We start from the raw sequence: 115343 nt of genomic DNA, 5'->3' as shown, positions 1-115343 counted from the left end.
GTCCAATACGTATGGTAAACCTGTAGAAAATGACGCGATTTTTATTGATTTTCAGCTAACAAATACAGAAATTGCAAATTTGTGTGCGACAAGTCGGGAAATGATTAATCGTATGCTGAATGATTTAAAAAAACATGAGATTATCACTTTTGATAAAGGATTTATTACCATTCATGATTTACAATTTTTAAAAAATGAAATTGCCTGTGAAAATTGTCCATTACAAATATGCCGTATCGATTAGTTTCGTTACAAGCAAAAACCCTGCTTATTTTTCAATAAGCAGGGTTTTAAATAATCCATTTTAACTTAACGTACGCCCAATGCCATTTTTGCATAGCGTGACATTTTATCTTTCGACCAAGGTGGATTCCATACAATATTAACATTTGTACTTTTCACTTCTGGAAGTTCACCTAACGCCGTATTCACTTGATCCACAATGACTGGACCAAGTGGACAACCCATAGATGTTAGTGTCATCGTAACAGTTGCAACACCTTCATCATCTAATTCCACATCATATACTAAACCTAAGTTGACGATATCAATGCCAAGCTCAGGGTCAATTACGTTTTCTAAAGCACCTAACATGCTATCTTTCATATCCTGATCCATTCGTATTTCTCCTTCCATCATAGTGTTAACCTTATCATAGCAGATGCACCCTGTTATGCCAAATGCTGTGCAAGCCATGCTGTAGCTGCTAGCATACCGTCACGTGGTACAGCATGTCCAGCCCTTTTGTTCACCATGAATTTTAAATATTCAGGGTTTGCTTCATAGTATTCCCGTAATGATTCATAAAATTTATATGTTTCGTGAAAAGGAACTGTTTTATCTAATTCTCCATGCCAAAAGAATACAGGGCGACCCGCGAATTTTTCTGGTGTGAAACTGACATCATATTTAGCAAGGGCTTCATTAATTTTTTCAACGTCTTCCTCTGACATCGGCCAGTTAACTCCGCTTCTAGCAAATTGTTGCAATTGGTATTCACCCAATTTTATAAAACCAGGTGCACCCATACATATTGCAGCTGTTTGTATCCAATCATAAAGTTTCAGACAGCCTGATGTCACGATGCCACCCATTGAAGTGCCTCCTATGCCAATTTTATGACTAGCTAATAAATTTTTATTCTTTAATTCATCATATAATTGTTGTACTTCATGAATAGAATTTAAAACAATGTCCCAAAAATTTAAATTCATTTGCATTTCCGTTAGGCCTTCGCTACGCTCACCATGAAATTTTGCATCTGGCAATAGGACACGCACCCCTTTATGCACCAATTGGTATGCATAGTGTAAGTTATGTTCTTTTGCACTCATAAAACCATGCAAAAAAATGACTACCGGGGTTTCTTCATTCATCTTGTCTGTATGTATATGTAATAAAGGAATATTTCCCCACACTTCTTTTTCTACAAACATTATTGTCACTCCCAACTATTCTCTCATCTTTATGTTAGCAAACTTTTTTCACTGTGACAAAATTTTGACGAATGTAAGACAAAGAGATACTATTCAAACTATAGGAAAGGGGCAACGAGCTATGAAACCGCATTTAATCGTATTAGACTTAGATGGAACTTTATTAACAGATCAACAACAAATTTCTGCAAAAACAAAAAAAACATTATTGCAGGCTAAGGAACAAGGGCATCAAGTGATGATTGCGACGGGACGTCCATACCGTGCAAGCGATCTTTATTATCATGAACTTGGGCTCACTACACCCATTGTTAATTTTAATGGCGCATATGTGCATCATCCTAAAAATGTCTCTTGGCAACATATGCACACACCAATTGATTTAAGTGTCGTACATGATGTTGTTGATTCTATTAACAGTTATGAATACGAAAATATTATCGCTGAGGTAAAAGATGATATTTATGTCCACACAGAAGACGATCGTATTTTAAATATTTTTAATATGGGGAATCCAAGAATTACACTTGGCGATTTATACACACATCTCTTGGAAAATCCCACAAGTTTGCTGATTCAGGCAAATGAAGCCAATTCGGTTATTATACGTGATCATTTACAGGCAGTGCATGCTGAAGTCATCGAGCATCGTCGCTGGGGCGCACCTCTTCATATTATTGAAATTGTGCGTCGAGGCTTAAATAAAGCTGTTGGCATAGCGCATGTGGCAAAAGATTTAGGTATCCCACGTGAGCGCATTATCGCGTTTGGCGATGAAGACAATGATTTAGAAATGATTGAATATGCTGGACTTGGTGTAGCGATGGGGAACGGTATCTCAAGTCTTAAAAACATTGCAAATGAAATAACTGCAACGAATAATGATGATGGAATTGCAAAAATACTCATCGATCGCTTGAAATTATCATAGTTAAGTAGTAAGTTCAAGTTAACATTCCATTTTTACCAGTTTAACTTTATTCAGTGGTACCCCTTCCATTTATAGTGAGTATCTACTGAAGAAAGTTAAAAAGCTTTAAAAGTAAGTTGAAATTAGGGGGACAAGAGAATGAAGATTTTTACGGATAGTGGATGTGATCTACCAAAATCTTACTATGAAGAAAATGATGTCGTGCTACTCCCTTTACGAGTGCAATTGAACAACAAAGAATATGAAGATGTGATTTCAATTGATTCCAAAGAGATCTATGATGCAATACGCCAAGGTGCTCAGCCAAAAACATCACAAGTGTCACCTGAGCTCTTTTTGAAGCATTTTGAGGAGCTAGCCAAAAATGATGAAGAAGGTATTTATATCGCGTTTTCATCAGAATTATCAGGCACATATAGTACTGCTCAAATGATTCGCAATCAGGTACTTGAGCAGTATCCTTCCTTAAAACTAGCCATTATCGACTCAAAATGCGCATCACTAGGACATGGCCTTGTCGTGGAAGAAGCTGTACGACTGCGAAATATAGGAGTATCCTTAGAAGATATGGCCTCTAAAATAAATACCCTTGCACCTCAGGTTGAGCATTTATTTACAGTAGAAGACTTAGATTACCTTGCAAAAGGCGGTCGTGTATCAAAAGCTAGTGCATTTTTAGGCGGCCTTCTTAGTATTAAGCCTATTTTAAATGTAGAAGATGGCAAACTTGTACCGATTGAAAAGTCACGCGGTCGAAAAAAAGCACTTAATCGTATGTTAGATTTAATGCAGGAGCGTGGTGGCAGCTTTACAAATAAAATCGTAGGTATTAGCCATAGTGACGACGCTGCCTTTGCGAATGAAGCAAAAGCCTCTATCCAGGAGCGTTTTTCACCTCAAGCTGTGCAAATTACCATGATAGGTTCCGCGATCGGCTCACATGTCGGACCTGGGACTATTGCAATTTTCTTCACAAATAAAAGCTTTGAAGGCTAATAAAAAGCATGCTAGGATGGCTCCTGGCATGCTTTTTTGTCGTGTTATTATTATTGGACGTCTTGCTCCTGACGACGAACTTTCCCTCGTTTAATGATGATGACAACAAAGCCAATAAAGATCACCCATACTAAGCCAAGAGCTACCATATAAGGAGTGTTTAAGCCTTCATCATTGCGAACTTGATAAATTTCAACCATTTCTCGGTCTAAAATAACAGGATAAACTTCTTTTTCATTTATGCGAACTTTTTCCTCATGTAAAATACCGTTCAGCATTTTCCCTTCACCAAGTTGTTCAGGTGTTAAGTCGACGCGTTGTGTTTTACCAGTATTATTAACCATGATTACCCACTTTTCTTCGTCAGAAGAACGTGTAAAGACAAGAAGGCCATTTTCATTTGTAATGACTTCAAAATCACCATTACGTAAAGTAGCTGATTGATTACGTAAAGATTGAACATTTTTAATATAATCAATCAGTTCTTCGTCTGTTTTAAAGTTATAAAGCTGGTGTGTATCTGGTTTTGCTTCCCCATTCATAGCAATTTCTGTCCCGTATTGTACGACAGGAATTCCTGGTAGCATAAATAAAGCACCCATCGCCATTTTTAAGCGGGTAGGTGGGAACATATTTTCATTAGCAGAGTCAAATGTAAAACGATGGGTTTCAAGTGAATCCACCATAATTTGTGTCGGTTTTTCTCCTGTGAAGGGTTCCATTAATTTTGAAGAATCCATATCCACGTTTTTAAATATATTACGATAGATATCTGCTGTTACAGGTGAGAAAGTTGCATCAAAGTCAGCATCACTTTCTTCATTTGCTATCACATAAAGTGACGTTTTTGTCTCTTTTAATGCAGTTATTACTGCATTGATAAACGCTGTATCAGCCCCTGCGATATTTGTTAAACGAATACCACCGATGTCATATGTAGAAACAAATTCAGTTACTGCTTGAATAAGTGCCTCTTGCACATCCTTATTCGACAAATCCCATTGTACTTGTCCATTATTGGTAGATGCAATCCAATCCGCTTTCGATGCATCCTTTGCCCACTCATGATTTGGACTCACATTTGTAAGTGGAAAATCCACCATAATGGACATATTTTTAGCTTTGTATGCCTCTACAATACTTTGAAATTCTTCCGTTGTTCCAAAATGACGTTCAATTGTAGTATAGCTTGTGGGCATTGATCCATCATATTTCTCTGTAGAAAAGATAGGTCCAATAGAAACAATTGTATAGCCCATCTCACCGATAAATTTCAGTTTATCCTGTAAACCTGTAAAATCGCCCCCCGCAAATTTCGAAGGGTCCTGCGTATTTGTATCAAAATCGTTTGTGCCCGAGCCATTAAAGAAACGGTCAACGAGTAAATCATAGATGCTTTCCTCTGCTATTGTTCTAGTCGCTGATTCATCCGCATGTGCTACTGGTGTACTTACGAATGAAGTTGCTAATAAAAGTGATGCAGCCGTCGCACTTATCCACTTCTTAAATTTCACTGTTATTCCCTCTCTTTCAAACCAATCAACGTCATTTTACCAAATAACTCTGTCACGTCGCTATCTTTTCCAAAGATTTTGCGCAAATGCGAAATGAATTACGACAAAAAGGTGTCAATTCCGTCTTCCGTTTTCGTTTACAAAATAAAAGCCGTGAAGCAGCTACTTCACGACTTTTAAATCATTATGCTAAGAAATCTTGACCCATTGGCAGTTTAAATCCTAGGAACAAAGTGATTAATAAGAATACTGCAAATAAAATCCAAAACATAGCTGTTGGTTTATTTTTCTTTTGGCGCACTAATACCATTTCCATCATACCAATTACAAGTATACCACCTAAGAATTTAAATCCGTAAAGCATACCTTTACCATAGTCCATTGCCTCGATAAATAATGCTCCACCTGTGATGATTATTAGTACATAAAACAGACGTAATGTCATATGTAAGCCTTTTGATTGCTTGCCCATTAGTGCCGCAATTAAAAAGATGACAATACCTACTACCCACGTAGTAATATGCAAATGCGTTTGGCTAGTTAAAAAACTCATGTTTGTCCCCCTCATTCTTTTTCTATCAAACTCTATCCTACCATGCGATGGAAAGGGTTTCAAATATTACAATAGTGTTCACACAATTTACATCATTTAAAACTTGGAATAATTGCATCTCATAGTTTTTACTTCTGTTACTATGCCTTAAAGTAGTAAAAAAATCCGCGGAGTATAGACTCTCGCGGATTGATATTATTATTCAAAATGGTTGACTAAAGTACCAATTCCTTGAATAGACACTTTTACTGTATCTCCAGCTTTTAAGAATTGTGGCGGGTTCATCCCTTTGCCAACACCTGATGGCGTACCTGTTAAAATCACATCACCTGGCTCTAATGTTACATGCTGAGATAGGATGGCTACTAACGTTTCAACAGAGAACATCATATCTTTCGTAGAGCCATTTTGACGTACTTCATCATTGACCTTTGTGACTACTGTTAAGTCTTGTGGATTTGGGATCTCATCCTTTGTCACAAGGTATGGTCCAAGAGGGCAAGTACCGTCCAAGCTTTTACCCAAGAAGAATTGTTTATGTTTCTCTTGTAAATCACGAGCTGTTACATCATTGGCAATTGTATAACCAAATACGTAATCAAACGCTAAATTTTTAGGAATGTTTTTGCCACGTTTACCAATAACGATAGCTAGCTCACCTTCATAATCCATTTTTGAAGAAAGGTCTGCATGAATGGAAATTGTTTGTCCATCTGCAGCAATTGCAGTTGGTGATTTTGTGAATACCATTAAATCCGTTGGTGCTGCTTCTGCACCCATTTCCTTTGCATGTTCATCATAGTTTTTACCAATACACATAATATTTTTAGGTGTACGTGGAATTGGTGAAAGCCATTCGATCTCTGTAAATTCACGTTTAAAACTATTAGCATTATCTGATTTTTCTGCTGCTTCTACTAATTTTCGAATCTGTTCCACAAAATCAAAGCCTAAAGCAATGCCATCCACGATTGAGCTTGAAAAAGAAGGGAGAACTTGAAGTTCACTTTGAATAGCGAGTACATCCCATACCGCTTCTTCTTTTTTTACTTTTGGTCCAAAGCTTACATGTCCACCTAATTTGAATGATAAAATTTTCATGATTGAAAGAGCTCCTTCTTTTTTCTACATAATACAACAATATGATAGAAATTACCTCATTTTTGCGACAACATTTTTATAAGTTGTTATATCTTCATAAAATATGCATGTGAAGAGGAATATATTAACGCACTTCTACTTTTTGCTTATATGTTAATTTACGCCATATTGTCTCTAACGGCCCTTGTTTCCACTTAGATAACCAAATTTCTGCTATGATCATTTGCACAACAATAATGCCGACAGCAATTAATACCCCTGTTTCTACACTTACTTTACCATACCAGCCAAAGCCAAATTGGTAGAATAAACAAGTACCTATAATAGATTGAAGAATATACATCGTTAATGACATGCGACCAATTTTAGCAAAAGGACTAAGTACCTTTGGCATTATTGGCACTAAGCAAAGTAACACAATGACCCCAATATAGCCCACCGATAGAACAGGCCCCCCTATGTATACCTTTAAATAATCTAGTAAATATGTTCTTGTAAACATAATAGATAAGCTTTTTATACCAATACCTATGACCAATCCAGCGATTGCAAACGACAGCCAGAGCCACTTCAGTTCTTTAGCCCGTTCTACTAAACGCCATTTAGAGGCAGCGGCACCTATTAACATATACGGTAAAATCGTGAACAGTGCGACAAACCACATCTCGATGCCTGCCTGCGTCGATAAATCTGTTAAGCGTTGCATAAAGGCATCTACCCAGTTTCCTGTCCCATAAGCCGTGATGGCCTTCTCTACTGATACGATATCTAAGTAATCATCTACTTTTGTATTAAAATTTACAATCCCTACTACAAAGAGCATAAAAGCTTGCATCAAGCCATTAATAATCAAAGCACTCGCTAATAGCCAGATGGGACTCAAACGTAGTAATAGCACTAAGAAAACGCCACAAAATGCATACATCATTAAGATGTCGCCCCACCAAATTAGCACAGCATGGATAAAACCAAAGGCAAACAGGATGGACAGTCTACGAAGCCCCAGCGTATAAAAGTTTTGGTCACGACTTTGAGCCTTTTGCCACTGCATGGCTAGCCCATAACCAAATAGCATGGCAAAAAGCGGGTAAAAGCTGCCTTGCACATATATATCTATGTTTTTCTGCCAAACAATATCCGATGGGGTTGTAAACCATGATGCCAAATCAATATGCGGCATTGGCAAATAAAAGGTATACATATTTACAAGTAAGATACCTACTAAACTAATACCTCGTAAAATATCTAATGTTGCTATTCGTTCCTGCAACATTGTTGGTTTTAACTCCACAAAATAGCCTCCTCTTGACTAGCAGCTATGGTGAAAGCAGGGCAAGAAAAAACTTTGCCCCCCTTTGACCGTAACAAGTTTTTTATGCGTGTATGGTCTGTTCATTATCGAATAAAAATAATACTTTATCGCTCACCTTGATGTGTAAAATTGATTCAATGGCTTCGCTATAAACACGAAGCTGTACGGCATAACGACCTAGTATTTCCTTTGACAGGGCTGGCTCCTGCGCAAAATGAGATTGTATACGGTCCGTTTTATAATCCAACAAGACCCAATTACCGTATTCATCCTCAAATAGGCAGTCAATGATCCCTTGCACAATTTGAGCATCACCATCTTCATCGATTCTACTAATTGTAAACGGCATTTCTCTACGTATCTGCCTTGCGCGTTGAAAGCGTTGCCCTATTTCTGTCTCAAAAAAACGATAAATTTTCGCTTGCGGAACTACTTTGCCCTCCGCCTCTGTTAAAAGCTGTCTTGTCACTAAATCCTCCACAAAGTCCCTTACAGCATCGATATGACTAAAGCCATATTGAGGAACATGCTGCATCACTGTGTGCACAGCTGTACCAATTTCAGCACCAGTTAGCTGTTGCTCCTGTAAAAAAGCGGGGCGAGGTGCAATGGACGAAGCCTTTTGCTTGATAGGAGAGGCAAAATAAAATTCAGGTTCCTCCTGGCGCTGTAAATTTTCTAATCGCTTTATTTCACTAACAGATGTTTTGGAGCGCTTTCTTGTAGATTTTTGATAGACATACTGCGCTTGAAAGCGGGTAGTGATTTCAGCCAGCAAGTCCTCATCCTCTTGTATCGCAAGCACTTGCTGTACTTCATCACTCATCGCCTCTATCTCATATGAATAATGCTTTGTATCGATGGCTTGAACCAACCAATGTGATTGATCCTCCACTTCTTTATAAGATGTGCTTGCTACAGCTGCAAAATCTGCATGTCTTGCTACTGCTGGGCCAACCCAGTCCAAATAACTATTAGCTCTTGCACGTAAATATTCTTGAAGCGGTGCATCCATTGGTAAACTTTGTGCGTCCTGCCAGTTGTCGCGTGTTTTCTCCCAGTTCTTCACTGAGCCGACTAAAATCAAACGCTCCTTCGCTCGCGTCATTGCAACATATAAGACACGCATTTCTTCTGCACGCATCTCCAGTTCTTTTTTCTCCTTCAATGCTAAAAACGGTAACGATGTATATGTGATACGATTTTCGGGATCAATGGCCTTAACAGCTAGTCCAAAATCTTGATCAAACATATAGGGCTGATGAAAATCCATTTTATTAAACGGACGTCCCATTCCTGCAACAAAGACGACTGGATATTCTAAACCCTTGGATGAGTGTATTGTCACCAGACGTACTACATCATCCTTTTCGCCAATTGATTTGGCAGTACCTAAATCATCGCCACGCGTACGCATACGATCAATAAAGCGTAAAAAACGGAATAGTCCACGAAATGCCGTTTTTTCATACATTAATGCACGATCATGTAATACGCGTAGATTTGCCTGACGCTGTTTGCCATTCGGCATTGCCCCAACCATTTCATAATAGTGTGTATCTAAATAAATTTTCCAAATTAAATCTGATAATGATCCACGACGTGCTAAATCACGCCAATTTTCAAAGGCCAGCATAAAGCGTTGCAACTTCTCAAATGTAGTGGTTTGCACACCATGTCCTTCACTACGAATAAATTGTCGTAAAGCATCATAAAAAGGTACCTTTTGATCGGCTAAACGAATTTTCGCCAGCTCATTTTCCGTTAAACCAACAAACGGTGCGCGCAGTACAGAGGCTAAGGGAATATCCTGATAGGGATTATCGACTACCTTCAGGACATTTAACATAATCATTACTTCGAGTGCGTCAAAATAGCCTTTAGATGATTCTGCATAGAGTGGGATCCCTGCCAGCTTAAATTCCTCCACTAAGTCTGTTGACCATGTCATCGAGCGCATTAAAATTACAATATCACTATACTTTAATGGTCGCTCTGTTTTTGTTTTCGTATCGTATACAGTTGTTCCATCTTCCATCATCTGACGTATACGATCGATAATAAATCGTGCCTCATATTGTGATTTTTTTAATTCCTCAAGCTCCGTTGCCTCATTGCTTAGTTCTTCCAGTTCTTCTGTTGTCTCCTCTTCCTGTGGTGGATGCAATACGACCAGCTCAACAGGTATTTCTTTCTCATCATAGGGTGCAGCAGGCTTTAGTGACGCATTGTCATCATAAGAAATTTCACCAACACGCTCACCCATAATTTGTGCAAAAACATAGTTTGTAGCATTTAATACTTCTTTTCGACTTCGGAAGTTAGCGTTTAAATCTATTCGCATCCCCGTTACATCAGGTGACTCCAAGTATTCACTATATTTTCTCATAAAAAGCTTTGGCTCAGCTAATCGGAAACGGTAAATACTTTGTTTCACATCCCCAACCATAAAAAGGTTTCCATCTTGTTCTTCGCCCGTTTTGACAAGCTGTAAGATAGTTTCCTGTAGCATATTGGTATCCTGATATTCATCTACAAGTACTTCTTTAAAACGCTTTTTCATATCTAGTGCAACCGGTGATGGATGAAGTGCACCATCTATCTCTACCGTTAAAATTTGAAGTGCATAATGCTCTAAATCTGAAAAGTCAATGATTCCCCGTTCTAACTTGGCTAGTCGAAATTGTTCACTAAATGTAGTGGTCAATTCAACTAGCGTAGTAATGGTCGGTGCCATTAACCTTATTTCCTCAAGTAGCCTTGCAGGCGTACGAACAAAATATGTCTCCTTGATTTTATTCATCATTTTTTTGGCTGCTTCTCGTTTTTTCTTTGCAAGCTCCTGCAGCTCTACATTAACTAGTGCATCCTTCGATACCCGCTTTAAGGTAGACCATTTAACCGTTGCAAAATAATCAAATAGCTCTTGCCATGTCCCACTTTGACTAATGCGAATCCCTTCCTGAATCATAGCAAAATCTACCTCTGCCGTTTCAGCATAGGGTGCAGGTCCATCTGGTTGTAATGTAATTGCGCGCATTTCAGAAATTAACATAAACGCCTCTTCCAGGCTATGACGTACGGTTAATTTGACGTATTGAGATAGCTCTAAATCATCTATTGTCACTTCCTCAGCTAATTCATATGCTTTCGGCAGGCTCCAAAGCCATTTTTGAGGCTCGGCATGGACACGAGACGTATCATAAAGTTTACTAATCAGCGTTTCGATGGCTTGATCATCACGATCTGAGGTAAAGCTATCGACAAGACGATAGATGGCTTGGACGGAAGCCTCATCCTCAGCATCATAGGCATCTTCTAAAACTTCTGCTAAAACATCATCTCGTAATAATGCTATTTCTGCTTCATTGGCAATACGGAAGCCTGGGTCTATATCAAGTAAGTACGCATATTGCTTCACAATTGCTAAACAGAAGGAATGCAGTGTAGAAATTTGTGCTTTATTAACAAGACTAAGCTGCCGTCTTAAATGATTAGATGTTGGATTTTCTGCTATCGCCTTTTCTAATGCCTCAGACATACGATGACGCATTTCAGCGGCTGAGGCATTTGTAAAGGTCACTACCAATAGTTCATCTACATTGATCGGATTTTCAGTAGCAATGACTTTTTCAATCATACGATTGATCAGAACCGCTGTTTTCCCAGACCCTGCTGCAGCCGATACAAGCGTATCTTGACCGCTAGCATAAATGGCCTTCCACTGATCGTCTGTCCATGTGACATCTACTGGCTTAACAGGAATTGTTTGTACCATTCTATTCTATCTCCTTCCGAATTTTATCGACAATATCATTCGGCTTTGCTTGCATTAATTGACGATAGTTTTGTTTACCATCTGATGGATCAAATTGGCAAACCGCAGCAAATTGACAATAATCACATGCCGTTTTGGCTTTTAATTTATAGGGACTAATGGCCGTATCACCAGATAAGATACCATTCCCTGCCTCCTGATGTTTACGACGAACGAAATGTTGCAACTTTTTCATATCATTGACAGGAACTATACGCGATTGTGATTCAGACGGTGTTCCATCTTTTTTCATATAGACAGGAATGATTTTTGAATGCCCACTACTTTCTTCCAATTGCTCGTCCATCGATAAAATCGCTTCAGCATTTTCAGATAGCAAACCTTTCATTTTATACTGCTTTAAACGATCCTCTTCTATTTCACTGTCCGTCAAATCTTTATCCAGCTTCAGCATCGGATTATGGACATGGACATACAGTACCCCTGCTGGCTCTGCTTCACCTGATAGCCAGTAAGAACTATTTTCCATTGCCACATCTAAATACGTTAGGACCTGTAAGGATAATCCGTAATAAACCTCATTTAAATCAAGGTCACGAGCTGAGGATTTATAGTCAACAATCCGCAAATAAGAGCGGTCATCTATCGTTGCACTATCCACTCTGTCAATACGTCCACGCATAAACATTTTCTTACCACCAGTCAAATCAATCTCTAATGGTGGTAGCTGTTCATGTTGTCCAGGACCAAAAGACGCCTCAATTGCAATTGGTTTGAAGTGTGATACATTTGCATGCTGTGTCAGTGCTGTCATTGTACGCTCAACAATTCGAATTAGCTTACGCTGAATATAGCGATAGCGGGCACTGGATAATAGGATTTGATGGGAAAAGACTGGAACAATTTGTTCTACTGCTTGACGTGCTAATTGTTTAATTTGCTTTGTTGTTAAACGAATCCAAGATAATTGCTGACGATGTGTTTCCTCTGTAATCCACTTTAATGCCTCATGGAATAAGTCACCCATTGCAAACGTTTCTAGCCGATACTCAGCTCGTTCTTCAAGACGTAGACCATACGTAGTGAAATGAGAAAAAGGACATCTGAAGTATTTCTCAATTCGCGACACACTGGATGTTAGCTTCTGACCATATAATTCCTGTGTAATATAGGTTTCAAGTGGCTCAGCCTCATTTTTATGGGTAATTGGATAAAGTACGCGGTCGAAAATGAGTGCCCAATAAGGATCTTGTTTATAAAATCTTTGTAAAGCTAGCCATTCTGGAGCTAGTTCACGGCTATGTTCAGCTTGACGTAGCTGTACCATTAGATGTGCCAATGCAGTCCTTGGATGGCGTAAATATGGTAAAACATCTCCATCTAGTAATTCAATCGGGTCGATTACCACTCGTTCTATCGATACACCACTTAATAACCCAGCCTTTTTGTCATTTCCTATTACTTTCTTAATATAAAGTGAGGCTAGGAGTGCCTTGCCTTCCTCATCCGCCGTAGGATAGGTCATATACAATTTGTTAGATGGCGTTGTAATAGCACGATAGAACAAGAAATTTTCCTGTAATAAACGATTAGTAGAGGTAGGGGCAAGTTCATAGCCAATTTGACTAAACCATTCACGTTCGATATCTGACAACAAGCCCTCATACTCCATCCGAGTTGGATAAACACCATCATTCATTCCTATTACAAAAGCGACTTTGATATTGGATAAACGAGCTAAATCGACAGTAGCCACCATTACTTCATCAAGGGTTGGCGGAATTCTTGAAAATTCTAATGTATCAAAGCCTTCATCAAGAATTTTGGCTGCTTGCTCTACAGACATCTCCTGCTCACCAAACATATAAACGAATTGGTCAAGAACAGCAATCCATTCATTCCAAGCTTGTTCATGTTCACTTGCAGCTAATGCGTCACCTCGCTCTAGCTCACGATCTTTCATGACTTGCAGTTTGTCATATACCTGTAATGACTCTATAAGTTCAAATAAAGCAGTCGCAATATCTCTGCCATTCTTGGCGCTATCAAGCTTGTCTTGTAATAGTTTTAGAGGTTGGCGAATTTCATCTCGAATGGCATCGATTTCTGCCTGCATTGCACGCTCTTCATCTGTTTGTACACGCGAATGGAATTCTAGACCGCGATACTTTTTATAAAACCAACGTGCCTCCTCAAACCATCGTTCTCCATAGATGCCTTGCGCCAAGCAATAATTTTCTAATCGGTCTGCTCGCTCACGCCAAATTGTTAACTCCGCTTGTAATGGAAAAAACAAATCTGTTTTGACACCACGAAAAACTGGCTCATATTTCCAATTCGAGGTCATAACCTCCAAGGCTGAACGACTTAGCTCTATTAATGGATGATGTAGCATTGTCTTTTTTGTATTTGTAAAAATAGGAATTTCATATTGTTGGAAAATACTTGTAATAAGTGGATCATAGAGATCTGCTTGTCTATACAAAAGTACGATATCCTGATAGCGAAAATCGTCTTCTCTTGTCAGTTTTGTTATTTCCCGGGCAATCGCATGTACCTCCGCTCGACGATTTGATGCTTCAAGCACGGTTACATCTCCTGAAGTTTTTTTCGTTTTGGGCTCCAAATCAGCAAACTTTGCCTCCACATGCTGTAAATCTTTAGAATGAAATCTTTGAGTCTTATAAAAATGTATTGGTAATTCAACATCAATGCCCTCTTCTTTTGCTATATCATGAAGACGTTGATTCGTTAAGGCTGCTTCATGGAATAAAGCTTGTTCATCATAGGCTTCATCAATATGATCAAAGGGAAGGACGACCGTTACTTGCTTCGTTACCTTTAACAATTCACGAACCAGTTCTAACTCCCGCACAGTGAAAGCGGTGAAGCCATCAATATAGATGGTCGCTTGCTTCATCGTTTCGGCATACTTCAGTTGCTCCGTTAAAATCGGATAATAGCCCTCGCTGTCAACATATGTCGTACCAAGGCGTTCCTCTAATGCCTGCAAAATAACATGTAAATCATTCGCTTTCGCCTGCAATGTATTGGGTGCATCTATTGCCTTTAACGATTCCATTACCTCTGCCAAGACTGAGCTATTGACGCTATAACGACTAAATTCTCTTAAAAGGGTTTCAATTTCCTCCGTAAAACCACGTTTTCCTGCTGCTTGTCGAAATAAGGAAAACTCGCTTTTTTGTTCCTCCAAAAGTTTACGAATAAGCATTCGATAGCCATAGCCATTCACTTCTTTACGAGCAATACCTCCTGTTTCCTGTAAAACCAACCATGCTAAACGTTTAAACGTCATCACCTGTGCTCGAATCAAGCCTTGTAAACCTTGCTTATTTGTCAGCTCATATTCCGTAGAATAAGACATTTGGTCAGGCACTATAATGAAAATCGGATGCCCCAATGGATCTGTCTTTAATTGCTCAACAATTTCCTGATGAATAAATGCCGATTTCCCTGTTCCCGAACGTCCTGAAACAATACGCAATGTCATTTGCTTTCCCCCTCCTCATTAACTTGCTGTTGCGGGTGTCTCTTTTGTTGAAATAAAGATTTGTACTTTTATTTGAGCGATTCTTTCACTGGATTGATTACTTCTCATCTCTCATCTATTTTGGAGCGGATTCCCCACACTATTGATCATTTCTCACCGATTTTTGAGCAGTTTCCCCATTCAATTGATCACTTCTCATCTATGGTGGAGCAGTTTTCCCAGCCTACTCAAAACAACATAAATCATCTATCTTAAATTCTATCGAAAAAACCTAGTAAATACTATCTATCAACCTTCAACCTTCACCTACCTATAAAAAGGTTGATTTATTACACAAAAAAGCAGCCTCTTCACATAATGAAAGAGGCTACAGATTATTTACTAACTGGCATGGTGGTCCTGCTTTTTCGTCAAATTTCGCGCTTGCTTTAAATCTCTTTCGACACGGGCATTCAAACGCTTCTCTATCAACTTCCCAACCCACCATAAAATAACAATGGCCACAGCTGCAATTATCAATCTCACTGGGCTTGTCAAGAGCGATTTTAAATCATAGCCTAATACACTCATACCTAAAATCATGACAAACTTTCCTGCAAGTAAAACGATTAAGTAAAATTTTTTATGGATATGTGACAATCCCGCTACAATATTGACAATCACAGATGGTGTAAAAGGGAAGCAGAGGAGGACAAAAAGAGGGCTGATGCCATTCATATCCACCCATTTAATAAGCTTCTGTACTTTTTTACTACCTGTTAAAAATTGCAGTCTTGGATGTTTGCCAAAATGACGCACAAGTAAGAAAACTGCATAGGAGCCAGCTACAGAGCCTAGCCAAGATAATAGAAATCCTAGCCATAAGCCGAATGCACTGGCATTCGCCACAACGAATACGACTAATGGTAGGAATGGTAAAAATGCCTCTAAAAATGGGAGCAGTAAACCAATGATTGGGCCAAACGTTCGATACTGTGCCGCAACCTGTTCAATATTTTCTACAGTAAACCATTCATTCAACGTCGACACCTCTATTTATACTGTAAAATTAAATGAAAAATTGTTAACCCTTCTGAAGTATTACGATATTCATGTGGTTGATGCCCTGAGAATACTAGTGTATCCCCTTCATCTAGTAATTCATGCATGTCTCCAGCAGAAATAACTGCTTGTCCTTTAATAACCATTACAGTTTCCTCTACCCCTTCTGTATGGGCTTCACTCCTACTAACTGCCCCTGGCTCCATTTCAACCTTATAAAACTCCCAGCCTCGCTCTGGATTATACGGAATAATGGAGTAGACACGATAGCGTCCCTCATCCTCATCTACATGTGGTACATCTTTACTGCTATAACGCATGTAATGAGCAGTTGGCGGCTGTAATAATGAAGAAAATGACATACGCATACCCGCTGCAATTTTCCAAATTGTTGAAACAGTCGGATTGGCCTCTCCTTTTTCGATTTGTGCAAGCTGTGCTTTACTGACACCTGTCGCTTTGGCCACATCATCGAGACTTAAATGACGTTGTTGTCTAATTTTCTTTAATTGAAATGCTAAATTTCGACTCATTTGTTCCATCTTTACTCACCAATTTCTATTGTTTATTTTATCAGACATATGTATACTTTAATAAACATCAAGAACTATCAAACAATTCCATCAATAGTATACATGGAAATTATCAAGAAAGGATGACCTATTTATGACAAGTACAACAGAGCTTCAACATGATGACACAACAAGCTCTTCCAATGACAGTTTTTTACAAGGCGTGAAAGATTGCGTGCCTACATTACTCGGTTATATTAGTATAGGACTGGCATTTGGGGTTGTAGGTTCCGCTTCAGGGTTATCTGTCCTTGAAATCGCGCTATTAACGATACTGATTTACGCAGGCTCTGCACAATTTATTTTTTGTGCACTTCTTTTAACAAGTAGCCCTGCCTCTGCTATCATTGTAACCATTTTCGTAGTGAATCTACGCCATTTATTAATGAGTTTAACATTAGCACCTCATTTTACGCGCTACTCCATGCTTAGAAATGTTGGCTTTGGTACATTATTAACGGATGAAACCTTTGGTGTAGCAGTAACAAAGCAAATGCAAACAGGTAAATTATACGGTAAATGGATGGATGGGTTAAATATAACAGCCTATATCTTTTGGATTCTTTCCTGTGTTACGGGTGCCTTTTTAGGACAGTGGGTAGCAAATCCTGAAAAATGGGGTTTAGATTTTGCCTTGGTTGCTATGTTTATTGCACTTTTAGTTTTGCAATTGAGCAGTGTTGGCAAAAGTAAAATCATGCATTATATCAAGTTAATTGGCTATATGGCGGTTATTATGTACGGTCTTTCTTTTGTAGTCCCTTCACATGTAGCTGTGCTCCTGGCAACCGTGATTGTCGCAACAATTGGGGTGGTGACAGATAAATGACAACAACTTCTTATATGGTCTGGCTTATTATCGGCTGCGCACTTGTAACATGGCTACCACGTGTCATTCCATTTATTTTTGTGCGTAGTGTAACACTACCTGATGTTGTGCTAAAATGGCTTAGTTTTATTCCTGTTTGTATATTAAGTGCTCTAGTCATTGAAAATTTAATAGATACTGAAAGCGGCAAAGTAGTGACACTTGATTGGCCAGTCTTTATTACATTTGTTCCTACTCTTATTATTGCCCTTGTCACAAAAAGCTTATCGATTACAGTAGTTGCAGGAGTAATCATTATGGCAGCAGTGCGATTTTTCATGTAAAAAGGTCAACTTATCCGTATACGTAATCGCTTTATTGTGCTTACAGCTTTTACATACGGATTCTTTTTTAATTCATTTTGTTAGTGGGGTGTTAAAAAGTTCTTAGTCATAGTAGTGGCTCCGAATCTTTTCTTTTCAATTAAACAAAAATGCCCTATAAGATGACCTTTTTCAAGTGTCTATCTTATAGGGTACAGTTTATTGCCTGGACTGACCTTTCGTTATTTATTCATTTTACTTGCTAGCCAAAAGCCTACTGTTAATGAAAATGCATCAATGACGAAAATAATAGGTGGGGATGTATAGCCTGCATATACTGAGGCAGCAATAAGTGCAATGGCTAATAATAATGCAACATAGCGATTATAGGTAATTCTAGTGAATAGTAATACCAATAAAGCTGGTATGAATAATGCTAACATCATTTTCCCAAAAACGTCCATTATACTTCCCTCGGCTCAGCTAATAATAATCCAATGCGGTAATGATCATTGCTATAAATCACATGTTGCGTTAAACGTAATTCATTGTTTCGGTCTAAAACCTCGAGACGACAATGAGCTGCATTTAATTGCAGTGCTTCGTATAACTCATTTTCTGTAAAAATTGACACACCATTTACTTTGCGGATACATTCCCCTGCAAGTAAGCCCATTTTCTCAGCAGGTGAATCAGGAAGCACGGCTGCAATAATAGCACCCTTCGTACTCGGAGCAACTGCATAATGATCTGTTTTTTCCTGTTGTGCATAGTAGATAGTAATTATAATACGGATAATTACACCAACTGCAAGTGTAATGTATCCAATCAATGGCTCAAAATATGCAGCCAATCCTCCTATTAAAATAAGCTGTCCTAGTAAAAAAACAGGTCGGCCAATTTTTGGATACATGTAAGCTGGTAATTCCTTTCTTGTCAGTTTAGTAAAGCCAATGACAAGTGGAAATAACACAAGTGCAAAGCTACTATGACCTATCGTAAACTGTGGCCAATATGGGAATATAGCCGAAATCGCATCGCCAGGAATAACAAAGAAAATAGGTAATACCCATACATTTTTTGACCGATAGACAATTGCCTGCATACCCCGCTTCGTTTTCTCAATACAAGGTGTTGTAACCTTCATCGCCATACGTCGAATTAATAGCCCTTCTGCAATGACACAAAGGCCCGCAAGAATGGTAATTGTCACAATTGCACCACTCTCTAAATGGACATCCTCTACTGAAATTTCCCACCAGGAAAATGACCAATTGTAATAGGACATACCCCATATGGCAAGTGTGGCAATCCCCATTGTCAAAATAGGTGACATTGCATTCATGACAAATAAGATAAGTGCTACTATAGAAACTGCCGTTAAAATGATTAAAAATTCCTTTGGGACAGTTAGACCTGCTCCAATACTAATGACAGAAATAATTAGTGCATAGAGCCACCCATCTTTCCATTGTCCGATTAGCTCCGTCCAGCCCCAAATAATACGTCTATTAAAATATTTACGCTCCTGTTTTACTCGACGATAACCTAAAATAATAGCAAATATTATGACTATATACAGTAATGGGTTGAGTAAAAAGCGGCCAATCGCTGTTACAATTTCTATTAATATCTCACTAACCATACGAACACCCGCCATTTCTTTCTTGAATACTATGAATTTATTGTATCAAAGGACTACACGCTTGCGTAGTACAAACTCATAGAAAGCTTTGTATTATGGTATTTTTGTTCTGTCAGCAAGTTTTATTGGTCAATCGTATGCAGTAAAAAACTAGTGGCCATTTGGAATTGTTGGTCATTTTGACGATCTGCTTTAAAATCCTTTAACGTTTCGTTTAAACTATTAAAGAAAGTCGTGTCCATATAAAATTCATCTTCTGCTAGCTTTAATTTTTTCTGTTTACGATAAAGATTAACGGCCTCTGCGGTCGTTTCATCCATATAGCCATCTAAACGATCGATTTGATAGCCTAGTTTCTGCAAGGCATTTTGGGAATAGGAAATCTCTTCACTCATATCACCCACTTTAAACTTACCCGTTAGTGGATGAAGTTGAAAAGCAAATAATTCATTTTGCTCGATCATTAAACTGGCTTCAATGCCCTGCCCATGAATCCATTCACGTTTTGGTGTTAGCCATTTGTTGGTTGATAATTTAAGCTCCCCGCCATTGGAAAGCTCCCAAGATTCTTGTACAGTCCCTTTTCCAAAGCTCTTAACCCCAACAAGTGAAGCGCGTCCCCAGCCTTTTAAAGCACCGCTCAATACTTCACTTGCAGATGCACTACCTTGATTTTGCAAAACAACAATTGGAATTTTATTCATTGTTTCTATATATTTTTCATCAAAGCCTTTTGTTTGCGTTTTTAATGGTTCCATAGCACCTTCCGCATTTTGCATATATGCAAATACTTTGCCATTGTCCAATACTGTGCTCAGTAGCGCTGCGACGCTATGTAAATAACCACCTGGATTATCCCGTACATCGATCACAATTCCTTCCACATCTTTACGAAGTAATTTACTCGTTTCTGCCACCCATTCATTGGCGGTTTTTTCACCGAATAATGAGATCACTACATAGCCAATGGCTGTATCTTCTACCTTCACTACCTCACTAGTTACCGTTTTATTGGATATTGCTGCGCGCTCCATCGTCATCTTAATATGCTTATCTTCACTTGGACGATAGACAACAATGGTTACTTTCGTGCCCTTTTCACCTTGAATTAAATGCATTAATTCACTCATTGTTTTCCCATCTATCCGTACCCCATCAACTTGTACAATTTCATCGAGTGAACGCATGCCTGCTTTCTCTGCTGGTGATGAGCGAACAGGTGACACGACGATAAACTTCCCTTTATTTTCTGTTAGTTCAATACCGATGCCTACTCGTTCCTCAGCTAGCATTTGCCGATGTTGCTCAGCCTCTTCCTTGGAGTAATACGTACTATAAGGATCTTTAATGGCATCAGCCATCCCACGAAGAGCCCCCTCCACCAATGCATCCTTTTTTGTACTGTATACTGATTTTTCTTCAATGATTGTCATAGCCTCACCAATAGTATCAACCTCCGTAACAGGCTCCTTTTTATCCCCAATATTAAACCAATCAAAGTAAATACCACTGCCTACCACCAAACTACTAAGTAGGACTCCGACACCGGCTGTTAATTTGCGCAAATCTTCCCTCCTCCGTCTCTTTTACTGTATGACTCTATTTTTTCAAACATACAAAATTACCTTTCAAATTTGTTAAGAGAGAATATTTCACTTTATACATGCATGTTGGTTGTTGATTCTAGGGAATGTACCTTGGTTCCGCGAGTATTCACCTTGACTTCGCAGGTATTTACTCTGCTTCCGCGAGTATTCACCTTGACTTCGCAGGTATTTACTCTGCTTCCGCGAGTATTCACCTTGACTTCGCGGGTATTTACTCTGCTTCCGCGAGTATTCACCTCGACTTCGCGGGTATTCATCCTGGCTTCATGAAAAATAAAAAAATCTGCTCGTTTCCACTATAGAAAACGAGCAGATTTTTTATGAATCAATCTAGTGCATCTACATAATCATTTAACATATCCACGTCCATCGGTCCTCTGATGGCGCGTTGAATAAGGCCCTTGGAATCAATAAAATAGGTGGTTGGAATCGTAATGACTTGATAATTCAAGCCAGCTTCATTGTCAGGGTCCAATAAAATAGGGAAAGTTAGCTCAAAGCTATCTCTAAATGTCATCACTGTGTCCACTTTGGCATCAGCGGTCACATCACGTTCGGCTTCTGTTAAATTGACCGCTATAATTTCAACGTTTTTCTCTTCTGCGTACTCATCATAGAAGCTTTGCATATGCGGCATTTCCGCCTTACAAGGTGGGCACCATGTCGCCCAGAAATTTAAAACGACTTTTTTTCCACGAAGATCGCTTAACGTGATATCTTCCCCGTCTAAGCTTGTTAAGGTGAAATCAGGCGGTATATCGCCTTTGCTTAAGCCGGTTTCTAGCTCCTCCATATCCTTACCTAGGGCCGATTTATCAATAGCACGTTCTTCGTCAATTTGTTGTTTTACATATGTACCAATCATCGCAACCACTAATAGCACAACGATCAGCAGCCCAATATTTTTTTTCATTCCTTACCTCCCACATAGATTCGTTCATGCCGAATAGTTAAGCCCAAACAAAGTAGTATTACACTAACACCCACAGCTGTTTGCCCTATACCAAGCGGCTGTAAGATAGCCACTATCAAATAGCTAATTGTATAGAGTATGAGAGCTTGTTTCCCCGCTACTAATCTCCATAATATGACGAGCGTGACTACACTTAGCACAGCTAATGTTATAACTTCACTCGATATGTTGTTGTCATTAAGTAGCACAGCAAGCATTTGATAAATGGATTGCGTTAGAATAATAGCCCAGCTACCAGCTATCATCTCTTTTTCCTCAAGCTGTAGACTCTGTCGCTTTCTCCATATTTGCAAGGATGCTACGATGACACCGAGAAGAACACCCATTGTTCCGCCATTAAAATAAAGCAATGTAATTGGATTGTTTACTACCGTTTTGAAATCTGTCACAAGCAAACTTAACTTCCAAACAATAATAAAGGTGAAAATGGCATCACTATATAGCTCAGACCACTTTTTAGAAAATTGTAAGCGCAAGATAAGCCACACAATAAAAAAAGTAATAAGTAAAGCGACTGCAGTAGCTGGTAAAGTTAACGTCCGTATCGAGTACCACTCTGTATTTATCAAGTCAACGAATCCTCCTCCGAAAGCATAGCATAGAACCTTTTTAAAAAAAGACTATTTCACACTGTTTTAAGAAAATCTTCAGAAATAACAACATTAAAAATACCCCACTACGTATATATTCATCATAACATTATTTAGAATCTTATAATAGCGATGAAACTTTCAGTGGAATATTTCGCAAAATGAGAAAAGGGGAGGAGTTATACTTTCAAAGCGACTTATACTATGGATTGTTGCTATTTGTCTTAGTATTAGTGTTCTGATGCTGTACCCAGAGTATCGAACAAAGAATTTACTACAAGATTTTTTACCTAATAAAGATCTTCTAGAAATAATAAATAAGATAACCGTTTGGGAAGTTGACAATGGTACCAATAAAAGCTTTGCCATTATCAATCGTGACGATCCTCGATTAGAGGATATGCGTTTAGCCTTAAGTACTTGGGAAGTAAAAAGAACCTTATTAAATAACAAACAAGCTGATGTTGTCTATTAATTGGACATTACTTACTATGACCATACATTAAAAATATTGTTCTTCAATAATGGCTTATTGGCTGTAGATGGGCAAACCTATAAACTGATGAATGGTGAAACATTCGATGAAATATTAAAAGCTATACACTAGAAAACACTAGTGTATAGCTTTTATGTTTACAATGGAATATATTTCAGTGGATTTACACTGCCGACTGCTTGTCCTTTCCAAGGACCAATATGCACTTCAAAGTGTAAGTGTGGGCCAGTAGAGCGACCTGTACTACCCATCGCTGCTATTTGCTGACCTTGTGTTACTTCTTGTCCTACACTAACATTAAATGCACTTAAATGTGCATAAACGGTTGTATAAATTTGTCCATCGATTGAGTGCGTCACAATGACAACATTACCATACGAACTAAGTGGTGCTGCGTAAGAAACTACGCCATCTGCTGCTGCCCATATTGGTGTTCCTGTTGCATTTGCAAGATCGACACCATAATGGAATTCAGGTCCTGCTCCAAGATTTCGCCAACCATATGGTGATGTTAAGCGACCATTCGTTGGTTTAATCCATGTTCCGTTTGATTGAGGCGCATGAACTGTACCACCAGATGATCCGCCACCATTGTTAGCAGCAGCTGCTGCTGCGGCCGCAGCGGCTGCTTTACGTTTCGCCTCTTGCTGACGCGCAATTTCAGCCAAACGATTTTGTTCAGCAATAATTTGATCTTGCAATTCCTGACTTACTTCCAAAGCCTCCGAGTATTCTTTCTCAAGTAATACCTTTTCGGATTTCAGCTTTTCTTGCTCTTTCTCTAATTGGTCGACTAGTTTATTTTTCTCAGTTTTTTGACTGTCTAAGGATGCTTTTAATCGTTCAAGCTCAGCTTTTTTATCTTCTAGGTTTTTACGTTTCTCTTCTACACTTTGCTTTTGCTCTTCTAATTTTTGTTTATCATCTTTTTGATCTTGAATAATTTGACGATCCGCTTCCAATAATGCATTAACTGCAGAGAAACGATCAATAAAGTCTACAAAACTATTAGAGCCTAGCAATACATCTAAATAACTTACAGAGCCCCCAGCTTGAATGGCACGTGCACGTTCTTGTAACAATAAATCACGCTCTTCAATTTTATGCAAAAGCTCTTCAATAGAAGCTTCTAACTTTTTAATTTCCTCATTTGTTACCCGAATATCTGCTTGTACTTTTTTAATATTACTATTAGTTTTGTCGATTTCAGCGTTCAATGCTTGAATTTGATCTAAGATTTGTTGTTGCTTTTCTTGATTAGCTGTAATTGCATTTGATTTATTGCTGATAGATGAATTTAACTGATTCTTCTTTGTTTCAACTTGTTTCTTTTCTTCTTTTAAATCCGATAAACTTGTTGCATATGCTGATGGAGTTTGGATAAAAAGAATTAGAGCAGATGCTGCTGCAAGTGTTTTTAATGTGTTTTTCGCCTTACTTTTCACCGATTGAACTCCCCTTCGACTATTCTTTTCTTTTTCACAAATATCTGTTGTGACTAAATTTTTAAAAACTTACGTACTGACATGAAACTTCCCCAAATACCGATTAGTACACCAATGAGTAACAGAAGACCGCTTACTTGATACACAAGTGGCGAAAAATCTAGTAATTGAACAAGCTCTCCTTGTAAACGTGGTGCAATAATTTTATATATATTGTGGTAAAGGGTTGTGACAACCGCAATCGGAATAATTGAACCTAAAATTCCGAGCCACATACCTTCTAATAAGAATGGGATACGCACGAATGAATTTGTAGCCCCTACAAGTTTCATAATTTCTATTTCATCGCGACGAGCTATAATCGTTATACGAATTGTATTCGAAATTAAGAAAATTGCCGTAAATAATAACCCTAAAATAAGTACGATTCCTACATTACGACTAATATTTAAGAAGTTAAATAGTTTTTCAACTTTTCCTTCGCCATACATGACATCATATGTATACTCATATTTATCAATGGTTTTCGCAACTTTGGCTGTTTGCTGTGGATCAGCGGCTTTTACATAAATAACGTTACGTAAAGGGTTACTTTGTTCAAATAGTTTAAAATCATCACCGAAGTCTTTTACTAGCTTGGTTAACTCATCTTCCTTAGTGGAATATGTCATCTCGGAGACACCAGGCAATTTTTTGACTTTTTCGATGAGTGCTTTTTCCGCAGCTTCATCTGCTGTCTCATCAATTAGCACTTTAATTTCGACATCGTTTTCTAAATCCGTTGCTACTTTATTTAAATTCATCATAATAAGCGCAAAAACACCTACTAGAATAAGCGTAACGGTAACGGCACTGACAGAGGCAATAGTCATCCAGCTATTTCGACCAAGTGATTTGATACTTTCCCGGAAGTGGCGCTTTACTGTACTAAATTTCATAGCCGTATTCACCTCCGTGTTCATCACGGACAATTAAGCCGCCTTCAATGGCAATAACACGACGACGAATCGTATTTACAATTTCACGGTTGTGGGTCGCCATTACAATCGTTGTCCCACGAGCATTAATTTCCTCAAATAAATTCATAATTTCCCATGATGTTTCAGGGTCAAGATTCCCTGTAGGTTCATCTGCAATCACCACTTTTGGGACATTGACGATTGAACGAGCAATCGATACTCGTTGCTGCTCTCCTCCTGAAAGTTCATTTGGAAACATTCTTGCTTTATGCTTCAATCCAACTAGTTCTAGCACTTCCATAACCCGACGTCGGATTTCATCTGGCTTTTCCTCTATTACTTCAAGCGCAAACGCTACATTCTCATAGACATTCAAACGAGGTAGCAATTTGAAATCTTGGAAAACTACACCAAGTTGACGGCGCAAAAAAGGGACCTTCTTATTCTTTAAAGTTGCTAAATCAATACCATTTACAATTATTTGTCCTGATGTTGCTTTTTCTTCACGGTACATCAATTTAATAAATGTGGATTTCCCTGCCCCACTTGGGCCAACTACATACACAAATTCGCCTTGCTTTATATTAACGGAAATACCATTTGTCGCAACAACACCGTTTGGGTATTTCTTTGTCACATTTTTCATTTCTATCATGATTAAACCACCTAAAACTCTCATCTATGTAAGAGGTATTTCTTTTACTATTATAGCACTCTATTTCTGTTTTTTTATTACAGTTTCATTTCAATCCGTGGCAGTTCCTTCTATTTCATTCTTTCCTTGCCATTATCCTTAAAAATATGACAAAAATAAAAACACAAGATTCGCCTCTATGTGCTAGGTCGAATCCTGTTTGAAAAGAAAAAGCATTCAAGCTTTACCTTGAATGCTTCTACTGTTAAATTTGTTGTTCATCTGTTGTTGTGTAGCGCACTAAAACAGCACCAGTTTTCGATTCACCTTCTATAAATAGGCGATTCGCATTTTCAACTTCTTTGTCGAAACGGACTACTTTGGATAAGAATTGATCTTGTGACTCCATTTTAGAAACATCCTGGATACCCACATCCACTTTACCGAAATTCGTTACGACTTTACCGCTCAATGAAATTGTTCGTGGGACATATAATTCCACTGCTCCAGCAACTGTTTGAGCTTTAATTTTAGAAGAATTTGTCGAGCATGTTGTTACGACTACATGTCCATTGACAGACTTAGCTTCAACTTCATCCAATGCACCATCCAAATAAACACGCCCATTCAATGTTTCAGCCTCTAAATCCTTACCTCGAACATTCGTTAATTCAATGGAACCATTAGAAGAATCCACTTCAGCTTTTCCAAAATTAAACTTCGTTCCTTTAATGGCACCGTTTAACGTTTTCACTTTTAATTCTTCGAATTCTGTATCCTGTAATGAAACACTACCATTCATTAGACGAACAGATAATTTTTCAAGTTTATCCTTTGGTACTAGCACCTTCACATTGACTTGAACAAGCTTTAATTGGCTCAAAATACGAAGTGATTGCTCTTCCTCTTTCACAACAAATTGCTCTAAGAAGTGATTACGAGTTTCTTCTTCACTTTCGTTCATCAAAGGTGCCTTTACCTTGCAAATCACCTGAATAGTTTCCCCTTCACTGGATTCCAATGAGAAGTTACCATTTGGTAATTCAACAATAATATTGTCTACATTGGCAGCAGCCACTTCTTCTGTATGGGTAAATTCAATTTTATCTCCAAATGGAGAAGCTACATCAAATTCCTTTACCTTTTTAACAGCCGTATTCATCATATCCATAAAAAGAGAACCGATTTGCGTTAAATCCTTACGAAAATCTTGCATTTCATCTTGGAAGTATTTCATAAAATCATCTTTTTTCTTGTCACCATCTTTTGATTTTTCTTCAAATAATGGCTCTTTTTCACTCGAAAAGGATTGCGTCTCTTTCGACACATCATTCATAACATGTTGAGTAGACTTGCCAGGTTGCTCTAATGCTTCTAATAATGTAATCGCCTCTTGTGCCGAAATTGTTCCTTTTTCTACAAGTTCTAAAATTCGTTGACGTTCATTTTGCATAAATAAATAGCCTCCCTCAGTTCGTTATACTATTTATACGATTCATCATGTGAAAAGTTTCACTGCAAAATTGAATAAATTGGGTCTTTTCATTACAACATCGTTTTTTAAATCACTTTTTCTTTGAATAGAGCAGGGGCCTCTCCTATTGGATCATTTCTGACCTCTGTTTAAGCGGGTTCTTTCCTATTTTCGATCATTTTCAATCTGGATTGAGCGACTTTCTCCACTTTCAGATCACCTTTCAATCCAGATTAATCATTTACGTTCGAATGTAAAACCCTTAAGACTTAGAAGCTTCTGCTAGCAATGCATCCATTCTCATACGATCACGTTCCAGGATTGGTTTTAAGTATTTGCCTGTATAGGAGCCAGCTACTTCTACTACCTCTTCAGGTGTACCAGTTGCAACAATCGTACCACCTTTGTCTCCACCTTCTGGACCTAAGTCGATGATATAATCAGCTGTTTTAATCACATCTAAGTTATGCTCAATAACTAATACCGAATCACCGTTTTCAACAAGACGCTGCAACACGACAAGTAAACGAGCAATATCATCGGCATGTAATCCTGTTGTTGGTTCATCTAAAATATAGAAGGATTTCCCTGTTGAGCGTCGATGTAACTCAGAGGCTAGTTTTACACGCTGTGCCTCTCCACCCGATAAGGTTGTGGCTGGTTGACCTAATTTCATATAGCCCAGCCCAACATCAACAATCGTTTGTAGCTTACGCTGGATCTTTGGAATATTTTCAAAGAACACTACTGCATTCTCAATCGTCATATCGAGAATATCTGCAATACTCTTATCTTTATACTTCACTTCAAGTGTTTCACGGTTATACCGTTTGCCGTGACATACTTCACATGGTACATAAACATCTGGAAGGAAATGCATTTCAATTTTAATAATGCCGTCGCCACGACATGCTTCACAGCGACCGCCCTTGACATTAAAGCTAAAGCGTCCTTTTTTGTAGCCTCGTACCTTTGCTTCATTTGTTGCTGCGAAAACATCGCGAATATCATCAAAAACACCTGTATAAGTTGCTGGGTTTGAACGAGGTGTACGCCCAATTGGCGATTGATCAATATCAATTACTTTTTCAAGCTCATCGATGCCTGTCACTTCTTTATGCTCGCCAGGCTTAACCTTTGAACGATTCAGCTTCTGTGCCAAAGATTTATATAAAATTTCATTAATCAGTGTCGATTTCCCTGAACCAGAGACACCTGTCACTGCTACAAATAAGCCTAGTGGAACATCTACTTTAACATTGCGTAAATTATTTTCCTTGGCACCTTTAATGGAGAGCTTTCGACCATTTGGTTGGCGTCTTTCTATTGGTAAAGGAATAAACTTTCTACCACTTAAATATTGTCCAGTTAAAGATTTTTCATTATTCATAACTTCCTGCGGTGTACCTGCTGCCACAATTTGCCCGCCATGAACGCCCGCTCCAGGTCCTACATCGATGAGATAATCGGCTGCAAGCATCGTATCTTCATCGTGCTCTACCACTATTAGCGTATTTCCTATGTCCCGCATATTTTGTAACGTGCTAATCAGCCGATCATTATCACGCTGATGCAAACCAATCGAAGGCTCATCTAAAATATAGAGGACCCCCGTTAATCGAGAACCAATTTGCGTAGCAAGTCGAATACGTTGCGCCTCTCCACCAGATAATGTACCTGCTGCACGACTCAATGTTAAATAGTCTAAACCAACATTCACAAGGAAGCCCAATCGTTCTTCGATTTCTCGTAAAACTAATCGAGCAATTTGCATATCCTTTTCAGAGAGATCAAGCTCTTTGAAGAATGTGTCTGCTTCCTGAATCGAATATTGGGTAACCTCACCAATATGCTTATCGGCTACTTTCACTGCTAACGTTTCAGGTTTTAAACGATACCCTTTACATGAAGGGCAAGCCTGCTGTGCCATGTATTTTTCCATCTGCTCACGCACATAATCGGATGTTGTCTCTTTAAAACGACGCTCAACATTGCGCACCACACCCTCAAATTCGATCATCTGATCTCGCACATTGCCAAACTCATTTTCATAATGGAAGTGAATCTTGTCTTTTCCAGAGCCATATAAAACCTTATCCATCTTTTCCTTCGGCAAATCCTTCACAGGCACGTCCATTGGAATATCGTAATGATCACATACAGCTTTTAATAATTGTGGGTAGTACTGCGAACTTGTTGGTTCCCATGGTGCGATGGCATGCTCTAGCAAGGAACGATCCCAATCAGGTACCACTAAATCTAAATCCACCTCTTGTGTCGAACCTAAGCCATCACAGCTTGGACAAGCACCGAATGGACTATTAAATGAAAACATACGAGGCTCTAATTCACCTATCGAAAAACCACATAATGGGCAGGCATGATGCTCACTAAATAGTAACTCTTCATGTTCCATCACATCGACAAGCACACGTCCATCTGCCAGACGTAAAGCCGTTTCTAAAGAATCACTCAGACGAGCTGCAACACCTTCCTTCATAACAACACGGTCCACTACTACTTCGATGGAATGCTTTTTATTTTTATCAAGTTCGATAGCATCATCTAAATCACGCAATTCCCCATCAATTCGTACACGAACAAACCCCTGCTTTTTTAAATCTTCTAGTAGTTTAACATGGGTACCCTTACGTCCAGAAACCATTGGTGCAAGGAGCTGCATCTTAGTTCTCTCAGGATAGGTTAATAAACGATCCACCATTTGCTCAATCGTTTGGGAAGTGATTTCTATACCATGATTTGGACAGATTGGTTTACCAATGCGGGCATAAAGTAAACGTAGATAATCATAAATTTCCGTTACCGTACCAACAGTAGATCGTGGGTTACGACTTGTCGTTTTTTGGTCAATGGAAATAGCAGGGGATAAACCTTCTATCGCATCGACATCTGGCTTATCCATTTGTCCAAGAAATTGACGGGCATACGCGGAAAGGGACTCAACGTAACGACGCTGGCCCTCCGCATAAATTGTGTCAAATGCTAGAGAAGACTTTCCAGAGCCCGATAATCCTGTTAAAACGACTAATTGGTCACGCGGAATTGTGACATTAATATTTTTTAAATTATGAGCACGTGCACCTTGCACGACGATTTCAGTATTTTTCACAAGTCATTCACCCTTCTACCTTCAATTCAAATATTGTATCTCGTAACTCAGCCGCACGTTCAAAATCAAGCGCTTTTGCTGCTTCCTTCATTTCGACTTCTAGAGAAGCAACAAGCTGTTCTCTTTCCGCCTTTGTCAGCTTTTTGCCTTTTGTTGCCTTTGTTACATAGGATTCCTCTTCTTCTGCTACTTGTGTTGCACGAATCACATCTGGGATTTTCTTAATGATCGTTTGAGGTGTTATACCATGCTCCTCGTTATAAGCCATTTGTAACGCACGACGACGTTTCGTTTCATCAATCGCCTTTTTCATCGAGTCTGTTACATGGTCTGCATACATAATGACATGACCATTCGCATTACGAGCAGCACGACCAATAGTTTGAATCAAAGAACGCTCTGAACGTAAAAATCCTTCTTTATCAGCATCTAGAATCGCCACAAGGGACACCTCAGGAATATCAAGACCTTCACGCAATAAATTAATACCAATTAGCACATCATACGTTCCTTTGCGTAGCTCACGGATAATTTCAATACGCTCTAGTGTCTTAATTTCTGAATGTAGGTATTCTACTTTTAAGCCCATTTCCTTCAAGTAGGCCGATAAATCCTCGGACATTTTCTTCGTTAGCGTTGTCACTAAAACTCGCTCATCACGCGCAATTCGATCTTGTATTTCATCGATTAAATTATCGATTTGCCCTTCAATAGGACGTACATCGATTAATGGATCTAATAATCCAGTTGGTCGGATAATTTGCTCTACCATTTCTGGTGTATGCTCCAACTCATAAGGACCTGGTGTGGCTGATACATAAATTGCTTGATGTATACGATTTTCATACTCTTCAAAACGTAATGGACGGTTATCTAGAGCAGATGGCAAGCGGAAGCCGTGTTCTACGAGCACACCTTTACGCGCTTGGTCACCATTGTACATCCCACGTACCTGTGGAAGTGTTACGTGACTTTCATCAACCACAAGTAAAAAATCTTCTGGGAAGTAGTCTAGTAACGTATATGGAGTAGCACCTGCTTCACGCAATGTTAAATGACGTGAATAGTTTTCAATCCCAGAGCAAAAGCCCATTTCACGCATCATCTCTAAGTCATAACGTGTACGTTGTTCTAAACGTTGTGCCTCTAGTAATTTATCTTCTGCACGTAATAATGCAAGTCGTTCCTCTAATTCTTTTTCAATATTTTCAATCGCTTTACGCAATTTCTCTTCTCGTGTAACGAAGTGGGATGCTGGGAAAATAGCAACATGCTCTCGATCCGATAAAATCTCTCCCGTTAGTGCATCTACCTCACGAATGCGATCGATTTCATCCCCAAAAAATTCCACACGAATACAATGCTCATCACGAGAGGCTGGGAAGATTTCCACAACATCTCCACGTACCCGAAATGTTCCGCGAGTAAAACTAACATCATTTCGCTCATACTGAACGTCCACAAGCTTGCGTAATAGCTGATTACGTTCAATTTCCATACCTGTACGAATGGAAACAACCATTTCTCGATATTCTTCGGGAGAACCTAAACCATAAATGCAGGACACAGATGCAATAATAATGACATCCTCACGCTCAAACAATGCAGAGGTAGCAGAGTGACGCAGCTTATCAATTTCATCGTTAATGCTAGAGTCTTTTTCTATATAGGTATCTGTCTGCGGTACATAAGCTTCTGGTTGGTAGTAATCATAGTAGCTGACAAAATATTCAACGGCGTTATTCGGGAAGAATTCTTTGAATTCACTATACAACTGGCCAGCTAGTGTTTTATTGTGTGCCATGATTAGTGTTGGTTTTTTGACTTGCTGGATGACATTCGAAATGGTAAACGTCTTACCTGTTCCAGTAGCACCAAGCAATGTTTGATGACGTTTGCCTGCTTTCACACCCTCCACTAATTCCGCAATGGCCTGTGGCTGATCCCCGTTAGGCTGATATGGCGCTTGTAAATCAAATGTTTGCACTCATGTCCCCGTCCTTTCCTTCCAATTTGTACATACATTTTAGCATAGCAATATTAAAATTTCGAACATTTAACGAACGAATGTTTGTAAAAATTTTTTTCATCTCTAAAATTTTTATTACATAACAATACGGTCAATTTAACTTGTTACTCTTATAATAGCCGTTTTATTAGGTTTTCAAGCTTCATCAATGGATGAGATTTCCTGTTTTGCTTTATGTGCAGCTCACACTCTCACAGGAGCCGGGCTCTGTACTTTTGGAGCGGCTCTTCTCCTCTTATGAGCAGGGGCGCTTCCCTTTGGACCGGCTCTCACTTTTTTTATAAACAGCGTCTCAAACTTTTTAAATGACTTTCCACATTCTATAAGCAAAACCACTTCTTCTAACCAAAACATACACTCCTCACATCCACTGCAACTATTTTCAAAAGCAAAAAAAATCCCCCTCTCCAATAGATATGGAGAGCGGGTTCGTCAATATGATTCATCTTCTGTTTGCTGTAAGGAAGTTAGTTCGGATGCGTATTGATAAAATGCGTTTTCATCTTTTTCATCGAGTGCTCTATCTATCAGAACCATGAGCTGCTCTTGCCGATGCATACGCTGGATACGATTTAAAAATAAATCTAAATAAATCTCGTTTAATAATTTCTCTGCCTCATCAACTTTTTTCGACTGACCAACGGCTTTCAGAAAATCTGTATACGAATAATATTTATCCAACGATCTCACCTCGATCCTTTTCTAAATTATATGAAAATTGAAATTAAAAAGCAATGCTTACGATTCGAAAATATCTTGGATTAGCTATTAATCAATTGATATTTAGAGCAAATTCTCTAGGCGTTTCGCGCTTTTCTGAACGATTTTCAACTATTTCATTTAATTTAAGAAAGTCATATTCTGTTTTACACTACCGTTATCACTAGAAAAAAGGAGGCACTCCCTATATGACAACTAACTTTGTAAACGGCTACTTAATGTCATTCAATACTTATTTACTGCAACCTATTCAGCATGACTCCAAAGTCTTCACGCATGTGATTGATAAGCATAATGAGCTGATTGTTACACGCAAACCGATGCATGTCCTTCGAAAATCCTGTCTCTCATTAGGATCAACTTATGAAGCCGCAAAACAATCGGCTAAACGTTTTTTCGGCAATCAACACAAGCTACCAATCGTCGTGGCCTTTGATTACGGTTATCCCTGTATTTTTCTGCCAACTTATTCACCCAGCTCCATTCACAATATATGGATAGGGCTTCATGCAATTATTAATATTACACCTAGTGAAATGGGGTGTATTGTAACGTTAAAAAATAATAAACAAATCGAACTACCGATTCGATATGCTTCCATTAGTAAACAATTTCTTAACGCTTCTATGCTGTATAAATATTACATGAATGAACGAAAACAGCTTAGCCAAGATGCACCCTATCATCCACCCTTTTAACAAAAATTCCCCAAGAGTATCTCACTCTTGGGGAATCTGGGTATTAATTTATTTTTGAACGTAAATAGGCATTAATAAATGGATCTAAATCGCCATCCATCACAGCACCCACATTACCTGTTTCTTCATTTGTACGATGATCCTTCACCATCGAGTATGGATGGAAGACATACGAACGAATTTGGGAGCCCCAGCCTATTTCTTTTTGTTCACCGCGTATTTCATCTAATTGCGCCTGCTGTTTATCAAGTTCTAATTGATATAGCTTCCCTTTTAACATCGTCATCGCTTTTTCACGGTTTTTAATCTGTGAGCGCTCAGCTTGACATTGTACGATCGTACCAGTAGGAATATGCGTAATACGAACGGCAGAATCTGTGGTATTAATATGCTGACCACCTGCACCTGTTGCACGATACGTATCAATTTTTAAATCCTCTGTACGAATATCGATTTCAATATTGTCGTCAAACTCTGGCATAACATCACAGGAAACGAAAGACGTATGACGGCGGCCAGACGAATCGAATGGAGAAATACGTACTAGACGATGCACACCTTTTTCCGCTTGTAAATAACCGAAAGCATTGTGACCTTTAATTGACAATGTTACAGATTTAATCCCAGCTTCATCTCCTGGTAGATAGTCCACTGTTTCCACTTTAAATCCACGCTTCTCAGCCCACCGTGTATACATACGTAATAGCATTGAACCCCAGTCCTGTGACTCCGTACCACCAGCACCAGGATGCAACTCTAAAATGGCATTGTTTTGATCGTATGGGCCACTTAGCAGTAATTGAAGCTCAAAATCAGCCATCTTTTGTTGAAATTCTGCTAGTTCTTTGCCTAATTCTTCTTGTAATTCTTCGTCTGGTTCTTCACGCAAAAGTTCCAGTGTCATATCTAAATTTTCATGTGTTTCCACTAAATCTTTATATTCATTGACTATCGCTTTTAAGCCATTTCCTTCATTGATAATCACCTGAGCACCCTGCTGATCATCCCAAAAGCCTGGCTCTAGCATCATTTCATCTAGCTCCTGAATACGTGCCTCTTTGTTCTCTAAGTCAAAGAGACCCCCTAAAGTCCGCCAATTTTTTGGCTGTAGTGTCTAATACATTGCGTACATCTGCTAATTCAATCATCGTTAAATCCTCCGAACGTTAGTCATGGAGCTAACACTTTATTCATAAAGCTCCGTATCTTTTTATTATAACGTTTTTAGAAACTAAAACATACTATCTAGCAGATGTTTTGTGGAATTAAGTCAACTATCCTGCGTCTCGTCCTCAAACATATTCTTGGCAAGACGTTGAAATACTTTCACACGGTCATACTGAACAAGTAAATATTTTGTTCGTTTCTCTAGTCTATATTTTAATAAAAAAGCTCTTTGAATCCGTGACTCTAACGCATTCACACTGACATCTACAATAAATTCCTTGCCATTCATAAAAGTAATCTTTGTCCTCTTTTTATCCACAGCTACATAGTCATCTATATGATGGACAGCGAACCAAATACAGTCAGGATGTAGAGGAGACCTACTAGGGAACCATAAAATATTACAACGTTCGTGCACGACAATAGGATTTTTATTAAGCTTGCCTAGGATCATTTTCGAACCATCGAACGCTCCTCTTAAACTAGAACCAAAATAACGCAGATTAAAGTCCAATAATTTCGTTGGTGGTAGCGTAGATATATACTCATTATTTTTCTCATACACCTGCGTACATAAATTTCCAAAGGAATCATACACAGGCATATACATCATTGTTTCACTATTCATAATATCTTTTTTATGCATCTATAGTCCCCCTTTATACATTTTATGTTGCTTCCAGTCAAAATAAAAAGGAATATACTAAATATGCGTACATTCCCGCTATTTTCAATGAGTAAGATTGCTTGAAAATTCCGATCCTCCTTAAGACTTAGTATCACCATCAAAAATTCAGGATAATAATAGGATCAATAACTTGTACTATATACCTATTATTACAGCTATTGTATACCCATATTTTTCAATTGTCTATAAATTCTGACTTTTTATACTAAAATTTCTTCATTTTTGAGTTATTTTACAAAGAAAAAATCATTTCAACACGTAGTTAAAATGATTCTTTCACCTAGATATTATTGAGCTGTGCCATGACAGTTTTTAAATTTCTTACCGCTACCACAAGGACATAAATCATTACGGCCAATGTTTTCAGCTTTACGTACTGGTTGCTTTTTCGGCGCAGTGCCACCTTCTTCTTTTGGATTAACAGCCTGCCCCTTAGCCACCTCTTCACGCTCCAGATTATTGCGGATTTCTGCTTTCATCGCATATTTCGCAACATCCTCGCGAATAGAGGCTACCATATCCTCAAACATTGCAAAGCCTTCTTGTTGATATTCACGAAGTGGATCGTTTTGACCATAAGCACGCAGATGGATACCTTGACGTAGTTGATCCATTGCATCAATATGATCTATCCATTTTGTATCGATTGAACGTAATAAAATAACCTTTTCAAACTCACGCATACGCTCTGGTGTCAGTTCTGCCTCTTTTTCATCATAACGAACATGAACAGCATCAGAGATTAACTGATTAATATCTTCAGCAGACTTGCCTTGGAAATCAGATACTTTAAGTTGACCTTCCTCTAAAAGATTAGCTGCTACAAAGTCTTCAATAGCCTTTAGGTTCCAATCCTTCTGTTCACCTTGAGTGTACAGGCTAACAACATTATCAATTGTTTCTTGAATCATAGACTCAACAAGCACACGCATATTTTCTGTTTCCAGCACATCATAACGCTCTTTATAAATAATCTCACGTTGCTGACGTAGTACATCGTCATATTGTAATAATCGTTTACGCGCATCAAAGTTATTACCTTCGACACGTTTCTGCGCTGATTCTACAGCTCTCGACACAACTTTAGATTGCAATGGCTGGGAATCATCCATACCTAAGCGCATCATCATCGACTTCATATTATCAGAGCCAAAACGACGCATTAAATCATCCTCAAGGGATAGGTAGAATTGTGTAACCCCTGGATTCCCCTGACGACCAGAACGGCCACGAAGCTGGTTATCAATACGACGTGATTCATGTCGCTCTGTACCGATTACCGCTAAACCGCCAATTTCGAGTACTCCTTCGCCAGGTTTAATATCTGTACCACGTCCAGCCATGTTTGTTGCTATTGTCACTGCACCCTTTGTACCAGCGTTCGCAATGATTTCAGCTTCACGTTCATGGTTTTTCGCATTTAATACATTATGAGGAATTTTATGTTTATCCAATAGTTTAGAAATAATCTCAGACGTTTCAATAGCAACTGTACCAACAAGAACAGGTTGACCAGCTCTATGACGCTCTGCGATATCAGCAGCAACTGCTTTATATTTCCCTTCCATCGTTGCAAAAATCAAGTCAGCACGGTCATCACGAGCAATCGGTTTATTCGTCGGAATAGCGACGACATTCATATTGTAAATATTACGGAATTCCTCTTCCTCTGTTTTCGCTGTACCTGTCATCCCTGCAAGCTTTTGATACATACGGAAGTAGTTTTGGAAGGTAATTGTCGCCATTGTCATCGATTCATTTTGAATCTCAACGCCTTCTTTAGCTTCAATTGCTTGGTGTAAGCCATCAGAATAACGACGACCCTTCATCAAACGACCAGTAAAGCCATCAACGATCACAATTTCGCCATCCTGCACAACATAATCCACATCATTATGCATACTCACATGCGCCTTTAATGATTGATTGATCGCATGATTTAAACGAACATGTGTCAAATCAAACAGATTATCAATGCCGAATGCTTTTTCCGCCTTTTCCACACCTGCATCTGTTAACGTAACACCTTTTGTGGACTCTTCATACGTATAGTCTGTCTCTGCATTTAACATACGTACAAAGGCATTCGATTGTTTATAAAGCTGTGCTGATTTCCCAGCTTGACCCGAAATAATTAATGGCGTACGCGCTTCATCAATTAAGATCGAGTCCACCTCATCAATGACAGCATAGTGCAATGGACGTTGGACACGTTCCTCTTTGTAAAGCACCATGTTATCACGTAAGTAGTCAAATCCTAGCTCATTGTTTGTACTATACGTAATATCAGCCTCATAAGCAGTACGTTTTTCATCTTTTGAAAGGCTATTCAGATTAAGCCCAACAGATAAGCCTAAGAAATTATAAAGTTGTCCCATTTCAGCAGCATCACGACTCGCTAGATATTCGTTGACTGTTACAACATGTACACCTTTACCAGTGATCGCATTTAAATAAACAGCCATTGTCGCTGTTAAAGTTTTACCTTCCCCGGTTTTCATCTCCGCGATATTCCCCTCATCAAGAGCAGCTGCCCCCATGATTTGAACGCGGAATGGGTACATCTCTAATACACGTTTTGCCGCTTCTCGACAAACAGCAAACGCTTCGGCACGAATCGACTCTAAATGCTCACCCTCAGCGTAGCGCTTTTTAAATTCATCTGTTTTCGCTTGTAGTTGATCATCTGAAAGCTGTTCCATTTGAGAAGCGAATCTCTCAACTTGGTCAGCGATTTTTTCTAATTTTTTTAGCTCACGTTTATTGAAATCAAATAATTTATTTAATAGGTTTGCCATGAATGTTTTTCACTTCCTATATAGATTCAACTTTCATTTTACCATTGTGTAACAGTTTCATGCAAACTGTCACCCCGGCTACATATGATTGTCATACCAAAAAAAGGCCCTCGCCATCGCGAGAGCCTTCGTCATCATGAAGTTTTAAGTAGTTTCAATTAAGCCATATTTTCCATCTTTACGTTTATATACAATATTTGTGCCGTTCGATTCAGCATCTGTAAAGACATAGAAATCATGTCCAAGCATATTCATTTGTAGAACTGCCTCTTCTTGATCCATCGGTTTTAAATCAAATTGCTTTGTACGAACAATTGAGTATTCTTCTTCCTCTGACACAGCATCAGCGGCTGCTTGAGTAGTAGCAAAATAAAGGCCTGCACCTTCACGCTCGCGGAATTTACGGTTTACTTTTGTTTTATGCTTGCGGATCTGACGCTCTAATTTATCAACAATTAGATCAACAGCAGCATACATATCATTATGACGCTCTTCAGCACGAAGAGTTAGATTCTTCATTGGAATAGTGACTTCCACTTTCGTTTGTTTGTCATTGTAAACCTTTAAATTGACATTAGCGTTGGCATTAACATCTTCGTTAAAATAGCGTTCAACTTTATCGATTTTGTTCTCAACATACTCTCGAATAGCTGGAGTTACCTCAATATTTTCACCACGAATGTTAAAGTTTAACATGTAAACTCCTCCTTTATAACTGCTATACTATCTATTTCTACACAAGTGTGTGAAATTCCTCTAAAATCATTCTTTTTTTTACAAAAATTTTTATAAATTATTATTTTGTTTTTTCGCTTCTGCTGCTTCCTTTTTTCGTCGAAGCTTTAGCTCTTCAATAATCAAATCTTCCACGGGTCCTTGATTATTGAAATAGATGCCGTATTGCTTGCCATTCCCAAATGGACGACTCCAAATTACTTCTCCATAAGCGCGAACTTCTTGTGTATCAAGCACAAAATGGATATCTAATGGAGGAGGGTTTATACCTAAATCCACTTCCGTAAACATCTTCAACCCACGTGGACTAATATCCAACAAGTCAGCCATAGCCGTTTGGCCATGATTGACCTTTCCATTCTCATAAATAGCAAAAGTTATTTGAATAGGCTCCTTAAATTTAAATCGGAAACCTTCTTGACGCTTAAAGATCATATTCCCACCCCAGTACTCTTTTAAACATGTTTATTGCTTTGATTATGCCATGATGCCCAACTAACAGCCACAGGGAATAAGTAACATATTTTACCTTTGTATGGCCTAATTTATGACTATTTCGTGATCATAACGATTTAACAAAAAAGAGACCATCACTTTCGATGGTCTCTAATTGTGTCTAAATTTGTCCGCTGTTTCCCTGACCAAATTGCTGTTGTCGATTAATGCGAATTACTTCCTTCCACGTATCGCGAAATTCTGTCACAAATCCTTCCACTTCCTCAATAATGGCAACATCATTTTGAATGTTGGCTTCTACTAAACGATGATTCATATATTCATAAAGAGGTAGCATTTGTTTCGAAATCTCAATATCCATATTGAGTGTAGACATCAGTTCACTAATAATCGCCTGAGCTTTTTGAATGTTTGTATTTTTCTCTTGAATATTCTTATCTTGGATAGCTTGTTTCGCCTTATGCAAGAATTTTAGGCATCCATTATAAAGCATTAATGTCAATTCGCCAGGTGAAGCTGTAGTCACACTATTTTGTTTATACGCGTTTTGTGCTGTTAAATTTGCTGCCAATAAAGGACAACTCCTTTGAAAGGTTACTTATTTACTAGTTTAAACCATTTTCCGAAGAAAAGCTATTTACGTCTCAGCGTAAATTTGTCTGGATTTTGAATTGTATGCTCACAATTCACTTCTTTTAAAATCGGATGACATCTGCCAATGCTTTATCTTCATTCATCTAGCAACTTCCAGCACGATGAATGAAGATAAACGATTAATTTTTTTTGTCATAATACATGCCATCCATTACGCGAACATTCGAGTAAGGATTATAATATTGCTGTTCACTTTTCTTCGTTTTTTGTAGGTTTGCCATGTCTTGTTTAACTGCATCCATTACATCTGCTAAACGCTTTTTAATACCATTATCTAATTCTAGCAATGTACGATGAATGCGATTTTGTTCATCAAAACGAAATCCATCATTCATCAATTCTTCAATAATGGCACCACGCTTGTCTAACATGTAATTGATGGTATTAATATATTCATCGCGATTATTACTTTTAGGGCTAACTGAAAGATGCTCATACAATTTAGCAGAAATTTGAAGTAACATGTTTAATTTCTCCATCTAAAAACTCTCCATTTACTGTTGACCCGTCATAAATAAGGACGATTGTTCATTTGCTTTATTAATAGCCTTCTCCATTGCTGTAAACTGATTCCAATAACGTCTTTCGATTGCTTCTAATTTTAATTTCCATGTATCAATTCGTTTATCCACATCAACCAAATTCTTACCGATTGTATAGGTTTGATCTGTCGAAGAAGCTTTCCCAGCACGTTCCTCAATTTTTACTTTTGTTTCATCAATAGACCCACGTAATTTATTAGCAATCCCTTTACTTCCCTCAGTATCATTCCAAAATGTTTCAAATACCGCTCGTGGGTCTTCTGCGATTTTTTGTTTTAATTTTGTTTCATCAATCTCAAGCTTCCCACCATCAGTATATGTTTTTGTAGTTGTAATACCTAATTCATGTAACGTATCCATCAGAGCATTGGAACTACCACCCTTTTCATAAAGAATAGAACGCATTTTATTAAGTGCACCTTGAACAATTTGATCATTACGAAGCACACCACTTTTTGCTTTCTCTTCCCATTTTTCGATTTCCTTTTCATCCATATCCGCTTTTTGCTCTTCTGTTAACGGTGGGAAATCACGGTATTTTTTTTGTTTTGTTAATGAATTCAGTGAATCTACTAAACCATTGTAAGTTGTAACAAATTCTTTAATTTTATCAAACATATTGTCTACATCTGTGGTTGCAGTTAAATTGATTGGCGCTAGACTAGCATCATTTTTTGTAGGATTATAGGTCTTTTGTAAAGTAATATTAAAACCATTAACAGTGAAATTATTAGATGATCGTACTATGTCGATGCCATTTACATTTAACATAGCATCTTGACCTTTCGAAACTTTAGAGACATCCGCTTGATCTTCTAAGTTTTGCTTTTCTCCAAAACCTAATGCTTTAAAAACATCTATACCTTCCTCAACATACATAGAGGTTTTAATTGTACTAACTAAGCTCGGATCATAACTAGGATCGTCTGACTTTACTGTATTTTTATCTATTGTATAATCTGCCCCTGAACCTGTTGCTGCAGTAGCAAGTGAAATATTTCCCGTTTTTTCATCAAAAAAAGCATTTAAACCTGTTCCACTTTTATTTATTTTTGATATCACACTTTTTACAGTGTCATCAGCATTAAATGAAAAACTTACATCTTTTAAAGTTCCATCATTTTGAAGCACTTTGATTTTAACGTTTTGAATACCAGATATATCACCATTTAATTCACTCAGTTTTTTATCTGCAGTGATGCCATTACTTTCATTAAATACCGTTGTATTTTTAGCCAGTTGTGTCACACTACCGATTGTTAATGAACCATTTGCATCTGCATTTGCTGATACTTTCACTGCATCATTACTACTTGTTGCATTTTTCTTTAACATAACACTTTCAAAACGAATATTATCAGCAATGTATTTATCAAATGCCTGCAGTTGTTTGTTAACATCTCGATACGCATCACGTTGCCATTCATAGGTTTGTTTTCTTTGATAAAGCTTATTTAACGGTGCCTTCTCCGCCGTCATTAGTTTCTCAACAAGACTATCGATATCCATTCCAGAAGCTAATCCGCCAATTCTCATTACCATATTAATACCCTCCAATAAAAATATTAATTTTAAATTTTTTCATCTACTATCATTCCAGCTAATTTTTGCATTTTATAAAATGCATCGAGTAAACGTTCAGGCGGTATCTCTTTAATTATCTCATCTGTATCTGTATCTACTAATCGAACATAATATCTATTTAAGCCATCATGCAAGACAAATTTTGATGCCTTATGATCTACTTCCAAAAATTCATTAATGGAATCTACAGCTTGCTGTAGCTTTTCTTTCGTAACCTCTTTCCCATCTAAGAGCTCTGTTCTCTCTACTACTTTCTCAGTCTCTGTTTTAGGTAGCATTTGATCATTAATTTGTTTAGCAGTAGGTACTGAATTTTGCTGTAATGATTTATCTATACTTTGAGATTCCACACGCATCATACATTCCTCCGACTTGTTAAAAACTTTGTAATTCTATTATCGGACTATTAATGTATTTTTTTACCGTAATCGTACTAGTAAATTATCACTTATTAAGAAATAAATTTTTAGTCTTAATTACGAACACAAGAATAAACAGTATAACTCAACATCAAATTTCAATTTTTATGTCGATATAAAATAAAATTAGTAGATTAAATTTATAGGAGGCTAGATATGAAGCAAGAAATATTAATTCCTACATACTATAATAAATTTTCTTGCATTGGCTCTGCTTGCGAGGATACTTGTTGTGCAGGGTGGAAAGTAAATGTAGATAAGAATTCATTTAATAAATACCGTAAAATTACATCAGGCCCAATCGCCACTAATTTAAAAACAAATATAACTCGTGAACGTAAAACACCTTCTGATTTAACATATGCTAAGATTAAAATGGATGAAGAAGGAAAATGTACCTTTTTGAACAATGAAGGGTTATGTAAAATATATATTGAGTTAGGTGAAAATTATTTATGTCATACATGTACTATTTATCCACGCCATCTCAAACAAATTGATCATCGTATGGAAAAAAGCTTGGGTACATCCTGTCCAGAAGCTGCGCGATTAATTTTGATGAATCCTAAAGGCATTGATTTTATTATTCAAGAAGAAGAAATTGATAAAAAGGAAAGACTTGAACCAGCAGTTACTCAAGACTTCTTTTGGGATATTAGAATGTTCACCATCCAATTATTACAAAATAGAAATGCCTCAATTGAACATCGCCTCATTGTACTAGGAATGTTTTTAGATAAACTTACGGGAACATTACAAAGTGAGTGGCATGTGAAACTTCCTACATATGTTGAAGTATACAATGCTATACTAGATGATCCTGAGCAATTAAACCTACTTACTAATCTACCTGACAATTTATCATTTCAAATGGACATGGTATACAAACTGATTCAACATCGTTCTGCCTACGGATTATCTAGCAAACGTTTTGTCGAATGTATCCAAGATATGAGACAAGGCTTACATTTGTATGAAGAGAGTTCATTGGACCACTCTGTAAACTTCTATAAAAATGCTTACAGTAACCATTATAAACCCTTCTTTATAGAACATAGTTATATATTAGAAAATTATTTAGTCAATTATGTATTTAAAAACACATTCCCAAGGAACACATCCGAACTATTTGAAGAATATGTAATGTTAATTATCCATTTTTTGTTAATAAAATTACATTTAATTGGGATGGCAAGTCATTATCAAACAATGTCCTCTGAAATGGCAATAAAATTAATTCAGTCATTTTCCAAACAGTTTGAACATAGTCCCGTTTATCTAAATGAGGTACAAAAAGAATTACATGATAAACAATATACAACGATGGCACATATGATTGTTCTGATAAAGAGCTAGGAATGTAACAATTGATTATTTAGTCAAAAAAACGCCTCCCTATTGAAGTATGGGATGGCGTTTTTTGTCTAAAACATATTACTGTTTCATTCTTTCAAAAGTCCATTCTGATGCACTCACAAACATAGGACCAATTTCTTTTTCAAACAAATTAGCTGCTTCCATAAAATCGTTTGCTTCTAAGGCTACATTTAAATCACTTAACTTTTCAATAACCTCTTTCAATCTACTATTGATACAAAAAAAATTATCAAACATATACTTTTCAACAGTTATCATCCATTCAATACCCTCACTCAAATTCGCAATCATTTGATAGGCTTGTGATTGCTCTCCTGCTCTCAATGAATTAGCAATTTGCTGGCATCCATCCTGTAATTTAACAACATAATCATAATAAGATTGTTGGGTTTCTACCAATTGTTCGTTCTGCATCATATATTCCTCCATTACTTGATTTCAATGTGAATATTCATCTAGATACCATTCACACAACTTCAAATCCAATTCATTATCTATATCTATTGAATGTTCTTTTTTCATTATGTAGGCCAATGTACTTGGTGTCAGGAAAGATTTACTGTCAATTAATTTATTTATTTTAGCAACATAGATAGCTCCATTCAAGGAATAAGTTTTATGTAAATCTTGTCTTCTCGTAGGAATTTTCTCAGATTTAATTAGGGATTCCATCTTTCCATTTTTATCAATTTTGTACATCCAATAAGGAGATTTATCTGTTTCTGAAACTGAAACACAAAAATCAGCTTTTTGTTCCATGAAATATTTAATACATTCATCAATGTCTTCAACAGTTCTCAAAGGAGACGTAGGTTGCAATAAAACAACATAATCAAAACTTGGACAATTTTTAATAGCATGCAGGACTGTATCTATTCCAGGTGTTTCATCTTGCGCCAATTCTAATGGACGTATAAATGGTACTTCACATCCATATTGTTTTGCAACATTGATTATTTCTGGATCTTCTGATGATAGTATTGTACTAGTAATATATTTAGACTTTTTTGCTTCTTTAATTGTCCAAGCAAGTAGTGGCTTTCCTGCAAGCTGCCTTATGTTTTTTCGAGGTATTCCTTTAGAACCTCCTCGCGCAGGAATTATTGCTAAGATTTTAGGATTCATTAGAAAACTCCTTAAACTCATTATTTGCTCGATTGAAATCATCTATTTGCCCGATATCTAACCAATACTCACGTATAGGGAAAGCAGCTGTATTCATATTTTTCGCAATTAATTGTTCAAATAATGTAGGCATGTCATAAAATTCAGCTTTAGGTATATAATCTAATACATTAGGGTTAAGTACATAAATCCCTGCATTGACAAAGCTCCGATGAATAGGTTTTTCTTTAATTTTTGTTAATTGTATACCATCCGTTTTAATTACCCCATAGGGAATTTGATATTCAAATTCCCTAACACACATTGTCGCAACGGATTTATGTTCTAAATGAAATTCCATCAACTGTTCAAAGTTAATTTGGGTTAGCAAATCTCCATTCATCACAAAGAATGGTTCTGTTGGTTTTTCTTTTATTAACGAAAGTGCTCCTGCGGTTCCCAATCGTTTCTCTTCTTCTATATATTTGATTGTTACATCAAAAGCCTCACCATTTTGAAAATATTCTTGAATAACTTCTTTTTTATAATTTACAGAGAAAATAAAGTTCGTATAGCCATATTGCTTGAAGCCATCAATAATTGTTTCTAATATGGGTTTATTCCCTACTTTTAACATAGGTTTCGGTATATCATTTGTAAGTGGACGAAGCCTTGTACCAAGCCCACCAAGCATTAAAATAACTGTATTTTTATTTGGTGCTACATCTAATTTATCTCTAAATAAAATATCTACAATTTTATTATTTTCATCGATTATTGGTAGCTGCCTTAGCTGTTTAGTATCCATCAATTTTTTATATGTGTATGGTTTTTGCCCGCTTTTCGCACTTATTGGCTCAGAATTCATAATAGAAATTATAGGTCCATCTAAGCCTTCTCCACGTAAGATACCTCGACGTATATCTCCATCAGTTACTGTTCCTAACAAACATTGTTCTTTATCCACCACTACAGCGAACTGTAATGTAGAATCATCAATAATTTTCATAACATCAATTAAAGACATATTTGCTTGAACAAGGATTTCATTCCATTTTTCCATAGCCATACCTCTATTTTGCTGGGATTCCTTTTACAATTGTGTGTGCTTGTACTTCTTTAACAACCACAGCACCTGCTCCCACAGTTGCCGAATCATTTATTATTAGTTTGTTCTCTAAGGATTGACCTTGCAAAATTGTAGATCCTGTTCCTATATAGCTCTGTTGTTTAATATGTACATTTCCTGAAACATTTGCACCTGGGCTAATAGTTACAAAATCTTCTATTATACAATCATGTCCTACTGTAACATTTAAATTATAAACTCCAAAATCACCTACAACTATATTATTAGTAAATCTTACACCTGCACATATTATGTTTCCTCTTTGTCTATTAATTTGATCTAATTGAGCTGTTCCCATTGATGCACTTGGGTGTATTAAATTCAGATAGTTTAAATTGGGGAATTTGCTAAAGATCTTATGACGTAATTCTCCTTCGCCTACTCCAATCGAAAATACACTATTTTGGAAATCTAAATTCAGTACATTGTCCTCACTTATAATTTCAAATCCTGAAATCTCATCTACACCTGGTGTCAATCCTATTAATTTAATATCATATCCTAAAAGTAGGCCAATATCAGCAACCTCTCTCGCAAAACCTGATGTTCCAAAAATATATAGTTTTTTCTCCATTGCTTTCTCCTCTTATATTAAATCATCTTTTCCATAATTTTTCTTAGCTTCTCGCCCTATTAAATCCCAATATAATAAGGGAGTAATTCCTTCTGCTGGGCGCTTTATAGCTAGATTATGTTCTGTAAATATTTCACTTTCTTTTATATCATTAGCTGCAACCAAACTTTTTCTCGCTATACGTATATTATTTTTCTCAGAAAAGGCTACATTTTTATCATTACACCCTAATGCTTTCTCAGTATAACGAATCATTTCAACTAACTGTCGAAGTTCGCTAGGAGTAATGGATGCTTTATGGTCTGGACCTTCCATGTTTTTATCTAATGTAAAATGCTTTTCTATTACAGTAGCTCCTAAAGCAACTGCTATTGAAGGGGCTATAATCCCTTCTGAATGATCCGACAACCCAACTTTAGTTCCGAATGTATCTGACAAAAATTGTATTGATTTTAAGTTTAAGTCTTCAATTGGTGTTGGATATTCTGTTGTGCATTGTAATATCGTCACTTTTTCTTTTAATATATCCTTATTTTCAGTTTCATAGATTCTCTTTACTTCTTCAAAATTAGCCGGAGTACTATTTCTTGTATACCCGTAGTAAATAATTGACATTGTATTATGAATATCTTCTATCGTACACATTCCTGTAGATAATAAAATATTTTTATGGGTTTGTGCCGCCTTTAATATTAAAGGTGCATTAGTAACCTCTCCTGAAGGAATTTTTATCCATGGAATATCCAAAACCTCATTCAAAAAATCCAAGCTTTCATTATCGAACCCAGTCGATAAGAATATGATATTATTCTTGATACAATGTTCGGCAATAATCACAAATTCCTCATATGATAATTCTAGCTTTTTAACCATTTCTAATTGAGTTTCTGAAATATCTGTTGTACTTTTTTGGTAATCTGCTTTTTCAGCTTTTTTACTTATGACATTCTCTGACTTAAATGTTTGAAACTTGACTGCGTCAGCTCCTGCTTTTGCAGCCTCCTCAACTAATTTTAATGCTAACTCTAATGAACCATTATGATTTACTCCAGCCTCTGCAATAATATATGTTTTACTCATAAATCAAAAAACTCCTTTTGAATAGAGAATGAAGTTAAACTTCTTAAAATGGTTATTATTTCATGAGAGGTTGATCCATCTCCATAAATATGTTTATACGATTCATTAAACTGTAAAGCCGTTTCAATGGTAGAGTATATTTCTTTTGCACAAAGGGAAGTATTAAATACGGAATTCGGGTATTCACGACCTTTTTGACGTATTCCACAATTAACTGTTGGTGTTTCCAAATAGGGTACTTCAACTAATCCACTTGAAGAGTTTCCTATTACTACCTCAGCATGCTTTACAGCACTTAAATATCTCAATTGTCCTAGCGAATCATATAACTTTGCATTATTATGTTTTGATAAAAATTGAAGTATCGCTTCATTAATCATACGTCCACCGTTATCTGCATTAGCTTTCGTGAAAAGTAAGTTGACATTTGAGTAATTTTCTAAAGCACTCAAAAGTTCAAAAATCCCTTTTGTGTCACCATTTGTTTCAGGGTGATATGTAATTAAAAACATGGGGAGTTTTTTATCTAGTTCCAATTGTTCAAATAAATTATCTCGATCTATTAGTTGTAAATTCACAATATTTTCAATCCCTGTCGCTCCCACATTAAATACTCTCTCAGGAGATTCGCCAAGCTGTATGACACGCTTACGATGCGCTTCTGTACTTGTAAAATGCCATGTTGCCATCTTTGAAATAGAATGACGAATCGCATCATCATATGCTCCAAATGTACATTCTCCTCCATGGAGATGTGCGATAGGAATTTGCATAATTAAAGCTGTTTGAGCAATAGCTAGCATTTCAAAACGGTCACCTAAAATAATAATTAAATCAGGCTGTAAGCGGGCTAACGCATCTGCAAAGCCAATTGTAGCAAGTCCTATTGATTTTACTACACCTGTTACAGTATCTGCTGATAATAGAATTTCTACTTTCTCATCAATCATAAAGCCATCAAGCTCGATTTGCTTGTAAGTCTCCCCAAACTCCGGAGATAAGTGTGCTCCTGTCACTAACAATTGCATTTGAAAAGTAGCATCTTGTTGAAGCTTTTTTATTAAAGGAAATAAAAGACCATACTCTGCCCTCGTCCCCGTCACAACACAAATCTTTCTTTTCACGCTCTAACCCTCACTTATTGGCGTACTTGGAATATTAATTACACATTGCTTTAGTTGTTCTGTTATAAATAAATCCATCCGCGGACATTCTTTATACATCTTAATTTCATGCATTGGTGTCCATATTGGACGGCTCATTACACCTTGCTCATTTAAAAAACTTAAAACTTTATTACGTTTACATTGCTTATCCAATAAGATTACTTGTAACCAATAATTACTTTTCGTATCTATAGGTTCTTTGAATAAACTTATTCCCTCAATATCTGCTAGTAAATCTTCATAGACAGGTGTTAATTTACGCTTTTGTTTGAGAAAATCACTTAGCTTCTCAAGCTGTGCGCATCCAAGTGCAGCGTTTATATTAGGCATTCGATAATTAAAGCCAATTTCATCATGTACAAACTCCCAACGATGTGGAACCTTTGCTGTCGTTGTTAAATGCTTTGCATAATCAGCAAGTTCTTCATCATTTGTAAGAATTGCTCCACCTCCACCTGTTGTAATAATTTTGTTGCCATTAAAACTAATAGCACTCAACTTGCCAAAACTACCCGTATGTTTTCCTTTATAATAACTACCTAATGATTCTGCTGCATCTTCTATAAGAACAAGTTTATATTGATCACATAAGGCAACAAGTTCATCTATCATACAGGGATGACCAAATGTATGCATCGGCACTAATGCTTTAATACGACGATTGGTTTGCTTATTATATAGTTCACCATTTCGTAGCTCAGCCATTCCCTCAATATATTTTTCTAGCTTAAATGGATCAACACCTAAAGTTTCCATGTTCACATCTACAAAGTGCGGAATAGCCTGTAGGTAAGACACAGCATTCGCAGTTGCAATAAATGTAAGTGAAGGCATCAACACTTCATCATTTGCTTTTACACCTGCAACTTTTAAAGCAATATGCAACGCTGCTGTTCCATTAACAACAGCTACTGCGCGTTTTACTCCTACAAATTTTGCTAAATCCTCCTCTAAACGTGTCACATAGGAGCCAACTGATGATACCCAGCCTGTTTTGATACAGTCTGTTACATATTCTATTTCTTTTTCATTAAACGTCGGCTCATGTAAAGCAACAAAATCCCTTCCATATAACCGTTTAATGTTTTCTGCAAACTCTCTCCATTGTTTATTCATATATTATAAACATCTGCCTTATATTGAGATAAATTTTTAGGATTTGTAAACCATTCTATTGTTTCTTGCAGGCCTTTACGGAAACCGCCTTTTCCTCCATATTGTGGATGCCAATCCAATAACTCTTTTGCTTTTTTATTTTCCGCCCATAACCGCTCCACTTCACTTTTTTCAGGGCGTAAACGCTGTTCATCTGTTTCAATCGTTAAATTGACACCCATAATATCTGCAATCATCTCTGCTGTTTCACCAATTGAAACTTCATAATTGGACCCAATATTAATTACTTCGCCAATTGATTTGTTCGAGTTCATTATAGAAATAAAGCCCTGAACCGTATCCTTTACATAATTAAAATCCCGTGTTGGACTAATAGCACCTAATTTAATAGTTGTTTGCCCGCTAGCCAATTGACTAATAATCGTTGGAATAACAGCACGTGCCGATTGACGTGGTCCATAAGTATTGAAGGGACGAATAATAGATACAGGTGTATCAAAAGATCGATAGAATGATAAAGCCATTTGGTCAGCCCCTATTTTTGAAGCTGAGTATGGAGATTGCCCCTGTAGTGGATGGGCCTCATCAATTGGCACATACAAAGCAGTACCATATACTTCACTTGTAGATGTATGAACAACTTTTTCTACATCTAATTCTTTTGCAGCCTGCACGACATTTAATGTCCCAATAATATTTGTATCTACATATGTCGCAGGTGAATGATATGAATATGGTATTGCGATCAATGCTGCTAAATTTAAAACATGTGTACAACCTTTCATAGCTTCCTTTACACCATAAGGGTCACGAATATCACCTAAAAAAATATCTAATTGTGATTTAATATTCTTTGGGGATTGATCAAGCCATCCCCATGAGTTAAAGGAATTATAATATACAAATGCTCGAACATCGTAGCCTAGCTGCACTAATGTTTCTGTTAGATGAGAACCAATAAACCCATCAGCACCTGTCACTAAAATTCTTGTCATAATTTCACCTCTTGTCTCTTTTGATTTTCTAATATTGTGATAGCATTTTGAATAGCTTGAAGAATTTGCTCACTAATAGATATTACAGATATAACCATTTTCGTTTGTATATCTCTCTTTTTTAGCAAATTTTCAACACTAACAACTTCCTCAACAGCTATTAAATCCCATTGTGTTTTAATAATCATTGCTTGCATATTATGAACACATAATGGATGTTGGTATAATTGTCTTACATATTCATCATACTTTTCTAATTGCTTTATGAAAAAACCACTCTTTTTATGGAAAATTTGTTTGTCAATATTTAAATTATCTAGAAAGTCCATATACTGATTACTCATTTTTATTAAGTCATTAAACAACTGGACTTCCTTCTGTAATTTTCTTATCAATTTTGCTTTTTCAATTTGATAGGTTGGTAATAGATTGACAACTTCCTTAATATCCTCAATATCATTGACACAATATTTATCTATTGCTTCCTTTAATCCCATTGAAATCGTATTCTCTATCTTTGCGCCACCCTCAGTTGCATTAATTACTTGTAGATTATGCTTTCCAATTTCTGCCTCATACCAATATTTAAACATCAACCATGTACTTGTTGTGGCTACTTGTCCACCATAATACCCCTCCGTGTACATAATTTCCATTTTTATCATATTTTTTTTGTCATATAAAGTACCTGAGGCATGTGTCTCTTTTTCATTTTTCCCGTAGGCCAAATCTTGTCCGATCAGTATAATTGGTGCACAACCTAATTGTACAGCCATTCCAAATGCTACATGGGCACAGGAATGTCCCATCATAATAAGGCTATCATCATTCAACTCTAATAATGACCCCAACCAAAAGTATTCCCCTACACCTGCTCGCATAGCTAGTAGCATATTTCCTGGAAATTCCTCAAATACTCGTTTATCCAACAATGGAGGTCCTACTAAGGTCATCTCTTTTGGGTAATTTTTATCTTGATAAAAATAGTCATATGTTTCTGTTACTCGCTCTACAGAACAGATAAAATCTGGAATAATTCCGTCTTTTATTAAACGTGCTGCAATTGTATCAACAGCAATAATAACTGCCTTACCTTTCAATTCATGTAAATAGTGGATATTTTTATTTAGCGAAGGTCCTGCCGCTACTACAATAGCAGGTTTACCACTATATCTATCTTTTAATTTCGTAATATCCTTGGACTGTAATACCCATTTTAAATTCTCTAAGTTTTGCCGTAATCCAATTAAACTATCTTCTGGGTCATTTCCATACATACGAACTGCAGAAGTAATTACTTTTCTAAGTGTTTCAGCAATAGACTTAGCAGTATTCACTTCATATTTGCGATAATAAGAAGTTAAATATATTTTTACATTTTTAGCATACGCTATGTGATGAATGATTTGAAAAAAATTCTGCAAAAATTCATTTAAATTTTGCCAATTTTCATCATTAAATAAAATAACAGATTCCTTTTTAAACATATTTAATTTTTTATGGTGTAAGGTATATGAAAATAAATCCATATTTGGCTCAATTATAATAAAAATAGATCGTTGATTCTCCTTACGAATTAATTCATTAATTTCTTTTACAGATGTAATTCCTATAATAAAAATTATTTGGCGCTTATTGTAGTTGCACTCATAGTTAGAATCAAATACATCTTGAAAAGCAATGACTTCCCCTACTTCATTTCGAAATACTTCTTCACCTTTATCGGTTTTACCCAAAAATACCAATTTTTGTTTTCCTGTTGGTTCACTTATCCAGTGCCATTTTGTATGTATGTTTAAGTTTTCTATATTTTGTTCGATTAACATGATTATTATCACCCTTTTCATAAACCTTCATAAACCTTTACTCATCTAACAATACTTAACTCTTTTTATATCGGTTATTTTAGCATATTATGAATAAGCTCAAAAGTTTTCTTATACTTCTATTAATTACTTAAAAAAAGCCACTTCAAAATGAAGTAGCTTTTTTAGAGAATTGTTATTTATTAACCTAATAATTGAAGAACACCTTGTGGTTGTTGGTTTGCTTGTGCAAGCATAGATTGAGCTGCTTGTGTTAGAATGTTATTCTTCGTGAATTCCATCATTGAAGCAGCCATATCTGTATCGCGGATACGAGATTCAGCAGCTGTTAAGTTTTCAGAAGAAGTACCTAAGTTGTTAATTGTGTGTTCTAAACGGTTTTGAACAGCACCTAATTTTGAACGCTCAGAAGATACTTTAGCAATCGCATCATCTAAAGTTTTTACAGCTTTTGCTGCATTTTCATGCGAAGTAATATCTAAAGCCTGTTCTGTAATAGTACTGTCAGTTCCATCTGTTACACCAAATTTTTCATCAGTACCTGTTGTTGTTATACCTAATGCCTTAGCACGCATATCACCTAATGAGACAGCAATTGCTTGATCCTTATTTGCACCAATTTGGAATTTCAGTGAACGATCATCTGTTTCTGCTGGTGTTGCCACTGAAGGAGCTGTTTCTTCAGTAACAGATTTTGTGTTAAGTTTAAATGTACCATCTACTGTTGTAACTGCTGAAGTTCCTACTTCTGCTCCTTTAAAGTCAAATTTAACACCATCAGCATTAAAGTTTAGTGTCGCACCTGCTGTTAGTGAGAAATTATATTCTGCTAACTTACCACCAGAAGCTGTTTGAAGTGTAACTTTTGCCGAGCTTGTACCCGTATTTTGCTCAATTTTTACTTGTCCAAGATCAGCAAATTTCGAGTTAGATACTGTAATACCACCTGTAATAGATGCTGCTGTACCATTGGAGTCCATATTAGTAGTGAAATCTTGTTTATTTGCTACTGTACTTTGTGTCTTATTTGAAACATCATTCCCTGCTCCAGCAAGTGTATTTAAATTTAATGTTACTGAATCGCCATTTGCCCAGTTTGCTGCATCCTCTTTTGTAAACTCGAATGATACACCTTGGCTATCATAAGAGTATTTACCTGTACTAGCAGTGAATGATACTTGAGCAGCAGATACAGTAGTTGTCTTGCCAGTAGTATCTGTGATAGAAATATCTACTTCAAATTTATCACCATTACGAGTCACTTTAATTGAATTGCCAACACTTGTAGCTAATTTCGCTAAATCAGTACCATTGTCTGTTACTGTACCAAGCTTTACATCAATGTCAGCTTTAGAAGTGCCAGTCCATGAAATTGGATCCGCCCCAACTTGAACTGTACCATCTTGTGCTAATTCACGTGTAATCTTAGCAGCAGATGTTGTTGTTGCTGCTTTTGTAACAAATTTATCAGAAAGGTCACCGTTTACTAATTTTTTAGTATTAAACTCAGTAGTGTTACCGATACGGTTGATTTCTGAAGTTAATTGGTTAATCTCTTTTTGAATTTCTTCACGGTCTGTTGTTGTGTTTGTATCGTTACCAGCTTGTACTGCTAACTCACGCATACGTTGTAGAATTGAGTGTGTTTCGTTAAGTGCACCCTCAGCTGTTTGGATTAAAGAAATACCATCTTGTGCGTTTTTAGAAGCCATATCTAAACCGCGGATTTGTCCACGCATTTTTTCAGAGATTGCTAAACCAGCAGCATCGTCTCCAGCGCGGTTGATTTTGTAACCTGAAGATAATTTTTCTAAAGCTTTAGAAGTTTGCGTGTTGTTGAACGCAAGATTACGGTGCGTATTTAACGCAGAAATATTGTGTTGAATTCTCATTTGGAATTCCTCCTTGAATAGTGTATTGTGCATCCCACATCCGTGTGGAATATGTATAGCAAAAGTTTCCTCTTGCCTAACAATCTTTATATCGTATTAGAATCGCAATGTTTAATAGTTTTAAAAAATATTTTTATATTTTTTATGCACTCCAATAAACTCTCATAATACCTATTATTTAGAATTTCATAATAAGTACGGGTAAACAATTATTTTCTTTTTAGCTGGTCTATAAAACTCGGTACAACATTTAATGCCGCTCTGTTTTGTTCCCTAATGGCTTCAAAAATTTCTGCACGGTGTACCTTAACTGCTTTGGGCGCTACTATTCCAATTTTTATTTGGTCTCCCTCTATAGCTAATATTTTTATTTCTATATTATCCCCAATCATGATAGACTCATTTTTTTTTCGTGAAAGCACTAACATTTATTTTGCACTTCCTTCCAAAGGTTGCATTGGAAAGCGTAATGGGTATTGTGCACTATCTAATAACACAATTTGTTTGCCAAGCCGTTTATTAATATTAATAATAACTGGTGCTAATAGATTGAGTGTGGAGTCTGCAAATTTTTCATTCATTGTGACAATAGAATAAGCTACAACATCCTGTTCTTCTTCGATTTGGAGATCATTTCTGTCTTCCTCACTAATCTCAAAAGCATAATCAGCTTTAAAAGCAAATGGATATGCTAATATAAAACCAATTTCTGCATTTTTCACGGATTGTAGTATTAGTAAAGGGATATCTGCATCTAAAGGGATTAAGATAAACTCTTGTTCATCTCTAAAACCAGGTAATCCCTCGTTAAATTTCACTATATCATCGTAATTAATTTCTATTTCACCTAAAAATTTTGTTTTAATTTTCATTTATAGCACTCCTTTACACCATTACATCAACATCTGGTCTTTGTACCATTGTCCCACTTACTTTTCCAGGTGTATAGTCGATACTTGGCTTGTTCACCTTATGTTCAATTTTAGGTGCTTGCTGTTCAATATGAACGTCTGTTGTACCTGGTGTGTAATCTATTTTTACCGATCCGATTGAAGGTACAAATTTTATATTGTACGGTCCAGGACGTGTAGGTCCATGATTTTGTTTTGCTATATTCTGAATAGTGCTACGGCCTTGCTCTTTTCCAGATTGAAGCATTATTTGCCTACCTTCAGTCACTCGACGCTTTATTCCTGATAGATTTTCTTGTTTTCCTTCCTCAGCAAAATTTTTAGAGGATTCTAAAGGACCAATCAAACCTAAATCTCGTCGTGCTTGCGAAGAATCTATTTTTAATTTTCCTCTAGTTGTATTAATTTCTAAGATTGCTGCAGGCTGCTCTATACTTTGAGACGCTTTAGGCTGCTGAATTTTTTGGACTGGATCCTGTACAGTGTATTCCATTTTAATGTCAGTTATATTGATTTGTATTTGAGGAATCTTCATAATACTCTTTCTCCTTCAACAAAGCGCTTGAGTAGACGATACTCAAGCGCTTTGTTCTGAAATTACTTACATTTCACCTTCAGAAGATATTCGAAGTTTAATTAACTAATTAAATATTTATCTTATAAAATCAACTAAAGTCTGCTGAATAATTTTTGCACCTACTGATAAAGCAGCTTGATGAATTGACTCTGCTGTAACCATTTCAGTAATTGCTTCTGAATAATCCACATCTTCATTTTCTGATAATTGTTTTGTAATATTTATTTTATGGATATCTAATCGATTTTCCATCATTTCCAAACGGTTTTGCTTTGCACCGACCTCTGCCCGAGTAGCAAGTAAGGCAGCCTGAACATCTGAAAAATCCGTACCCTTAGCTGAAGGATCATCTATATTGATAACCCCACCAAGTAAATCACTAATATCTGTAGCATTATTTGTGTCAGAGCCTGCTTTCAGAGCCTCTGATATTTTATTCATAAATTGATCAACTTGATTAAACAATTCAAAACCAACTGCATTAACTGATAACTGAATATTATCAAATACTTCAATTTTAACGTCTTGATCCTGCTTAGTTAAAGTTGGTCCATTAGGTTCATTAAACAATGGTAAAGTTTGAGTCGTGCCATCTGCTTTTTTCAGCGTCATATCTTTAAAACTATCAAAAGGATTTACAAGATTATTGTCTTTATCCAAATATGTGCCATTTAAAACTCTACCTGTTTTCATGGGGATTTTTCCATCTTCTAAATATGTCTTAAATGTTGTGTCATTCCCAGAAGCCGTATCAAATTCAGCTAAAGCATCCTGTGCGTCTACCATTTTAGTATACAATGCATCAATTTCAGCCTGTTGTTCCGGAGTAGGTGGAGTATCAGCTCCTGCAATTGCCGCATCATGAGCTGCTTCTGAATCTGTTACATTTACTTGTAATGTATCATAATGTTTTTGAATTGCTTCATGATCATAATATTTTACATCCACATACAGTGGCTTTTGTGTATTTGTCCCTGTAAATAAATACTTACCACCTACTTGTGTATTACCTAAATCACGTATCTGTTCACGGATTTGATCAATTTCTGCTTTTATTTTTTCTCGATCATCTGCTGTATTTGAATCGTTGGCCGCTTGAATAACAAGCTCTTTTACACGGTTCAGCGCCTCCCCAACTTCTCCAAGAGTAGAATCTGTTGTATCAAGCCAGTTGGTTGCCTCCCCAATATTACGTTTATATTGTTCAACTCTATCAATAGAAGTTCGATAACTCATTCCCTTTACTGCCACAACTGGATCATCTGAAGGACGAGTTATTTTTCTTCCAGAATCAATCTGATTCTGTAATTTAGACATTTTGCTATAACTAGCGTTTAGGTTTCGAAGCATATTGCTTGATAGCATTGATTGTGTAACGCGCATTAATTAATACCCCCTTCAAATTTAACTTACAAGCCAACTCGTCCCATGCCATTAATAATTTTATCTAATGTTTCATCTACCACTGTGATCATACGAGCATTCGCATTATAAGCTTGCTGGAATGTAATCATGTTCGTCATTTCTTCATCAAGTGATACTGAACTCATGGAGGCACGATTATTTGCCACATTTAATAAGAGTGATTCTGAGTTAGTTTGTAGTCGAATAGATTCTTGACCATCTACAGCCATTTGTCCAATCATCCCTTGGTAATAGGATTGGAAAGTGGCTCCTGATAATCCTATATCACCAGGTATATCTACATTTTTATTCATAAACTGTTGGGTTGTCCCAGCTTTACTATCATCGAAATTAAATTTTTGCAAGTTAGCTAATTCAATTGCCCATTTACCATTCCCTTCTTCTCCTTCACCGCTTGAAGCAGCTAATAGAGAAGGGCTCTTCACAATCTTTTCATTAACTTTTATGGATGCAGCTGTAAATTTACCAGTTAAAGGATCTGCACCTATAAATAAATCAGGTTCCTCTGCCTTTTTACCATCTAATTGATACCCTTCCGCATGCATAGCATTAAAGAGCTGTGCAAAGGAATTGACCAATTTATCAAATTCCGCAAGCATTTCTGGGTAGAGTCCTTTTACTGTAGTTACCCCAGCAACAGTTTGTTCATAACCATACGAATCAATAAGTGAAACAAATCTTCCCTTCGATGGTTCTAACTCATCGTATGAGATAGTTTCACTATCAGGATCGTTAGGTATTGGTTTAACAGGTGGCTCACCAAGTTTAGAAACATTTATTTGCTTAAAAACATTTGATAGCGAGTCGCCATTAATATCCTTATCAGCCTCATTACCTGTAATCGAAATTTCCACATAATTTTTTCCACTCACTAATGTAATTGGATCCCCATTTGGATAGGGAGTAAACTTTATAGTTAGACTTCCTTCAGCAACATCTGAAGCAAGCCCACCTGATGGAACCCTTTCAATTGATACAGGGATAAATTCGTTTAATTGATCGACTAACACATCTCGTGCATCATATAAATCATTAGGAACATATCCATTTGGCTCAACCTCTTGAATTTGCTTATTTATTGCAGCAATCTGTTTTAACAAGGAATTAATATTGTTTTTAGAAACGTTGATTTCATTGCCTAAATTTTGTTGGATAGCTTTTAACTGAGTATCATTGTAATTAAAGGCTTCAGCTAAAGCTTGTGCTTTAGAAAGTGCCACTTTACGTGCAGCAGTGTCTTCAGGATTAGCCCCAACATCTTCTAAAGCTTTCCAGAAATCATTAAAAGCTTGATTAATACCAAATTCTGATGGTTCCGAGAGGACATCTTCCATTTGAGAAATAGCCTTCGTTCTTGATTCCCAATACCCCAACTTATTCGTTTCTTGACGATACTGGCGATCAATAAACTCATCGCGAATACGTTGGATAGATGTTGCTTCGACACCCGTCCCAAGATGACCAGGATATGAAGGTGAATTTAGTCCGGCAGTTGGAAAACCTGGTGTTGCTTGCATATTTACTCGTTGACGAGAATAGCCTAGTGTGTTGGCGTTGGAAATATTGTGACCTGTTGTATATAAAGCAGTTTGCTGAGTGAAGAGGCCACGTTTGCTAGCTTCTAAGCCCATAAATGTTGAGCGCATGTTTCTTCCTCCCTTGTTATGCTTGTGAATCGAAATATGATTTTTTAGCTATATTGTTTGTGCCTCGGATCTCGTTGCTGGAATAGTTCATTTGCTCTGTACGAGGTCTTACTGCATCTAATGTTAGGTTGACGATTTGTAAGGATTGGAAAACGAGTTTTTGATTTAGATCATTTTGTTTTCGTAGGTCATTAATAATTTGCATTAAACGTTCGCGAACTGCTGATAGTGTTGCTTTGTCAGCTTGTTGTTCAGTAGCCTCGATGACATCCGCGACAGTTGTTTTGTCAGCTGAAGCAAGTCCCTTTGCTTCAAGGTAGTCCGTTACCTGTTTCTGACGCTGTTGCTCGAGCTTATCGATGGCTGCTACGTGCGCCTGCTCATCCTTGAGCAATTGGTCTAGCGCTTCGATATCGCCAGCTTTAATAATTTCTGTTTTTTTAAAGGCTAGTTCGAGTAAGCTTTTATGCATTCTCTCTAGCATTGTTAGTGTAGAACTAATTGCTTCTACAGACATATCGTTATACACCCTTTCTGCTATTCCCTAGAAACGATAATATTTCAGCATATCCTCTGCCACTTTACGCGCATCTACTTTGTATTCCCCAGAAGCAATATCCTTTTTCAACTGTTGAACATGGTCTGCCCGCTCCGAACTGTATGTTGAAACACCTCGCATTTCTTGTGCAGCCTTTGAAATTTCAATTTTATCGGCGAAAGATGCCTTGTTTGTATTTGATTTCACATTGCGTACTTGGTTTTTATAGGCGTTTACTGCATTAACTCCATAAGATGTAATTTTCATTTCAATACCCCCCATCTCTAAATCCTATCTTACTATTATTTCGGATTGTCTCACATAATGTTAAGTTTTCACATAGAAAAAAGTGTGCTAATTTTGTTTAAAATTAACACACTTGGAGTAATTAACGTTTACGCTCTGAGTGATAGGTTACTCTCTCACGTTCCTCAACACTTTGGCGAAACTCTTTGGCAGCATCAAATGTCCGTAAGTCTGCTTTTAATTCATCCTGACATTTCGAGCAGAGCTTTCCTGTCGTCGTTAGATGGCCACAGTTATCACATGGATAGCCTAGATTCGGGAACATTGCTGGCTGTAAACGGCCTTTACGGACCCATTTAAATAGTAAGTCTTTATCTGCTCCCGTGGCTTCTACAATACGTTCTACAGTTGCCGCACGGTTTTCACGTTTACGTAAGAAACGATAAACGATTTGATAAAGCTCCTCCTCTGATTGTGCACACTTATGACACACTTCTCGGACTCCTGTATAATTAAAAAACTCATTACATTTCGGACAATTACGAACCTCTGCCATTGGCCTTTCCTCCTCTTTCTAGCAAATTTATCTACGAATGCTGTCTCATTAACTATTATACATAATGTATTGGTATTTTCATCCTTCAATTAATGTGAAGTATTGGACATTTTTAGCACCCGCCTGCATTAAAACAGTTGTAGCATGCTCTAGAGTCGTCCCTGTGGTTTTTATATCGTCAAAAAGAAGATAATTTTTATGTTCGACTTGTGCATCCTCCTTTAAGCGAAAAAGTGGAGCTACATGTAGACGCTGCTCTCTATTTTTGGAGCTTTGTGTTTCTGTCGTTGTCTTTTCTAATAATTGCATAAAAGGAATATGCGCTGCCTTTAATAGTTCATCAGTATGCGAGAAAGTACGCTCCTGCTGCTTAAAAGGGTGCATCGGAATGGGTAGTATAATGGCTTTTTCTTTATTGAGACGATCATAGAGCTCCTGTCGAAATACCTTGGCAAGAGCCACATCTTGAAGAAACTTTAACTGGTGTAAGTAATCCTTCATCGCCTCATTATATTGATAAAGGGATGTAGCAGATTGAGAAGGTTCAAAACGAGCGGCACATTTTTCACATATAGTCGGCGAGAATTGCTTGGTTACAATCATTTTCCAGGAAATAGTTATTTTTAACGGCTGGGTGCATATTAAACAACGATGTTCTATTTTATTCATTCAGAAAATCCCTTCTTATTATAAAATTGAATTTTTGCGCATGCCTCATCCATTTCCACCGTAATACCGTGATGAAAGAATAGGACGTCCCCATCAGGAAATTGAACATTTCGTCCAACTCGACCTGCGATCTGAATGAGGGCACTGGCGGTAAAAATCAATGACTCTGCCCCTATAACAGCCACCTGTACATTGCTGATTGTAATGCCTCTTTCTAATATCGTAGTGGTTAATAAGCCGGGAACTTCTTTATTTCGTAGCTTTAACACCTTCTCCTTCCGCTCAGGGTCAGCTGCATGCACAGCTAATATGCCTTCATTTAACTCTTGAACAAGAGGTATTGCACGTTTCATTAAGTCAATTGTCGGGAAAAATAGTAAAAAGGGTTCCTTTTGGCGTAAGCGCTCCTCCACCCACTTTTTTAACCTTTTAGGGACTTTACCTCGCATAAAGCATTTATTATAGCTCCATAAAGAACGAACTTGTGGAACTGGTAATGGATGATTATGATAGCGTTTTGGAATAAAAGAGTGGCTTTCTTGCTGGAAAGTATGGAGTAATGATGCTGATGGGGTTGCTGTCACAAATACCAGAGGAGCATTTTCCTTTTTAGCCTTTTCTACTGCTCTTTGTAGAGTTTCATCAAATGTATAAGGAAAAGCATCTGCCTCATCTACAATAATGACATCAAATGCCTTATCAAATCGGTAGAGCTGATGGGTTGTTGCTATAACAAGCTGTGCATAGCCATTTTGGTAAGGTACTCCACCGTATAAAGCATGAATAACTGTTTCAGGAAAAGCCCGTTGAAAGCGTGGATACAGTTCTAACACTACATCTGTCCGTGGTGTAGCAATACAAATACGAAGCCCTCTCTTTAATGCATCATACACAGATGGGAAAAGTAGCTCTGTTTTGCCTGCACCGCAAACTGCATGTATTAAATGCGAGCGTTTTGCTTTCACACTTGCCAAGGTTTCATTAGCAGCCCGTTGCTGGAGTTCGGTGTATTGCCCGGTCCATTTTAATGAATGCTTGTTAATTTTTATTGCCTTGGGACCTGTCCAAATCATCAATTGTGTACAGCTACTGACTCTCCCCATCTTAATACAGTGTCGGCAGTAGACACATTGTTGCTGACATTTTGAGCAATCGAATTTTGTGAATAAGTGCGGGTCTGTATTATGACATCGATTGCATTTCATAGCTGGCTTCATTTGAATTCCTTCTATTATACTGACGAATTTTCGCTGTATTGCTTTCTCAATATCTTCAGATGAAAATGGCGAATGTTCTTTTAACCAAATGCGACCTTCATGAAAATCACGTAATGCTGGGGGCAACAGCCAACCCCTATATCTCATTAAAACCTCCCCTTTCATAGAAAAAAGCCTCTACTTTTGCTGTAGAGACTTCTCACAATTCGTTATTTTTTTGTCCATCCTAATCCCATCGATCCTTCACCTAAATGGGTACCAATAACAGGACCGAAATAGCTTAGTTTAAAGTTTACGTTCGGGTACGTTGCGGCTAATTGCTCTAGCCATTCTTGCGCTTCGGCAGGGCAATTCCCGTGAATGACAACAGCGTCCATCGCTGCATACTTTTTGGCATCCTCTGCTAGCAATTCTTCCGCACGCTTTAATGCCTTTTTACGTGTTCGGATTTTTTCGAAAGGTACAATTACCTTATCCACAAAATGTAAAACAGGTTTTACTTGCAATAAACCACCGATTAATGCTGCCGCAGAAGATAAACGCCCACCACGCTGTAAATGTGCTAAGTCGTCTACTATGAAGTAAGCACGAATAGACTGCTGCATGTCCGCTAATGCTGCAAGTATGTCTTTTGCTGAATGACCCTCTTTCGCCATTTCAGCTGCTCTTAATACGTAAAAGCCTTGAACAGCACAGGATATTTCACTATCAAAGGCATAAACATCAATGCCTTCCACCATTTCACCGGCCTGTACTGCGCCTTGGTATGTTCCACTAATACCACTCGATAAATGGATGGAAATAATCTCATCGTAATCTTTTGCTAGCCCATCAAAAAGAGCGACAAATTCTCCGATTGGAGGCTGTGTTGTTTTGGGAAATTCTTTAGCTCCACGCACCTTATCATAAAATTCAGATGCTGTGATATCTACTTCTTCTGCAAATAATTGACCTGAGATATTAACACTTAAAGGTATCATGTGAATGTTTAAGCGTGCACGTTCCTCAGCTGTAATATATGCAGTACTATCTGTTACGATTGCCGTCCTCATCCATGTCCACTCTCCTATAATTCTTAGTTTACAATCTATTTCTACTTGGTGCAATTGTTGTTCGTTATTGTTATTGCTCACGCTTTTGCGTATATTACGAAAAACAAAAAGAAATGAATGTGAAATGAATGACGAACGTCGGATTCCCGTTCTCGCCCTTCTAGAGTTATGCTAGTAAGCTAGCTTCCATTTCACATTCATTGTCTATGTATAATAGGCATATCTTCACTCAATTGTTATGTTGAATGAAGATAGCTTATGTTAATTTCCTGTACTTGACTGTGAGTCATCGCCAATATAAAAGACACTCGTCACTTTCCAATCATTGTCCTCTTTCACAAAGACCGTTACCTGACGTCCTGCACTTTCATGTTCGACATTTGTCTCAAGCTGAAGTGAGTGCATTTTCATGTTGGCAAATACTTGCGCCTCTTCTGATTCATACTTTGCGATTGTTACATTTTCTACTTCACGCTTAATATCAAATTGATCAAATACTTCTGATGCATATGTTTTTTCTTCATCGTATTTAAAACCCTTTGGATTTTTCGAGATTGTATTCATATAACGATCAATTTCTTCAGCATTTAATGCAGCAATATACTCATCAAAGGATGCTAAAATCGCCTTTTCATCTTCCGCTGGTACATTATCAGCCTTTTCTACGTTTCCACCCATCATTTCAAAGCCAACTGTACCATCCTCTATTACTTTATCTCGTTCTTCATCACTCATCTTTTCATCTTTATTACCACAGGCAGTTAACACTAATAAGATTAGAACTGCTAGAAAACTTTTCTTTAACATCAAAAAACCTCCCGCGCATATTGTAGCATATAAATGCTTTCGTAGGAATTTTGTTGTGCCTTTTCAACATTTAAGTGCTACATCTTCCTTATGACGCATTAGGCTGTAAAATGTTGCATGAATTGCTAGTTACCATATTAATACTAATGAAAAGTAATGTTACAAAATTGTGAATGACCTGTACTTCATCAAGTAAGTTCAATACAAATTATTACCAAAAAACAATAAAAAACTGTTTTAAAAACTACTTCAATTAAAAGTAGCTTTTAAAAACAGTTTTAGCAATTAGCGTACTTCAACCCAACCATTTTTAATGGCTGTTACAACTGCTTGTGTACGGTCATTCACATTCATTTTTTGTAGAATACTTGATACGTGGTTTTTAACTGTTTTTTCAGAGATAAACAGTGTCTCACCGATTGTACGGTTTGATTGACCATCTGTTAATAATTGTAATACTTCACATTCACGCTTAGTTAGCAAATGGAATGGACGACGAATTTCAGTTTGATGGAAGTTTCCTTTATTTTCATGTTCTGAAAGTCGTTTAAATTCTGCTACTAGGTTTTTCGTTACTTTTGGATGTAAATAAGAACCGCCGTTGGCAACAACTTTAATCGCCTCAACGATTTCATCTGCATCCATCTCTTTTAACATATAGCCAAGAGCACCTGACTTTAATGCATGTGTAACATATGTTTCATCATCATGTATAGACAGCATAATCACTTTTGCATCTGGAAATTCAGTAATTAACTCTGCCGTTGCTTCTACTCCGTTTTTGCCTGGCATGTTAATATCCATAAGTACTACGTCTGGTTCGTTTTCAGCGTATAACGTAACCACATCTGTACCATCGTCACCTTCTGCTACTACATCAAACGTATCTTCAAAATCTAAAATGCGTTTTACTCCTTCGCGGAATAGCTGGTGATCGTCTACAATAATAATCTTTGTCATTTGTCCTTTACCCCCTAAATTTCTGCAACCATTACATCATTCAGCTTTTAACGGTATTTTAAATAACACCGTCGTACCTCGATTGATTTCACTACTAATGGTGATAGTACCATTTAATATTTCAATCCGTTCTTTCATTCCTAATATTCCAAAGGAATGATCTTTCACTACTTGTGGGTCAAAGCCTATGCCATCATCTTTTACAACAATGTTGACGGCATCTTTTAACCATTCAAGCTTTACCCAAATGTCTTTACACTTACCATGCTTCATGGCATTTGTTACACATTCTTGTACTAATCGGAAAATGGATACTTCATAATTTGAAGGTATACGTTTTTCTGTACTTCTCGATTGGAAATGAATTTCAACACCTGGATTATATTCAGTCACTGTCGATAAATACTTCTTTAATGTCGGAATAATTCCCAAGTCATCAAGTGCCATTGGTCGTAGATCATAAATAATACGTCGCACCTCAGATAAAGCATTACGTACCGTTTTCTTTAAATCGGCAATTTCAGCCAAAGCCTTTTCAATACCTTTTTCACGATACGTTCTATCTATTAAATCAGTGCGCATAAGGACATTTGCAAGCATCTGAGCAGGTCCATCGTGAATCTCTCTTGATAAACGCTTACGCTCTTCCTCTTGAGCTGCAATAATACGTATCCCAAAATCCTGTTTCATTTTTGCTTGTTCAAGGGCTAAACCAACATTTCTTAAATCTGAAGTTAAGTAATTCAAAACGACATTTACCTGATTAACAATATGATCAGCACGTTCAATCGTATCGAGTAATCCTCTTAATCTTCTCTCTAGATCATCTCTTTTATCCCGTAGCTGTTTTTCTTGTGTTCTAATAACGGAGAGCTTTACTTGAAAATCATGTGCAGTTTCATATGCTTCTCTAACTTGTTCTTCGGTATAATTATCAAAAGCTTTACTCACTAGCACAAGTCGTTGCTTAGCAAGCTGCGTACTTTTTTCCAATGCATCGCCATCATCAATTACGATTGATATTTGTTTTCGAACAATTTCCAGCTCTTTTTGCATATCTTCAAAGCTTCTGCGGCTTTGTTCACTTATAATAAAGATATCATCCTTTGAGCTCATGATTGTATCTAACATTCGATTAAAAATGTCATCAAGCGACTTTAAATCGAAGGTATCATTTGAAAACATAGTATACTCCCCAGTCTAATGTCTTATGATTACTTACTAATTTAATAGACTAAAATCACATATTCCATAGTCTACACCTATTATAGCATTACCATGCTAAAATTTAATGCTTTTTCTTCATGAAAATTATAGAATAGAACTCTAGTTAAAAGGAGATTGATACGAATGAGAGAAAACTATTTAACAGTAAAAGGATATGGTGAAAGCGAAATTGTCATTTCCAAATCTCGCTTTCTCACTTATATAGAACGTGCAGAAACGGAAGAGGATGCAATTTCTTTTATAGATGGTATAAAAAAATTGCATCATAATGCAACACATAACTGCTCCGCATATATTATTGGAGAGCATGATCATATTCAAAAGGCAAATGATGATGGGGAACCTAGTGGTACTGCAGGCGTCCCTATGTTAGAGGTCTTAAAAAAACAAGGATTAAAAGATACGGTCGTTGTTGTGACCCGCTATTTTGGAGGCATTAAGCTCGGTGGTGGTGGTCTTATTCGTGCGTATGGAAAAGCAACTACAGAGGGATTAATTGCTGCACAGATAGTTGAACGTAAATTGCATCATTTCATGAAAGTAGCTATTGATTATACATGGCTAGGAAAAGTCGAAAATGAAATAAGAAGTTCATTCTATTCTTTAGAGGAAATACGTTATTTGGAGGGTGTTGAAATCATTGTTTCTGTGCTAAAAGAGGAAGAAGAACAGTTCCGAAGTTGGATAACAGAAATGACAAATGGACAGGCTACCATCACTTTCGAAGATGCTCAATTTGTAGAATTTATTGTCAATTAAATAGTTTTAATTGTCGAAACTAAATATGCATAGTATAATTTTTTTGTTAAGCTATTTTATTGTCCACACAATTACTTAGTTAAAATTGAATAAAATTTAGCTTTATCGCATTATTATTCCCAATAATTAGAGGAGAATATATTTATTATGAAAAAAAGATCTATTAGTCCGACTAAAAAGAGGTCTTCTAAAGCTTCATTAATTATAAAAGTTACACTACTCCTTGTTGCAAGCTTGGTGATTTGTGTAACGGCTTATGCTGTTTACCTTACAAAACAGGTAGAGCATGCTGCAGACTCAGCATATGAGGAGTTAGAAGGTCGAGAGGTTTCAACGCAACGTGTAGAGAAAGTAGAGCCTGTACAAGACAATGTCTCTATTTTATTTGTAGGTGTTGATGATAGTGACAATCGAGGGCAAGGTTCGGATCATTCACGCTCCGATGCACTCGTTTTAGCTACATTAAATAATAAAACCCATACAATTAAAATGCTAAGCATTCCTCGAGATTCATATGTTTATATTCCTAAAGTAGGTTATAAAGATAAAATTACTCACGCACATGCTATGGGTGGAACGCTTACTACTATTGAAACAGTAGAGGAACTATTTGATATTCCTATCAATTACTATGTACGTATGAATTTCAATGCCTTTATTGATGTAGTCGATGCTTTAGGTGGTATTGAAGCTGAAGTACCTTATGCTTTACATGAATTAGATGAGTTTGATAAGTTTACAATTAACTTACAGCCCGGCTTACAGCATTTAAATGGTAGTCAGGCCCTTGCCCTTGCAAGAACTCGTAAACAAGATAGTGATATTGAGCGTGGTAAACGTCAACAGGAAATTCTTACTTCGATTATTAAAAAAGTCGCTTCTGTTAAGTCTGTTACGAAATATGATGATGTCATTAAAGCTCTTGGTGATAATATGAAAACAGATATGACATTCACTGAAATGAAGTCCTTCTTATCTTATTTATCAAAAGGCGCACCACGTATTGATTCCTTAACATTAGATGGCACGGATGATACATCTACTGGTATTTATTATTACCAGTTAAATCAAGATTCTGTTGAAGAAACAAAGGAGATTTTCAAAAACCATCTTGGCCTAAATGAACAATCATCGAGCCTAACAAGTGGCAATACTGGAACAGATAGTGCTGCTAGCAGCGATGACAATTCAGTTACTGAATAGACCTTTCAGACCATAGACAAACAACTTGTCTATGGTCTTTTTATGTGGCTTCTCCATTGATTGACTACCCTTTTCATTTACCCCTCCTAGTAATCGATAAACAAGCTTATTTAAGTTTACCTTCTATTCCATTCCCTATATATAATCGGTTTAAAAGAGTTTCTCAGTGTCAAATGACTTTAATGGTAACCCTATTTAACAACAAAAAAGCAATCATACAAATTGTATGATTGCTTATATTTTATTTACTAAATATCCGTACAAAATTTAATAATGGTTTATAGTTTTTACCAGCCAATCCGATGACCTCTACAAAGATTTCAATAGCTGTTAGGATGACCGCTACAAGTAATATAGCTCCCCAAACCTTTGCCATAGAGAAAATGATAGCTGCTAATCCAAACATTACTGCAATTCCGTAAATAATTAGGACTGTTTGTCGATGTGTAAAGCCCATATCAAGTAATCGATGGTGTAAATGTGATTTATCTGGGTCAGACCATTTCTTTTTCATGCGAACACGACGAACAATCGCAAAAAATGTATCAGAAATCGGAACACCAAGGATAATAATTGGGATGATTAAAGCTACGAATGTAATATTTTTAAAACCAAGTAACGCTAACACAGAGATCATAAATCCTAGGAACAAAGCCCCTGTATCACCCATAAAGATTTTTGCTGGGTGGAAATTATAAAATAAGAAACCAAGTGAAGCTACAGCTAAAATGGCTGCTAACGCTAAAACAAACACATTGCTCATGATAAATGCCATGACAGCTAATGTAATCAGTGCAATCGTAGAAACACCTGCAGCTAGACCATCAAGGCCGTCGATTAAATTAATGGCATTCGTAATACCGATGATCCAAATGATCGTTAATGGAATACTTAATAAACCAAAGTCTAATGTACCTAAGAACGGTAGATTAACCATTTCAATTTCAATACCGCCTACAAAAACAACAATCAGTGCAGCAACTAGCTGACCAAGCATTTTTGCTTTCGCAGAAATCTCACGCATATCATCAATAACACCTGTGATTACGATTATACAAGCACCAATAATGATAGCTAATAAAGCCTCATTACTACCATGTTTTGTATGAACTAAGAATGAGTATAAAATCGTCACGCCAATAATAAAGGCAAGGAAAATGGCTAAACCGCCAAGTCTTGGCATAATTCGAGCATGTACTTTTCGATAGTTTGGTGCATCAACTGCACCTATTCTAAACGCTAAACGTTTCACTAATGGAGTTAACAAAATGGATGCAACAAACGCTGCTATTAAAGACACGTAAAGCATGTCTCTCCTCCTCAAATAAATAATCTACATTGAAATCCAAATTGATTATAGCATGAACAAGCATTGAAATATACTTTTTCTAAACATTTTCCACGATTTCACAAATATTTTGTACATTTTAGCATTAATAGATTCCTATATAGTCAATTGTAGTCACCATAAGTAAAATTTGATAGAATAATGGTGTGTCTAGCATTTAGACAACATTAAAGGAGCGTATATTTCATGTTCTCAATTTTCAAAAGTAATAAAGAGCAAACTAGTGCTCGTCAATTAAAACGCTACTACAAAATAGTAGATCAAATTAATAATCTTGAAGAAAAATATGTTAACAAGTCAGATGCCGAATTACGAGAAATGACTTTTATTTTCAAAGATCAATTAGAACAAGGTGAGCCTCTTACATCGATTATCCCGGACGCATTTGCTGTTGTACGCGAAGCCTCAAAGCGTGTATTAGGAATGCGTCATTTTGATGTGCAGCTTATCGGTGGTCTAGTATTAACAGAAGGTAATATTGCTGAAATGCCAACAGGTGAAGGTAAAACTCTAGTTGCCTCCCTTCCTTCTTATGTGCGTGCATTAGAAGGTAAAGGTGTTCATGTCATCACGGTTAATGATTACCTAGCAAAGCGTGACTATGAGCTTGTTGGTCAAATCCATCGTTTCCTTGGCTTAACTGTGGGTTTAAATGTACCGATGATGGAACCTGGTGAAAAGAAAGAAGCCTATAACGCAGATATTACATACGGTGTGGGTACTGAGTTTGGCTTCGATTATCTACGTGACAATATGGCTTATAGCTTAGCAGATAAAGTACAACGTCATTATCACTTCGCTATTATCGATGAAGTAGATAGTGTATTAATCGACGAAGCTAAAACACCTTTAATTATCGCAGGTAAAATGCCTTCTAATGATGAATTACACCGCATTGCTGCTATGTTAGCGAAACGATTCAAGAAAGATGAAGATTATGACTTTGACGATGAAACAAAGGCTACTTCTCTAACGGATAAAGGTATTGAAAAGGTTGAGGTTGCCTTCAATATTGATAATTTATATGACTTAGAACACCAAACACTCTTCCATTACGTAATCCAAGCAGTACGTGCACATGTTATGTTTAAGCGCGATGTTGATTACATTGTCAAAGAAGACAAAATCGAGCTTGTTGATATGTTTACAGGTCGTATTTTAGAAGGTCGTTCACTTTCTGATGGCTTACATCAAGCGATTGAAGCTAAAGAAGGTGTAACGATTACAGATGAAAATAAATCAATGGCTCAAGTAACAATTCAAAACTATTTCCGTATGTATCCAAGGCTTTCTGGGATGACGGGTACAGCGAAAACACAGGAAAAAGAAATTCGTGAAGTGTACGGCATGGAAGTTGTGCAAATTCCAACAAACCGTCCGCGTCAGCGTATTGATCAGCCTGATCTTATTTTTAACACACAGGAAGCAAAATATAAGTATGTTGCTGCTGAGGTTAAAAAACGTCATGAAAAAGGCCAGCCAATATTAATTGGGACAACATCGATTTTACAGTCTGAAACTGTAGCTGACTATCTGAAAAAGGAAAAATTAACATTCCAATTACTTAATGCAAAAACAGTTGAACAAGAAGTTGAGCTTATTTCACAGGCAGGTCAAAAAGGTCGTATTACAGTAGCGACAAACATGGCTGGTCGTGGTACGGATATCATGTTAGGTGATGATGTACACGAGCTTGGTGGTTTATATGTAATTGGGACAGAAAAGCATGAAAGCCGTCGTGTAGACAATCAGCTACGTGGGCGTTCAGGCCGTCAAGGTGATGTAGGCGAAAGTCGCTTCATTCTCTCTATTGAAGATGATATGTTCCGCCGTTACGCAAAAGAAGAAGTAGAAAAATTCTCTGCAAAAATGATTGTAAATGATCAGGGTATTATTCAAAATAAAGAGGTTCAAGAGCTTATTGACCGAACACAACGTATTGTTGAAGGTTCCCAATATGGCATGCGGGAATATAACCTAAAACTAGACGATGTTATCAATGACCAACGTACCGTTCTTTATGGACTTCGCGACAAAATTTTAGCTGGCGAAGATTTAATGGGTGAACTGAAGAAAATGCTACGTGAAACAGTTGATTTTGCTGTTCATGACGCCGCGCCAGAAGATGTATCTCCAATTGAATGGGATTACGAACAAATGGAGAATGCGCTTAACTCATTATTCATCACACCTGTTACAATTAACCGAGAATTAGGAAGAACAAAACAAATTCTTGCTGAAATTCAACCTTCTGAACAAGAACTGCTTGATCACATGGAGACATTCGCTGAAAACGAAAGAGTCATTGAGGTACTTCCTCAAATTATGCTTAGCCATATTGATAGCGGCTGGATTAAGCATTTAGAGGCCATGACACATTTAAAAGAAGGAATCGGTCTTCGTCATTATCAGCAAGAAGATCCAATGCGAATTTACCAACGTGAAGGATTAGAATTATTCGGTAAAAATTTCCAAGAATTACGTCGTTCTATTATTATAGAAATTATAGGCTTCATGAAAACAGTTGAGGCACAACAGGAGGAACAATAATGGGCTTATTTTCATTTTTTAAAAAATCAGATAAAGTTGTTCAGGAAAACACAATTGACTCAAAAGATTTACTAGGGAATACGACGAAAAATACAGGTGATAATCGCGATGTGGAAACAAAATTATCATTCCATCCAGAATGGGATGTCCCACAAGAGCAAAAATACATTTTTAACTTCCTAGCGAATGAGCTAGAGCCGTTGAAACCAAACCAATTATCGCTTTCTTCAATTAGTATTGAAGAGGGTCGAGGTGGAAAATGGTTAGTTCGTGCATTTTTCCGGTCCTCTCTACCTCAAGCTATTGAGCTAGGTGAAATCGAGCTTTTCATTATGGATAAAAATGATGAGCTTGTTGCATCTAAAAAATTCGATTTTAAAGCACTTGGTACAATACCAGCAGAAAGTGCTCGTCCATGGGTGTTTGAATTTGAAAAGTCTTCAATTAAAGTAGATGAAGTTCCCGAAGATGGCTGGAAAATTGCCTTTAACCTTGTGTCCCTTCGCGGTCATCAATTAGAATTAGATCCGTCATGGGAAAAACAGTTACCAGCAGAACAAAAAGAAGAACTTGAGAAAATTGTTAAAACTCTCCCAAAGCTAGGCGAGACAGAAGTGAATTTCACAGGTTTACAGGCCAAACTAGCTGACAATGGTAATTTAAACGTATCTATCTTTATTCGTAATGGACATAATAAAGCAATCAATCTAGAACAATTACCATTAGAAATTGTCGATGCTACAGGTAAACAAATTGCCAAGGGTTCATTTAAAATGGATCCAATCTTAACTGTCCAACCAAACTCCACAAAGCCCTGGACATTTATTTTCCCAGCAGAGCTTGTTGATGCTAAAGACGCTGATCTTTCACGCTGGACAGCTCGTGTAACACAATAACCTTACTCCCCTTTCTCTTTTAGAAGAAAGGGGGGGTTGTTAAAACAAAAAGCGATTTTTGCCTTGGCAAAAATCGCTACTTTTTATTTCACACTATCAAAACGTTTGTAGGCTACTAATTTAGAAGACCAGTAAGAGTACGTAACATCCGAAACTTCTACACCATCTGTACCCGCATGAATGAATTTATTATCACCGAGATAAATTCCCATATGAGAAATACCTTCTTTATACGTATTCTCAAAGAACACTAAATCGCCAGGTACTGGATTTTCTACATGAGTAGTATTACCGTAAAAATAGCCCTCACTGCTTGCTCTTCCTATTTTTAAACCACCTTGATTGAAGGTATAAAAAATAAAGCCACTGCAATCAAGCCCTACAGGTGTATTTCCACCATATAGATAGGGTGTACCAACCAATGTATTGGCAACTTCAACTGTTTTGTTATAAATTGCTTGTCCATTAGCTGTAGGATCTTTCGCTGTTACTTTTGATGGAGTGCCCGTACCTGAAGTCACATTATTATGTATAGAATCACCATCGGGTATCACTGCAGCTGAAGAAAGCTTCAGTACTTGTCCAACAAAAATTGTGTCTTTTTCAAGCTTATTCCAATCCATTATATCCTTAATTGTCACATTATATAGCTTTGCAATTTTTGATAATGTGTCACCCTTTGCTACTGTATGAGAACTAGTTGCTGGTTTTCCAGATGTTGATGGAGTGGCGGGCTTTACTCCCTCATTCGTTGATTGTTTTGGAATCTCAAGCTTTTGAGCTACATAAATCGTATCTTTCGATAGATTATTCCACTTCTTAATATCCCCAATCGTGACTTGATGATTTTGGGCGATTTTCGTTAAAGTATCTCCTTTTTGTACAGTATATGTTGCTGCTTCTGCTGTCTGTAATGCTAAAAATGAAGTTGCTAAAGTACTTAGAACAAGAATTCTCCATTTTTTTGTCTTTTGCATACCAAAGTGCCTCCATTCGTGCTAGAATATTCCCTTGTGTGTCTATCATACTAGATAACTATTGCATGAAAAATCGGAAAAACTGACTATTTTTCAAACATTATAGGAAACTTATAGAATACGACGAAATCCGACTATATTGAAATATTGTTTTCATTGCAAGATTAGTGTTCCTATGATAACATACACTTCTGTATTTAAAATTTTTAGAAAGTTTTAGCTTTTCAATCTTAAAGGAGTTAATATACTTATGAAAAACATCTTGCATTTCATCAAAGGAAATTTAGCAGTAGGATTACTACTATTTGCCTTGTTCTTGGGTGCTGGTAATATTATTTTCCCACCATTATTGGGCCAACAAGCAGGTGAAAACGTCACTGTAGCCATGATTGGTTTCCTTATAACAGGTGTTGGTCTACCATTGTTAGCGATTGTTGCTGTTGCCAAAGCAGGAGGCGATTTACAACTGCTTGCTAACCGTGTTAGTCCTGCTTTTGGGGTAATTTTCACCTCCATCGTCTACTTAGCAATTGGACCGTTCTTTGCTGTACCACGTACTGGGTCTGTGTCCTTCGAAATAGGCATTGCGCCATTTCTTTCTGAAGGTATGAGAGATCATTGGGCGCCACTTTTTATCACATCTATTGTGTTTTTCACGTTAATTCTATATTTATCTATTAATCCTTCGAAGCTCGTTGATCGAGTAGGTAAAATTTTAACACCTGCCCTGCTTTTCGTTATTTTATTGCTTGCTGTTAAAAGTTTCATCTCTCCTATGGGTGAACCAGGAGAAGCCGTAGGAAACTATAAGGTGTCACCTTTAGCTGAAGGCTTTGTACAAGGTTACTTAACGATGGATGTTCTAAGTGCTCTTGTTTTTGGTATCGTCATTTTACAGGCCCTGCGTGATATGGGTATGAAAGATACGAGAAAACAAGTAAAAACAACGATTTTTGCGGGGGTCGTTGCTGCAATAGGTTTATCCTTTGTCTATATCTCTCTAGGGCATATTGGTAATACAAGTATCAATGCAATCGGTATTTCTGATAATGGCGGAAATATTATTGCAAAATCAGCTGAGGTGCTCTTTGGAAACCTTGGAAGTATTATTTTGTCTGCGACTATTTTACTGGCTTGTATATCCACAGCTGTTGGTTTATTAACTGCAAATGCACAATTTTTCCATAAGCTATTCCCTCAAATTTCATATAAAACGTTTTTAGTTGTCTTCACTATTTTTAGTACAGCTATTACAAATGTGGGACTTTCTACAATAATTAGTGCATCACTACCTGTTTTATTAATCATTTATCCTTTAGCTATGGTATTGATGGTCTTGTCACTAGCAGATCATTTCTTTAAAGGTGGACAAATTGTTTATATTTTAGCGCTCGTTCCAACTTTCCTTGTCAGTCTATATGATGGCTTAAAACAAATGAAAGTTGAAATTACACCTTATGAAACTATTCTAAAAGCATTGCCAATGTATGAACAAAATTTAGGCTGGCTTTTACCAGCTATTGTTGGTGCATCAATTGGTTTTATTATTCATAAATTGATAAAAAAATAATTTACAAGAATCTACTTGCCCATAGCGACAAGTAGATTTTTTTTCTATCTCATATAAGTCCACCACTATAGCGATGGCTTCATGTATAATAAAAATCAGATACTCAATTGCATAATGTAACCATCCATTTAATACCTAATAATGATACATTCTATTTTGAGTTCTAGAAAAGAGGTGTCCAATGAAAAAGTTACTATGGTCATTCATATTTGTTCTAGGCTTCTTCCTTCTCCCTTTTACAACTACTCACGCTGCTGAAAACGATCCACAGCTTATCAAGGAAATTAAGGAGATTGTGAAAGATACTTACGTTGGAACAATTAATGGAAACTTAGAGAAGGCTACATCCATCTCAGAAATCATGAGTATGCTTGATCCTTACTCAACCTACTTCACTAAGCAAGAATTTGAAAATTATATGAATAGCATCAACCTATCTACTATAGGTATAGGTGTGGTGATTGAAGAACACGAAGATGGGATTCATATTTTACAAGTAATCGAAGGCAGTGGCGCATTTGAGGCTGGTGTTCAGGCTGGAGATATCATTATTGGCGTTAATGGTGAATCCATTATCGGGCGTTCTACACAAGAAGCCTCTTCCCTTTTAATCGGTAATGAAGGGACTAAGGTGGAAGTTACATTAAAGAATAGTGACGGTTCAAAAACTACCAAAACTATTACACGTAAAAAATTCACATTACCGAATGTACAAACTGACTTGCTATTTGGGAATGTGGGCTATATTTCGTTGGCTTCCTTTTCAGAGGATGGTGCACAGCTTGTTAAAAATGCGCTGATAGACTTAAAAAAACGTGGTGCAACATCGTTCATCTTAGATTTACAAAATAATGGTGGAGGTTATGTGACAACAGCTGAAGAGCTAACAGGATTATTCCAATCTGCTAAAGTTGCGTATTTATTAGAAGAAGCCCATAACTCTTATACCATACCAGCAGTTCAACAAGACACAAAGTTTCCTAAAGATACCCGTATTCTTGTAAACCGCTATAGTGCCAGTGCTTCTGAAATGCTTTCCGCATCATTGAAAGACCAGAAGGCTGCTATTTTATACGGAGAAACAACCTATGGGAAAGGTGCTATGCAAGGCTTTTACACATTACAGGATGGAAGCTATTTAAAGCTTACAGTTGGTAAATTTACGGGTCCTGCGGGTCATACTATTCATGAAGTAGGCGTTAAGCCAAATGTTCAAACTACAACAGCACCTATTTTCCAAGCACATTATGATGCATTGAAGGAGAAATATCCTAAATATAAACAACTTTCCACGGTAAAAAATATAGCAGATACACACAAATTTACAGTGAAAATTCCTACAGGGCTTACTTCACAAATCGCTAAGAGCAACATTCAACTGGCTGCTTTAGGAGCTAAGGAAATACCCGTAGCAGTTAAAATTGAAGGTCGTTCAATAACTGTTACACCTAAGAGTGCTTTATCACCGAATCAGGAATATATGCTACTTATTCACCCAAAGAGCAAAGATCACAAAGGCTACTATCAGCATATAAAAATAAGCAATTAAAAAAACTGTCATCGATAATAAGTATCGATGACAGTTTTTTATATTACATCTTTGGTTTTCCAAAAATATAATTGTACAATATCATTTGCAAGTTGTGCAGGTAACCTTTTTTCTTCTAATAAATTCGTAATGATGAGTCTTTCTATTGAGCCTACTAAACTATCTATCATGATTTTTATATCCACACTATACAGTTGTAGATCTTTGTCACAATCATGCAGATAAATAAGGTGGATCAATTGCTGTGTCATTTGGTTTTTCACCAATTGTGCTTGCTTGGATTCAATAAAACCTATTTTTGTTAATTCAGGATTTTCAATTATGTATACGAACAAGTTCAATAACTTTTGCTCTAATAGCGTGATAAAACCCTGTAATCCATATTCAATAATGTCAGTTGACTTACTATTCATTACTGCCAAGAATCCGCTTTGAAATTGCGCATTCAAATCGTTATAAAGGGCATCCTTGCTTTTAAAATAGAGATAAAAAGTAGGCTGAGTTACATTGGCAGCCTTTACAATGTCACTAATTTTTGTGTGATGATAACCTTTATCAGAAAATAGCTCTATCGCTTTTTCAAGTAATAGTTGTTTACTTTGTTCGCCATTTGAATTAAATTTTCTGCCTCTTGCCATACTTTCCACCTTATCTTAGTTTAGAGTAGTCATATTCCCTTTTGTATTGCTTATATAGACACACTATTCTAAATCAAAAGTAACTACAAATTCACAAAACGTACATAATTTAATCTTGATTATATACAATTTTATTATAATACACCCTGTTTTTTTTTACTATAAACTACTATTAATATGATATTTAAACTGAAAAATGAAAAAGTGGATATCTAAGAATCACTTCAAAGAATACCCACTAATAAATTATATTAAAATAATAATTATATATTTTAAGTCCTAATCATCATGCCTATGTGCAAATTAAGACATATACTAATTAACATAAAGCAAATCTTTTATTTTGAAAAGTCCTTTTTTTTCGAAAAAAATTTTTAATTTAAATTTTTTCCATAAAAAAGTCAATGACTGCAATAGTTTTATCTCACTAACGTGCTTTAAAAAATATTTTTTCTGAAAATCAAACCATTTTACTTTTCAAAAAAAGTGTTATAATCGCCAAGAATTTAAAATTTTCATTTTTGGAGGCATATAATGGTATTACGTGACTTTTTCATTTACTTATCCGAGAACAAATTATTAAACAGCGCTGCACAAAAATATGGTTTAAAAATGGGTGCGCAAAGTGTTGTTGCTGGCACAAGTTTACCAGAAGTTGTGCAATCGATTAAGGAATTAAACAAGGCCAATATTTCTTGTACAGTCGATAATCTAGGCGAGTTCGTCTACGAAAAATCAGAGGCAATTGCTGCCAAAAATAATATTTTAGCTGTTGTACAAGCTATTCATGATGAACAGCTTGATGCACACATCTCTCTTAAACCTTCACAATTAGGTTTAGATATTGATTACGCATTTTGTTATGAAAACTTAGAAGAAATCGTAGCTCTTGCACACCAATATAATATTTTCGTGAATTTCGATATGGAAAACTACGAGCGTTTACATAGCTCTTTTGAATTATTAGAGGAATTACACAAAGAGTATGATAACGTAGGGACAGTCATTCAAGCTTACTTCTTCGAATCAGAGGAAAATATTGAGAAATATAAAAACTTCCGCTTACGTATTGTAAAGGGTGCTTATAAAGAACCTGAAAATGTGGCTTATCAATCTAAAGCTGATATCGACCATAATTACTTAAAACTAATTGAATATCATTTGCTACATGGTAAATTTACTTCGATTGCGACGCACGACCATAATGTGATCAACCATGTAAAACAATTTGTGAAACAACACAATATTCCAAATGAAAAATTTGAATTCCAAATGTTATATGGTTTCCGTAAAGAAATGCAGCTAGACCTTGCTCGTGAAGGGTATAATTTCTGCACATATCTACCATTCGGTAATGATTGGTACGGTTACTTTATGCGTCGTTTAGCTGAGCGTCCACAAAATGTAGCACTTGTGACAAAACAAGTGTTTAACAAAAAAACGAACATGGCAATTGGTTTAGGAGCAGCAGCATTTGCGCTTGGTCGCCTTTCGAAAAAAGGAAAATAATTATACAAGCTTGAAGCTATCCATCAGTTTCGTGTTTTTATCCTTCAGTTAGATCGTTCTATCCTTCACTTTCGGGAAACTATCCAAAAAAGCGAAAACATGGTTAATCAATGTTTTCGCTTTTTTTATTGAGCTTATAGTTTTTAACTCGATACTGTAAACTTTGTCGCCGAATCCCCAACGCAGCAGCCGTTTTGGAGATATTGCCTTGATGAAAGTCCAACGCCTTCGAAATATAGTACTCCTCTACCTCTTTCATATAGACATCTAATGGTCGAATATCCTGTTGATTTTTAATGACAAACAAGTCGCTCGTAGAAACCTCTTTTTCCGTCTCCTCACAAGAGCTTTGGATTTTCCATTTGAAATGCACTGGCAGCATATGTGATTCAACTATCGTCTCATTGGTGATCAATGAGGTTATTTCATCCAGCAGAACTTCTAATTCCTTTAAATTTCCTGGCCAATCATATTTTAAAAAGATATCTCGCACTTCTTCTGAAAGTCCATGAATAGACGAGCCAAAGCTATCACGATGTCTTTTGAAATAATCATCGATAAAAGGCATAATATCTTCTTTTCTTTCTCGTAAAGGAGGTACATAAATCGTAATACCTGAAAAAAGTCTGTAAAGTTTTTTGGATAGCTCGTGCTTTTGAATCAAATCAATGGGATCTTTGCCAACACTAGCAATTAAAACATGCTGATGATTAGGATGATTATTAAAAAGTTCCACAATCTTTTCTTGTGCTTCTAGAGATAAATATTCAATGCGCTCAGCAAAGAAGGTTATTTTCTCCTTTTCCACAATATATTTTTCAAATTGCTTTAATACCGTTTTCTCATCTCGACGGCAAATTAAAGCAATAAACATATCATTTTGCACCTTTAGATCATGATGTATTCCCTCTGCAACCATATCAATCCCAGTACCTGATTCCCCTATTAACACAACAGGCATTCTACTTAGTGCCACAATTTTTGCTTTTTCAATGACATCCTTCATGACTGGTGATACAGCTGTGATGATGTCAAATGTCAAGGGAGCGCCATACCTTCTCAATGGCTGATACATCATGTATTCAAGCTGTGTAATATCTCGGGCAAATTCCACAGCGCCTATTAAAGAGCCTTCATAGTGCAACGGATAAATATTGCTTATGTAGGTCACTTCTTGATTTTTTTTATTCCAATACGTTTTTTTTATATTGTGCACTGGCGTTTCAGAGCTGAGGACCTTATAAATATCGCTTTTTTCGATTTCAAAATCAATAATCTCTAAGGCTCGCCTCTCCTCAAATTCATCCTCATTAACGCCTTCTAATTCTCTCATTTTTTTATTGTATATAAGCAATTTGCCCTCTGTGTCTACCACACAAATTCCCATATCGCCTTTTTCAATGACGTATTTATAAATACTTAGTAGTACATTGTTATCCATTTTGTCCTCCTGTATTCCATTAAGCTTATTCTAACACCAATATGAAAAGCAGATGCAAAAATTAAAAAAGTTTTAAAATTTGAGTTGATTAATGCCAAATTATATTGCATTATATAATTAACACAATCTTAATAGGTGCATAATCATTTGGCACTACTTATACATGGGAGGAAACTGACATGATTCCATACAAACACGAACCATTCACAGATTTTTCACAAGAGGCAAACTACAATGCTTATGTAGAGGCTTTAAATAAAGTTGAAGGTTACTTAGGTCAAGACTACCCACTAATTATCGGTGGCGAACGTATTACAACAGAAGACAAAATCGTTTCGTACAATCCTGCAAAGAAAACAGAAGTTATTGGTCGCGTTTCGAAAGCAAGCAAAGATTTAGCTGAAAAAGCGATGCAAGCGGCAGATGAAACATTCAAAACATGGAAAAAAGTTGATCCAGCCATTCGTGCAGACGTTCTTTTCAAAGCGGCAGCAATCGTTCGTCGTCGTAAACATGAATTCTCAGCCTTATTAACAAAAGAAGCTGGGAAACCATGGGCAGAGGCAGATGCAGATACAGCGGAAGCAATCGACTTCATGGAATACTATGGTCGCCAAATGCTACGCATTAAAGACGGTCAGCCAGTCGAAAGCCGTCCAGGTGAATACAATCGTTATGACTACATTCCACTAGGAATCGGTATTGTCATTTCTCCTTGGAACTTCCCATTTGCAATCATGGCTGGTACAACAGTAGCTGCTTTAGTAACAGGGAACACAGTGTTATTAAAACCAGCTTCCACGACGCCAGTTATAGCCTATAAATTTATCGAAGTATTAGAAGAAGCTGGTCTTCCAGCAGGTGCGGTGAACTTCGTACCAGGTTCTGGTGCTGAAGTAGGTGACTACTTAGTCGATCATCCAAAAACACGCTTCATCAGCTTCACAGGTTCACGTGATGTCGGCTTACGTATCAACCAACGTGCATCTGTGTTAAATGAAGGCCAAATTTGGATTAAACGTGTCATCGCTGAAATGGGCGGTAAAGATACAATCGTAGTGGATAAAGAAGCAGATTTAGAATTAGCTGCACAATCGATCGTGAAATCAGCATTTGGTTTCTCAGGTCAAAAATGTTCAGCATGTTCTCGTGCTGTCATCGTAGAAGATGTATATGAGCAAGTGGTAAATCGCGTAGAAGAGTTAACAAACGCTTTAACAGTGGGTGACCCAACTGATTACAGCAACTTCATGGCAACAGTTATTGACCAAGCAGCTTTCAACAAAATTACTGAGTACATTGAAATTGGCAAAGGCGAAGGCCGTCTAGTAGCTGGTGGTACAGCGGACGATTCAGTCGGTTACTTCGTACAACCAACTGTGTTCGCTGACGTAGATCCTTCTGCACGTATTATGAAAGAAGAAATCTTCGGACCTGTTGTAGCGATCGCAAAAGCAAAAGATTTCGACCATGCGATTGAAATTGCAAACGATACAGAATATGGTTTAACAGGCGCTGTTATCACAACTAACCGTATGAACCTAGAAAAAGCGCGTGAAGAATTCCATGTAGGAAACCTTTACTTCAACCGTGGCTGTACAGGTGCAATCGTTGGTTACCAACCATTTGGTGGCTTCAACATGTCAGGTACAGATTCAAAAGCAGGTGGCCCAGACTACCTACAACTGCATATGCAAGCAAAAACAACTTCAGAAATGCTTTAATATTTACTTCAATAAAATGTCGTACATTGCTTCTTAGAAAGCAATGTACGACATTATTTTTTTGGGGTAACACAAATGACATATATAATAGAAGAAACTCATATAAATTTCGGTTCACTTTCCTTCCCCTATTCAAAACTAACTCTCACATCAAATTATAAAAGCATACTTATTGCCTATAAAACGCTGGTATATTTTATGGTATTTCTAACATTTGACCCTTATCTTGATTGTGTAACTTTGTTAAAATGATATCAGTTTAGGAGGGTAAAACTATGAAAAAACTATCAATTTTTATGTTGCTCATGATGCTTGTTAGTCTAGTCATTTGGCAGCCTCAATCTGTCTATGCAGACGAGCTATCAGGACATATGCATGAAAGTGGTCTACGCTATTTAATTCAGAAAGATGCATTACTGAAGGATGCAAATGGAAGCTATCGTCCAAATGCTACGGTTACACGCGGTGAATTCGCCACATACATAGCAAAAGCGTTAAATTTGGACACAAAGAGCAAGATAACGTTTACAGATGTGTCAGACACATATTTATTTGCAAATGAAATTAAGCTTGCCGCTACTGCTGGAATTATTACTGGTTATACGGATGGCTCATTTAAGCCAGATGACCGTATTTCAAGAGAGCATATGGCAGTGATGCTAATCAGAGCAGTTGATTATTTAAAAATACCAAAAGGTACTTCTTCTATTACCTTCAAAGACAATGCAACTATTTTTAAAGATTTCCGTCAGGATGTTGCAATCGGTGCACAATTAGGACTTATTAAAGGAAGCTCCAATGGCATGTTTTTACCAAGAGACAATGCCACAATTGGTGAGGCATCGACATTTATTCTACGATTAATTCTTCTTGCTGATCAGGTTGACGCTGGTAAAAATGAAAACAATGGTAACTCCGAAAATAACGGTAATACTACTAATAATGGGAACAACAATAATACTGGTAATAACGGTAATACTACCGCATATATCGTCAAAGAAGTTTCCAATGGTAACTTGGTAGACAAACAAACCTTTACTAGCTTTGAAGCAGCTGAAAAGGCGATGACGACTAGTTCATTAGTGATTACTCAAAATGATAAAATTATTAAAATGACTTCAGGCTATGTGGTAACGAATAATTATGTTGCTCTAAATTCTGAAACGATTAAGGATCAAATCGCAGTTGCTGGTAATACAGAAATGGAGTATCTAGGTAGTGATGCCACACAAGTAAAAGTACGCTTAGCTGGTCATACTGGTTATTTAAAGCAGGCTGACGTTACCTTAATTCCTTCTGCTCTAGTAAAAGGTCGTTCTTATTACACAAATGAGTACGGTGAAATAAAACATACCCTATATGATTATAAAACTAATAAATATTCTGCTAGTTACGTGTATGGCAAGGCCCCTAGCTTTATGAAGCAGGGTGAGAAATACTTTAGCTGGGATGGCATCAACTTTACCAATGCTGATGGTTCTTCAAAAGGAGAAGCCTATAACTACTATCAATTCTTACCAGCTCGTGCAACAACTCAATATACAGCAGATGAGCTAGATCAATATATTGTGGGAAAATTAGCAGAGGTTGAAAGCTCAGGTGCTTCGATTTATAAAAATGCCACAACTAAAAGTAAACTACTTGGTTTAGGCTCTGTATTAAAAGAAGTGGAAGCAAATTCTCATATCAATGCTATGCTTATTTTATCCCTAGCACAGCATGAGAGTGCCTATGGTATGAGTGATCACGCTCAAAATCTAAACAATCTATTTGGATTATATGTCTATGATACAAATCCACTAAATAAGAAGTTTGATAGTGTAGAAGCCAATATTAATGAGCTAGTTGAAAAATTCCTTCAGCCAAATTATATTACGCCAGGTGGACGTTATACGAATGGCGCAGTTGTCGGTTCTAAGGCTATCGGCTTCAACGTAAAATACGCTTCAGATCCATTCTGGGGCGCAAAAATTGCAGGACATTACTATCGTGCAGAAAAAGCTTTAGGCTTTAAAGATGCAAATAATCCTTATAAAATCGCTCTCACAACAACAGCCGGACTAAATGTTCGTGCAGATGCATCAACAAGTCAAAGTCCACTCTTCACATTTAGTAAAAGTAATATGCCTGTCATCGTTACAAATACAAGCGCAAATGGTTGGTATCAAGTTGTTTCGGATAAACTAAACACTGAACCTGGATATATAAGTAAGGATTATATTAAATTCATCAATACCGTGAAATAACGTAAATGGCTGTCTCTTATAAATGAGACAGCCATTTCATTTTGTTGAAAAATAAAACCATCAATTGTATTTTTGTGAAAGGTGAAAATAGATTTCAGTTGAAGGCTACTTCCTTCCTGTGGGCGAGCCCCCAGAAGTCAAGTAGCCTTCAACTCCAATCCCCCCAATTTTGATTTTTAGCAAATATTTTCAAATAAAAAGTGAAGGTGTTTACTATTCTTTACGGAAGTGTGTTGTCATTCCACATTGAAAATTAGAGCCTATCTCTCTCTGATTTTGCAAATAGTGGCCTATTTTTATTGCTACAGTTAATATTTTGCTGAATGGTTGATTGGAGAGGAGCCAGCGTCACTCCTGGGGGATTTAGCGTCACAGGTGAGACCCTGGAGCGAACGTAAGTGAGTGAAGCGGCTCAACGGACGCCCCCTGGAAAGGATGCTGGCGGAACGGAAATCATCCTCTCACCTTGCAAAAAGATCTTTTTCAGCCAGTGACATTATCTTTTTTCAACAACATGAAACGCCTGCCTCTATTAAACGAAGCATCCATTTAGATAGATTTGTTTGTCTTTCTCTAATCTGGGTATATAGAGAATAAGAAAAACGATCCCAAAGGCTAGTACACCTTTGGAATCGTCTCTTAATCAATTATTGTTTTTTATAGTATTGCAAAATACCATTATAAATAGATTCTGCAAATAATTTAACGTATTGATCATTTGTCATTTTACTGTTATCCTCTGCATTCGTTAAGAAACCAAGTTCTACTAGAATAGATGGGATCACCATATTACGAATCACGTAGTATTGCTCTTGCTTAACACCACGATTTTTCATATTTAAATTGTTGACAATTTGATTATTAACATATGTCGCTAAATCTATGTCTTCCTGATACATATCTCCTGTAGATATTGCATAATATGTTTCAGTACCAGACGCTGACGTATTAGCAGCAGAGTTGACATGGACACTTACAAAAATTTCACCATAGTTTGCTTGAGTAAAGTCTACGCGATCTTGTAATGATGGATACGTATCACCAGTACGTGTCATATAAACTTTTGCACCAGCATTCTCTAGTAATTGTTTCACTTGTGTGCTGACTTTTAATGTAATGTTCTTTTCAGAAGCAGAGCCCTTTACTGTACCTGGATCTTTACCACCATGACCTGGGTCTAGGATGATAATACGATTTTGTAAAGGTTTAGCTGTTTGATTTAATAGCTTCAAATAAGACTTGTGGACATAGCCTGATTGGCCATTATATGTGATTTCTGCCCAGTAACCATTGATGTTATTAACTTGGACATACTCTCCTTTATTCAGCTTAAATAACACGGCTGATGTAGAGTTACTTTGACTGCGAACATTTAAATTAGCAACCGTTACTCTACCTAGCACATCACCAGAAACTGGTGGTGTTGGATCTGGATTTGGGTTTGGCTTTTCTTCTTCCACAATATCCGTAGTGCTATTCGCTACAATATAACCTGGTAAACCATTTACTTGTGTTAAGTAGTAGCCACCAATTGTTTTGTAAACAGGAAGTTTTTCGTTCGCTTTAATCGATGAAATGACTTTTGCTGAAGATGTAGGCTTCACATATAAATTGACAGCATTTTTTGTCGTTACTTCTTTTTCGACTGTTCTTAACGCATTGCCATCTGCATCTACAAATTCTGCATATTGCTTATAGATATAGGCATATGCGCCTTTATAAGTAACCTTTAGCCAATTACTTTCAACAGCGTAGACTGATAATTTACCGCCTGTATTGACTTTGCCTACAATGTTCGTGCTTGAAGTAGAATCTTTTGTCTTACGGATGTTTAACCCATCTGTAGTGACCTTCACTAAGCCAATGACTTGTGATGTATCTGGAACTTGTACACCTTTTACTGGAAGCTCTAATCGATATTTTTCACTGTTTGCACGTGCAACGAATAATGAGAATTGAGAACGTGTTACAGTGCTATTAGGTAAATACGTATTACCTGTTCCGTTTGTAATGCCATTATAATAGATGGTATTGATGTATTTCACATATTCATGTGTGATTCCTACATCAGTAAAAGGAGAGTCGATCCCCTCATACTCACTAGTATCTAAATTAAAAGCCTTTGTTAATACATAACTCATTTCTCCACGAGTTAGAGGCTTATTTGGTAAGAATTGACCTTTTATATTTTTGTCGAAAAATCCTAGCTGTACAGCACGTTCTATATAACCTGACATTTCAGTGCCAACTGTAACATCTGAAAAGCTAGATTTATTTACAACTAATGGTTTATTACCAGAGGCAACAACAACCATTTTAGCTGCTTGTCCTCTTGTTACACTATTATTTGGGCCAAAGACTCTCTTACCATTCACAAAGTAACCTTGAATTACCCCCAAATTTACTAAATAATTGATTTCTTCATAGGCTGGGTGATTTTTAGTAACATCTTCAAATGTTATATTTGAATTGTTAGCTGCACTGACACTTGCACTATGTATCGTAAACATAGAAGCCGAAATGAATAAGACGCACAAGATAAGACTAATTTTTTTGATGTTCAATGTCTTATTTCCTCCCTTCTTGTTCTCTTAACGTGTCCATTTTAACAAAATTAGCTAAATAAAGCATCATACAATAGAACTGTTAAAATTTAATTTTCCAATTCACATCCTTTCCTACAAAATTATCATAAAAATAGAAGAGTCTGCTATTGCAAACCCTTCTTCCATTATACGCTATTCAAAAGATCATTTCTTGCAATCTATGACACCATTAAAGTGTTAACTTTATGAACTTATTGTTGAATTCTTTCAATAAATACTTTTAATTGTTCGATTTTTAGTAATTCATCAGAACCGAAGCTACCGTCTCCGTCACCATTTGTAATACCATTTGACGCTAGAGTAGAAACATATTCATTAGCCCAGCTCTTTTGAGGCACATCACTAAATGCTACACTTCCACCATTATTTTCAAGACCAAATGCTAGCACTAATACTTTAGCAATTTGTGCACGCGTAATTGGTGAAGACGGGTTGAATTTACCATTTGCATCGCCTTCAAAGATACCTAATTTTGCTACAGCTGCAATAGCACCTGCATGAGCATATGTAGGTTTTACATCTACGAAACTAGTAGTAGTATCAGATGTATCTAAGTTTAAAGCTTTTGCAATTTGTACTGCTACCTCTGCACGAGAAGCATATACGGAAAAGTCAATAGCTGCTTGCTTTACTTCAGCTTGTTGTTGAGCATCAAATGTTGCCACACGTTTAGCACCTACATAACGATCGCCCCAATAATATGGGTCATTAACATTTGAGTAGCTTACACCTTGACCAGTTTGAGAGTGGATCATTTTACCATCACCTATGTATATCCCCACATGTGAAATACCACTACCACTTGTATTGAAAAATACTAAATCGCCAACTTGAAGATCACTCTTGGCAACTGCAGTACCTTGTTGATATTGAGACCCTGACGTACGGTTTAATTGAATGCCTAAGTCTGAAAATACTTTAGAAGTAAAGCCAGAGCAATCAAAACCGCTAGTTGTAGTACCGCCGTATTTATATGGAACACCTAAATATTTAGAAGCTGTATCAGTTAAATCTGCTTTAGACGCTGCTTCAGCAGTATTAATATTAGTAGTTGAAAATAACATAAATGATGCAAAAATCGGTAATAACCATTTCTTATTCATACTTTTGTTATACCCCTCTCAAAACTTTTTTGCCTATACATAGACTATCACAAAAGAGGCGAATGTTATTTTTCAATTGTGTAACGGTTTTAGACAGCAAAAAAACGCTGTAATACCAACGTTTGGTGGTATTTCCAGCGTTAAAAAGGGGATTTTTTTATCGTAATTTGGAACTTTCGTAACATTTCTGTAATATTAGCGATTCTTTGTTACACAACAACTTATTGACTAGAGAACATTTGGACCCAATAGTAATTTCCTTTGCTATCCTGTGCTATTCCAACACCTGTATTCGTATAGTGCTCTTTTAAAATATTATCTCGATGGCTAGGTGAAGCCATCCATGCCTTAACAGCAATTTCAGGTGTTTTAATATTTCTAGCAATATTCTCTCCAAAACTTGTATAGTTGTAATCAAATAATGTCGCTAAATCCCAAGGTGCCCCATAAAATGGGGAAACGTGTTCAAAATAATGGCGATTTACCATGTCCTGTGCTTTGATAATGGCAATTTGTGTCAGCTCCGAATCATAAGCAACAGGTTCTAGCTTATTCTTCTGTCTTTCAACATTTATTAATTCAATTACCTTTTTAGACCACTCAGAAGAAAGGTTAACAGTTGGGATATAATCCTTTGCTAAATAGTCATAGGCTACTTCCAATGCCTTAATTTTTTGCTGAAAAGCCATGCTTCGCTCAACAAATACAGCAAACTGTGCACGTGTTACCAATTGGTCAGGAGCAAAATGTTTAGCATCCACCCCACCAATAATTCCAATATCTGCTAAGGATTCGATATAATCTTTTGCCCAATGCGTACGTGTAATATCCGCAAATTGACTGTTATTTTTGCTATCTACCCTTATTTGATACGCAAGAGCTAGCATTTTTGCCACCTGCATACGCTTTAAAGGCTCTTCTGGATGAAAGGCATCACTCTTTTGAATGATTCCCAGTTTAACAAGCTTGCATATTTCCTTATAATATGGATGTGTTGTAGGAACATCCTTGAATTTTACAGGGTTCTCAATGTCCAGGTTTGTTTGAAGAGAGCGAGCAATGGCAGCAGCAGCCTCTGCCCTTGTAATAGCTTGCTCTGGCTTAAAAGTGTTGTCGTTATATGTAGTCATAAATTGTTTTGTGAGCATATGTTGAATTGAGGCATGTGCCCAGTATGAATTTGTCACATCTACTGCCTTAGCAGATGCTGCTTCTACTTGACTAAAACTAGTTAAACTTCCTACGGTTGCAGCTATTGAAAGTACCATTATACTCAATAATTTTTTCAACAGGGCGACCTCCTCACGTTGGCAAAATAAAAACGTATTAAATGGTTCCTCCCAATCAAAGCGACCATTTATACTATAAGATACGAATTTCAAATGATATAGTTTCACTTTTTTGGAAATTAATATTAAGATCCATTTTTTTCTTACTTATAAAAGGAGTTTTCCCGTATTATTCATTGGGAAAACTCCTTTTTTATCATACTATTGAATCATTTTAAGATAGTCTTCTAGAATGCGGTAATTATACACTAAGCCCTGTTGCTCAATTGACAAATTACTATAATCTTTTTGAGCAGCTAGCACTTTTTTCTCAAATGATGAGCTGTCAGGATCAATATTTCCGATCGCTTGAACAACTTTAAGAACGGCAGCCACATCTTTTTCAGCCTGCTTTAAGACATCCTCATTAATGACCTGTCCTTTAATTTTAGAGTCTAATGCCTTATAGGCAGCAACGGCATTCGCCACATCTTCAATATATTTGGACGAGCTTGGAGACAGTCCCGCTATGATCTCCACAACCTTCTTCACATCAGCTAAACTTTTCTCTGCTTCGAGTAAAAGAGAATAATTGGAGATACGCTGTTTATCTGTCGTATTCAAACTATCATACTCTTTACGCGCCGCTTCCACCATACCAAAGTAATATTTATCCTTTGGATTCAATTTAGCAATATTATTATAAACCTTTATAACATTATCTAGTGAAAGCAATAACTGGTCGTTATAAACATAGCGTCGTTGATCAGCATTGAGCTTATCATAGGCTTTTAAAATCTTTTGGTATTGGCTATTCATATCTTTTGCCGTTAGTAATCGGTCTATATCTTCTACAATACTCATTACAGGCTTTATTAGCTTTTCCTGATCTTGTAGCACTTTATAATTTTGAACAGCTCGTTGCTGATCCTTTGGTAAAGCATTGTAAGCAGCACGGATTTCTTGGATACGTTTCACATATTGCTTTGGATCAACGGATGGTAAGTCATTAATCATTTGCATGACATTACCAGCCCCTAAAATACTAGACTCCGCTGCTTGCAATAAGTAGTAGTTTGTCACATATTGCTTCATATCGCCAGGTAGTGCATCGTAAAGTGAGCGTGCTCGCGATGTATCTTGAAGGAATGTGTTACTTGAAGATTTTAGTTTACTAATCAATTCCATCACACTCGAGACAGGCTCAAATTTTAAGAGAATATTAATATTATCGATGTATTTTTTTTGATCCTTCGATAGTTTATCATACGCTTTACGTGCTGAGTTTACCTTACTAACAAAGCTTGTTGATTCTGGATCTAATTCATTAATTTGAACCATCACACTTAAAATTGGTTTCACTGCTTTTTCACGTGATGTTAAATCTTTAATATTCGTCACTAATTTCTTCTGGTCAGATGACAGCTTATCGTATGCTACACGCGCATTCATCAGCTTCGTTAAATAGTCAGCATCTTGCACTTCTGTTAATTTAATTAGCTCGACGACACTCTGTGCTATTCCCTGTTCATTTTCTGCTGCTACCAGTGCATCATAGTTTACGATCGCTTGCTGCTTCTCTGCTGGCAAGGCATCATAAAGCTCACGCGCTGTTTTCATATCTTGATAGAAAGTTTTACTTGTTGGCTTCAACGACGCAATGAGACCAATTAAGGAAGCAACATCCTCTACAGCAGTGAGATTAGCATAGTTTGTCACTCGCTTTTGGGAAACTTGATCAAGTGCATTATAGGCTTTACGTGCATCAAGAACCTTTTTTGTATAATCCTTATTTGTTGGATTTAAAGCATCAATCATTTGGATAACCTTGATTACTGCCTTGTTATCCTTTTCATAGGAGCTTAACATTTTGGCTTGCTCCACTAGCTTCTGCGCGTTCTTATCCATTGCTTTATATTCTAATGTAAGCTCGGCTACCTTTTTGACAAATGTGTCAGGGCCTTCATTTGCTAATGCTATAATACGGTCATCAAATGCTTTGGCCGTATTGATATAGCCTTGTGCTTTTGTTAGGTGTACATAATTGATGACCTCGTCTTGAAGTTTTGGCTCTATATTATTCAATGCGTTATAAGCGCCTGTTGCCTTTTGCACATCATCTTTATAGGTCTTTTTTGAAGTATTTAAAGCATCAATTTGAACAATAACATCTATAACGGGTACTTTTTTACTCAAGCCCTTATAATTTAAAACAAACTCCTGATTAGCATTATCTAGTTTGGAGTAAGCCGTATAAGCTGATTTTGCTTTAGAAATATAGCTTTTAGAGGAAGGATCCAATTTTTCAAATTGAGAGATAACATTAACAACCGATTTATAGGATTTCTCTAAATCTGTTAGCTCTTTAATATTCGTTACACGTTTTTTAGCTGTTGGTGATAACTCATTATAGTTTGCTCGTGCGGTTAATATTTTTTCAATAGCTATATTGCTATTAAGCAGATCAATTTCCGTTATTACAGCCTGTACCGCTTCATCCTCTTTCACTAAAGCATCTATTTTGTTTTGCAGCTGTGTTTTCAAATTAGTAAGAGCTGTTTCATGCCCTTGCAAAGTCGTATCTAATTTCTCCACTGTCTCTTTCAACTTGGTAAGCTGTGTACCGTAGTCAGTTGTCGGCTTTAATGTATTAATCGTTTTCGATGCTTCTGCGTATGTTTGAAACAGTATTAACTTTGTTGCTCCCTGCACTAACTTTTTATCATTTTCACTTAGCTTGTTAAAGGCAGTCCAAGCTGAAAGCGTCTTACTTTCAAAGGTTTTTGCAGTTGGATCAAGGCTATCAATTAGCTTATCTACCTTTAAGGCAGCACCTAAATTTTTCTCCCACGCTGTGAGCTCTGCTAGATTATTGACGATTTTCTTAACATTGGACGCATTGATATTTGTGCCTGAAGGATTATTATAGGCTTCGCGTGCAGCTTTAATAGCAGCTACTTTATTAGCTTCTTCTACAACATTAATGGCTTTAATCTTTCCTTCAATATCCTCTGCATATGCAATATTTGCTAACGCCAGATCTAGGTCTCCTATGTTTTTAACAAAACCTTTACCTTCCGTTAAGAGATCGTATTCCGCTTTTATGTCTTTGACTGTTGTACGATATACATCTTCTTTGGATACACGCAACCCTGAAATGCTTTTCGAAATATTTGCTGCTTTAAGATATTGTGCAATACTTTCATATTCCGTTTTTAATAATTGTTTGGAGGCTGCATCCAGACTATTGTAGGCTTTCTCAACAGCTGTCACAGCACTAATAAAGCTTGAGGCTGAAGTGAAATCTGCAGGCTGCTTACCTTTTAACTGTACAATGCTGGAAGTCACTTTATCTAAAGCAGATAAACCTGACAAGGCATCCTTATACTTCTTAAAAGGTGTGATTTTATCATCATTTGGATTATAAGCTTCGACCACTTTCTTTTGCTCTGCTGTCAGCGCATTATAATTCGTGGTAAAACTATTCATTCCAGGAGAAATAGCTGAATAATCCGTAGATTTCTCCAATAACTCAACTAACTGATCTAATTCTGTAATGACCGGTTCTACTTTTGCTACGTCCACTTTCAGCTTACTTAACTTGTCAACATCCATTCCCTTGCCTTTAAAATAGACATTGCGTGCTGCTTCATCATAGCCATATTGCAACACTGTGCCACGAACTGTTGAGGCAATATCCTTCGCCCCATTATTAAGTGCAGCAAGAACAACTTGGTTGAATTGGTCTTGCACATATTGATAAGATGTCGCTGTTGATTCATCTCCTAAAAATGTTTCATATTGGCTATGTACATTTTTCACATCGTGTATAAATGTTTTGCTGGTATATGAAATAGTACCCATCTTATCGCTAATTTCCTTAAGCTTCTTTAACAGTAGTCGTTGCTTAACTACATAGTCATATTTCGCTTGTATAAAAGCTTTTTCATCGGCATTAAAATCAGCTGAATTTTGTACAATCGTTATATCACCATCTGCAATAACCATTTCATTATCTGATGAATTCTCTGATAGCTTGCCAAATTGTGCAATAAGTTGTTCCCTTGCTATAGTTGCTGCAACCTCATTTGCATAAGCTACCTTTTCTGATTGTATTGAGATGTGCGACTGTCCTTCGTTGTCCTGTGCGTGTGCGTTCGCTATAGCCGTAGGTACCAATAAAAGACCCGTTATGACCCCTGCTGTCAATTTTCGATTCAATCGAACCACCCTTTCATCGTTTATGTATAGGAAAATGATTGTATTCATTTTCATTTAGAATTTATGACTTTAGTATCGGTGTAAATTGCTTGATTTCAAGCCATTCTAATATATTTACAAAATGAGACATATCAAAAGTAATTTTTCTAAATTACTAGCTAGAAAAACAGGAAGTTATTTCAATTATACTATACAATGGTGTTATATAAGGTTTTCACCAATTGACATATAATAAGAGATTATGTTTTTTCAATGAATTTATTGGAAAAAAACAGCTATTTTCATATGTCATAATATCTTTACAAGGTGTATACTACAACTTTGATATCCTATTTTGGAAGAAAGGACGCTGTTTTATGTTTTACCATTATAAGTTCTGGCATAGCTTAAAAAATCCTACCTACTTTACTAGCATCGTAGAGGAAGGCGAGGTCATCGGATATAAAAAAAGAGTACTAACGGTGTTCATTCTTTTCATCCTGTTATTTGCTGCTCGCGAATATTGGGGAATGGGGACAGAAAATTTAACGTCCTTATTCGCAAAGGATTTACAAAATGAATACTATGTAGCACGTATACTTTCGATGCTTGGTGCCGTTTTATGGGCAATCGTCTATTTTGGCTTCCACTATTATGGTGTTACCTATCTTTTACATCTATTAACGGACATTCCTTATACTTGGATAAAAAGAGTACAGCTTTATGTTGTAGCCTTTCTATTAATTGAAAAAGCAATCCTCTTTGCTGTTTTCTATGCAGTAGGCTATACAACCATGTTTTCTTTCTTCTCCTTAGCTCCTGCTGCCTTACAGGTGATTGAAACAGATTTCGTGTTATTTACCCTCAATCAATTGACGGTAACAACTGTTTTAATCATTATTGTACAGTATCTCTTCCTATCAAAATGGGAGGAAGAGGCTAGTAGAAAAATGTTAGTAGTCAAATTGATTGGTGTACAGCTATTTATGGCCCTTTTTGTTGGCTTGATCAGTGTACTACCAATTAAAGAATGGATTGCTAGGGGGTTAGGATGATGGCATTTCTCAAAACAAGACCATGGACAACTACGACCATCGTGTTAGCAATGCTAGTAATCGGCATAAATGCTTATTTTGTCTTTAAAGATAATAGCAACGTGACACGATCCTACTTTATCGATGAATTTCAAAAAGCTTATATCGGCACGAATACAGAGCGTGTTCATAAAGAAACCATTGTAGCACCTGCTGAGACATACACGATTACTGCTGATGCAACTAACTTATCAGCTGTGAATGTAAAGCGTGGCCAAGAAGTGATGATGAATGATGTACTTGCTACCTATAAAACGGATGAGGTGGATGAGGAGTTAACAAAGCTTGAATCTGAACGCACAGCCTATGAAACAGAATTACAAGATTTACAGGATGCACTTGATCAAATTGAGGATGAATATGGTGATGATTCTAATCCAAAAAGCTCCATTAATACGGATCAAATCAATGACAAGCTATCTGTAACGCTAAAATTAGAGCTTGCTCAACAAAATTCAGCATCTACAGCGGTTGCCCTGTTAAATCGACATATTGCTGAAACAAATCGTCAAATTGCGTTACTTGAAGCCAAAATTACACAAATTCAATCTCGTCAGGGTATTGTCAGCCCTATTGATGGTGTTGTGGCAGCGATTAAGGAAGAAGCTGGTGCGCTAACTTTTGAAATCTATTCGAATGAAAAAGCAATGTATGCCTATTTATCAGAAAAGGAATGGCAAAAGGTGGAGGAAGGGCAAACTGTAGATTTCAAGGTGAAACATGTCAAGGATGATCTATCTGGCATCGTATTAGAAAAACAAACGATTGCTACTGACGATCAGACAGTTTGGGCAAATAACCTAGCCAAAACGGCTGCCTTGCCACAACCAACTAATTATGAAGTGACCTTGCAGCAGGATGCCCCACTCGAGGACATCCCATTTTCGACAACTGGCAAAGCCTCTATTATTGTCAACGAAGCATTCGATTCTTATAAAGTCGATAAATCGTGGCTAGCCACAGCTAAAAAAGGGAACAAAAAGCTGTATATCATCAATCAGGACGGTAAGATTCAGCTAATTGATGTCAATGTACAATTTAAAACGGCTAAGTCAGCTATTTTTATGGATTATCTTGATGAAGGTACGCCAATGCTCTCGAATGAGAAACGTAATCTCGAAGCCTATACCTTCAGAACATTACCTGTTGAGAAAATACAATGGAGCCATTTTAAAGAGCTAACTTGGAAGCAATATGTGAAATTTATCGTATTCTAATCTAAATCCGCCTCTTCCTTTTATGGACAAGGCGGTTTTTTTTACAATAGAAATCCCCTGTAGATTACTACAGGGGATTCGTCATTTTTATTTTAATGATAAACATCTATTTAAGAAGCTAGCAAATTGAGCACGTGTAATTTGTGCATCTGGTCTAAATGTGTTATCTGGGAAGCCGCCAGTTAAATCATTTGCCACAAGTGCTTGGATATGGCTGTATGCCCAATGTGTTGATTTCACATCAGAGAAGCTTACTTTGCTTGTACCCGTTAATTTATAGGCCCTTGTTAAAATGGCTGACATTTCTGCACGGGAAAGCTGTCCGTTTGGATTAAACTTTCCTGCCTCTTGCCCTTTAATAATGCCAGCCTGTTCAACTGCGGCAATGGCACTGTATGCATAATGGCTCTTACTCACATCTTTAAAGCTAGAATCCTTCGTTGTAGTTAGATTTAAAGCTCTAGCGATGATCGTAGCTGCCTCGGCACGTGTAATGGATGCCTCAGGTTTGAACGTTCCATTTGAGTATCCTTTAATAAGAGATTGATCGTATAAGCTTTGGATTTCGGAAAATGCCCAATGCCCTTTTGTTACATCTGTGTAAACTAATTCCTCATGATTATCTTTATAAACGGCTTGTAATTGATCGAAATACAGCTGACCTTTCTTCTGAAGAGAAGCTGTTGGCTGAGCAACATAGAAACGTTCAAATTTTAGTGGCTGTGGTAAGTCACTCGGAATATTCGCCGTCACGTACTTCCAACCACTCCAGTCTAAACCACCCTGGCTTGTGAAATCAATTGTATGCTTAGCTCCAGCACCATCAATCACAACACCTCTTAGCCAATGCTTACCAGCATCGCCAAATACCCAAAGACCGATATTTTTAGGCTGCCCTGAAATAGCAATTGGTGTTTTCGCAACCATATAGGCTGCTTTTGTACCTGTGCCTGCTGTTGTAAAATCATAGTTTAATTGTAAGCTAGCAGTTCCCTGTCTAGCATACTCTTTAGAGCTTGCTAACGAAGCATTAGCTTTCGCCACTTCTGTTGTCCAAGATGACGTATTATCAAAGCTATCTAGTACAATAGGTTTTTCTGCTAGATCTACGACTTTCACAGCTGTAGACGTACGAATTCCTTCATACTCGCCAATAATTTTTCCTTCACCCTTTTGTGTTGCTGTGAAGGTTGCACCATCCATTTTGCCGATATTGCCTTCAACTGTCCAGTTCATATTTGATGGGTTGATGGTCATTGGATTCAAGTATTGATCATAGGCACTTGCAACCTGCATATCTACCGAAGATCCTTTCATTACCTGACCAACGCTACTTAACGTAATTGATTTTACTTTCCCTGGTGGCGCTGTATTCACTACCTGTAAAATGGCAGATACACGACGTTCACTACCCTCTGACGGTCTATTCACTAGATTAGCGAAATAACCCCCTGGATTACGCGCCACCATTGCTGTAGAGCCGCCTCCATCTAGGTTAATAGCCGAAGAAGCACCCACTGAAATTAAATGAGCAGCTAAATCTGATAAATTAACGCCATTACTATGACCACTTATGCGTCCATCAATCGTCACAAGAGATACCTTTGTACCTGTAGCATCTATAGCTACCGCTGTACGTGGACTACGTGTGGAAGCAAACCCTGAATTCGTTGGCATAGAAATATCCACTTTGCCGTTACGCACAAGCATTGGTCCAGCAGCTAAGATGAACTGTGCATCCATCCATTTTTGATCGATTGATAAGCTGACATCCACGCTTGTACCTGCTGTAATGCTACTTAATTCAGCGGCTAACTCTTTATTTTGTACAGAGATAACAAAGCCATCTGCTGGTACAGAAGAGTTACCTTCTGCTCCATATGCTGTTACATGAGATACTGTACCAGAGAACTGGTCACCAAAATGCAAGGTGCTTGTATCTTGACTAGCGCCCGACACAACGAGTTCTACACCCCATGTATTTGTCCCTGTTGATCTTTTTTCCGGTGTATATAAAACGTTTTTATTTGTTCCTCGTTCACTATTAATAAGATCGATAGGATAGCTTTTGCCATTCACTTGGAAAGTTAGATTCGTAGAATAATAGTCTGCAATCGCTTTCCCTGATTTCGATAAACCAAATGCAACTGGCTTTTGTGTTGGGCTATCATATGTATCTCCCAAAATACCATAGTTCACAATTTCATTATTTTCTGCTAACAAGTTCGCAGGCATACCATTTCCTAAAAAGTAAGAGGCATTGACAGCCCCTACAACACGATGCCCATCATATGTGTTTTGCTTTGCCATCGCTGATGTTGTTTTTAATGAATTAATAGGATTGGGCATACCAATTTCTAGTTTTGTATATGTATTATTTAAATTGACATCTAAAACATTTACAAACTGACGTATCGAACCTGACGTATAGTTTTGCTGTGAATGTATTACCTGTGGTGAAACCTCTGTTTTAACTTCACTGACTTTATTACCTAAACCAGCAGCTTGTCCATGTATGGGGCTAACTGTTAGTGTAAGCATGAATAGGACTACAATAATCGTTATTAGTTTTCTTGCCATTTTTCACTCCGAATTAATTCAAAGTATGGCACGTACCATGTCACATGGCCCGTGCCAGTGACTTTTTTATTTTGTTTCTACATAGATTGCTACTGGAAGGTTCACACCACCAGCATGCATTAACTCTAATTCAATCGTATCTTTTGAACCCTTCATTTTGAAATCTGGTAATTCAACATACTCTGCCCCAACTCTTAAAGAAGGCACTAAATACACATTGCCATTCACCTTAATCGCTCCGCTGTATAATCCTCCTCGACCAGCCAACTTCAGCTTAATCGTTTTTGTAGAGCCTGTTGGATTGACAACAGGAATGGACACTTTATAGTTCATACCGAAGTGACCTGGGTTTCCTACTGCACCATTGATTTGAGAAAATGAATTTTCAGCCGTTTGTAAATGGTCTGTACGTCCATTAGAAATGTTATAGCCAACCTCAGGAGAATCTACTGTATAGGCAGGTAGCTCTGCTAGAATTGTCGCACTAGGCCACGCACCTCTTGGATGCTTCGCATACTCATCCACCGCAACCTGCTCCGATTGGATAGTTGTTAAATCTGTATTATCTTTCGAAAGCACTGTACGAATCGTATACTCTGGCTTTCCACCATTGACTGCTTGAATATCTAAATCATGTAAAAAGCCGATAATATAATCATAGTGTAAATCGTATGTTTCAATGACCTTTGTTTCCCCTGGTGCAATGACAATACCACTACTTTCCGATTTTCGAAGCTTATTATTTAAAACAGCGTCCGCAATCGTCAAGCCAAGGTCATGACCTACCCAGCTATTACCCGTTTTTTGGCTAATGCCCTTCGAATCAGTCACCTTAATACTCTCTGTTGTAGACTTGTTTTGAACGGTAATGCCAAGAGTGACATCCGTACCTAATGTGTTGTAATGCCAGCCAAAAACACGATGCTTATTCGTTGCCGCAGTTGGTTTGACATCATATTGGGCAAGCGTCGCATTATTCATTGGCACAAGCTTACGTGTTAACGTTTCAGGATTATCACTAATAAATAAATCACGATCCCCCTCTAAACGAGCAGAAGGAACAGCCTCGGGTGATGACGTCGTGCCATATGATTTATCAAGGAAGGGGCTTGTGAACATATAACGGTAAACATAAATATACATTTCTTTTTTCTCTGTGATATAACGTAAATTTCCGCCTAATGCATCCACAAGAAACTTAGCAGGAATGTACATTTTGCCTTTTTGTATAAATGGCTTTTCGATCATTGTCACTGCTTCATTATTAACCAAAGCCTGATTGCTGTTATCATTGAAAATAAAGCTCATCCCACCAATTAACAATTCAAAGGAACCATCAGGTTGCCAAGTACCAGATGAATCATCTAAATAATCATAAATATAGCTAGCAGGTAAATAGGTTCTTCCATCCTTTGAAACAATCGGATCTTTCATAACAATACGTTTGTTATTGATATGTAAGATATATGGGTCTTCCTGCGGTGGTGCTGTTGTTTCATCTGATAATGTAATATCTACCGATTGGGTAGCCTCATCCCAATTAACAACACCATCAAAGTTTTCGCTGACGAAACGTAATGGCATGTAGGTACGATCTTTATACATAAATGGCGCAACATCCATTGCAACCTCTTCTCCGTCTATTAAAGCAGTCATCGAATCGATCGTTAAATCAACCATCTTACCATTGCGAATCGCCGATGCCGTCAGCGTTTCCTTATCCCAATCCACACTTGCTCCAACCGCTTCATACAATGCACGCATTGGTAATAATAAGAAATCCGATTTATTTAAAATAGGATCATTGACTTGAATCGTCTCTCCATTAATCGTAATCGAAACATTGTTTTTTATCTGAATTCCATTGTTACTAGTCGCTGATGCAGACGCTTGTCCTGGCAAAATCGTAGCCAACGCAACTGCTGATACAATACATGTAGTCCTTAGTTTCTTAAACATCTTAATCTCCTTTTTCCTCTTACAATAGTCTTTATCATCTTAACACGAAAAACCCCTAAAATGTGGGATTTTTATCGAAAAGAGTAGAATTCGGTACTAGAGTGCTAGCCTTTCTCCTTCGAAAGCTTCATATAAAGTAAATGATATTCCAAAATACCATGGATTTTTTCTATCAAAATTATTCCAGCTTGATAAATTCTTTTATACAGCTCTAATTGTTTGATCTTTAACGTAAGGTAAGTTGGCTTTTTATCAATTCAAATTAATCTATGGATGAATAATTTGGAAAAGATTTAACTTATTGTTTATATACATTCTATTAGAAACTATTCTTTATAAGTAGACTTGTTATCTTATAAAAAGGTTACAACAACTTCAACCTTTTTCGAAAACGGTCATGACTTACATCATTTATTTATAATCTTCAGATTCCTCTTAGCATTGGCATTAGTTCAAATAAGTAAATTAAATCTGGATTTTTAGTTATAAAAATTTATATTATATTTCTATCCTTTTAAATTCCTCCATAAATGTAAAAAGCCTTTATTCCTGTAGAAAGAATAAAGGCTCATAAATTTCTGGATCAATAATATATTTGAAGTGAGTGTTACGGTTATGACTTACCCAGTGCAGCGAGCCAATGGAATAGTTCCTCACGCATCAGAACTCTCTGATGAACAAAAGATAAAAAAGACCCTATGGAGTTTAACTAATTAAAGTTATATCCATAGGGTCGGTGAAACTCCACTTATTTCACTAGTAAACTAGTTTATTAAGGAGTAATTGTGAATGTTGTGCTAGTTACTACACCAGTATCTTTATTAGTAATACGAACAGTAGAAAGTGTTGCATCAATTGGAGATACACTTGCTACAAAACGAGCACTAAATGATGCATCATTGTTTAATGCAGATACAATGCTACTTGCTAAAGTAGCTGTTGTAGATGTATTAGTTACATTTACTGTTTTAGTTAATGAGAAGTTACCTAAATCAGCAGAAACTTGGTTGATTGCTACAGTTACTGGTTCTACTGGTGAAGTAGCATTTGTTGCACCAGTTACAGCAACATCTACGATTTGAGCAACACTAGTAGCCACACCCGCAAGACCATCTGTAGAAGTTTGAGTACCAATTGTAGCTGTATCATCTTCAACTGTTAATACTAGTGCTGGATCATTAGCAGCAGCATTCTTAGCAGTTAAAGTTACTTTAGCTGCATCTGTACCTGTACCTAAAGTTACATCATATTTGTTTGTAACTGCTACAGTGTTTTGTAATAAAGTAGCAACTTTAGTAGCAACGCTTGCTTCAGAATCAGCATTTACTACACCATTGATTAGGCCGTTAAATACAGTACCATCTTTATCAGTTAAGTTAACACGTAAGTTACCAGAAGCAGTTGGTTGTGCACCGATTGTTAATACTTCTGTTTGTTTAACAGCTTTTGCACCTACAACAAATGGTGTAACTGCACCTGCTCCAAATGTTGATTGGTTACCCGCTACTACAATTGCAGATGTAGTGTTTGCATCAGAAATTGTAATTGTACTATCAGCACGTACGCCATCTAATGTTAAACGACTAGCAAGAGTTGCAGAAGGAATATATTGTACTTCGCCAATGTCAGCCTTTGTAAATGTACCAGCACCGAATGTCACACTTACAACTTTACCAGTTACAGCAGCAACAGTACCTTGTACCATTGGAGTTGAAGTATCATCGTCGTGATCTACCCAGAATTGTGTTCCATCTGTAACTACTGGTGTACTTGTGAATGTAATGTCCAAATTAGTAGCAGTTGTTGCTTTTGCAGTATTAACTACTGTTTGACCTGGAGCTGGAATTACGTTAAATGTAAATTTGTCAGCTGAATCTTTAGTAATAGAAACATATGCATTGTTTCCTACGATAAGAGACTCAAATGCTGCAAGGTCAATCACGTTACCATTTTGTTTATATACTGCATTTGCATAGTTATAAACTACATTGTTAATAGATAGAACATCTAATGAAGTGTTAACAGCTTTAGCATAGCCAGTTACTTCAGCAGTACCGTATTGTGAGAAGTCAACAGCTACTGATGCTGGGTTTGTAGATGGAAGTACTACACCCGCACGAGAACCAGTTGCGCTTACAGTTACTGAAGATGGGTTTTGAGCTACTACACGTACGCTTGCTTTTGTTCCATTTGATGGAATAGTAGCATTAACTGTTTTAGTTCCACCTGGTTGAATTACAGTAGTACCATCAACAGTTACAGTACCCGTACCAGCTTTAACTTCAAATGATACAGTTGTAGCATTACCATCTTTAGAACGACGTGGTTTACCATTTTGGTCAACTAAAGAGTAAACAAAGTCAGCATACTCAACACCGTTTGCTACTACAGCTTTTACTTCTTTACCAGCTGCATCTACAGCAGATAATTTAGCCGCATATGTTACGTCAGCTACGAAGTAAGTAATTTCGCCTTGAGCTTGTAAATCGTCAGCATCTAATGCACCAGCTGCTGTTGATTTACCGTTGTCAATGAATACAACTGGAGTTACATAGTCATTAACGTTTGTGCTAGATACAGTGAACTTAGCTTTACCTTCTTTTTCTACAGTTACTTCATAGTAACGAGTACCTGGAGTAGTAGCAGAAGTTGTATAAGTAAGCTCTTTATTGTCAGCATCTAATACATGTAATGTACCGTTAACACCTTTAGTATCGATAGCAACTTTCACTTTTGTACCAGGTGCAGCAACTTTACCATTTTTATCAGTGTAAGTTACTGTGTAATCACGACCACCAGTTTCAGTATCATTTAAGTAAGTTGCAGAATTTTGAACGCCTTCAGCTTGAATAGTTAAGCCTAACTCATGTTTAAGTTCGAATTTAACTGTTGAAGCTTTAGTTTGTAATGCTGTTGCAGAGTAATCAGCATCTACACCTACTAAAGTTTTAGTAGCATCTACAAAACCTTTAGAGTAAACGATTGGAGTTACTGCAGCATTGCTACCAGTTACAACTAAGTTTGCTTTACCATTGCCATCTAATTTAACTGCAGTTACAGCTTTACCGCCTGTAGTGTATGCATATGGGTATCCATTTACATTTGTAGTTGCAGTTAATTTACCAGCTGAATCTAAAACATAAGTGTTTAGGCCTTCAACTTTAGCACCTGTTACAGCTTTGTTAGGAGCAACATCAAGGTTTTCTTCGAATGCTACGAATACATAACCATTAGCGTTGTCTTTAGAGTTGATTTCATATACTTTTTTAGCGCCGTTTACTAAAGTTGTAGCTTCAGTAATGTCTTTAACAGTTAATTGAAGAGCGTTAGCCCAGTAAACTTTTGCACTTGAGTATACAGAAGATTTGCTTGTTGCATAAGCAGTTACAGAATCAACTGAAGAGTAGTAACGAGTGTAAGAGTAAGTAGCTACACCATTTTCATCAGTTAAAGCTTCAACTTCTACTTTATCGTTAGTAGTTTTATCATTAACGATGTTGAAAGTTACAGGAATACCAGCTTTAGATTGACCTTCAGCAACAGTAACTTGTGCTTTAAGTGTTACTTCGTTACCAATTACACCTTGTACAGATGAAGTTGTAAGTTTAACAGCTGTTGGGATTACAGCAGCAACACCTTTGAATTTACCGATTTCTTCGTCTTTATAAGAAAGAACGTAGTCTTTATCAGCAGTTTGAGCTTCAGTTGTTAATACAACAACTTTTTTGTTAGTTTGTTTAACAGAAGCGTTTTTCACTTCTAAACCATCGATTTTGAAGTTAGCTGCTTTTACATCATCAACATTTACTTCTTCGTCGAATGTTACTTCAACAGTTGTGTTGTTGATAGCTTTGATTGAAGCGTCAACTGTTTCAACAGCTAGATCAAGCGTACGAGCGAATACTACTGCGAAGTCTTGACGAGTGATCGCTGCGTTTGGTTTAAGGTTTAATTTGCCGTTTTCTTCAGAACCAGTGAAGATTCCGTTTGCTACAGCAGTTTCTAGAGCATCTTTAGCCCATGGTTTAACTTGAGAAGCGTCAGCGAATTGGCTTAGGCTTTCGCTACCTTCTAAACCGAAAGCATCTACAAGAACTTTAGCTGCTTCAGAACGAGTTAAAGATTTGTTTGGTGCGAATTCGTTTGCACTTACGCCTTCAAAAATGCCGTTTGCTACTACTGCTGCGATTGAGTTGTAGTACCAAGCACCTTTTTTAACGTCTGAGAAGTTTACATCGCCGTCAGCTTCTAATTCTAGAGCTTTCGTGAAGATTTCTGCAGCTTGTGCACGAGTTACTGTGTTAAGTGGGTTGAAGTTCCCGTTAGTGTCACCTTGGATTACACCAGCGTCAACTAAAGATTGAACTGCTTCTTTAGCGTATCCAGAGATTTTGTTATAGTCGTTTACTTGCGCAGCAGATGCTACAGGTACGATTGCCGATGCAACTAATGCAGCTGTTGCTGATGCCGCGAAGAACTTACGGCCTTTGTTTTGCTTTGCCATTAATGTATTCCTCCCTAAAATTCCTTAAATTGATATTAATCCAACGAAAACTATAGTACCGCCTAGTTACCTAAATGTATGTATTATAGCTTTCTTGAATAATACAAAACTAAAGCAAATTTGTTAGTAAATTTACTAGAAAAAGCGTAGTAGAATACCATTCTAGTAAGTTTATTCACTTTCTACAATAATATAACACTATCTTTTCCGAAATTCAAGCATTGGGACATAAATTTAGTTATAGAAGATTTTTTTACCATACCTAATATGGTATTTAATAGAAACCATTAAAATTACAACTAATTATATCCTCATTTGGATTGGTAACATATAGTTCCGTTACCTATTATACCTTACTCTCAATAATAACCAAGCATTTTCTGGAATGGTTACTAAATTGTCAAAAATTAAAGACTCCCGTAATATTTTAGTTATAATTGTAAAGAAACAGAAATATAGAAGGCGTTTCATAGCGAATTCTGCCTCTTCCTCACCAACTTTATGAGTTTCTTCTTTATTAAGTAAAAAGCTAAATCTATCTGTCCCCATGTTGTAATAATAGATTGCCACTTTTTATGCTACACTTTTGATAGTTTGATAGAACATATCAGCTATTGAAGGGAGCTTAAAAAATGAAACGTAAATTTCCTCTTTACGGGGCCGTGCTGGCAGGCATGTTATATCTTGCGCCAACTTCCGCTTCAGCAGAAGATATTTCGAAGCACTGGGCCTACCATGAAATGAACTATCTTATTACCAACGATTTAATGAAGGGCGATGAATTCGGCCATTATCGTCCGAATGATGCTGTCACTCGTGCTGAATTTGCAGCCTTTCTTGTTAGAACACTGAACTTGCCAGCGGCTTCTAGTCAGGCAACCTTTACAGATGTTAAAAAAGGTGACTGGTATTACGGAGTAGTCGAGCAAGCAAGCTATCACGGGCTAATTAAAGGTGATGAGCAAGGCAAATTCCATCCGAATAATCACATTAATCGTCAGGAAATGGCAGCTATGTTAAAAAGAGCTCTTACTTATCAAAACATCAATACTTCTTCCTCCCCTATTGCTTTTAGTGATAATGCGCGCATTGCCAAATGGGCCTATGCAGATGTACAAGCTGTCGTCACAACAGGACTACTTGTTGGGAAGCCAAATAATCAATTTGCACCTCTTGCTCAAACAACTCGTGCTGAGGCAGCTACCGTGCTCTATCGTTTAATCCATCTAGAGGCGCCTGGGACAGGTGGTAAGCAATACATGACGACGAATTACTCACATGATTACTCTTCTGTAGTGAGTAAACAAACAATGAATAATCCAAAGGTCGATGGTGCTGGCATTTTCACGGCTAGCGAGGCACTAGTGTCATACTATGTACACCCAAAAAGCTTTATGCAGGATAGCCCATCTTATTATCAATTCCTAAAATTATCTACTGTCGTTAATAACCTGAGTGCAAAAGAGCTGAATGATAAAGTACTTGCGAATAAAGGGAGCTTAGCAGGTACAGCGGATGCCTTTATCCAGGCTGGTGTAGACAATAAGATCAATGCTATTTATTTAGTCTCCCATGCCTTGCATGAAACAGCCAATGGGGCTTCTGCACTTATTAAAGGGATCGAGGTTGGCTTAGATACAAATGGCAAACCGATGATGGCGACACCAGAAAATCGCGATAAATTAACTGCTATTAAGACAACCTACAATGCTTACGGTATTGGCGCTATTGATGCTGATGCTAATAAGTATGGTGCGGAGCGTGCTTATACAAATGGATGGTTTACAGTTCAGGATGCCATTATTGGAGGTGCCCAATTTGTAAAGGATCAGTATATTAGCAAGGGTCAGGATACGCTTTATAAAATGCGTTGGAATCCTGATAATCCGACAGTCCACCAGTATGCAACACATGTGATGTGGGCTGTCATTCAAGCGAAGAAGATCTATGATATTTATGAATTAATTGGTGCTCATACGACAACTAACCTAGTGTTTGATGTGCCTGCATATCAAAGTCAATCTTCCGCTCCTTCATTACCGAGTCCATCGAAGCAATACGCATTGGATTTAGGGTTAGCTGGAGCAGCAGGTAAAACGACGATTAATCTCAATATGAGAACGTATCCGAATACAGCAGATAATGCTTCGATTATTACGAATTTGCCAAAGGATACCTCCTTTAAAGTTCTTGGTGAAAATGGTGGTTGGTTGAAAGTAAGTGTCAATGGACAAGAGGGCTGGGTGCTTGATGATTATGTGAGTCTTGAAAATGGCTTACAAATTGTCAATATGAACATTACACTCAATGTTCGAAGCGAACCATCTACTACAAGTGCTATTTTAGGTACTGTTAAACCAAATGGCTTTATTATCGGTGTTGTAGACGATAAAGGTGAGTTTATAAAAAATGGTGCCTGGTATCAGGTGCTTTACAACGGAAAAACAGGCTGGGTCCATGGCGATTATATTGTAAAAAAATGATTTTAATAGGATGCGCAAAACAAGAGTGCGATGATGATTCGCACTCTTTTTGTTAGTCATTTTTTATCACCTAGATGAAAGCGCTATATAATAGAAGAAACTCGAAATTTTAGGATATAATTTTCAAACTATCCTCCTAAAATTTAGTAGTTATCTACGTCAAAATAGTGTCCTAAAAAAGCTTAATAGGCGTGTGCTATTTCCTTTAACATTCGTTCAGTTATTAACGCTATACCCTAGTTAGTCCCCGTTAAACCCATTATCGAAAATTTCCTGTCAATATTGCTTTTGTGGTATGATAGATTGCAGTGAAAATGGAATTACAGAAAGGTTTGAACACTATATGAGGCATGTAACGATTATGGACGTACCCTTTTTACATATTGGTCAACAAGGGTTTGTTGATTTACTCGTTAATCGTATTGAACAGCAAGAAAAAACTTTCGTTGTGACAGCCAATCCTGAAGTTGTCATGCAGGCAAATGAAAATCCAACTGTCATGAATTACTTAAAGCAGGCAACTTACATTTGTGCGGATGGCATTGGTGTCGTTAAGGCTGCACAAATCCTTGGTGATTCACTTCCAGAGCGTGTAACTGGCTATGATACGATGGTACGTCTGTTGGAAGTTGGTCAGCAAAAACACTTTAAAATCTATTTATTAGGTGCGCAAAAGGAAACTATCGAAAAGACGGTTGCCAATATTCATAAGAACTATCCAAACGTTGATGTTGTTGGTTATCATGATGGCTACTTCGACTGGAATAATAATGATTTTGCAAATGAAATTGCAACTTTACAGCCTGATCTTGTATTTGTGGCATTAGGTGTACCAAGACAGGAAAAATGGATAACGGAAAACCTTGAAAAATTTTCAAAGGGTGTATTTATCGGCGTAGGCGGCTCCTTCGATGTCATCGCTGGTACTGTAAAACGTGCACCAGTACTTTGGCAAAAGTTAAATCTTGAATGGCTCTATCGACTGTTACGCCAGCCAAGTCGATTTGGCAGAATGCTTGTACTCCCTCGCTTTGCTTTAAAGGTATTTGCATTAAAGCTTAAAGGTCAGGGCAAAACAAAATGAGTCAGTCAACATTTGTTAAAAGCACACTCATCTTAACGATTGCCACTTTACTTTCAAAAGTAATTGGTAGTATCTTCCGTATACCACTTCAAAATATTGCTGGTGATGAAGTACTTGGTATTTTTAGTCTTGTCTATCCTGTTTATATGGTAGCACTATATTTATCCGTTGCGGGTATCCCTATCGCTATTTCTAAGCTGATTGCGGAAGCTAGGACGAGTCATGATACTGCCAAAATTAAGAAAATTTATGTGACTGCAAGAATCCTTGCATTATCCTTTGGCGTCATTAGTTTTACAATCATTTATGGCTTTTCAGAGCAGATAGCGAATGCACTTGGTGGGCCTTCCACAGAGATTGCCTTGATTATTGTTGCCCTTACATTACTGGTAGCTCCTTATATGGCTGTCTATCGTGGATTTTTCCAAGGCTTTGGGGATATGCGACCTACTGCCATCTCGCAAGTGATTGAGCAGTTAGTACGTGTTGCGTTAATTTTAATTGTTGCTTATTTCCTAGTAGCAATGGATTATTCAAATGACATCGTAGCTGGTGGAATTATGGCAGGCTCTGTATTAGGAGCTCTAGGGTCACTTTTCTATTTACTTTTTAAATATTTCCGTTCTTCGGTAAAAGTGACGAGTAAGGAGAAATATTCTGGTAAGGATTTCTCTAAATACAGTAAAACCATTTTAAAAATTTCTATTCCAATTGCGATTGGTTCTGTCACAATGGCACTCTTTAACTTTGTTGATTCCTTTACGGTTACATACGGCTTAAGAAGTGCTGGTGCAGGTGCGAGTGAAATTAGCTACCTTTATGGTATTTATGGTCGAGGACTAACATTAGTTCAAATTACGACTGTTTTTGCTTCTTCGATTATCTTGCCGCTTGTACCTTTGATTACAACGAAGCTAGCTGAGCGTAAATTGGATGAAACACGCACTATTATTGAGCAAACTCATCGTATGACACACCTTATTTCATGGCCAGCTGCGATTGGGCTACTAGCCTTAACCTTACCTTTAAATCTAGCTCTTTTTAAAGACTTAGAGGGAAGCTTAATGTTAGCCATCATCAATCTAAGCTCTGTCTTTACATCACTAACTTTGCTAGGAACAGGTATTCTACAGGGCATGAATGCTGCCAAAACAGGAGCCCTCATTATTTTGAGTGGTGTTGTCCTTAAGGTGTTTTCTAACATCTTCCTTATTCAGGCATTCGGTTTAGATGGTGCTGCCTATGCAACTTTGCTAGTGTATTTTGTGTTATTTATTGTGAATTCTGTCTTTATTTATCGTATGATTCGCTTTACTGTCCTTGGAAAAGATACGGTGAAAATGATTGTGTCTTCAATTGTAATGGGAGCAGCAGTTGGATTACCAACACTTTGGCTTGACTTTACACATTGGTCAAGAATGTTAGCTATGGGCTATCTAACTGTCGCAATCGTAGTTGGAGGGGCTCTTTACTTCCTTCTACTATGGCTAATGAAAGCTATTCATAAACAAGATTTAAAGAAAATCCCTGTTATCGGAAAAAGATTTTCATAAATAAGAGAGGTAGGACACTTATGTCAAAACAGAAATGGCTTTGGGGGATCATTGTTCTTTTACTCGTCGTTTCCTCTACAGGTATCATGATGAGGTGGAATGCAGAGCAATCGAATGATGCTTATGAGATTGTTATTCCCTATGATGAAATACAAACCGCAGAAAAAAATAGCGATCTAACAATGGATGAAATCCTTTCCTCCTTAAAGGATGCTGGGCTGAATACTGTGAGTCTAGAGCCCTTAACATTAAAGGAAATGGACAAACAAAACTTAATTACCGTTTATAAGGAAAGTGAGTTAGCAGCACAATTATTGTTTACACCCTATAAAGATGCTGTTGATATCTCTAATAGCGGCTATTATATTCGAGTACCTGAAAATGAAAGCTACCAAAAGCTGATCATGGAGAGCGTTACACCAGAGGAAGTGCAAATAGGTGAAGAAGCTTTTTATTTCCTTCCTGCTTCTAACCACAATTTTGATTTAAAAACACCGATTGGCTACGATCAGCCTGCGATTGACATGATTAGTAAGCATGGACTTGCTCATATCTTTAAGGTGGAAAATGCAGATAATGAAGTAGCTAATGAAAAGTTGGTTAATCAATTAGTCGCTTTAAAAGAGGCTTCAGCAGGCCGCTTACTTGGCCAAGGTGATGAAGCCATTGGATTTGGACAAGAAAACGGCAATCAATTAGTTGAAAAATTAAATGATGCTGGCTATTACTTCTACACAATTGAAAGTAACCCACTTAAAGGCGAAAGTAAAATCGCTCAAATGACGGATTACAATATGATTCGTTTGCATAGCATCAATGTGAACAGAGAGACTAAATTAAAGCTAAATGCAAGTATTGATCGTACAACACGAGCTGTTAAAGAGCGTAATATTCGCTCTATCTTCTATCATATTAAAACAACAGGCAATGCCAAAGAAAATGTTGAAGAAACGATTGATTACTTAAATGGTGTGCATGACACAATGCCAGATCATTTCAAAGCAGGTGAACCAAAGCTATTTGATAAAGTAGTAGTGCCAGCTTGGGTCACAGCATCCGTATTAGTAGCAGGTATTTTATTTACCTTTATCATTTCAGAATTAGTAAAATGGATGCCTCTTCGTATCGCGGCAGCTGGCTTTATGGCTGTACTAGCGATTGCGTACTTTATCCTAAAAAGTACTCTATTCTTACAAGCATTTGCACTCATTATTGCTGTCCTTGCACCAACCTATGCAGTCATCAAATCAGCACAAGGTTCTACAAAGCTATCTAACATAATTGTCCAATATTTAAAGGCAGTAGCAATTAGCGTTATTGGGATCGTTATCGTCATTGGCTTATTGAATGGTAATGCTTTTATAACAGGCTTTGCTGTATTTAAAGGGGTTAAGCTTGTTTATCTTATTCCAATTATGGGTGTCTTATTATTTACAGTAATTGAGATGAACCGACTAGCTGATCAAAACATTAAGAACTCTTTATCCAATACGGTAACATTGTTAAATAAAGAATTAAAATATTGGCATGTGCTACTACTCATTGTATTGGCTGGTGTCGGATTATTTTACATTAGCCGAACAGGAAACTCTGGTTCTGTAAGTGATATGGAACTAGCCTTTAGACAATGGCTAGAAAATACATTGTATGTTCGACCAAGAACGAAGGAATTTTTAATTGGTTTCCCATTCTTCATTTTAGCGTTATATGTAATGGGTATTAATCGTAAATGGGGTAGTATTCTCCTTGTACCAGGTGTTATCGGTTTCCTATCCATCATGAATACATTTACTCACCTACACATCCCAGTAGCTGTTTCTGTGTTACGTACACTCTACAGCGTATCTCTAGGTCTTGTAGTAGGACTAGTGTTTATCCTCATCTTCAAAATCGGTTATCGTTGGGTTTCTAAGGCAATCGCGAGGTGGTCATAATGCACGTTGTTTTATCTGGCTATTATGGATTTGATAATGTCGGAGATGATGCCATTCTACTGTCCATTATCCAATCATTAAAAAAGTGGCAAAGTGATATAGAGATCACGGTATTATCGAATAATCCAGCAGCTACTGAGCAAACATATGGTGTCAAAGCCGTTAATCGTTGGAAAATGAAAGAAATTCGCCAATTACTTAAAACAGCGGATGGACTGATTAGTGGTGGCGGTAGTCTTATGCAGGATCAAACAGGCATGAAAACTATTCCTTACTATGCGGGCGTTATTCAAATTGCAAAATGGTTGAAGAAGCCAGTATTTGTTTACGCCCAAGGTATGGGTCCGATTAATCACCCACTTAGTAAATTCATTGTTCGTACAGTCTTTAATAAGGTAGAGCAAATAACGGTTAGAGATAGAGCCTCTCTAGCTCTTTTAACAGAGATCGGTGTACGAAAAGAAACAAAGATCGTACCCGATCCTGTGATGGGATTGAACGGTAATGACTTTCATTGTGATTGGCTAGAAAATGTATCTTTGTCAGCCGATAGCTATATCTCTGTAAGTGTTCGAGATTGGCCTTCCGCTGTTGCCTACAAAGAGAAAATTGCACATAGCCTAGATGAATTAGTGCGTCAGGGTGAGCAAATCGTCTTCCTCCCTATGCATGGTGAGCATGATTTTATTACTTCACAGGAAGTAGCAGCACTTATGAAGGAAAAGAGCTTGATTGCTCCTGCTGATTTATCTATTGAAGAAAAAATCGCAGTGATTGGTCAATCTCAACTATTAATAGGTATGCGACTGCACTCCTTAATTTTCTCGGCAATCTATGCGACACCGTTTATTGCCATTTCGTATGATCCGAAAATTGATGCGTTTGCTGATATCGTTGATCAGCCTGTCATCGGTCATGTCGAGGTTGATGATTGGAATGGTGTGACATTGTTTGAACAAGCTGTAGCAATTCTTGAATCCTATACAACAGTTCAAGAAAAAATGCGCCAGGCCGTCATCCCATTGCAAGATGAAGCAACTGCAACTGCTAAATTAGCAATTGATGCTTTGTCAAAATAAACATTAAAAAATGATGAATTTCAATGTTAATTGAAATTCATCATTTTTTTCCTACTTCTAATAATTTTAAAATGGACTGGGCCTGTTGCATATGCATGGCTAAAACATATTGACCTGCTTGCATTAAAATTTGCGCCTTCACCATATTCATCATCTCTTTTGCGATATCTGCATCTCGAATACGAGACTCTGCTGCTTGTAAATTCTCTGCGGTGTTCACATTGGCATTATAGGCATGTTCCAAGCGGTTCTGATAGGCACCAAGACGTGAGCGCTCATTGGAAACACGTTTTAAGGCTTCATCCATTGAAGACATAGCTTTTTCCGCATCCTCACGAGTAGCAATAGAAGCATCCTTCACCCCAAGTTCCTCGGACCCCATCCCATTGATAAATAATTCTATACTCTGTCCTGCATTGGCACCTGCTTGAATCTTAAGGCCATTTGTTTCATAATCCCCATTGAGTAATGTCTTCGTATTAAATTCTGTATCGGTCGATGTGCGCTGAATTTCCTTTTTTAATTCCTGAAATTCCAAATCTAATTTTTTACGATCATCATCCGTTAATGTATCATTGGCTGCTTCCACTGCTAACTCACGCATACGCTGAATCATGGCATGTGTTTCATTCAGTGCCCCCTCTGCCGTCTGCACAAGAGAAATACCATCCTGTATATTTTTAGCTGCCATATTCAAGCCACGAATTTGTGCACGCATTTTTTCAGAAATCGCCAGTCCAGCTGGATCGTCAGCCGCACTATTAATGCGATAACCCGAAGAAATTCGCAGCATAGCTTTACTCATCGCCCCATAATGATGATTCATATTATTCAGGATTGCCATCCCCGTTGCTGACCAC

Annotated in this window: 92 protein-coding genes (2 of these 92 only partly in view); 25 read left to right on the top strand and 67 right to left on the bottom strand. The window is 37.1% G+C overall.

Features of this window, described 5'->3' with window-relative positions; translation table 11 throughout:
• Positions 1-244, top strand: the end of a protein-coding gene (locus PSR12_RS03585) for a Crp/Fnr family transcriptional regulator (RefSeq protein WP_004227475.1). Its footprint begins 443 nt before the window's first position; only the last 244 of its 687 coding nucleotides appear in the window; the start codon falls outside the window, past its left edge; the stop codon is at positions 242-244.
• 65 nt (positions 245-309) lie between these two features.
• Here PSR12_RS03585 and PSR12_RS03580 read toward each other — a convergent pair whose 3' ends face one another.
• On the bottom strand, positions 310-618 hold the full coding sequence (locus PSR12_RS03580; RefSeq protein WP_004227477.1) for a metal-sulfur cluster assembly factor: 309 nt from the start codon (positions 616-618) through the stop codon (positions 310-312).
• 53 nt (positions 619-671) lie between these two features.
• A complete protein-coding gene (locus tag PSR12_RS03575; protein ID WP_274771666.1) occupies positions 672-1436 on the bottom strand; it encodes a prolyl oligopeptidase family serine peptidase in 765 nt (254 codons plus the stop codon).
• A 121-nt stretch (positions 1437-1557) separates the two neighbouring features.
• On the opposite strand from PSR12_RS03575, the gene PSR12_RS03570 reads away from it, so the two are divergent.
• Positions 1558-2367 (top strand): Cof-type HAD-IIB family hydrolase, encoded by an 810-nt coding sequence (locus PSR12_RS03570; protein WP_205441354.1) that lies wholly within the window; start codon positions 1558-1560, stop codon positions 2365-2367.
• 138 nt (positions 2368-2505) lie between these two features.
• The gene (locus PSR12_RS03565) at positions 2506-3363 is read left to right on the top strand and encodes a DegV family protein (protein WP_274771665.1); all 858 of its coding nucleotides are present in this window, start codon (positions 2506-2508) and stop codon (positions 3361-3363) included.
• Positions 3364-3413: 50 nt separating this feature from the next.
• Here the strand turns inward: PSR12_RS03565 and PSR12_RS03560 are convergent, their stop codons facing one another.
• From PSR12_RS03560 to PSR12_RS03525, 8 genes are all read right to left on the bottom strand, one after another.
• Positions 3414-4877: an alpha-amylase family glycosyl hydrolase gene (locus tag PSR12_RS03560; protein WP_221679498.1), complete on the bottom strand. Its 1464-nt coding sequence runs from the start codon at positions 4875-4877 to the stop codon at positions 3414-3416.
• A 184-nt stretch (positions 4878-5061) separates the two neighbouring features.
• Positions 5062-5430: a YisL family protein gene (locus tag PSR12_RS03555; RefSeq protein WP_004227486.1), complete on the bottom strand. Its 369-nt coding sequence runs from the start codon at positions 5428-5430 to the stop codon at positions 5062-5064.
• 198 nt (positions 5431-5628) lie between these two features.
• The gene (locus PSR12_RS03550) at positions 5629-6531 is read right to left on the bottom strand and encodes a fumarylacetoacetate hydrolase family protein (RefSeq protein ID WP_221679496.1); all 903 of its coding nucleotides are present in this window, start codon (positions 6529-6531) and stop codon (positions 5629-5631) included.
• Positions 6532-6655: 124 nt separating this feature from the next.
• Complete coding sequence (locus PSR12_RS03545; protein ID WP_274771664.1) at positions 6656-7822, bottom strand: DUF418 domain-containing protein; 1167 nt, start codon at positions 7820-7822, stop codon at positions 6656-6658.
• Positions 7823-7904: 82 nt separating this feature from the next.
• A complete protein-coding gene (gene addA, locus PSR12_RS03540) occupies positions 7905-11621 on the bottom strand; it encodes a helicase-exonuclease AddAB subunit AddA (RefSeq protein WP_274771663.1) in 3717 nt (1238 codons plus the stop codon).
• 1 nt (position 11622) lies between these two features.
• The gene (gene addB / locus PSR12_RS03535) at positions 11623-15132 is read right to left on the bottom strand and encodes a helicase-exonuclease AddAB subunit AddB (RefSeq protein WP_274771662.1); all 3510 of its coding nucleotides are present in this window, start codon (positions 15130-15132) and stop codon (positions 11623-11625) included.
• 381 nt (positions 15133-15513) lie between these two features.
• Complete coding sequence (locus PSR12_RS03530; protein ID WP_004227497.1) at positions 15514-16152, bottom strand: TVP38/TMEM64 family protein; 639 nt, start codon at positions 16150-16152, stop codon at positions 15514-15516.
• An 11-nt stretch (positions 16153-16163) separates the two neighbouring features.
• On the bottom strand, positions 16164-16715 hold the full coding sequence (locus tag PSR12_RS03525) for a helix-turn-helix domain-containing protein (protein WP_048392043.1): 552 nt from the start codon (positions 16713-16715) through the stop codon (positions 16164-16166).
• Between the two features lie 124 nt (positions 16716-16839).
• On the opposite strand from PSR12_RS03525, the gene PSR12_RS03520 reads away from it, so the two are divergent.
• A complete protein-coding gene (locus tag PSR12_RS03520) occupies positions 16840-17574 on the top strand; it encodes an AzlC family ABC transporter permease (protein ID WP_274771660.1) in 735 nt (244 codons plus the stop codon).
• Positions 17571-17897: an AzlD domain-containing protein gene (locus PSR12_RS03515; RefSeq protein ID WP_048392045.1), complete on the top strand. Its 327-nt coding sequence runs from the start codon at positions 17571-17573 to the stop codon at positions 17895-17897. The genes PSR12_RS03520 and PSR12_RS03515 overlap by 4 nt, the downstream gene beginning before the upstream one ends.
• 221 nt (positions 17898-18118) lie before the next feature.
• Here PSR12_RS03515 and PSR12_RS03510 read toward each other — a convergent pair whose 3' ends face one another.
• The 5 genes from PSR12_RS03510 to PSR12_RS03490 all read right to left on the bottom strand — a co-directional run bounded on the left by PSR12_RS03510 (position 18119) and on the right by PSR12_RS03490 (position 22670).
• On the bottom strand, positions 18119-18340 hold the full coding sequence (locus PSR12_RS03510) for a DUF2198 family protein (protein WP_004227503.1): 222 nt from the start codon (positions 18338-18340) through the stop codon (positions 18119-18121).
• Positions 18340-19521, bottom strand: coding sequence for a PDZ domain-containing protein (locus PSR12_RS03505; RefSeq protein ID WP_274771659.1), 1182 nt, complete (start codon positions 19519-19521; stop codon positions 18340-18342). Before PSR12_RS03505 ends, PSR12_RS03510 begins: the two co-directional genes overlap by 1 nt.
• A 122-nt stretch (positions 19522-19643) precedes the next feature.
• Entirely contained in the window at positions 19644-21086 is a 1443-nt protein-coding gene (locus tag PSR12_RS03500; RefSeq protein WP_004227506.1) for a S41 family peptidase, read from the bottom strand.
• 367 nt (positions 21087-21453) lie between these two features.
• A complete protein-coding gene (locus tag PSR12_RS03495) occupies positions 21454-22041 on the bottom strand; it encodes a redoxin domain-containing protein (protein WP_009374154.1) in 588 nt (195 codons plus the stop codon).
• Positions 22038-22670, bottom strand: a complete 633-nt coding sequence (locus tag PSR12_RS03490; RefSeq protein ID WP_257521197.1) for a hypothetical protein — start codon at positions 22668-22670, stop codon at positions 22038-22040. The genes PSR12_RS03495 and PSR12_RS03490 overlap by 4 nt, the downstream gene beginning before the upstream one ends.
• 262 nt (positions 22671-22932) lie before the next feature.
• On the opposite strand from PSR12_RS03490, the gene PSR12_RS03485 reads away from it, so the two are divergent.
• Together PSR12_RS03485 and PSR12_RS03480 are read left to right on the top strand one after the other, a co-directional pair.
• The gene (locus PSR12_RS03485; RefSeq protein ID WP_274771656.1) at positions 22933-23166 is read left to right on the top strand and encodes a hypothetical protein; all 234 of its coding nucleotides are present in this window, start codon (positions 22933-22935) and stop codon (positions 23164-23166) included.
• A complete protein-coding gene (locus PSR12_RS03480; protein ID WP_257521196.1) occupies positions 23167-23298 on the top strand; it encodes a hypothetical protein in 132 nt (43 codons plus the stop codon).
• Positions 23299-23324: 26 nt separating this feature from the next.
• On the opposite strand, the gene PSR12_RS03475 is transcribed toward PSR12_RS03480, so the two are convergent.
• From PSR12_RS03475 to PSR12_RS03445, 7 genes are all read right to left on the bottom strand, one after another.
• Positions 23325-24632, bottom strand: coding sequence for a murein hydrolase activator EnvC family protein (locus PSR12_RS03475; RefSeq protein WP_274771654.1), 1308 nt, complete (start codon positions 24630-24632; stop codon positions 23325-23327).
• 53 nt (positions 24633-24685) lie between these two features.
• Positions 24686-25570, bottom strand: coding sequence for a permease-like cell division protein FtsX (gene ftsX / locus PSR12_RS03470; protein ID WP_004227513.1), 885 nt, complete (start codon positions 25568-25570; stop codon positions 24686-24688).
• Positions 25560-26246, bottom strand: coding sequence for a cell division ATP-binding protein FtsE (gene ftsE, locus PSR12_RS03465; protein ID WP_016991524.1), 687 nt, complete (start codon positions 26244-26246; stop codon positions 25560-25562). The genes ftsX and ftsE overlap by 11 nt, the downstream gene beginning before the upstream one ends.
• A gap of 244 nt (positions 26247-26490) precedes the next feature.
• Positions 26491-27678, bottom strand: coding sequence for a DUF4097 family beta strand repeat-containing protein (locus PSR12_RS03460; RefSeq protein ID WP_112117404.1), 1188 nt, complete (start codon positions 27676-27678; stop codon positions 26491-26493).
• A gap of 283 nt (positions 27679-27961) precedes the next feature.
• Positions 27962-30829, bottom strand: coding sequence for an excinuclease ABC subunit UvrA (gene uvrA / locus PSR12_RS03455; RefSeq protein WP_036076718.1), 2868 nt, complete (start codon positions 30827-30829; stop codon positions 27962-27964).
• Between the two features lie 7 nt (positions 30830-30836).
• Positions 30837-32816 carry an excinuclease ABC subunit UvrB gene (uvrB, locus tag PSR12_RS03450; RefSeq protein ID WP_221679470.1) on the bottom strand — a complete coding sequence of 660 codons (1980 nt, stop codon included), beginning with the start codon at positions 32814-32816 and terminating at the stop codon, positions 30837-30839.
• A gap of 474 nt (positions 32817-33290) precedes the next feature.
• A complete protein-coding gene (locus tag PSR12_RS03445) occupies positions 33291-33539 on the bottom strand; it encodes an IDEAL domain-containing protein (RefSeq protein WP_004227526.1) in 249 nt (82 codons plus the stop codon).
• A gap of 227 nt (positions 33540-33766) precedes the next feature.
• Between PSR12_RS03445 and PSR12_RS03440 the strand changes: the two genes are divergently transcribed.
• A complete protein-coding gene (locus PSR12_RS03440) occupies positions 33767-34276 on the top strand; it encodes a competence protein ComK (RefSeq protein WP_131522091.1) in 510 nt (169 codons plus the stop codon).
• 43 nt (positions 34277-34319) lie between these two features.
• Here the strand turns inward: PSR12_RS03440 and prfB are convergent.
• From prfB to PSR12_RS03395, 9 genes are all read right to left on the bottom strand, one after another.
• Positions 34320-35424 (bottom strand): peptide chain release factor 2 gene (gene prfB, locus PSR12_RS03435; protein WP_237497242.1). Its coding sequence is split into 2 segments (ribosomal slippage): positions 34320-35348 and positions 35350-35424, totalling 1104 coding nucleotides; the frame shifts between segments, so codons are not numbered across the junction.
• Between the two features lie 122 nt (positions 35425-35546).
• Entirely contained in the window at positions 35547-36089 is a 543-nt protein-coding gene (locus PSR12_RS03430) for a competence protein ComK (protein WP_274771647.1), read from the bottom strand.
• Positions 36090-36418: 329 nt separating this feature from the next.
• Positions 36419-38929: a preprotein translocase subunit SecA gene (gene secA, locus PSR12_RS03425; protein WP_221679467.1), complete on the bottom strand. Its 2511-nt coding sequence runs from the start codon at positions 38927-38929 to the stop codon at positions 36419-36421.
• 144 nt (positions 38930-39073) lie between these two features.
• On the bottom strand, positions 39074-39625 hold the full coding sequence (hpf, locus tag PSR12_RS03420; protein ID WP_004227537.1) for a ribosome hibernation-promoting factor, HPF/YfiA family: 552 nt from the start codon (positions 39623-39625) through the stop codon (positions 39074-39076).
• 90 nt (positions 39626-39715) lie between these two features.
• Positions 39716-40099 carry a PilZ domain-containing protein gene (locus PSR12_RS03415; RefSeq protein WP_257521194.1) on the bottom strand — a complete coding sequence of 128 codons (384 nt, stop codon included), beginning with the start codon at positions 40097-40099 and terminating at the stop codon, positions 39716-39718.
• A gap of 181 nt (positions 40100-40280) precedes the next feature.
• The gene (gene fliS / locus PSR12_RS03410; protein ID WP_048392059.1) at positions 40281-40691 is read right to left on the bottom strand and encodes a flagellar export chaperone FliS; all 411 of its coding nucleotides are present in this window, start codon (positions 40689-40691) and stop codon (positions 40281-40283) included.
• Positions 40692-40893: 202 nt separating this feature from the next.
• A complete protein-coding gene (locus PSR12_RS03405; protein WP_274771642.1) occupies positions 40894-41253 on the bottom strand; it encodes a flagellar protein FliT in 360 nt (119 codons plus the stop codon).
• A 15-nt stretch (positions 41254-41268) separates the two neighbouring features.
• On the bottom strand, positions 41269-42858 hold the full coding sequence (gene fliD, locus PSR12_RS03400; RefSeq protein ID WP_274771641.1) for a flagellar filament capping protein FliD: 1590 nt from the start codon (positions 42856-42858) through the stop codon (positions 41269-41271).
• A gap of 29 nt (positions 42859-42887) precedes the next feature.
• A complete protein-coding gene (locus PSR12_RS03395) occupies positions 42888-43259 on the bottom strand; it encodes a flagellar protein FlaG (protein WP_274771639.1) in 372 nt (123 codons plus the stop codon).
• 216 nt (positions 43260-43475) lie between these two features.
• Between PSR12_RS03395 and fliB the strand changes: the two genes are divergently transcribed.
• Positions 43476-44675, top strand: a complete 1200-nt coding sequence (fliB, locus tag PSR12_RS03390) for a flagellin lysine-N-methylase (protein WP_274771637.1) — start codon at positions 43476-43478, stop codon at positions 44673-44675.
• Between the two features lie 78 nt (positions 44676-44753).
• Here the strand turns inward: fliB and PSR12_RS03385 are convergent, their stop codons facing one another.
• From PSR12_RS03385 to PSR12_RS03270, 24 genes are all read right to left on the bottom strand, one after another.
• Positions 44754-45110, bottom strand: coding sequence for a DUF8042 domain-containing protein (locus PSR12_RS03385; protein ID WP_274771635.1), 357 nt, complete (start codon positions 45108-45110; stop codon positions 44754-44756).
• A gap of 24 nt (positions 45111-45134) precedes the next feature.
• The gene (locus tag PSR12_RS03380; protein ID WP_274771634.1) at positions 45135-45821 is read right to left on the bottom strand and encodes an acylneuraminate cytidylyltransferase family protein; all 687 of its coding nucleotides are present in this window, start codon (positions 45819-45821) and stop codon (positions 45135-45137) included.
• Complete coding sequence (locus PSR12_RS03375) at positions 45811-46863, bottom strand: nucleotidyltransferase family protein (RefSeq protein ID WP_274771632.1); 1053 nt, start codon at positions 46861-46863, stop codon at positions 45811-45813. Before PSR12_RS03375 ends, PSR12_RS03380 begins: the two co-directional genes overlap by 11 nt.
• A 10-nt stretch (positions 46864-46873) precedes the next feature.
• Entirely contained in the window at positions 46874-47503 is a 630-nt protein-coding gene (locus PSR12_RS03370) for a PglD-related sugar-binding protein (protein WP_274771630.1), read from the bottom strand.
• 12 nt (positions 47504-47515) lie between these two features.
• Positions 47516-48583 (bottom strand): N-acetylneuraminate synthase, encoded by a 1068-nt coding sequence (gene neuB, locus PSR12_RS03365; RefSeq protein WP_274771628.1) that lies wholly within the window; start codon positions 48581-48583, stop codon positions 47516-47518.
• Positions 48580-49707 (bottom strand): UDP-N-acetylglucosamine 2-epimerase, encoded by a 1128-nt coding sequence (neuC, locus tag PSR12_RS03360; RefSeq protein WP_274771626.1) that lies wholly within the window; start codon positions 49705-49707, stop codon positions 48580-48582. Before neuC ends, neuB begins: the two co-directional genes overlap by 4 nt.
• 3 nt (positions 49708-49710) lie before the next feature.
• Positions 49711-50865: a LegC family aminotransferase gene (locus PSR12_RS03355; RefSeq protein WP_274771625.1), complete on the bottom strand. Its 1155-nt coding sequence runs from the start codon at positions 50863-50865 to the stop codon at positions 49711-49713.
• Positions 50862-51860 carry an NAD-dependent 4,6-dehydratase LegB gene (locus tag PSR12_RS03350; RefSeq protein WP_274771623.1) on the bottom strand — a complete coding sequence of 333 codons (999 nt, stop codon included), beginning with the start codon at positions 51858-51860 and terminating at the stop codon, positions 50862-50864. Before PSR12_RS03350 ends, PSR12_RS03355 begins: the two co-directional genes overlap by 4 nt.
• Complete coding sequence (locus PSR12_RS03345; protein ID WP_274771622.1) at positions 51857-53686, bottom strand: motility associated factor glycosyltransferase family protein; 1830 nt, start codon at positions 53684-53686, stop codon at positions 51857-51859. Before PSR12_RS03345 ends, PSR12_RS03350 begins: the two co-directional genes overlap by 4 nt.
• A gap of 182 nt (positions 53687-53868) precedes the next feature.
• Complete coding sequence (locus PSR12_RS03340; RefSeq protein WP_274771621.1) at positions 53869-55578, bottom strand: flagellin N-terminal helical domain-containing protein; 1710 nt, start codon at positions 55576-55578, stop codon at positions 53869-53871.
• 209 nt (positions 55579-55787) lie between these two features.
• Positions 55788-56006, bottom strand: coding sequence for a carbon storage regulator CsrA (gene csrA / locus PSR12_RS03335; RefSeq protein WP_274771619.1), 219 nt, complete (start codon positions 56004-56006; stop codon positions 55788-55790).
• Positions 56007-56450 (bottom strand): flagellar assembly protein FliW, encoded by a 444-nt coding sequence (fliW, locus tag PSR12_RS03330; RefSeq protein WP_274771617.1) that lies wholly within the window; start codon positions 56448-56450, stop codon positions 56007-56009.
• Positions 56451-56463: 13 nt separating this feature from the next.
• The gene (locus PSR12_RS03325; RefSeq protein ID WP_274771615.1) at positions 56464-57024 is read right to left on the bottom strand and encodes a DUF6470 family protein; all 561 of its coding nucleotides are present in this window, start codon (positions 57022-57024) and stop codon (positions 56464-56466) included.
• A gap of 117 nt (positions 57025-57141) precedes the next feature.
• Entirely contained in the window at positions 57142-58449 is a 1308-nt protein-coding gene (gene flgL, locus PSR12_RS03320) for a flagellar hook-associated protein FlgL (RefSeq protein WP_274771613.1), read from the bottom strand.
• A 26-nt stretch (positions 58450-58475) separates the two neighbouring features.
• Positions 58476-60137, bottom strand: a complete 1662-nt coding sequence (flgK, locus tag PSR12_RS03315; RefSeq protein ID WP_274771611.1) for a flagellar hook-associated protein FlgK — start codon at positions 60135-60137, stop codon at positions 58476-58478.
• A gap of 16 nt (positions 60138-60153) precedes the next feature.
• Positions 60154-60654: a flagellar protein FlgN gene (locus PSR12_RS03310; protein ID WP_274771609.1), complete on the bottom strand. Its 501-nt coding sequence runs from the start codon at positions 60652-60654 to the stop codon at positions 60154-60156.
• A 27-nt stretch (positions 60655-60681) separates the two neighbouring features.
• Complete coding sequence (flgM, locus tag PSR12_RS03305) at positions 60682-60942, bottom strand: flagellar biosynthesis anti-sigma factor FlgM (RefSeq protein WP_054549755.1); 261 nt, start codon at positions 60940-60942, stop codon at positions 60682-60684.
• A 121-nt stretch (positions 60943-61063) separates the two neighbouring features.
• Positions 61064-61477 (bottom strand): TIGR03826 family flagellar region protein, encoded by a 414-nt coding sequence (locus PSR12_RS03300; RefSeq protein ID WP_274771608.1) that lies wholly within the window; start codon positions 61475-61477, stop codon positions 61064-61066.
• Positions 61478-61555: 78 nt separating this feature from the next.
• On the bottom strand, positions 61556-62146 hold the full coding sequence (locus PSR12_RS03295; RefSeq protein WP_274771606.1) for a ComF family protein: 591 nt from the start codon (positions 62144-62146) through the stop codon (positions 61556-61558).
• Positions 62143-63528, bottom strand: a complete 1386-nt coding sequence (locus PSR12_RS03290) for an ATP-dependent helicase ComFA (protein WP_274771604.1) — start codon at positions 63526-63528, stop codon at positions 62143-62145. The genes PSR12_RS03295 and PSR12_RS03290 overlap by 4 nt, the downstream gene beginning before the upstream one ends.
• A gap of 44 nt (positions 63529-63572) precedes the next feature.
• A complete protein-coding gene (locus PSR12_RS03285; RefSeq protein WP_274771602.1) occupies positions 63573-64415 on the bottom strand; it encodes a DegV family protein in 843 nt (280 codons plus the stop codon).
• A 261-nt stretch (positions 64416-64676) separates the two neighbouring features.
• Complete coding sequence (locus tag PSR12_RS03280; protein ID WP_004227588.1) at positions 64677-65222, bottom strand: DUF3225 domain-containing protein; 546 nt, start codon at positions 65220-65222, stop codon at positions 64677-64679.
• A gap of 285 nt (positions 65223-65507) precedes the next feature.
• On the bottom strand, positions 65508-66182 hold the full coding sequence (locus tag PSR12_RS03275) for a response regulator transcription factor (protein ID WP_004227590.1): 675 nt from the start codon (positions 66180-66182) through the stop codon (positions 65508-65510).
• Between the two features lie 36 nt (positions 66183-66218).
• The gene (locus tag PSR12_RS03270) at positions 66219-67367 is read right to left on the bottom strand and encodes a sensor histidine kinase (RefSeq protein ID WP_004227593.1); all 1149 of its coding nucleotides are present in this window, start codon (positions 67365-67367) and stop codon (positions 66219-66221) included.
• A gap of 165 nt (positions 67368-67532) precedes the next feature.
• On the opposite strand from PSR12_RS03270, the gene PSR12_RS03265 reads away from it, so the two are divergent.
• Positions 67533-68168, top strand: a complete 636-nt coding sequence (locus PSR12_RS03265) for a YigZ family protein (RefSeq protein WP_274771601.1) — start codon at positions 67533-67535, stop codon at positions 68166-68168.
• A 147-nt stretch (positions 68169-68315) separates the two neighbouring features.
• Positions 68316-69371, top strand: a complete 1056-nt coding sequence (locus PSR12_RS03260; protein ID WP_257521162.1) for an LCP family protein — start codon at positions 68316-68318, stop codon at positions 69369-69371.
• Between the two features lie 241 nt (positions 69372-69612).
• On the opposite strand, the gene PSR12_RS03255 is transcribed toward PSR12_RS03260, so the two are convergent.
• A complete protein-coding gene (locus tag PSR12_RS03255) occupies positions 69613-70680 on the bottom strand; it encodes a glycosyltransferase family 4 protein (RefSeq protein ID WP_004230902.1) in 1068 nt (355 codons plus the stop codon).
• 225 nt (positions 70681-70905) lie between these two features.
• Between PSR12_RS03255 and secA2 the strand changes: the two genes are divergently transcribed.
• Positions 70906-73269, top strand: coding sequence for an accessory Sec system translocase SecA2 (gene secA2, locus PSR12_RS03250; RefSeq protein ID WP_274771599.1), 2364 nt, complete (start codon positions 70906-70908; stop codon positions 73267-73269).
• Positions 73269-74165, top strand: coding sequence for an accessory Sec system S-layer assembly protein (locus PSR12_RS03245; RefSeq protein ID WP_274771598.1), 897 nt, complete (start codon positions 73269-73271; stop codon positions 74163-74165). Before secA2 ends, PSR12_RS03245 begins: the two co-directional genes overlap by 1 nt.
• Before the next feature lie 83 nt (positions 74166-74248).
• Here the strand turns inward: PSR12_RS03245 and PSR12_RS03240 are convergent, their stop codons facing one another.
• Positions 74249-75142, bottom strand: coding sequence for a C40 family peptidase (locus PSR12_RS03240; protein ID WP_274771597.1), 894 nt, complete (start codon positions 75140-75142; stop codon positions 74249-74251).
• Between the two features lie 250 nt (positions 75143-75392).
• Here PSR12_RS03240 and brnQ point away from each other — a divergent pair, with 250 nt between their 5' ends.
• Both brnQ and PSR12_RS03230 read left to right on the top strand, forming a co-directional pair.
• Entirely contained in the window at positions 75393-76712 is a 1320-nt protein-coding gene (gene brnQ, locus PSR12_RS03235) for a branched-chain amino acid transport system II carrier protein (protein WP_221679422.1), read from the top strand.
• A gap of 181 nt (positions 76713-76893) precedes the next feature.
• Positions 76894-78261 (top strand): S41 family peptidase, encoded by a 1368-nt coding sequence (locus PSR12_RS03230; protein WP_274771595.1) that lies wholly within the window; start codon positions 76894-76896, stop codon positions 78259-78261.
• Between the two features lie 38 nt (positions 78262-78299).
• Here PSR12_RS03230 and PSR12_RS03225 read toward each other — a convergent pair whose 3' ends face one another.
• A complete protein-coding gene (locus PSR12_RS03225) occupies positions 78300-78899 on the bottom strand; it encodes a TetR/AcrR family transcriptional regulator (protein WP_274771593.1) in 600 nt (199 codons plus the stop codon).
• A gap of 534 nt (positions 78900-79433) precedes the next feature.
• Here PSR12_RS03225 and PSR12_RS03220 point away from each other — a divergent pair.
• Entirely contained in the window at positions 79434-80408 is a 975-nt protein-coding gene (locus PSR12_RS03220) for a proline dehydrogenase family protein (protein WP_221679418.1), read from the top strand.
• A gap of 103 nt (positions 80409-80511) precedes the next feature.
• Here PSR12_RS03220 and PSR12_RS03215 read toward each other — a convergent pair whose 3' ends face one another.
• Positions 80512-81849 (bottom strand): AAA-type ATPase lid domain-containing protein, encoded by a 1338-nt coding sequence (locus PSR12_RS03215; protein WP_221679417.1) that lies wholly within the window; start codon positions 81847-81849, stop codon positions 80512-80514.
• Positions 81850-82028: 179 nt separating this feature from the next.
• Here PSR12_RS03215 and pruA point away from each other — a divergent pair, with 179 nt between their 5' ends.
• Entirely contained in the window at positions 82029-83573 is a 1545-nt protein-coding gene (gene pruA / locus PSR12_RS03210) for an L-glutamate gamma-semialdehyde dehydrogenase (RefSeq protein ID WP_221679415.1), read from the top strand.
• Positions 83574-83848: 275 nt separating this feature from the next.
• The gene (locus PSR12_RS03205) at positions 83849-85819 is read left to right on the top strand and encodes an S-layer homology domain-containing protein (protein ID WP_274771590.1); all 1971 of its coding nucleotides are present in this window, start codon (positions 83849-83851) and stop codon (positions 85817-85819) included.
• 647 nt (positions 85820-86466) lie between these two features.
• On the opposite strand, the gene PSR12_RS03200 is transcribed toward PSR12_RS03205, so the two are convergent.
• From PSR12_RS03200 to PSR12_RS03185, 4 genes are all read right to left on the bottom strand, one after another.
• On the bottom strand, positions 86467-88383 hold the full coding sequence (locus PSR12_RS03200; RefSeq protein ID WP_274771588.1) for an N-acetylmuramoyl-L-alanine amidase: 1917 nt from the start codon (positions 88381-88383) through the stop codon (positions 86467-86469).
• A 233-nt stretch (positions 88384-88616) separates the two neighbouring features.
• Complete coding sequence (locus PSR12_RS03195) at positions 88617-89528, bottom strand: C40 family peptidase (RefSeq protein ID WP_009371892.1); 912 nt, start codon at positions 89526-89528, stop codon at positions 88617-88619.
• A gap of 221 nt (positions 89529-89749) precedes the next feature.
• Positions 89750-90817, bottom strand: a complete 1068-nt coding sequence (locus PSR12_RS03190) for a CAP and S-layer homology domain-containing protein (RefSeq protein WP_274771585.1) — start codon at positions 90815-90817, stop codon at positions 89750-89752.
• A 201-nt stretch (positions 90818-91018) separates the two neighbouring features.
• Positions 91019-95026: a rhoptry family protein gene (locus PSR12_RS03185; RefSeq protein WP_274771583.1), complete on the bottom strand. Its 4008-nt coding sequence runs from the start codon at positions 95024-95026 to the stop codon at positions 91019-91021.
• Between the two features lie 347 nt (positions 95027-95373).
• On the opposite strand from PSR12_RS03185, the gene PSR12_RS03180 reads away from it, so the two are divergent.
• Positions 95374-96051 carry a hypothetical protein gene (locus tag PSR12_RS03180; protein WP_274771581.1) on the top strand — a complete coding sequence of 226 codons (678 nt, stop codon included), beginning with the start codon at positions 95374-95376 and terminating at the stop codon, positions 96049-96051.
• A complete protein-coding gene (locus tag PSR12_RS03175; RefSeq protein ID WP_274771579.1) occupies positions 96051-97307 on the top strand; it encodes an HlyD family secretion protein in 1257 nt (418 codons plus the stop codon). The genes PSR12_RS03180 and PSR12_RS03175 overlap by 1 nt, the downstream gene beginning before the upstream one ends.
• An 87-nt stretch (positions 97308-97394) precedes the next feature.
• Here the strand turns inward: PSR12_RS03175 and PSR12_RS03170 are convergent, their stop codons facing one another.
• The 3 genes from PSR12_RS03170 to PSR12_RS03160 form a co-directional block, all read right to left on the bottom strand.
• Positions 97395-99887, bottom strand: coding sequence for an S-layer homology domain-containing protein (locus PSR12_RS03170; protein WP_274771577.1), 2493 nt, complete (start codon positions 99885-99887; stop codon positions 97395-97397).
• Between the two features lie 66 nt (positions 99888-99953).
• Positions 99954-101846, bottom strand: a complete 1893-nt coding sequence (locus PSR12_RS03165) for a stalk domain-containing protein (protein ID WP_274771575.1) — start codon at positions 101844-101846, stop codon at positions 99954-99956.
• A 772-nt stretch (positions 101847-102618) separates the two neighbouring features.
• Positions 102619-106350, bottom strand: a complete 3732-nt coding sequence (locus PSR12_RS03160; protein WP_274771573.1) for an S-layer homology domain-containing protein — start codon at positions 106348-106350, stop codon at positions 102619-102621.
• A 632-nt stretch (positions 106351-106982) separates the two neighbouring features.
• Here PSR12_RS03160 and PSR12_RS03155 point away from each other — a divergent pair.
• From PSR12_RS03155 to csaB, 5 genes are all read left to right on the top strand, one after another.
• Positions 106983-108833 (top strand): S-layer homology domain-containing protein, encoded by a 1851-nt coding sequence (locus tag PSR12_RS03155; protein WP_274771571.1) that lies wholly within the window; start codon positions 106983-106985, stop codon positions 108831-108833.
• 361 nt (positions 108834-109194) lie between these two features.
• Positions 109195-109917 (top strand): WecB/TagA/CpsF family glycosyltransferase, encoded by a 723-nt coding sequence (locus PSR12_RS03150; RefSeq protein WP_274771568.1) that lies wholly within the window; start codon positions 109195-109197, stop codon positions 109915-109917.
• Positions 109914-111470, top strand: coding sequence for a putative polysaccharide biosynthesis protein (locus PSR12_RS03145; RefSeq protein ID WP_274771566.1), 1557 nt, complete (start codon positions 109914-109916; stop codon positions 111468-111470). The genes PSR12_RS03150 and PSR12_RS03145 overlap by 4 nt, the downstream gene beginning before the upstream one ends.
• Before the next feature lie 20 nt (positions 111471-111490).
• On the top strand, positions 111491-113404 hold the full coding sequence (locus PSR12_RS03140; RefSeq protein ID WP_274771564.1) for a DUF5693 family protein: 1914 nt from the start codon (positions 111491-111493) through the stop codon (positions 113402-113404).
• Positions 113404-114483: a polysaccharide pyruvyl transferase CsaB gene (gene csaB, locus PSR12_RS03135; RefSeq protein WP_274771562.1), complete on the top strand. Its 1080-nt coding sequence runs from the start codon at positions 113404-113406 to the stop codon at positions 114481-114483. Before PSR12_RS03140 ends, csaB begins: the two co-directional genes overlap by 1 nt.
• 40 nt (positions 114484-114523) lie before the next feature.
• Here the strand turns inward: csaB and PSR12_RS03130 are convergent, their stop codons facing one another.
• Positions 114524-115343: the 3' portion of a flagellin N-terminal helical domain-containing protein gene (locus PSR12_RS03130; protein ID WP_274771560.1), read on the bottom strand. Its footprint extends 11 nt past the window's final position; only the last 820 of its 831 coding nucleotides appear in the window; the start codon falls outside the window, past its right edge; its stop codon occupies positions 114524-114526.

Source organism: Lysinibacillus sp. G01H (assembly GCF_028872195.1).
In the GTDB taxonomy this organism is placed as follows: Bacteria; Bacillota; Bacilli; order Bacillales_A; family Planococcaceae; genus Lysinibacillus; species Lysinibacillus capsici.
This window is presented reverse-complemented; position numbering and strand designations above follow the sequence as displayed.

Bases quoted from the DNA above. Each gene is read 5' to 3' on its own strand.
- PSR12_RS03310 (WP_274771609.1), bottom strand. From the start codon at position 60,654: ATGTCTGTAGAAGCAATTAGTTCTACACTAACAATGCTAGAGAGAATG.
- PSR12_RS03580 (WP_004227477.1), bottom strand. From the start codon at position 618: ATGGATCAGGATATGAAAGATAGCATGTTAGGTGCTTTAGAAAACGTA.
- PSR12_RS03165 (WP_274771575.1), bottom strand. From the start codon at position 101,846: ATGTTTAAGAAACTAAGGACTACATGTATTGTATCAGCAGTTGCGTTG.
- PSR12_RS03485 (WP_274771656.1), top strand. From the start codon at position 22,933: ATGCTGTACCCAGAGTATCGAACAAAGAATTTACTACAAGATTTTTTA.
- secA2 (WP_274771599.1), top strand. From the start codon at position 70,906: ATGTTCTCAATTTTCAAAAGTAATAAAGAGCAAACTAGTGCTCGTCAA.
- PSR12_RS03150 (WP_274771568.1), top strand. From the start codon at position 109,195: ATGGACGTACCCTTTTTACATATTGGTCAACAAGGGTTTGTTGATTTA.
- PSR12_RS03205 (WP_274771590.1), top strand. From the start codon at position 83,849: ATGAAAAAACTATCAATTTTTATGTTGCTCATGATGCTTGTTAGTCTA.
- PSR12_RS03295 (WP_274771606.1), bottom strand. From the start codon at position 62,146: ATGAATAAAATAGAACATCGTTGTTTAATATGCACCCAGCCGTTAAAA.
- PSR12_RS03325 (WP_274771615.1), bottom strand. From the start codon at position 57,024: ATGAAGATTCCTCAAATACAAATCAATATAACTGACATTAAAATGGAA.
- PSR12_RS03155 (WP_274771571.1), top strand. From the start codon at position 106,983: ATGAAACGTAAATTTCCTCTTTACGGGGCCGTGCTGGCAGGCATGTTA.
- PSR12_RS03340 (WP_274771621.1), bottom strand. From the start codon at position 55,578: ATGAGAATTCAACACAATATTTCTGCGTTAAATACGCACCGTAATCTT.
- PSR12_RS03430 (WP_274771647.1), bottom strand. From the start codon at position 36,089: ATGCATAAAAAAGATATTATGAATAGTGAAACAATGATGTATATGCCT.
- PSR12_RS03440 (WP_131522091.1), top strand. From the start codon at position 33,767: ATGACAACTAACTTTGTAAACGGCTACTTAATGTCATTCAATACTTAT.
- PSR12_RS03145 (WP_274771566.1), top strand. From the start codon at position 109,914: ATGAGTCAGTCAACATTTGTTAAAAGCACACTCATCTTAACGATTGCC.
- PSR12_RS03575 (WP_274771666.1), bottom strand. From the start codon at position 1,436: ATGTTTGTAGAAAAAGAAGTGTGGGGAAATATTCCTTTATTACATATA.
- PSR12_RS03345 (WP_274771622.1), bottom strand. From the start codon at position 53,686: ATGTTAATCGAACAAAATATAGAAAACTTAAACATACATACAAAATGG.
- PSR12_RS03140 (WP_274771564.1), top strand. From the start codon at position 111,491: ATGTCAAAACAGAAATGGCTTTGGGGGATCATTGTTCTTTTACTCGTC.
- flgK (WP_274771611.1), bottom strand. From the start codon at position 60,137: ATGCGCTCAACATTTATGGGCTTAGAAGCTAGCAAACGTGGCCTCTTC.
- PSR12_RS03505 (WP_274771659.1), bottom strand. From the start codon at position 19,521: ATGGTTAGTGAGATATTAATAGAAATTGTAACAGCGATTGGCCGCTTT.
- PSR12_RS03285 (WP_274771602.1), bottom strand. From the start codon at position 64,415: ATGAGGACGGCAATCGTAACAGATAGTACTGCATATATTACAGCTGAG.
- addA (WP_274771663.1), bottom strand. From the start codon at position 11,621: ATGGTACAAACAATTCCTGTTAAGCCAGTAGATGTCACATGGACAGAC.
- PSR12_RS03525 (WP_048392043.1), bottom strand. From the start codon at position 16,715: ATGGAACAAATGAGTCGAAATTTAGCATTTCAATTAAAGAAAATTAGA.
- ftsE (WP_016991524.1), bottom strand. From the start codon at position 26,246: ATGATAGAAATGAAAAATGTGACAAAGAAATACCCAAACGGTGTTGTT.
- PSR12_RS03375 (WP_274771632.1), bottom strand. From the start codon at position 46,863: ATGGAAAAATGGAATGAAATCCTTGTTCAAGCAAATATGTCTTTAATT.
- PSR12_RS03460 (WP_112117404.1), bottom strand. From the start codon at position 27,678: ATGCAAAATGAACGTCAACGAATTTTAGAACTTGTAGAAAAAGGAACA.
- fliD (WP_274771641.1), bottom strand. From the start codon at position 42,858: ATGGTAATGAGAATTGGCGGATTAGCTTCTGGAATGGATATCGATAGT.
- PSR12_RS03270 (WP_004227593.1), bottom strand. From the start codon at position 67,367: ATGTTTTCAAATGATACCTTCGATTTAAAGTCGCTTGATGACATTTTT.
- PSR12_RS03265 (WP_274771601.1), top strand. From the start codon at position 67,533: ATGAGAGAAAACTATTTAACAGTAAAAGGATATGGTGAAAGCGAAATT.
- flgL (WP_274771613.1), bottom strand. From the start codon at position 58,449: ATGCGCGTTACACAATCAATGCTATCAAGCAATATGCTTCGAAACCTA.
- csaB (WP_274771562.1), top strand. From the start codon at position 113,404: ATGCACGTTGTTTTATCTGGCTATTATGGATTTGATAATGTCGGAGAT.
- PSR12_RS03290 (WP_274771604.1), bottom strand. From the start codon at position 63,528: ATGAAAGGGGAGGTTTTAATGAGATATAGGGGTTGGCTGTTGCCCCCA.
- PSR12_RS03220 (WP_221679418.1), top strand. From the start codon at position 79,434: ATGGTATTACGTGACTTTTTCATTTACTTATCCGAGAACAAATTATTA.
- PSR12_RS03215 (WP_221679417.1), bottom strand. From the start codon at position 81,849: ATGGATAACAATGTACTACTAAGTATTTATAAATACGTCATTGAAAAA.
- PSR12_RS03280 (WP_004227588.1), bottom strand. From the start codon at position 65,222: ATGTTAAAGAAAAGTTTTCTAGCAGTTCTAATCTTATTAGTGTTAACT.
- PSR12_RS03515 (WP_048392045.1), top strand. From the start codon at position 17,571: ATGACAACAACTTCTTATATGGTCTGGCTTATTATCGGCTGCGCACTT.
- PSR12_RS03300 (WP_274771608.1), bottom strand. From the start codon at position 61,477: ATGGCAGAGGTTCGTAATTGTCCGAAATGTAATGAGTTTTTTAATTAT.
- PSR12_RS03195 (WP_009371892.1), bottom strand. From the start codon at position 89,528: ATGAATAAGAAATGGTTATTACCGATTTTTGCATCATTTATGTTATTT.
- PSR12_RS03275 (WP_004227590.1), bottom strand. From the start codon at position 66,182: ATGACAAAGATTATTATTGTAGACGATCACCAGCTATTCCGCGAAGGA.
- PSR12_RS03570 (WP_205441354.1), top strand. From the start codon at position 1,558: ATGAAACCGCATTTAATCGTATTAGACTTAGATGGAACTTTATTAACA.
- PSR12_RS03160 (WP_274771573.1), bottom strand. From the start codon at position 106,350: ATGGCAAAGCAAAACAAAGGCCGTAAGTTCTTCGCGGCATCAGCAACA.
- PSR12_RS03230 (WP_274771595.1), top strand. From the start codon at position 76,894: ATGAAAAAGTTACTATGGTCATTCATATTTGTTCTAGGCTTCTTCCTT.
- PSR12_RS03225 (WP_274771593.1), bottom strand. From the start codon at position 78,899: ATGGCAAGAGGCAGAAAATTTAATTCAAATGGCGAACAAAGTAAACAA.
- flgM (WP_054549755.1), bottom strand. From the start codon at position 60,942: ATGAAAATTACATCTTATGGAGTTAATGCAGTAAACGCCTATAAAAAC.
- PSR12_RS03415 (WP_257521194.1), bottom strand. From the start codon at position 40,099: ATGATCTTTAAGCGTCAAGAAGGTTTCCGATTTAAATTTAAGGAGCCT.
- pruA (WP_221679415.1), top strand. From the start codon at position 82,029: ATGATTCCATACAAACACGAACCATTCACAGATTTTTCACAAGAGGCA.
- PSR12_RS03355 (WP_274771625.1), bottom strand. From the start codon at position 50,865: ATGAATAAACAATGGAGAGAGTTTGCAGAAAACATTAAACGGTTATAT.
- secA (WP_221679467.1), bottom strand. From the start codon at position 38,929: ATGGCAAACCTATTAAATAAATTATTTGATTTCAATAAACGTGAGCTA.
- PSR12_RS03555 (WP_004227486.1), bottom strand. From the start codon at position 5,430: ATGAGTTTTTTAACTAGCCAAACGCATTTGCATATTACTACGTGGGTA.
- hpf (WP_004227537.1), bottom strand. From the start codon at position 39,625: ATGTTAAACTTTAACATTCGTGGTGAAAATATTGAGGTAACTCCAGCT.
- PSR12_RS03495 (WP_009374154.1), bottom strand. From the start codon at position 22,041: ATGAAAAAAAATATTGGGCTGCTGATCGTTGTGCTATTAGTGGTTGCG.
- PSR12_RS03520 (WP_274771660.1), top strand. From the start codon at position 16,840: ATGACAAGTACAACAGAGCTTCAACATGATGACACAACAAGCTCTTCC.
- PSR12_RS03405 (WP_274771642.1), bottom strand. From the start codon at position 41,253: ATGGAGAAATTAAACATGTTACTTCAAATTTCTGCTAAATTGTATGAG.
- fliW (WP_274771617.1), bottom strand. From the start codon at position 56,450: ATGAAAATTAAAACAAAATTTTTAGGTGAAATAGAAATTAATTACGAT.
- PSR12_RS03175 (WP_274771579.1), top strand. From the start codon at position 96,051: ATGGCATTTCTCAAAACAAGACCATGGACAACTACGACCATCGTGTTA.
- PSR12_RS03370 (WP_274771630.1), bottom strand. From the start codon at position 47,503: ATGGAGAAAAAACTATATATTTTTGGAACATCAGGTTTTGCGAGAGAG.
- PSR12_RS03255 (WP_004230902.1), bottom strand. From the start codon at position 70,680: ATGCTTTACGTGTCTTTAATAGCAGCGTTTGTTGCATCCATTTTGTTA.
- fliB (WP_274771637.1), top strand. From the start codon at position 43,476: ATGAAGCAAGAAATATTAATTCCTACATACTATAATAAATTTTCTTGC.
- PSR12_RS03380 (WP_274771634.1), bottom strand. From the start codon at position 45,821: ATGAATCCTAAAATCTTAGCAATAATTCCTGCGCGAGGAGGTTCTAAA.
- PSR12_RS03350 (WP_274771623.1), bottom strand. From the start codon at position 51,860: ATGACAAGAATTTTAGTGACAGGTGCTGATGGGTTTATTGGTTCTCAT.
- ftsX (WP_004227513.1), bottom strand. From the start codon at position 25,570: ATGAAATTTAGTACAGTAAAGCGCCACTTCCGGGAAAGTATCAAATCA.
- PSR12_RS03565 (WP_274771665.1), top strand. From the start codon at position 2,506: ATGAAGATTTTTACGGATAGTGGATGTGATCTACCAAAATCTTACTAT.
- PSR12_RS03170 (WP_274771577.1), bottom strand. From the start codon at position 99,887: ATGGCAAGAAAACTAATAACGATTATTGTAGTCCTATTCATGCTTACA.
- PSR12_RS03245 (WP_274771598.1), top strand. From the start codon at position 73,269: ATGGGCTTATTTTCATTTTTTAAAAAATCAGATAAAGTTGTTCAGGAA.
- PSR12_RS03510 (WP_004227503.1), bottom strand. From the start codon at position 18,340: ATGGACGTTTTTGGGAAAATGATGTTAGCATTATTCATACCAGCTTTA.
- PSR12_RS03240 (WP_274771597.1), bottom strand. From the start codon at position 75,142: ATGCAAAAGACAAAAAAATGGAGAATTCTTGTTCTAAGTACTTTAGCA.
- PSR12_RS03385 (WP_274771635.1), bottom strand. From the start codon at position 45,110: ATGCAGAACGAACAATTGGTAGAAACCCAACAATCTTATTATGATTAT.
- neuB (WP_274771628.1), bottom strand. From the start codon at position 48,583: ATGAGTAAAACATATATTATTGCAGAGGCTGGAGTAAATCATAATGGT.
- brnQ (WP_221679422.1), top strand. From the start codon at position 75,393: ATGAAAAACATCTTGCATTTCATCAAAGGAAATTTAGCAGTAGGATTA.
- PSR12_RS03395 (WP_274771639.1), bottom strand. From the start codon at position 43,259: ATGATGCGTGTGGAATCTCAAAGTATAGATAAATCATTACAGCAAAAT.
- PSR12_RS03180 (WP_274771581.1), top strand. From the start codon at position 95,374: ATGTTTTACCATTATAAGTTCTGGCATAGCTTAAAAAATCCTACCTAC.
- PSR12_RS03550 (WP_221679496.1), bottom strand. From the start codon at position 6,531: ATGAAAATTTTATCATTCAAATTAGGTGGACATGTAAGCTTTGGACCA.
- addB (WP_274771662.1), bottom strand. From the start codon at position 15,132: ATGACATTGCGTATTGTTTCAGGACGTTCGGGAACAGGGAAATCGGCA.
- PSR12_RS03260 (WP_257521162.1), top strand. From the start codon at position 68,316: ATGAAAAAAAGATCTATTAGTCCGACTAAAAAGAGGTCTTCTAAAGCT.
- csrA (WP_274771619.1), bottom strand. From the start codon at position 56,006: ATGTTAGTGCTTTCACGAAAAAAAAATGAGTCTATCATGATTGGGGAT.